At 41.4% G+C, this 115,343-nt stretch carries 112 protein-coding genes, 21 tRNA genes, 2 rRNA genes, 1 pseudogene, 3 riboswitches and 1 other annotated feature (2 of these 140 only partly in view); of the genes and pseudogenes, 33 read left to right on the top strand and 103 right to left on the bottom strand.

Annotated elements, in window-relative coordinates; translation table 11 throughout:
- From lpdA to EL241_RS06295, 16 genes are all read right to left on the bottom strand, one after another.
- Nucleotides 1-1,298, bottom strand: partial view of a dihydrolipoyl dehydrogenase gene (gene lpdA / locus EL241_RS06370; protein WP_003756010.1) — the 5' portion only. Its footprint begins 133 nt before the window's first position; 1,298 of the gene's 1,431 nt are visible here — the first part of the coding sequence; the start codon lies at nt 1,296-1,298; its stop codon lies beyond the left edge, outside the window.
- Nucleotides 1,299-1,550: 252 nt separating this feature from the next.
- Nucleotides 1,551-3,242: a DNA repair protein RecN gene (gene recN / locus EL241_RS06365; RefSeq protein ID WP_036104219.1), complete on the bottom strand. Its 1,692-nt coding sequence runs from the start codon at nt 3,240-3,242 to the stop codon at nt 1,551-1,553.
- Between the two features lie 18 nt (nt 3,243-3,260).
- Complete coding sequence (gene ahrC / locus EL241_RS06360) at nt 3,261-3,710, bottom strand: transcriptional regulator AhrC/ArgR (RefSeq protein WP_003756015.1); 450 nt, start codon at nt 3,708-3,710, stop codon at nt 3,261-3,263.
- A gap of 135 nt (nt 3,711-3,845) precedes the next feature.
- Nucleotides 3,846-4,676, bottom strand: coding sequence for a TlyA family RNA methyltransferase (locus EL241_RS06355; protein ID WP_126320432.1), 831 nt, complete (start codon nt 4,674-4,676; stop codon nt 3,846-3,848).
- On the bottom strand, nt 4,676-6,583 hold the full coding sequence (gene dxs, locus EL241_RS06350; RefSeq protein ID WP_197721062.1) for a 1-deoxy-D-xylulose-5-phosphate synthase: 1,908 nt from the start codon (nt 6,581-6,583) through the stop codon (nt 4,676-4,678). Before dxs ends, EL241_RS06355 begins: the two co-directional genes overlap by 1 nt.
- Nucleotides 6,584-6,729: 146 nt before the next feature.
- Entirely contained in the window at nt 6,730-6,930 is a 201-nt protein-coding gene (locus EL241_RS06345) for a cold-shock protein (RefSeq protein WP_003756020.1), read from the bottom strand.
- Nucleotides 6,931-7,109: 179 nt separating this feature from the next.
- Nucleotides 7,110-7,991 (bottom strand): polyprenyl synthetase family protein, encoded by an 882-nt coding sequence (locus EL241_RS06340; RefSeq protein WP_036104224.1) that lies wholly within the window; start codon nt 7,989-7,991, stop codon nt 7,110-7,112.
- Between the two features lie 2 nt (nt 7,992-7,993).
- Complete coding sequence (xseB, locus tag EL241_RS06335; RefSeq protein ID WP_003756023.1) at nt 7,994-8,221, bottom strand: exodeoxyribonuclease VII small subunit; 228 nt, start codon at nt 8,219-8,221, stop codon at nt 7,994-7,996.
- On the bottom strand, nt 8,221-9,561 hold the full coding sequence (gene xseA / locus EL241_RS06330; RefSeq protein ID WP_036104228.1) for an exodeoxyribonuclease VII large subunit: 1,341 nt from the start codon (nt 9,559-9,561) through the stop codon (nt 8,221-8,223). The genes xseB and xseA overlap by 1 nt, the downstream gene beginning before the upstream one ends.
- A 14-nt stretch (nt 9,562-9,575) precedes the next feature.
- The gene (gene folD, locus EL241_RS06325; RefSeq protein ID WP_036104231.1) at nt 9,576-10,433 is read right to left on the bottom strand and encodes a bifunctional methylenetetrahydrofolate dehydrogenase/methenyltetrahydrofolate cyclohydrolase FolD; all 858 of its coding nucleotides are present in this window, start codon (nt 10,431-10,433) and stop codon (nt 9,576-9,578) included.
- Between the two features lie 99 nt (nt 10,434-10,532).
- Entirely contained in the window at nt 10,533-10,925 is a 393-nt protein-coding gene (gene nusB, locus EL241_RS06320) for a transcription antitermination factor NusB (RefSeq protein ID WP_036104233.1), read from the bottom strand.
- 18 nt (nt 10,926-10,943) lie between these two features.
- Nucleotides 10,944-11,351: an Asp23/Gls24 family envelope stress response protein gene (locus tag EL241_RS06315; RefSeq protein ID WP_126320431.1), complete on the bottom strand. Its 408-nt coding sequence runs from the start codon at nt 11,349-11,351 to the stop codon at nt 10,944-10,946.
- A 1-nt stretch (nt 11,352) separates the two neighbouring features.
- Nucleotides 11,353-12,720, bottom strand: coding sequence for an acetyl-CoA carboxylase biotin carboxylase subunit (gene accC, locus EL241_RS06310; RefSeq protein ID WP_036104236.1), 1,368 nt, complete (start codon nt 12,718-12,720; stop codon nt 11,353-11,355).
- A gap of 12 nt (nt 12,721-12,732) precedes the next feature.
- Nucleotides 12,733-13,200: an acetyl-CoA carboxylase biotin carboxyl carrier protein gene (gene accB, locus EL241_RS06305; RefSeq protein ID WP_036104240.1), complete on the bottom strand. Its 468-nt coding sequence runs from the start codon at nt 13,198-13,200 to the stop codon at nt 12,733-12,735.
- Nucleotides 13,201-13,361: 161 nt separating this feature from the next.
- On the bottom strand, nt 13,362-13,919 hold the full coding sequence (gene efp, locus EL241_RS06300) for an elongation factor P (RefSeq protein ID WP_036104245.1): 558 nt from the start codon (nt 13,917-13,919) through the stop codon (nt 13,362-13,364).
- Between the two features lie 99 nt (nt 13,920-14,018).
- Nucleotides 14,019-15,080 carry a M24 family metallopeptidase gene (locus EL241_RS06295; RefSeq protein WP_003756040.1) on the bottom strand — a complete coding sequence of 354 codons (1,062 nt, stop codon included), beginning with the start codon at nt 15,078-15,080 and terminating at the stop codon, nt 14,019-14,021.
- Between the two features lie 220 nt (nt 15,081-15,300).
- Between EL241_RS06295 and EL241_RS06290 the strand changes: the two genes are divergently transcribed.
- The 3 genes from EL241_RS06290 to EL241_RS06280 are packed head-to-tail and all read left to right on the top strand — an operon-like array spanning nt 15,301 to nt 16,922.
- On the top strand, nt 15,301-16,212 hold the full coding sequence (locus EL241_RS06290; protein ID WP_050777008.1) for a DUF1385 domain-containing protein: 912 nt from the start codon (nt 15,301-15,303) through the stop codon (nt 16,210-16,212).
- Nucleotides 16,213-16,222: 10 nt separating this feature from the next.
- Nucleotides 16,223-16,495, top strand: a complete 273-nt coding sequence (locus EL241_RS06285; RefSeq protein WP_126320430.1) for a hypothetical protein — start codon at nt 16,223-16,225, stop codon at nt 16,493-16,495.
- Between the two features lie 46 nt (nt 16,496-16,541).
- Nucleotides 16,542-16,922, top strand: a complete 381-nt coding sequence (locus EL241_RS06280; RefSeq protein ID WP_040486478.1) for a rhodanese-like domain-containing protein — start codon at nt 16,542-16,544, stop codon at nt 16,920-16,922.
- A gap of 41 nt (nt 16,923-16,963) precedes the next feature.
- Here EL241_RS06280 and gcvPB read toward each other — a convergent pair whose 3' ends face one another.
- The 3 genes from gcvPB to gcvT are packed head-to-tail and all read right to left on the bottom strand — an operon-like array spanning nt 16,964 to nt 20,876.
- Nucleotides 16,964-18,427: an aminomethyl-transferring glycine dehydrogenase subunit GcvPB gene (gene gcvPB, locus EL241_RS06275; RefSeq protein WP_036104254.1), complete on the bottom strand. Its 1,464-nt coding sequence runs from the start codon at nt 18,425-18,427 to the stop codon at nt 16,964-16,966.
- Nucleotides 18,424-19,770: an aminomethyl-transferring glycine dehydrogenase subunit GcvPA gene (gene gcvPA / locus EL241_RS06270; protein WP_036104258.1), complete on the bottom strand. Its 1,347-nt coding sequence runs from the start codon at nt 19,768-19,770 to the stop codon at nt 18,424-18,426. Before gcvPA ends, gcvPB begins: the two co-directional genes overlap by 4 nt.
- An 11-nt stretch (nt 19,771-19,781) precedes the next feature.
- The gene (gene gcvT, locus EL241_RS06265; RefSeq protein WP_003756052.1) at nt 19,782-20,876 is read right to left on the bottom strand and encodes a glycine cleavage system aminomethyltransferase GcvT; all 1,095 of its coding nucleotides are present in this window, start codon (nt 20,874-20,876) and stop codon (nt 19,782-19,784) included.
- Between the two features lie 79 nt (nt 20,877-20,955).
- Nucleotides 20,956-21,046: riboswitch (glycine riboswitch) on the bottom strand.
- A 341-nt stretch (nt 21,047-21,387) separates the two neighbouring features.
- Here gcvT and comGA point away from each other — a divergent pair.
- From comGA to EL241_RS06230, 7 genes are read left to right on the top strand one after another with little or no spacing between them, the layout of a single operon-like run.
- Complete coding sequence (comGA, locus tag EL241_RS06260) at nt 21,388-22,404, top strand: competence type IV pilus ATPase ComGA (protein ID WP_036104262.1); 1,017 nt, start codon at nt 21,388-21,390, stop codon at nt 22,402-22,404.
- Complete coding sequence (comGB, locus tag EL241_RS06255; RefSeq protein WP_126320429.1) at nt 22,388-23,419, top strand: competence type IV pilus assembly protein ComGB; 1,032 nt, start codon at nt 22,388-22,390, stop codon at nt 23,417-23,419. The genes comGA and comGB overlap by 17 nt, the downstream gene beginning before the upstream one ends.
- A gap of 12 nt (nt 23,420-23,431) precedes the next feature.
- The gene (gene comGC, locus EL241_RS06250) at nt 23,432-23,740 is read left to right on the top strand and encodes a competence type IV pilus major pilin ComGC (protein WP_126320428.1); all 309 of its coding nucleotides are present in this window, start codon (nt 23,432-23,434) and stop codon (nt 23,738-23,740) included.
- A complete protein-coding gene (gene comGD, locus EL241_RS06245; protein WP_052009091.1) occupies nt 23,667-24,164 on the top strand; it encodes a competence type IV pilus minor pilin ComGD in 498 nt (165 codons plus the stop codon). The genes comGC and comGD overlap by 74 nt, the downstream gene beginning before the upstream one ends.
- On the top strand, nt 24,151-24,429 hold the full coding sequence (locus EL241_RS06240; RefSeq protein WP_126320427.1) for a hypothetical protein: 279 nt from the start codon (nt 24,151-24,153) through the stop codon (nt 24,427-24,429). The genes comGD and EL241_RS06240 overlap by 14 nt, the downstream gene beginning before the upstream one ends.
- Entirely contained in the window at nt 24,392-24,859 is a 468-nt protein-coding gene (comGF, locus tag EL241_RS06235) for a competence type IV pilus minor pilin ComGF (protein ID WP_036104274.1), read from the top strand. The genes EL241_RS06240 and comGF overlap by 38 nt, the downstream gene beginning before the upstream one ends.
- The gene (locus tag EL241_RS06230) at nt 24,859-25,212 is read left to right on the top strand and encodes a hypothetical protein (protein ID WP_036104277.1); all 354 of its coding nucleotides are present in this window, start codon (nt 24,859-24,861) and stop codon (nt 25,210-25,212) included. The genes comGF and EL241_RS06230 overlap by 1 nt, the downstream gene beginning before the upstream one ends.
- On the opposite strand, the gene EL241_RS06225 is transcribed toward EL241_RS06230, so the two are convergent.
- From EL241_RS06225 to rpmG, 6 genes are all read right to left on the bottom strand, one after another.
- Nucleotides 25,213-26,316, bottom strand: coding sequence for a YqgU-like beta propeller domain-containing protein (locus EL241_RS06225; protein WP_126320426.1), 1,104 nt, complete (start codon nt 26,314-26,316; stop codon nt 25,213-25,215).
- A 109-nt stretch (nt 26,317-26,425) separates the two neighbouring features.
- Entirely contained in the window at nt 26,426-27,391 is a 966-nt protein-coding gene (locus tag EL241_RS06220) for an ROK family glucokinase (protein WP_036104279.1), read from the bottom strand.
- A gap of 4 nt (nt 27,392-27,395) precedes the next feature.
- Entirely contained in the window at nt 27,396-27,626 is a 231-nt protein-coding gene (locus EL241_RS06215) for a YqgQ family protein (RefSeq protein ID WP_036104282.1), read from the bottom strand.
- Nucleotides 27,627-27,636: 10 nt separating this feature from the next.
- Nucleotides 27,637-29,175 carry a rhomboid family protein gene (locus EL241_RS06210; RefSeq protein ID WP_126320425.1) on the bottom strand — a complete coding sequence of 513 codons (1,539 nt, stop codon included), beginning with the start codon at nt 29,173-29,175 and terminating at the stop codon, nt 27,637-27,639.
- Between the two features lie 80 nt (nt 29,176-29,255).
- Nucleotides 29,256-29,801 carry a 5-formyltetrahydrofolate cyclo-ligase gene (locus EL241_RS06205; RefSeq protein WP_040486481.1) on the bottom strand — a complete coding sequence of 182 codons (546 nt, stop codon included), beginning with the start codon at nt 29,799-29,801 and terminating at the stop codon, nt 29,256-29,258.
- Nucleotides 29,802-29,847: 46 nt separating this feature from the next.
- Complete coding sequence (gene rpmG, locus EL241_RS06200) at nt 29,848-29,997, bottom strand: 50S ribosomal protein L33 (RefSeq protein WP_003719608.1); 150 nt, start codon at nt 29,995-29,997, stop codon at nt 29,848-29,850.
- Between the two features lie 188 nt (nt 29,998-30,185).
- Here rpmG and EL241_RS06195 point away from each other — a divergent pair, with 188 nt between their 5' ends.
- A complete protein-coding gene (locus EL241_RS06195) occupies nt 30,186-30,545 on the top strand; it encodes a hypothetical protein (RefSeq protein WP_003756077.1) in 360 nt (119 codons plus the stop codon).
- 36 nt (nt 30,546-30,581) lie between these two features.
- A complete protein-coding gene (locus EL241_RS06190; RefSeq protein ID WP_126320424.1) occupies nt 30,582-31,082 on the top strand; it encodes an endolytic transglycosylase MltG in 501 nt (166 codons plus the stop codon).
- Between the two features lie 127 nt (nt 31,083-31,209).
- Here the strand turns inward: EL241_RS06190 and pnp are convergent, their stop codons facing one another.
- The 11 genes from pnp to rimP form a co-directional block, all read right to left on the bottom strand.
- Nucleotides 31,210-33,378: a polyribonucleotide nucleotidyltransferase gene (gene pnp / locus EL241_RS06185; RefSeq protein WP_126320423.1), complete on the bottom strand. Its 2,169-nt coding sequence runs from the start codon at nt 33,376-33,378 to the stop codon at nt 31,210-31,212.
- Nucleotides 33,379-33,601: 223 nt separating this feature from the next.
- Nucleotides 33,602-33,871 (bottom strand): 30S ribosomal protein S15, encoded by a 270-nt coding sequence (gene rpsO, locus EL241_RS06180; protein WP_003756084.1) that lies wholly within the window; start codon nt 33,869-33,871, stop codon nt 33,602-33,604.
- Between the two features lie 137 nt (nt 33,872-34,008).
- Entirely contained in the window at nt 34,009-34,947 is a 939-nt protein-coding gene (locus tag EL241_RS06175) for a bifunctional riboflavin kinase/FAD synthetase (RefSeq protein WP_036104286.1), read from the bottom strand.
- 24 nt (nt 34,948-34,971) lie between these two features.
- The gene (gene truB / locus EL241_RS06170; RefSeq protein ID WP_126320422.1) at nt 34,972-35,895 is read right to left on the bottom strand and encodes a tRNA pseudouridine(55) synthase TruB; all 924 of its coding nucleotides are present in this window, start codon (nt 35,893-35,895) and stop codon (nt 34,972-34,974) included.
- A 75-nt stretch (nt 35,896-35,970) separates the two neighbouring features.
- Nucleotides 35,971-36,315, bottom strand: a complete 345-nt coding sequence (gene rbfA / locus EL241_RS06165) for a 30S ribosome-binding factor RbfA (protein WP_003756088.1) — start codon at nt 36,313-36,315, stop codon at nt 35,971-35,973.
- 15 nt (nt 36,316-36,330) lie between these two features.
- Nucleotides 36,331-36,609 carry a DUF503 domain-containing protein gene (locus EL241_RS06160; RefSeq protein ID WP_003756090.1) on the bottom strand — a complete coding sequence of 93 codons (279 nt, stop codon included), beginning with the start codon at nt 36,607-36,609 and terminating at the stop codon, nt 36,331-36,333.
- Nucleotides 36,606-38,879 (bottom strand): translation initiation factor IF-2, encoded by a 2,274-nt coding sequence (infB, locus tag EL241_RS06155; RefSeq protein WP_036104290.1) that lies wholly within the window; start codon nt 38,877-38,879, stop codon nt 36,606-36,608. Before infB ends, EL241_RS06160 begins: the two co-directional genes overlap by 4 nt.
- Nucleotides 38,880-38,902: 23 nt before the next feature.
- Nucleotides 38,903-39,202, bottom strand: a complete 300-nt coding sequence (locus EL241_RS06150) for a YlxQ family RNA-binding protein (RefSeq protein ID WP_003756093.1) — start codon at nt 39,200-39,202, stop codon at nt 38,903-38,905.
- Complete coding sequence (rnpM, locus tag EL241_RS06145) at nt 39,195-39,479, bottom strand: RNase P modulator RnpM (protein ID WP_003756095.1); 285 nt, start codon at nt 39,477-39,479, stop codon at nt 39,195-39,197. Before rnpM ends, EL241_RS06150 begins: the two co-directional genes overlap by 8 nt.
- 15 nt (nt 39,480-39,494) lie before the next feature.
- Nucleotides 39,495-40,598, bottom strand: coding sequence for a transcription termination factor NusA (gene nusA / locus EL241_RS06140; protein WP_003756096.1), 1,104 nt, complete (start codon nt 40,596-40,598; stop codon nt 39,495-39,497).
- A 23-nt stretch (nt 40,599-40,621) separates the two neighbouring features.
- Nucleotides 40,622-41,089 (bottom strand): ribosome maturation factor RimP, encoded by a 468-nt coding sequence (gene rimP, locus EL241_RS06135; RefSeq protein WP_003756098.1) that lies wholly within the window; start codon nt 41,087-41,089, stop codon nt 40,622-40,624.
- A 351-nt stretch (nt 41,090-41,440) separates the two neighbouring features.
- Here rimP and EL241_RS06130 point away from each other — a divergent pair, with 351 nt between their 5' ends.
- The gene (locus EL241_RS06130; RefSeq protein ID WP_126320421.1) at nt 41,441-43,555 is read left to right on the top strand and encodes a MucBP domain-containing protein; all 2,115 of its coding nucleotides are present in this window, start codon (nt 41,441-41,443) and stop codon (nt 43,553-43,555) included.
- 99 nt (nt 43,556-43,654) lie between these two features.
- On the opposite strand, the gene EL241_RS06125 is transcribed toward EL241_RS06130, so the two are convergent.
- The 8 genes from EL241_RS06125 to pyrH form a co-directional block, all read right to left on the bottom strand.
- Nucleotides 43,655-47,983 (bottom strand): PolC-type DNA polymerase III, encoded by a 4,329-nt coding sequence (locus tag EL241_RS06125; protein WP_126320420.1) that lies wholly within the window; start codon nt 47,981-47,983, stop codon nt 43,655-43,657.
- A gap of 97 nt (nt 47,984-48,080) precedes the next feature.
- Nucleotides 48,081-49,781, bottom strand: a complete 1,701-nt coding sequence (locus EL241_RS06120) for a proline--tRNA ligase (RefSeq protein WP_003756106.1) — start codon at nt 49,779-49,781, stop codon at nt 48,081-48,083.
- Nucleotides 49,782-49,813: 32 nt separating this feature from the next.
- Nucleotides 49,814-51,076, bottom strand: coding sequence for an RIP metalloprotease RseP (gene rseP, locus EL241_RS06115; RefSeq protein WP_003756107.1), 1,263 nt, complete (start codon nt 51,074-51,076; stop codon nt 49,814-49,816).
- Between the two features lie 12 nt (nt 51,077-51,088).
- Nucleotides 51,089-52,231 carry a 1-deoxy-D-xylulose-5-phosphate reductoisomerase gene (locus EL241_RS06110; RefSeq protein ID WP_003756109.1) on the bottom strand — a complete coding sequence of 381 codons (1,143 nt, stop codon included), beginning with the start codon at nt 52,229-52,231 and terminating at the stop codon, nt 51,089-51,091.
- Between the two features lie 15 nt (nt 52,232-52,246).
- Nucleotides 52,247-53,035, bottom strand: a complete 789-nt coding sequence (locus EL241_RS06105) for a phosphatidate cytidylyltransferase (RefSeq protein ID WP_003756110.1) — start codon at nt 53,033-53,035, stop codon at nt 52,247-52,249.
- Nucleotides 53,036-53,048: 13 nt separating this feature from the next.
- Nucleotides 53,049-53,804, bottom strand: coding sequence for an undecaprenyl pyrophosphate synthase (locus EL241_RS06100; RefSeq protein WP_036104299.1), 756 nt, complete (start codon nt 53,802-53,804; stop codon nt 53,049-53,051).
- 262 nt (nt 53,805-54,066) lie between these two features.
- Nucleotides 54,067-54,624, bottom strand: a complete 558-nt coding sequence (gene frr / locus EL241_RS06095; RefSeq protein WP_003756113.1) for a ribosome recycling factor — start codon at nt 54,622-54,624, stop codon at nt 54,067-54,069.
- A 2-nt stretch (nt 54,625-54,626) separates the two neighbouring features.
- Entirely contained in the window at nt 54,627-55,352 is a 726-nt protein-coding gene (pyrH, locus tag EL241_RS06090) for a UMP kinase (protein WP_040486485.1), read from the bottom strand.
- Nucleotides 55,353-55,883: 531 nt separating this feature from the next.
- Between pyrH and EL241_RS06085 the strand changes: the two genes are divergently transcribed.
- The 5 genes from EL241_RS06085 to EL241_RS06065 all read left to right on the top strand — a co-directional run bounded on the left by EL241_RS06085 (nt 55,884) and on the right by EL241_RS06065 (nt 60,874).
- Nucleotides 55,884-56,810 carry a phosphate/phosphite/phosphonate ABC transporter substrate-binding protein gene (locus EL241_RS06085; RefSeq protein WP_036104302.1) on the top strand — a complete coding sequence of 309 codons (927 nt, stop codon included), beginning with the start codon at nt 55,884-55,886 and terminating at the stop codon, nt 56,808-56,810.
- A gap of 147 nt (nt 56,811-56,957) precedes the next feature.
- Entirely contained in the window at nt 56,958-57,722 is a 765-nt protein-coding gene (gene phnC, locus EL241_RS06080) for a phosphonate ABC transporter ATP-binding protein (protein WP_197721061.1), read from the top strand.
- Nucleotides 57,722-58,510, top strand: a complete 789-nt coding sequence (phnE, locus tag EL241_RS06075) for a phosphonate ABC transporter, permease protein PhnE (RefSeq protein WP_003756121.1) — start codon at nt 57,722-57,724, stop codon at nt 58,508-58,510. Before phnC ends, phnE (EL241_RS06075) begins: the two co-directional genes overlap by 1 nt.
- The gene (gene phnE / locus EL241_RS06070; protein WP_003756123.1) at nt 58,510-59,298 is read left to right on the top strand and encodes a phosphonate ABC transporter, permease protein PhnE; all 789 of its coding nucleotides are present in this window, start codon (nt 58,510-58,512) and stop codon (nt 59,296-59,298) included. The genes phnE (EL241_RS06075) and phnE (EL241_RS06070) overlap by 1 nt, the downstream gene beginning before the upstream one ends.
- Nucleotides 59,299-59,317: 19 nt before the next feature.
- Nucleotides 59,318-60,874 carry a bifunctional metallophosphatase/5'-nucleotidase gene (locus EL241_RS06065; RefSeq protein ID WP_036104309.1) on the top strand — a complete coding sequence of 519 codons (1,557 nt, stop codon included), beginning with the start codon at nt 59,318-59,320 and terminating at the stop codon, nt 60,872-60,874.
- Nucleotides 60,875-61,158: 284 nt separating this feature from the next.
- Here EL241_RS06065 and EL241_RS06060 read toward each other — a convergent pair whose 3' ends face one another.
- A complete protein-coding gene (locus EL241_RS06060; protein WP_003756127.1) occupies nt 61,159-61,398 on the bottom strand; it encodes a hypothetical protein in 240 nt (79 codons plus the stop codon).
- A gap of 15 nt (nt 61,399-61,413) precedes the next feature.
- Nucleotides 61,414-61,983: a hypothetical protein gene (locus EL241_RS06055; protein ID WP_170166146.1), complete on the bottom strand. Its 570-nt coding sequence runs from the start codon at nt 61,981-61,983 to the stop codon at nt 61,414-61,416.
- Nucleotides 61,984-62,150: 167 nt separating this feature from the next.
- Between EL241_RS06055 and EL241_RS13925 the strand changes: the two genes are divergently transcribed.
- Nucleotides 62,151-62,450: a tyrosine-type recombinase/integrase gene (locus tag EL241_RS13925; RefSeq protein WP_126320686.1), complete on the top strand. Its 300-nt coding sequence runs from the start codon at nt 62,151-62,153 to the stop codon at nt 62,448-62,450.
- A gap of 273 nt (nt 62,451-62,723) precedes the next feature.
- On the opposite strand, the gene EL241_RS06045 is transcribed toward EL241_RS13925, so the two are convergent.
- The 4 genes from EL241_RS06045 to terS all read right to left on the bottom strand — a co-directional run bounded on the left by EL241_RS06045 (nt 62,724) and on the right by terS (nt 65,266).
- Nucleotides 62,724-63,614, bottom strand: a complete 891-nt coding sequence (locus EL241_RS06045) for a hypothetical protein (protein WP_036104315.1) — start codon at nt 63,612-63,614, stop codon at nt 62,724-62,726.
- A gap of 108 nt (nt 63,615-63,722) precedes the next feature.
- Nucleotides 63,723-63,941, bottom strand: a complete 219-nt coding sequence (locus EL241_RS06040) for a hypothetical protein (protein WP_036104319.1) — start codon at nt 63,939-63,941, stop codon at nt 63,723-63,725.
- Nucleotides 63,942-64,078: 137 nt separating this feature from the next.
- Entirely contained in the window at nt 64,079-64,420 is a 342-nt protein-coding gene (locus EL241_RS06035; RefSeq protein ID WP_036104322.1) for a LysM peptidoglycan-binding domain-containing protein, read from the bottom strand.
- 189 nt (nt 64,421-64,609) lie between these two features.
- Complete coding sequence (gene terS, locus EL241_RS06030) at nt 64,610-65,266, bottom strand: phage terminase small subunit (protein WP_077912717.1); 657 nt, start codon at nt 65,264-65,266, stop codon at nt 64,610-64,612.
- Nucleotides 65,267-65,337: 71 nt separating this feature from the next.
- On the opposite strand from terS, the gene EL241_RS06025 reads away from it, so the two are divergent.
- Nucleotides 65,338-66,078: a DUF4145 domain-containing protein gene (locus EL241_RS06025; RefSeq protein ID WP_126320419.1), complete on the top strand. Its 741-nt coding sequence runs from the start codon at nt 65,338-65,340 to the stop codon at nt 66,076-66,078.
- On the opposite strand, the gene EL241_RS06020 is transcribed toward EL241_RS06025, so the two are convergent.
- From EL241_RS06020 to EL241_RS05995, 6 genes are all read right to left on the bottom strand, one after another.
- Nucleotides 66,075-66,299 (bottom strand): hypothetical protein, encoded by a 225-nt coding sequence (locus EL241_RS06020; RefSeq protein WP_036104324.1) that lies wholly within the window; start codon nt 66,297-66,299, stop codon nt 66,075-66,077. The genes EL241_RS06025 and EL241_RS06020 overlap by 4 nt on opposite strands.
- A gap of 122 nt (nt 66,300-66,421) precedes the next feature.
- Nucleotides 66,422-67,447 (bottom strand): DNA cytosine methyltransferase, encoded by a 1,026-nt coding sequence (locus EL241_RS06015; RefSeq protein ID WP_036104328.1) that lies wholly within the window; start codon nt 67,445-67,447, stop codon nt 66,422-66,424.
- Nucleotides 67,440-67,964 (bottom strand): ParB N-terminal domain-containing protein, encoded by a 525-nt coding sequence (locus EL241_RS06010; protein ID WP_036104329.1) that lies wholly within the window; start codon nt 67,962-67,964, stop codon nt 67,440-67,442. The genes EL241_RS06015 and EL241_RS06010 overlap by 8 nt, the downstream gene beginning before the upstream one ends.
- Nucleotides 67,961-68,173, bottom strand: a complete 213-nt coding sequence (locus EL241_RS06005; protein ID WP_036104331.1) for a hypothetical protein — start codon at nt 68,171-68,173, stop codon at nt 67,961-67,963. Before EL241_RS06005 ends, EL241_RS06010 begins: the two co-directional genes overlap by 4 nt.
- A gap of 41 nt (nt 68,174-68,214) precedes the next feature.
- On the bottom strand, nt 68,215-68,763 hold the full coding sequence (locus EL241_RS06000; protein WP_036104334.1) for a hypothetical protein: 549 nt from the start codon (nt 68,761-68,763) through the stop codon (nt 68,215-68,217).
- Nucleotides 68,764-68,976: 213 nt separating this feature from the next.
- Nucleotides 68,977-69,267: a hypothetical protein gene (locus EL241_RS05995; protein ID WP_036104336.1), complete on the bottom strand. Its 291-nt coding sequence runs from the start codon at nt 69,265-69,267 to the stop codon at nt 68,977-68,979.
- 77 nt (nt 69,268-69,344) lie between these two features.
- On the opposite strand from EL241_RS05995, the pseudogene recA reads away from it, so the two are divergent.
- Together recA and EL241_RS05985 are read left to right on the top strand one after the other, a co-directional pair.
- Nucleotides 69,345-70,043, top strand: a pseudogene (gene recA / locus EL241_RS05990) (recombinase RecA); the annotation flags it as partial.
- 19 nt (nt 70,044-70,062) lie between these two features.
- Complete coding sequence (locus tag EL241_RS05985; protein ID WP_232020853.1) at nt 70,063-71,241, top strand: tyrosine-type recombinase/integrase; 1,179 nt, start codon at nt 70,063-70,065, stop codon at nt 71,239-71,241.
- A gap of 158 nt (nt 71,242-71,399) precedes the next feature.
- On the opposite strand, the gene tsf is transcribed toward EL241_RS05985, so the two are convergent.
- The gene (tsf, locus tag EL241_RS05980; RefSeq protein ID WP_003756132.1) at nt 71,400-72,284 is read right to left on the bottom strand and encodes a translation elongation factor Ts; all 885 of its coding nucleotides are present in this window, start codon (nt 72,282-72,284) and stop codon (nt 71,400-71,402) included.
- An 82-nt stretch (nt 72,285-72,366) separates the two neighbouring features.
- The gene (gene rpsB / locus EL241_RS05975) at nt 72,367-73,128 is read right to left on the bottom strand and encodes a 30S ribosomal protein S2 (RefSeq protein WP_036104342.1); all 762 of its coding nucleotides are present in this window, start codon (nt 73,126-73,128) and stop codon (nt 72,367-72,369) included.
- A gap of 700 nt (nt 73,129-73,828) precedes the next feature.
- Between rpsB and EL241_RS05970 the strand changes: the two genes are divergently transcribed.
- Nucleotides 73,829-74,317: a hypothetical protein gene (locus tag EL241_RS05970; protein ID WP_036104346.1), complete on the top strand. Its 489-nt coding sequence runs from the start codon at nt 73,829-73,831 to the stop codon at nt 74,315-74,317.
- 358 nt (nt 74,318-74,675) lie between these two features.
- On the opposite strand, the gene EL241_RS05965 is transcribed toward EL241_RS05970, so the two are convergent.
- Together EL241_RS05965 and murQ are read right to left on the bottom strand one after the other, a co-directional pair.
- The gene (locus EL241_RS05965; protein ID WP_036104349.1) at nt 74,676-76,136 is read right to left on the bottom strand and encodes a PTS transporter subunit EIIC; all 1,461 of its coding nucleotides are present in this window, start codon (nt 76,134-76,136) and stop codon (nt 74,676-74,678) included.
- Between the two features lie 15 nt (nt 76,137-76,151).
- The gene (gene murQ, locus EL241_RS05960) at nt 76,152-77,036 is read right to left on the bottom strand and encodes an N-acetylmuramic acid 6-phosphate etherase (protein ID WP_036104351.1); all 885 of its coding nucleotides are present in this window, start codon (nt 77,034-77,036) and stop codon (nt 76,152-76,154) included.
- 153 nt (nt 77,037-77,189) lie between these two features.
- On the opposite strand from murQ, the gene EL241_RS05955 reads away from it, so the two are divergent.
- The gene (locus EL241_RS05955) at nt 77,190-78,251 is read left to right on the top strand and encodes a MupG family TIM beta-alpha barrel fold protein (RefSeq protein ID WP_036104354.1); all 1,062 of its coding nucleotides are present in this window, start codon (nt 77,190-77,192) and stop codon (nt 78,249-78,251) included.
- Nucleotides 78,252-78,297: 46 nt separating this feature from the next.
- On the opposite strand, the gene EL241_RS05950 is transcribed toward EL241_RS05955, so the two are convergent.
- The 3 genes from EL241_RS05950 to EL241_RS05940 form a co-directional block, all read right to left on the bottom strand.
- Nucleotides 78,298-79,146 carry a MurR/RpiR family transcriptional regulator gene (locus EL241_RS05950; protein ID WP_036104359.1) on the bottom strand — a complete coding sequence of 283 codons (849 nt, stop codon included), beginning with the start codon at nt 79,144-79,146 and terminating at the stop codon, nt 78,298-78,300.
- Nucleotides 79,147-79,172: 26 nt separating this feature from the next.
- Nucleotides 79,173-81,584, bottom strand: coding sequence for a leucine--tRNA ligase (gene leuS / locus EL241_RS05945; protein WP_036104361.1), 2,412 nt, complete (start codon nt 81,582-81,584; stop codon nt 79,173-79,175).
- 62 nt (nt 81,585-81,646) lie between these two features.
- Nucleotides 81,647-81,842: a binding site (T-box leader), on the bottom strand.
- 468 nt (nt 81,843-82,310) lie between these two features.
- Nucleotides 82,311-82,838: a hypothetical protein gene (locus EL241_RS05940; protein ID WP_052009097.1), complete on the bottom strand. Its 528-nt coding sequence runs from the start codon at nt 82,836-82,838 to the stop codon at nt 82,311-82,313.
- A 464-nt stretch (nt 82,839-83,302) separates the two neighbouring features.
- Between EL241_RS05940 and EL241_RS05935 the strand changes: the two genes are divergently transcribed.
- The 5 genes from EL241_RS05935 to EL241_RS05915 all read left to right on the top strand — a co-directional run bounded on the left by EL241_RS05935 (nt 83,303) and on the right by EL241_RS05915 (nt 88,039).
- Complete coding sequence (locus EL241_RS05935) at nt 83,303-84,262, top strand: tRNA modification radical SAM protein MnmL/YtqA (RefSeq protein ID WP_115345550.1); 960 nt, start codon at nt 83,303-83,305, stop codon at nt 84,260-84,262.
- Nucleotide 84,263: 1 nt separating this feature from the next.
- A complete protein-coding gene (locus EL241_RS05930; protein WP_003756152.1) occupies nt 84,264-84,827 on the top strand; it encodes a tRNA 5-(aminomethyl)-2-thiouridylate-methyltransferase MnmM in 564 nt (187 codons plus the stop codon).
- Between the two features lie 223 nt (nt 84,828-85,050).
- A complete protein-coding gene (locus tag EL241_RS05925; protein WP_036104363.1) occupies nt 85,051-85,515 on the top strand; it encodes a MarR family winged helix-turn-helix transcriptional regulator in 465 nt (154 codons plus the stop codon).
- Nucleotides 85,516-85,539: 24 nt separating this feature from the next.
- On the top strand, nt 85,540-86,196 hold the full coding sequence (locus tag EL241_RS05920) for an HlyD family secretion protein (protein WP_003756156.1): 657 nt from the start codon (nt 85,540-85,542) through the stop codon (nt 86,194-86,196).
- A gap of 40 nt (nt 86,197-86,236) precedes the next feature.
- A complete protein-coding gene (locus EL241_RS05915; protein ID WP_036104366.1) occupies nt 86,237-88,039 on the top strand; it encodes a DHA2 family efflux MFS transporter permease subunit in 1,803 nt (600 codons plus the stop codon).
- 32 nt (nt 88,040-88,071) lie between these two features.
- Here EL241_RS05915 and EL241_RS05910 read toward each other — a convergent pair whose 3' ends face one another.
- The 4 genes from EL241_RS05910 to EL241_RS05895 form a co-directional block, all read right to left on the bottom strand.
- Nucleotides 88,072-88,425 (bottom strand): DUF3592 domain-containing protein, encoded by a 354-nt coding sequence (locus EL241_RS05910; protein ID WP_003756160.1) that lies wholly within the window; start codon nt 88,423-88,425, stop codon nt 88,072-88,074.
- 65 nt (nt 88,426-88,490) lie between these two features.
- Nucleotides 88,491-90,356, bottom strand: a complete 1,866-nt coding sequence (gene asnB, locus EL241_RS05905; protein WP_036104368.1) for an asparagine synthase (glutamine-hydrolyzing) — start codon at nt 90,354-90,356, stop codon at nt 88,491-88,493.
- Nucleotides 90,357-90,504: 148 nt separating this feature from the next.
- Entirely contained in the window at nt 90,505-91,704 is a 1,200-nt protein-coding gene (gene metK / locus EL241_RS05900; RefSeq protein WP_036104371.1) for a methionine adenosyltransferase, read from the bottom strand.
- A 106-nt stretch (nt 91,705-91,810) separates the two neighbouring features.
- Nucleotides 91,811-91,920, bottom strand: a riboswitch (SAM riboswitch).
- A gap of 143 nt (nt 91,921-92,063) precedes the next feature.
- Nucleotides 92,064-92,435, bottom strand: coding sequence for a thiol-disulfide oxidoreductase DCC family protein (locus tag EL241_RS05895; RefSeq protein ID WP_159099825.1), 372 nt, complete (start codon nt 92,433-92,435; stop codon nt 92,064-92,066).
- A 158-nt stretch (nt 92,436-92,593) separates the two neighbouring features.
- Between EL241_RS05895 and EL241_RS05890 the strand changes: the two genes are divergently transcribed.
- The gene (locus EL241_RS05890; RefSeq protein WP_036104372.1) at nt 92,594-92,887 is read left to right on the top strand and encodes a membrane protein; all 294 of its coding nucleotides are present in this window, start codon (nt 92,594-92,596) and stop codon (nt 92,885-92,887) included.
- Between the two features lie 223 nt (nt 92,888-93,110).
- Nucleotides 93,111-94,175 carry a serine hydrolase domain-containing protein gene (locus tag EL241_RS05885; protein ID WP_036104375.1) on the top strand — a complete coding sequence of 355 codons (1,065 nt, stop codon included), beginning with the start codon at nt 93,111-93,113 and terminating at the stop codon, nt 94,173-94,175.
- A 25-nt stretch (nt 94,176-94,200) separates the two neighbouring features.
- Here the strand turns inward: EL241_RS05885 and EL241_RS05880 are convergent, their stop codons facing one another.
- From EL241_RS05880 to ytkD, 3 genes are read right to left on the bottom strand one after another with little or no spacing between them, the layout of a single operon-like run.
- Entirely contained in the window at nt 94,201-95,109 is a 909-nt protein-coding gene (locus tag EL241_RS05880) for an L-lactate dehydrogenase (protein WP_036104378.1), read from the bottom strand.
- A 17-nt stretch (nt 95,110-95,126) separates the two neighbouring features.
- Complete coding sequence (locus EL241_RS05875; protein WP_036104382.1) at nt 95,127-95,369, bottom strand: DUF2584 domain-containing protein; 243 nt, start codon at nt 95,367-95,369, stop codon at nt 95,127-95,129.
- A gap of 60 nt (nt 95,370-95,429) precedes the next feature.
- Nucleotides 95,430-95,912, bottom strand: a complete 483-nt coding sequence (gene ytkD, locus EL241_RS05870) for an RNA deprotection pyrophosphohydrolase (RefSeq protein WP_036104384.1) — start codon at nt 95,910-95,912, stop codon at nt 95,430-95,432.
- A gap of 70 nt (nt 95,913-95,982) precedes the next feature.
- Here ytkD and yidD point away from each other — a divergent pair, with 70 nt between their 5' ends.
- Entirely contained in the window at nt 95,983-96,234 is a 252-nt protein-coding gene (yidD, locus tag EL241_RS05865) for a membrane protein insertion efficiency factor YidD (RefSeq protein ID WP_003756178.1), read from the top strand.
- A 19-nt stretch (nt 96,235-96,253) separates the two neighbouring features.
- Here the strand turns inward: yidD and EL241_RS05860 are convergent, their stop codons facing one another.
- The 5 genes from EL241_RS05860 to EL241_RS05840 are packed head-to-tail and all read right to left on the bottom strand — an operon-like array spanning nt 96,254 to nt 102,451.
- A complete protein-coding gene (locus EL241_RS05860; RefSeq protein WP_003756180.1) occupies nt 96,254-97,666 on the bottom strand; it encodes an o-succinylbenzoate--CoA ligase in 1,413 nt (470 codons plus the stop codon).
- Between the two features lie 16 nt (nt 97,667-97,682).
- The gene (menB, locus tag EL241_RS05855; protein ID WP_126320417.1) at nt 97,683-98,501 is read right to left on the bottom strand and encodes a 1,4-dihydroxy-2-naphthoyl-CoA synthase; all 819 of its coding nucleotides are present in this window, start codon (nt 98,499-98,501) and stop codon (nt 97,683-97,685) included.
- Nucleotides 98,498-99,331, bottom strand: a complete 834-nt coding sequence (gene menH / locus EL241_RS05850; RefSeq protein WP_036104389.1) for a 2-succinyl-6-hydroxy-2,4-cyclohexadiene-1-carboxylate synthase — start codon at nt 99,329-99,331, stop codon at nt 98,498-98,500. Before menH ends, menB begins: the two co-directional genes overlap by 4 nt.
- 2 nt (nt 99,332-99,333) lie before the next feature.
- Complete coding sequence (gene menD / locus EL241_RS05845) at nt 99,334-101,070, bottom strand: 2-succinyl-5-enolpyruvyl-6-hydroxy-3-cyclohexene-1-carboxylic-acid synthase (protein ID WP_036104392.1); 1,737 nt, start codon at nt 101,068-101,070, stop codon at nt 99,334-99,336.
- On the bottom strand, nt 101,063-102,451 hold the full coding sequence (locus EL241_RS05840; protein WP_036104395.1) for an isochorismate synthase: 1,389 nt from the start codon (nt 102,449-102,451) through the stop codon (nt 101,063-101,065). The genes menD and EL241_RS05840 overlap by 8 nt, the downstream gene beginning before the upstream one ends.
- A 175-nt stretch (nt 102,452-102,626) precedes the next feature.
- Here EL241_RS05840 and EL241_RS05835 point away from each other — a divergent pair, with 175 nt between their 5' ends.
- Nucleotides 102,627-103,565 carry a 1,4-dihydroxy-2-naphthoate polyprenyltransferase gene (locus EL241_RS05835; RefSeq protein ID WP_003756190.1) on the top strand — a complete coding sequence of 313 codons (939 nt, stop codon included), beginning with the start codon at nt 102,627-102,629 and terminating at the stop codon, nt 103,563-103,565.
- 14 nt (nt 103,566-103,579) lie between these two features.
- On the opposite strand, the gene EL241_RS05830 is transcribed toward EL241_RS05835, so the two are convergent.
- The 28 genes from EL241_RS05830 to EL241_RS05695 all read right to left on the bottom strand — a co-directional run.
- The gene (locus tag EL241_RS05830) at nt 103,580-105,433 is read right to left on the bottom strand and encodes a bifunctional homocysteine S-methyltransferase/methylenetetrahydrofolate reductase (RefSeq protein WP_126320415.1); all 1,854 of its coding nucleotides are present in this window, start codon (nt 105,431-105,433) and stop codon (nt 103,580-103,582) included.
- Nucleotides 105,433-106,605 carry a cystathionine beta-lyase gene (gene metC / locus EL241_RS05825; protein WP_036104397.1) on the bottom strand — a complete coding sequence of 391 codons (1,173 nt, stop codon included), beginning with the start codon at nt 106,603-106,605 and terminating at the stop codon, nt 105,433-105,435. The genes EL241_RS05830 and metC overlap by 1 nt, the downstream gene beginning before the upstream one ends.
- Nucleotides 106,598-107,719 carry an aminotransferase class I/II-fold pyridoxal phosphate-dependent enzyme gene (locus tag EL241_RS05820; protein ID WP_036104399.1) on the bottom strand — a complete coding sequence of 374 codons (1,122 nt, stop codon included), beginning with the start codon at nt 107,717-107,719 and terminating at the stop codon, nt 106,598-106,600. The genes metC and EL241_RS05820 overlap by 8 nt, the downstream gene beginning before the upstream one ends.
- A 16-nt stretch (nt 107,720-107,735) precedes the next feature.
- The gene (metE, locus tag EL241_RS05815) at nt 107,736-110,015 is read right to left on the bottom strand and encodes a 5-methyltetrahydropteroyltriglutamate--homocysteine S-methyltransferase (RefSeq protein ID WP_036104402.1); all 2,280 of its coding nucleotides are present in this window, start codon (nt 110,013-110,015) and stop codon (nt 107,736-107,738) included.
- Nucleotides 110,016-110,112: 97 nt separating this feature from the next.
- A riboswitch (SAM riboswitch) is annotated at nt 110,113-110,225 on the bottom strand.
- A gap of 74 nt (nt 110,226-110,299) precedes the next feature.
- Nucleotides 110,300-111,469 carry an MFS transporter gene (locus EL241_RS05810; protein WP_036104404.1) on the bottom strand — a complete coding sequence of 390 codons (1,170 nt, stop codon included), beginning with the start codon at nt 111,467-111,469 and terminating at the stop codon, nt 110,300-110,302.
- 67 nt (nt 111,470-111,536) lie between these two features.
- Nucleotides 111,537-111,608: transfer RNA gene (locus EL241_RS05805), tRNA-Glu, on the bottom strand.
- 6 nt (nt 111,609-111,614) lie between these two features.
- A tRNA-Ser gene (locus EL241_RS05800) sits at nt 111,615-111,705 on the bottom strand.
- Nucleotides 111,706-111,740: 35 nt separating this feature from the next.
- Nucleotides 111,741-111,813 (bottom strand) — tRNA-Asn (locus EL241_RS05795).
- 6 nt (nt 111,814-111,819) lie between these two features.
- Nucleotides 111,820-111,893 (bottom strand) — tRNA-Ile (locus tag EL241_RS05790).
- A 28-nt stretch (nt 111,894-111,921) separates the two neighbouring features.
- A tRNA-Gly gene (locus EL241_RS05785) sits at nt 111,922-111,992 on the bottom strand.
- A 23-nt stretch (nt 111,993-112,015) separates the two neighbouring features.
- Nucleotides 112,016-112,088 (bottom strand) — tRNA-His (locus EL241_RS05780).
- 21 nt (nt 112,089-112,109) lie between these two features.
- A tRNA-Phe gene (locus EL241_RS05775) sits at nt 112,110-112,182 on the bottom strand.
- Nucleotides 112,183-112,185: 3 nt separating this feature from the next.
- Nucleotides 112,186-112,261: transfer RNA gene (locus EL241_RS05770), tRNA-Asp, on the bottom strand.
- A 3-nt stretch (nt 112,262-112,264) separates the two neighbouring features.
- Nucleotides 112,265-112,338, bottom strand: a tRNA-Met gene (locus EL241_RS05765).
- A gap of 40 nt (nt 112,339-112,378) precedes the next feature.
- Nucleotides 112,379-112,468 (bottom strand) — tRNA-Ser (locus EL241_RS05760).
- A 27-nt stretch (nt 112,469-112,495) separates the two neighbouring features.
- Nucleotides 112,496-112,569 (bottom strand) — tRNA-Ile (locus EL241_RS05755).
- Between the two features lie 9 nt (nt 112,570-112,578).
- Nucleotides 112,579-112,652: transfer RNA gene (locus EL241_RS05750), tRNA-Met, on the bottom strand.
- A 52-nt stretch (nt 112,653-112,704) separates the two neighbouring features.
- Nucleotides 112,705-112,777, bottom strand: a tRNA-Ala gene (locus tag EL241_RS05745).
- A gap of 18 nt (nt 112,778-112,795) precedes the next feature.
- Nucleotides 112,796-112,869: transfer RNA gene (locus EL241_RS05740), tRNA-Pro, on the bottom strand.
- Nucleotides 112,870-112,880: 11 nt separating this feature from the next.
- Nucleotides 112,881-112,954, bottom strand: a tRNA-Arg gene (locus EL241_RS05735).
- Nucleotides 112,955-112,978: 24 nt separating this feature from the next.
- Nucleotides 112,979-113,064, bottom strand: a tRNA-Leu gene (locus EL241_RS05730).
- 16 nt (nt 113,065-113,080) lie between these two features.
- Nucleotides 113,081-113,155: transfer RNA gene (locus EL241_RS05725), tRNA-Gly, on the bottom strand.
- 18 nt (nt 113,156-113,173) lie between these two features.
- Nucleotides 113,174-113,255: transfer RNA gene (locus EL241_RS05720), tRNA-Leu, on the bottom strand.
- 7 nt (nt 113,256-113,262) lie between these two features.
- Nucleotides 113,263-113,335 (bottom strand) — tRNA-Lys (locus EL241_RS05715).
- Between the two features lie 12 nt (nt 113,336-113,347).
- A tRNA-Thr gene (locus tag EL241_RS05710) sits at nt 113,348-113,423 on the bottom strand.
- A 5-nt stretch (nt 113,424-113,428) separates the two neighbouring features.
- A tRNA-Val gene (locus EL241_RS05705) sits at nt 113,429-113,504 on the bottom strand.
- An 8-nt stretch (nt 113,505-113,512) separates the two neighbouring features.
- Nucleotides 113,513-113,628 (bottom strand): 5S ribosomal RNA (rrf, locus tag EL241_RS05700).
- 73 nt (nt 113,629-113,701) lie between these two features.
- A 23S ribosomal RNA gene (locus EL241_RS05695) occupies nt 113,702-115,343 on the bottom strand (it continues 1,291 nt past the right edge of the window).

Genomic DNA, 115,343 nt, shown 5'->3' with positions numbered 1-115,343 from the left:
CTGATCAGATCCGTCACATGTGGACCGATCATCGCAACGCCGAGGATATCCTCTGTTTCTTTATCAGCAATGATTTTTACAAAGCCGTCTGAATCACCGAATACAAGCGCTTTGCCAATACCTCGGAAAAAGAATTTACCTTTTTTCACTTGATGACCACGTTTTTTAGCTTCTTCTTCGGAAATGCCGACGCTTGCGATTTCTGGCGCAGTATAGACACATCTTGGTACCAAGTCATAATCCAAAGCTTCCGGTGACTGGCCTGCGATATGTTCTGCGGCGATTGTTCCCTCGTGCATAGCTACGTGAGCAAGCTGGAGTGTCGGGATACAATCACCAATCGCATAAATATGGCTTTCTTTAGTTTGGTAGTTGCTATTTACTTTGATAAAACCCTTTTCAACAACGATATCTGTATTTTGCAGGCCGATCGATTCGATATTCGCTGCCCTTCCTACAGAAACTAACATTTTTTCAGCGGTAAAGCTTTGCTCTTCACCACCAACGATTGCTTTGATCGTCACGTGTTCAGCCGTTTTTTCTAGGCTGTCCGCTTGCACTTCTGCACTGGTCACGATCGTCATTTTTTTCTTTTTATAAAGGCGTGTCAACTCTTTGGAAATTTCTTTGTCTTCTAAAGGAAGCAAGCGATCTGCATATTCCAAAACAGTAACCTCAACGCCGAAATCGTGCAACATGGATGCCCATTCCATTCCAATCACACCGCCACCAACAATCACGATCGACTTAGGAAGTTCTTCAAGGCGAAGTGCACCATCCGAAGAGAGCACTTGCGATTCGTCGATTGTCAGACCAGGTAAGGAGCGTGGTCTTGAACCAGTTGCGATGATCAGATTTTTGGGGATCAGCATTTGATTTTCGGAACCGTCAGCTGGCTCTACAGAAATCGTTCCCGCAGTTGGCGAGAAGATCGAAGGGCCTAAGATCGTCCCTGTTCCTTCATATAGATCGATCTTTCCTTGTTTGAATAGTTGATGGATCCCTTTTTCAAGTTGATCGACCACCTTTTGTTTACGCAGTTGTGCTTGGATAAAGTTGACTCCGACAGCTTGTGTGCCTAGTTCGATTCCAAAGTCTCCCGCATTTTTGACAGTCTGCAAAACTTCTGCAGATCGCAGCAGTGCTTTCGTGGGGATACAGCCGCGGTGCAAGCATGTTCCGCCTAATTTGTCTTTTTCTACAACAGCCACTTTTTTACCAAGTTTTGCTGCGCGGATCGCCGCGACATAACCTCCTGTGCCGCCCCCTAGAATGACAACATCATATTCCGTAGCCATTAAATAGCCTCCTTCAAATCTTTCAGTTTCAAATAAACCGCTTTCTGTATTATTGTAACATGTCTTTTTTTGATAATAGAGCGGTTTGGTCCAGTCAATAAAAAGTCTTTTAATTCAAATTTTTGTGTAAATTTCGTTTTGCAGACAAAAAAGCTTGCAAAATTATTAGTAGTTGTTTTTATGACCTGGTAATAATTCTTGATTACCAATTCATTTTAAGCAAAAACAAATAAATTTGCAAGCGAAATCTTTTTATTTAACAGCGGTTTTGACTTTTCCCGCTTGGCTGATCATTTCTCTGGCGTGATTGCGCGTCAATTCGGTTACTTCGATACCAGCGATCATTCTGCTGATCTCATCGATTTTTTCATTTTCTTCTAATATCTCTACTTTGGTAGATGTCCGATCGTTTTCCGTATGTTTTGTGATGTAATAATGATGATCTGCCATTGCTGCTACTTGCGGCAAATGGGAGATACAAAGCACTTGCGACCCAATCGATACGCCGTAGATCTTTTCTGCAATCGCTTGTGCCACGCGGCCGCTCACACCTGTATCTACTTCATCGAATATGATCGAGGTGACACTTTGATGTTTGGAAAAAATCGTTTTCAGTGCCAACATCATGCGAGAAAGTTCTCCGCCTGAAGCAACTTTGGCAAGCGATTTGAGTGGTTCCCCCGGATTCGTAGTGATATAGAAAGCAATATGATCCTGACCAAGTGGTCCAAGTGTCTTCCCTTCCAAAAATTGAACTTGGAAAACTGCTTTTTCCATGTAAAGCTCTTTTAATTCGGCTTGAATCTGCTGTTCTAATTCCAGCGCAGCTTTTTTGCGGAGCACTGTCATTTCTTCTGCTTGCTGTTCCAGAGCCACTTTTTGTTTCGCAAGTTTTTCTTCCAATTGATCGATATGCGTTTCACTATTGGTGAGTTTTTCTAACTCGGTGCTGATCGTTTCTTCATATTGAATGATTGCTTCGATCGTTTTACCGTATTTTCGTTTCAACTGATTTAGTTCATTCAGCCGTACCTCGATCTGTTCCAATGTTCCCGGTTGATACTCGAGTTGATCTAGCGATTGACGGATCTGACTGGCTGCGTCTTCTAAAATATAGAAACTGGAAGAGACAGATTCCGTAAGTGCCTGATAATCGGTATTCAGATCGGCGACACTTTGCATTTGTTGCATCGCTTCGCCGATATATTCGATCCCGCCCGGTTCACCTAGTAAGGCATTATAAGCCCCTTGCAGGCTGTCGTTGATTTTTTCAAAATTCATTAGAAGTGTCTTTTGTTCCAAAAGCTGCTCTTCCTCTTCTAGAGTGAGTTCTGCATTTTGGATCTCTTCTTGCTGAAAATGGAGCATGTCGATGCGTCGCGCGATTTCCTGCTCATTTTTTGTCCAGTTTTGCCATTCTTTTTGTAAAGCTTGATAATTTTCATAGGCTGTTTGGTAATTCTCCAGCCGCTTTGCTATTTTATTACCAATAAAACGGTCTAATAGTGGCAAATGATAATTTTCATCCATTAATTCTTGGTGTTCATGTTGGCTGTGGATGTCGAGCAGCCGTGATCCCAATTGACGTAAGAAAGTGGTAGTTACTAATTTACCATTGATTCGGCAGGTGTTTTTGCCACTTTTATGCAAACTTCTTTCTAAAATCACTTCATTGTCATTGAATTCAATACCATTTTCGTCCAATAGTTCTTTGCATGCTGTATTCGTTTCATGAAACGAGAACAATCCTTGCAGCTCCAAACGCTGCTCACCATGACGAATAAAATCGGCAGACCCACGCCCGCCGATCAAAAGTCCCAGTGCATCAAAAATAATCGATTTCCCTGCTCCTGTCTCCCCGGTTAGAACTGTCATGCCTTCTTCAAACGACAATGCAAGCGAGTCAATGATCGCAAAGTTTTTAATAGTTAATTCTTGAAGCACTTCTTTCACCTCCGCTTATTAAAGCATTTCAATAAAACGTTGTGCTACGATTTCCGCATCTTTTTCCGAACGGCAGATAATCAAACAAGTATCATCGCCGCATAGTGTGCCGACTTTTTCTTCCCATGCCAAGTTATCCATAAGTGCCCCAACGGAGTTGCCGTTGCCCGGCATTACTTTCATGATGATCATGAATTGGACGCGATCTACACTGATAAAGCAATCGATCAGTGCTCGTTTTAGTTTTTGCAGCGGGTTGAAACGATTGTCAGCCGGCAAGCTGTATTTATAAACGCCATTCTGTGTAGGGACCTTTACTAAATGCAATTCTTTGATATCACGAGAAACCGTGGCTTGTGTCACTTGGATATCTCTGTCAAGCAACAACTGGACTAATTCTTCTTGTGTTTCGATCTCATTGGATGTAACTAATTCTCGAATAATGATATGACGATGACCTTTGTTCATTTTTCTCACCTCACGTGTATTTACTACCTATAGTTTATACGAAATAATGCATAAAGTCACGAAATAATTGCATTATTCCATTTTCAGCGCGAAATGAAAAACTTGATAGGTTATTTTTCCCTATCAAGTCTTTTTTTATTTATCCAACTGCTGATGCGCATGATCGATCAATGCTTTCAATTTTTCATCTGGAAATAGATTTTCTTCAACAGCTTCTTTTTCCCCTGTCCAGACTAAATGAGCAATAAATTCGATATTTCCTTCGCCTCCTGTGATTGGCGAGTAGTCAAGGCCTTTAAGTAGATATCCTTGTTCCCGCATGAAGCTGGTCATCTGTTTCAACACATCAAAGTGGACTTTGGGATCACGAATAATGCCTTTTTTACCGACTTGTTCTTTGCCGGCTTCAAACTGAGGCTTGATAAGCGCCATCACATCTCCTCCGGGTACTAAGCAGTCCCGTAATACAGGTAGGATCAGCCGCAAGGAAATAAAGGATACATCGATCGTTGCGAATTCTGCTAATCCTTCTGTAAAATCAGCAGGCTGTGTATGCCGAAAATTCGTTCTCTCCATAACGGTTACGCGCTCATCATTTCGCAATTTCCATGCTAGCTGATTGTAGCCGACGTCCAGTGCATAGGAATGAATCGCGCCGTTTTGCAGCGCACAATCCGTAAATCCTCCAGTCGAGGCACCGATATCAAGCATTTTTTTACCTTTTACATCAAAATCAAATACTTGTAATGCTTTTTCAAGCTTCAAGCCACCGCGACTCACATATGGCAGCTGTTTGCCTTTTATTTGCAAGTTGCTATCGACGGGGATTTTTTCACCTGGTTTGTCAACACGTTCTTCGCCATTATAAACGATTCCTGCCATAATTGCCCGTTTTGCTTTTTCTCTTGTTTCTGCGAGTCCTTGTTCTACCAACAGGATATCTACGCGTTCTTTTTTTATTGTCATTATAACTTCGCCCTTTTATGTTCGCTTTGCGCGAGTATTTCTTTTATTTTTGCTTGGATCGCTGAAGCTGAGATCCCATAATTTGTTAATACTTGTTCCACTGAGCCTTGCTCAATGAATTTGTCCGGCAGACCGATCCGATTGATCTGCGAACGCGTATAGCCTGTTTGTTCTGCAAACTCCAATATAGCAGATCCGAAACCACCTTGCAATAACGCCTCTTCGACAGTTAAGATTGGGATCTTTCGGCTTAATAGGTCTGTCAGCATCTCCTCATCCACTGGTTTGATGAAGCGAGCATTGATTACTGCTACAGTAATACCTTCTACCTGTAATGCCATTGCCGCTTGAACGGCCATGGGAATCGTGGTACCGAATGTCAAGATCGCGAGCTGGATTTTTTCTGGCTGATGAATATATTCCCAGCTGCCGATCAAAACACTTTCGCGCGGTTCTACCGGCACACCTTTCCCATTCCCACGCGGATAACGCAGGGCAAATGGTCCTTCTTCGTATTCATACGCCGTTTGGATCAATTTACCCGCTTCATTCTCATCTTTCGGCATTGCGATCACTAAATGAGGAATGCTCCGTAAAAAACTGATATCAAAAATACCTTGATGTGTTTCCCCATCTGCACCAACTAAACCAGCACGATCAATTCCGATCAATACATTTAGTTTTTGTCTGGCAATATCGTGGACGACTTGATCATAGGCACGCTGCAGAAAAGTAGAATAGATTGCCAAAAATGGTTTCATCCCTTGCGCAGCTAAACCGCCCGCCAGCGTTACCGCGTGTTGTTCTGCGATTCCAACATCAAAAAAACGGTCTGGGAATTCGGTTGCAAATTTTTCTAGTTTGGAGCCGACTGGCATTGCTGGTGTGATCGCAACGATCCGTTTGTCCGTTCGAGCAAGCTCAAGGACGTTCTCACTGACGATTTCGCTCCATGTCGGCGTATTTGTCTCTTCGGAAATGAAATCTCCTGTATCGATCTTATATGGCCCCGTGCCATGCCAAGTTCCGCGTGTATCAGTTTCAGCTGGATGATAACCTTTTCCTTTTGTCGTGATAACATGCATCAGCACAGGTCCTTTCGTTTTTTTCGCGATTTCGAAGTTGGCGATCAAGTCATTCAAGTCATGACCATCGATTGGGCCTAAATACGTAAAGCCCATTTCTTCAAAGAAAGTGCCCTGCACTAATAAATAGTTCACGCTGTCTTTGATTCGCTCGGCAGTCGTTGCCAATCGATCTTCCGCTGGCATTCGCTTCATAGCGGCTTCGATATCTTTTTTTGCATGTTTATATTTACCAGAAGTGCGTAATTTTCCAAGCACATTGTGAATGGCGCCTACATTTGGTGCGATCGACATATTGTTGTCATTTAGAACGACGATCATGTTCGTGTTTAAATCACCGATATGATTCAGTGCTTCTAAAGCCATCCCACCAGTAAGCGCTCCGTCTCCGATCACAGGCAGCACATGAAATGTTTCTCCCTTGATATCACGTGCGATCGCCATACCAGCTGCAGCAGAAAGCGACGTCGAACTATGACCGGTTTCCCAAATATCATGGTCCGATTCTTTCCGCTTGGGAAATCCATCCAATCCGTTATATTGACGAAGTTGGGTAAATTCCGGCGCCCGCCCCGTTAAAATCTTATGCACATACGATTGGTGGCCGACATCCCAAATGAACGTATCTTTAGGGCTCTCAAACACATGGTGCATCGCGATCGTAAGTTCCACAACACCTAGATTTGGTCCGATATGTCCTCCCGTTTTGGAAGTAGTCTCAATCAAGAATTTCCTGATTTCTGCTGCTAATTCCTTCATTTCCGACTGATTCATCTTTTTTATAAAGGAAGGATCCTTGATTTGTAAAAGATCCACATTCATCACTCGCTTTCCTCTTATCCCAAGCAAAAATCAATGTAGTCATTATATCATCTAGTTGGGAAATAAACCAATCCTGTCTGGAAATGAAGACAATAAAAAAGCTGTAAACAAATTGTTTACAGCTTAATCTATATGGTTAAATCAAATTAGTTTTTTTGAACGTTAGCAGCTTGAGGTCCGCGTTGTCCTTCTTCTACGTCAAAAGAAACTGCTTGACCTTCGTCTAGAGATTTGAACCCGTCACCTTGGATAGCGCTGAAGTGTACGAATACATCGTCACCGTTTTCGCGTTCGATAAAACCAAAGCCTTTTTCTGCGTTAAACCATTTTACTGTACCTGTTTCCATTTAAAAATTCCTCCTCGTGTGTTTTGCACACAAAATATTAACTATTCTTGCTTAACGGCACGAGATGGAATGTATATAACAATCATATCTTTCACCTACAAAAATAATGTTAATGTAAATATACCACTAATCTTTCTACTTTGCAACCGCTTTTTAATTTTAAATGATAAAAAGGGAAATTAATGATCCCTTCCAGCAATCAAATCTGCCAGTTCAACCAAGTAATTACTTGTCAAAGAGAGTCCGCTAACTGCTTCTTTTGCACGAGAAACATGGTCGTTTAGAGCTTCCTGTGCGCCTACCAGCGTCAATAAGCCTGGATAAGTGCTTTTATGCATAATGGCGTCCATCCCAATCTTTTTACCGAGTTTCTGTTCGTCACCCACAACATCTAAGATATCATCGGCGATTTGGAAAGCAACTCCGATGTTATCTGCATAAATATTCAATTTATCGTATGTTTCTGCATCGGTATTAGCAATGATCGCGCCTGCCAAAACTGCGCTTTTCAGCAAAGCTCCTGTTTTCTTGCGGTGGATAGCAGCTAATTCTTCTAAGGTTACGGATCGATCTTCTGCTTCGATATCCGCTTGTTGACCCGCGACCATGCCTTCTGGACCGGCATGTTCCGCAAACAATTGGATCAGCTTCACACGACTTTCCGCGGGCAGCGCTTCTTCTTCTGATAAAAGTGAAAATGCAAGAGTCAACAGTCCATCTCCTGCGAGGATCGCCGTAGCGTCGCCAAACACTTTATGATTAGTTAATTTTCCTCTACGGTAGTCATCGTTATCCATAGCTGGAAGATCATCGTGGATCAGACTGTAGGTATGGATCATTTCTAAAGCCGCCGCTGTCTTTTTACCTTTTTCCAGCTCTGTTCTCAAGGAGATCAGTGTAGCGAACAGTAAAATCGGACGAATTCGTTTTCCGCCCGCTTCCAAAGAATACCGCATTGCTTTTTTCAATGTCGGCGTGATCGCACGTGCATCAACTTCCGCGAGCAGCTGTTCATCAACGAGTTGTTTGCTTGTTTTTAAAAATTGCTCCAGTGGCTGCAAAACTATTCTCCTTCCACTTCAAAAGGTTTTTCTACGTCGTCATCGCCAACTACTTTTGCCATTTTTTCTTCTGCCGTTTGCAGTTTTGCTTGGCATAATTTCGTTAGTTCAATACCTTTTTGATACATATCTAAAGACTCTTCTAATGTTGCATTGCCATTTTCAAGCGCTTCAACGATTGTTTCGAGTTCCTTCATTGCTTCTTCAAATGTTTGTTTTTTCTCTGCCATTAGTCTTCCTCCTTCGCTGTCACTTCTGCTTTTATTTGTCCGTCTTGCAATTTCAGCAAGAATGAATCGCCGACAGTCAGTTCTTTTGCAGAACGGATAACTTGGCCTTCTTTATACGGCAAAGCGTAGCCGCGTTTTATCAATGCTAGCGGACTTAGATGTTCCAGTGCTTGCACATGCCGGAAAAAGCTTTCCCGCTTGCGGTCGATCTGAGTACGAAGGGCGCGCTTCAGACTTTGTTCCCGCAGTTCTAGGCGTTCTCGCTCGGTGCGGATATCCTTTGCCAGCTCGACGTGTTCGATGCGATAAGCAAGCTGCTGCCAGTCTGTCCTCTTCTGCGTTACTTGTGTTCGCAAAGCGCGGACCAAGCGTTCCGAAAAATAATCGATCTTTTCCGCTTGCTGCTCCATTTGGCGTTTAGGGGTCAATAGCTTTAGCCTGTCTTGCAGACGTTTCATTTGGACTTCTTTCCGCTCGACCACACGATTCATTTGGTTCACTAATCGGTAATGGCGTTCCAGGAGTCTTTCTTTCAGATCACGCTGATCCGGAACGGCTAGTTCTGCCGCTGCAGTTGGAGTAGCGGCTCGGACGTCAGCTGCGAAATCCGTTAAGGCAAAGTCTGTTTCATGACCGACTGCCGAAATAATCGGGATATCAGAATGATAGACAGCTCGGACGACGGTTTCTTCATTAAAAGCCCATAATTCTTCCAATGAACCACCGCCTCGACCTGTAATAATCACATCAATGTCATTGCGTTGATTGATTCGCTCAATATTTGCGACAATCGTCTTTCCTGCGTGGTCGCCTTGAACAACGGTTGGATAAACCAAAATCTGCGTGGTCGGCATGCGTCTTTGGATCGTCGTGATAACATCCCGAATCGCTGCGCCAGTCCGGCTAGTGACAACTGCGACTTTTGCCGGAAAAAGGGGCAGCGGTTTTTTATGACTATCCGCAAACAGCCCTTCCTCAGTAAGTTTGCTTTTCAACTGTTCTAATTTCACATATAAAGCACCAACGCCATCCGGCTCCATTTCTTCTGCATAGAACTGATAGCGTCCAGCTTTTGTAAAGACGTTCACACGACCTTGTAAGCGTATATTCATACCGTCTTCAGGATCAAATCCAAGCTTTGCTACCGATTTAGCAAACATCACGCAGCGGATCATTGCTAAATCATCTTTGACGGTAAAGTAAATGTGTCCGCTTGCCGGTTTCTTTAAATTCGAGATTTCCCCTTTGACATATACATGCTTTAAATACGGATCCGCATCGAATTTGCGCTCGATATATTTCGTCAGTGCAATGACGCTTAAATATTTATCTTGTTCCATTTGCTCACTTCCAGTTAGTTTGTTTTTTCCCAGATCTGTTTGGCCGCCCGCAGTGTATTTGCTAACAACATCGTGATCGTCATTGGACCTACGCCGCCTGGAACAGGAGTGATATAGCCTGCTTTACTAACAACGTCATCGTAATCCACGTCGCCGCACAGCTTATTATTCTCATCGCGGTCCATTCCGACGTCGATCACGATCGCACCTGCTTTGACTGCTTCTTTTTTAATAAACTTCGCGATCCCGATCGCTACAACCAAAATATCAGCTTCACTGGCTACTTTTTCCAGGTCACGCGTACGACTGTGCGCGATCGTAACCGTGGCATTTTCTTGTAAAAGTAGTTGCGCAACTGGTTTTCCAACGATATTACTTCTACCGATCACGACCGCTTTTTTTCCTTCGATCGATTCGCCCGTGGATTTAATAAGTTCGATGATCCCAGCTGGCGTGCATGGGAGGAAAGTTGGTTTTCCGATAAAAAGGTTACCGACACTAAGCGGATGGAAGCCATCCACATCTTTTTCACTGCTGATCGTGTCGATGACTTTATCTTCAGAGATATGTTTAGGGAGCGGCAATTGAACTAAAATGCCATGGATCGTATCATCGTGATTCAGTGTTTCTACGGTTTCCAACAATTCTTTTTCAGATACCGTCTCTGGCAATTCGATCAAGACAGATTTCATTCCGACTGCTTCTGTTCGCTTTTGTTTATTGCGAACGTATGTACGAGACGCTTGATTATCGCCTACTAAAACTACTGCTAGGCCTGGTTGTTTTCCTCGTTCTTTTAAAACTGCTACGTCTTTTTCTATTTTCGCTTGGATCTCCGCTGCAATTTTTTTACCGTCGATTACTTTTCCCATTTACCAAAATGCCCCCCTTGAAAAGTAAAAAACTGGGAAACCCACTCCACGAATCACTCGTATTTGGCTGTTTCCCAGAATATTTTTACTTCAAATAGTTTATTTGTCATCGCTCTCTTGCACGATATTTGCCAAAACACCATTAATAAATTTACTAGACTTTTCATCACTATATACTTTTGAGATCTCGATCGCTTCGTTCAAACTAACGCGATCAGGTATATCTTCACAATACTTCATTTCAAAGACGCTTAGACGCAAGATAGAAAGATCCACCTTGTTTAAACGGTCTTTCCGCCAGTTGTCCAAATGCGCTTCGATCGCCGTGTCGATATCCGCTTTATGCGTATCTACACCCCTAACGAGTTTTTTGACATAGTCATCCTGTTCTTCTGGCATTACATTACTGACAGCCTGTTCAAATGACATTTCATTCAATTCCATTTGAAATAGCGCTTGAAGTGCTACCTCTCGGGCTTCTCTTCTTTTCATTCCTTGTTCTCCTTTATGCTACAAATTAAAATCGTCAAGTGAGAAGGTTTCCGTTTTATCGAACTCGATCCCTACGATATGCACATTTACTTCTGCTACTTGGAGGCCCGTTGTGTGGTAAAGTGTTTCTCTGACTGCATCTTGAATGTTTTGCGCCACAAGCGGAATAGAAGCGCCAAAGGCAATCGTACAATATAGTTCGATTGCAATGCCTTCTTCTGTAATAACTACTTTCACACCCTTACGATGGTTGACACTGCCAAACCGTTCGCGGACTTCTGTTGCAAATCCGCCTTGCATGGATGCTACGCTTTCTACTTCACTGGCTGCAAGTCCCGCGATCACACCGATAACTTCCGGCGCGATCTCGATTTTCCCCAGCAATACTTCTTCTGATGTATCTTTCCAATTGCTCTTTTCAGACATATTATCCCTCCTTAGATAAACTACTCAAGACGTCGTTTTCTTCTAAGAATTTTGTATTGAAGTCTCCAGATAGGAAAACATCATTGTTCAGCACGTTCATATGGAAAGGAATCGTAGACGGAATACCGTCGATCGCAAATTCCGAAAGTGCCCGTTTCATTTTTTGGATTGCTTCTTCTCGTGTTTCACCATAACAGATCAACTTAGCGATCATTGAATCATAAAATGGCGGTATCTTGTAATTCGGATAAGCGGCAGAGTCAACGCGAACTCCTGGGCCGCCTGGTGCTAGATAAAATTTGATTTCTCCTGGTGCTGGCATGAAATTCTTCGCCGGATTTTCAGCATTGATCCGACATTCCATTGCCCAACCCTTCATCACGATATCTTCTTGTTTTAGCTCCAATTTCTCGTTAGAGGCAACTAAAAATTGTTGTTTGATCAAATCCACACCAGTAACCAGTTCCGTCACCGGATGTTCTACTTGGATACGTGTGTTCATCTCCATGAAATAGAATTTATGCTCATGATGATCATAAATGAATTCAATCGTCCCCGCACCCGAATAATCAACAGCTTTGGCAGCTTTTACCGCTGCTTTCCCCATTTTTTGACGCATTTTTTCGTCGATTGCCGGAGAAGGGCTCTCTTCGATCAATTTTTGCAAACGTCGCTGTACGGAACAATCACGTTCTCCTAAGTGGATCACATTGCCATGATTGTCAGCAAGTACTTGGATCTCCACGTGGCGGAAATCTTGGATATATTTTTCGATATAAACACCTGGATCACCAAAAGCCGCTTCTGCTTCTTGCTGAGTCATTTGAATCCCGGACACCAATTTTTCTTCGTCTTCTGCAACACGAATCCCTTTACCGCCGCCGCCTGCAGTCGCTTTGATGATAACCGGATAACCGATTTTCTTCGCGATTTTTTTACCATCTTCGACCGTTGCAATGATTCCTTGTGAACCAGGAACGATCGGAACACCTGCTTTTCGCATTGTTTCGCGGGCTACATCTTTCGTTCCCATTTGCGCGATTGCTGCTGCACTTGGTCCGATAAATGTGATATTGCAGTCTTCGCATAGTTCAGCAAAATCCGGATTTTCTGATAAAAATCCGTATCCCGGATGAACAGCGTCACAATTGGTCAAAACTGCGACACTAATGATATTAGACATATTTAAATAACTTTCTTTCGACGAAGCAGGCCCTACACAATATGCTTCATCAGCAAGTTGAATATGTAACGCTTCTTTATCTGCTTCCGAATAAATCGCAACTGTCTCAATTCCCATTTCTTTCGCAGCACGAATAATACGGACAGCGATTTCGCCGCGATTCGCTACCAGCACTTTTTTAATCATGTTCACTACTCCTTATTTTTTTCTTACTTTAAATAACGGTTGGCCAAATTCCACCAATTCTCCGTTTGTTACTAATACTTCTGCAATCTCGCCATCGATATCTGCTGTGATATCATTGAACAGTTTCATTGCTTCAATAATACATACGATCGAATCATTTGCTACTTTTGAACCAGGATTGACAAAAGGTGCATCTTCCGGAGTTCTAGACGCATAAAAAGTCCCTACCATTGGTGAAGTAATGACTTCTAAATTTTCCGATTCTGCGGCAGGCGTTTCTTCAACGGCAGCCTGTGTTGGTGCTGTTGTCTGCGGCGTCGGGGCAGCTGGAACGGCAACTGGTGCGCTTCTAACGACCTCTGTCACTTCTTTGTTTTTCTTTAATTTAAGTTTTGTATCTTTTACCTCTAATTCTAATTCGTCTAGTTTTGATGCATCCACTAGCTCGATCAGTTGTTTGATTTCTTCAATAGAAAGCATTTTTATTTTACACTCCTTCAACCATTTTAAAAAAATATATAGTAATGCATGATGTAATTGTATCACACTTTCCAATCAAAAGGGAAAGAGGATACCCCTGCTTTGCACAAAAAAAACAGAAGCACTTGTTTAATAATAAACAAGCACTTCGGTGTCTTATTTTAAGCTCTGGAAACGTAAGATCCTTCGACGGTGTTAATGATCAGTTTGTCACCCTCGTTAACGAAAAATGGTACTTGTACCACTAAACCAGTTTCTAAAGTTGCAGGCTTGGAACCACCAGAAGAAGTATCTCCCTTGATTCCCGGTTCGGTTGCTGTTACTTCAAGCACGACGGTATTCGGAAGATCTACACCAATCGTTTCGCCTTGATACATCATAATCGATAATTCCATATTTTCTTTCAAATATTTCAATTCATATTCGATTTGACTAGCTGGCAACTCGATTTGCTCATAGCTTTCGTTATCCATGAACACGTGGTTATCGCCATCTGCATAAAGATATTGCATTTTACGGTTGTCGATTTGCGCTTTTGCTACTTTTTCGCCACCACGGAATGTTTTTTCTTGGATCGCACCAGTACGTAAATTACGAAGTTTTGAACGAACGAATGCCGCGCCTTTACCTGGTTTTACATGTTGAAAATCTAAAACGCGCCAAATACCATTATCTACTTCAATAGTAAGACCTGTACGAAAGTCATTTACTGAAATCATATTATTCCTCCTGTAATCCATTTTTCACGGATACTTTTTCTAGAATTCCAATATTCCTTTTATATTTAACCATAAAAACAGCCAACTTACAAAGGAATTTTATAAAATAATCAATTCTTTCGGCGCTTTTGTCAATACTTCATTGCCGGATTCGGTGATCAAAAGGTCATCCTCGATCCGAACCCCGCCGATCCCTGGTAAATAGATTCCCGGTTCGTCCGTTACGACATTCCCAGGGCGAAGTGCAGCCGGACTTTTCACAGATAGATTAGGTCCTTCATGGATTTCAAGACCAATACCGTGTCCAAGCGAGTGACCGAATGCTTCCCCATATCCGTGAGCAGCGATATGGTCCCGCGCGATTTTATCGGCTTGGATCCCTGTCATGCCAGGCTTCAATTCTTTGATCACTTTCAATTGTGCCTCTAATGTCACTTGATAGATTTCTTTCAGTTTCTCGCTAGGCTCTCCAAGTGCGACCGTACGCGTCATATCCGAGCAGTAGCCATCATAATAACAACCATAGTCCATGGTGATAAAGTCGCCTTTTTCCAATACTTTTTCAGAAGCAACGCCATGTGGTAAAGCTGAACGAAGCCCAGAAGCTACGATCGTATCAAAAGAAGAAGAAGTTGCTCCTTGTCTGCGCATAAAGAATTCTAATTCATTAGAAACCTCTAATTCCGTGATCCCCGGTTTAATGAAAGTAAGAATATGCGCAAATGCCGCATCCGCGATTTCACAAGCTTTACGAATCGCTTGAAGTTCCTCTTCCGATTTGAAATGGCGCATTTCTTCAAAGAACCCAGCGATCGGTTCTAATTTCGCTTGGATCTGCTTTTCTAATTGATGGAATTCAGCAACAGTCACATACGCTTCTTCAAAAGCTAGACGCGAGACCCCATCTTTTTCAAGCAGTTGGTTTACGGTTTCATAAATCGGACCTACATGACGCACCACTTCATACCCTTGTGCTTGCTTAGCAGCTTGCTCCGTATAACGGAAATCAGTGACAAAATATGCTTTATTCGGCAGAATCAACGCCACACCGCTTGTTCCTGTAAAACCGGAAACATACCTCCGATTATATTCACTAGTTACTAAAACAGCTTCAATATGCTTAGCCTGAAGCTCCGTTTGGATTTTTTCTAATTTTGACATTTATTCTACCTCACAGTCTATAGATAACTTTATTTAGCCCAATGGCTCATCCACTTTATTTTAACACAATTTTTTGAAAATAACTGATATGAAATGTTTTTTGTGTACGAAACCGCTCTTTTAGCGTAAAATGTAAAGTAGAAATTTAGAAGGCTGGTGTGAAAATTTGGTAAATAACAGACAGGCCACTTATGGCGGTCAAGCAGTAGTTGAAGGCGTCATGTTTGGCGGCAAAAAGCAAACAGTTACTGCGATCCGTAAAAAAGATGGCTCTTTAGAATATTATTATTTGGAAAAAACCTCCCCTACTTGGGTAACACGACTAAAACGCATTCCTTTCCTACGCGGGATCGTTGCACTCGTGGAGTCGAGCGCGATTGGTTCGAAACATCTTTCCTTTGCTACGGATCATTATGCCGAAGAAGAGGAGGAGGAAGCACCGAAAGAAGAAAAGAAGGAATCTAAACTAGCCATGTGGCTTGGAGTTGCCGTTATTGGAATCATCTCATTTATTTTTGCGAAGTTTGCAATGACGCTCATCCCGGTTTTTCTAGCTGAACTGTTTCGTCCTCTCTTGCCGGGCGATGTAGCCCAAGTATTGCTGGAAAGCGCCTTTAAATTAACGTTACTGTTAGTATATATTTATGCCATCTCGCAAACACCACTCATTAAACGTGTTTTTCAATATCATGGCTCAGAGCATAAAGTAATCAACTGTTACGAAGCAAACGAACCTTTAACAGTCGCTAATGTTCAAAAGCAATCACGCCTGCATTATCGTTGCGGCAGCAGTTTTATTTTATTCACTGTTCTTGTCGGTATGTTTATTTACCTACTTGTCCCTACTGATCCATTCTGGCTCAGAATCGTCGACCGGATCTTACTGATCCCAGTAGTACTCGGCGTTAGCTTTGAAGTTTTGCAACTAACAAATAAATGCCGCAATATTCCTGTACTGCGCTTTCTCGGTTATCCAGGATTATGGCTGCAGCTGCTGACCACAAAAGAGCCTGACGATAGCCAAGTGGAAGTTGCCATTGCATCTTTCCAAGAACTGCTTCGCGTGGAAAAAGAAGGCGTTCCTGTAAAAAGCACCGAAAAACTCCCTGAGAACCTAGAACTGTTAGATTAGGAGGCTAATTTTGAAACGTACACCATTTATTATCATCATTCTTTTAGCATTAGTTGTGATCGGGATTTTTCTAAATGGCATTTCTAGTTTTTTACTATTTCTTTTGGAGATTCTTTTTGTGGCGGTTATTTTGACCAGCATCTTCTGGTTTTTCTTTATCCGAAAAGGACCGGATCCCGCCTATCGAAAAGCTCTGAAACAACAGAAGAAAAAACAAAAACAACAAACAAAAGCGAAAAAAAAGAAATCTCCTTTCAAAGTTATTGAAGGTGGGAAAAAATAAGGTATAATAGAAACGAATGTTTATAGAAAGAAAGGGGTATACTACTTTGGCTAGTTGGATAATCGCTGTCCTTATTTTGCTTGTTCTACTTGGTTATGAAACCTATCAATTCATCATGCGTAGAAAAGCATTAAAGGTATTGAACGAAGAAAAATTTAAAGAAGGATATCGCAAGGCACAATTGATTGATGTACGTGAACCTAATGAGTTCAACGCCGGTCACATTCTTGGAGCAAGAAACATCCCGGTGACACAATTAAAACAACGCACAAGCGAGATTCGCAAAGATCAACCTGTATATTTATATTGCCAAAGCGCTCAACGGAGCACTCGAGCAGCAGTCATGCTTTACCGTCGCGGCTACCACGAGATTTATCAATTAAAAGGCGGCTACAAAAAATGGACAGGCAAGACTAAAAAGAAATAAAGCAAACACCAGCTTAATCAGCTGGTGTTTTTTATACCCTTTTAAGATTTTTGATAACGTAAAACCGGTTTTCGCGCCGCCCTCGTCTCATCTAGCCGTTTGACATAAGTATCGTATGGCGCATCTTGGACGATTTCCGGATTCTCTTCCGCTTCTCTCGCTATCTTGAGCATCGTTTCGATAAAACGATCGAGTGTTTCTTTCGACTCAGTTTCTGTTGGCTCGATCATGATCGCCTCTCCGACGATCAGCGGGAAATAAACCGTTGGCGGATGGAAATTATGATCTAATAAGCGCTTGGCAATATCAACCGTTCGCACGCCAAGCTCTTTTTGTCTGTTTCCGCTAAGCACAAACTCATGTTTACAGATCTGATTAAACGGCAAGTCATAAGCTTCTTCTAAGCGTCTCATCATGTAATTCGCATTCAGCACCGCATACTCAGTGACTTTCTTCAATCCATCCGGTCCCATGGAACGAATATACGTATAAGCACGCACATTGATCCCAAAATTACCATAGAACGGCTTAACTCTTCCAATGGATTGCGGGTAATTATAATCAAAGGTATAACCTATATCGGTTTGTTTCAATACCGGAGTCGGCAAAAACGGTAGTAAATCCTTTTTCACGCCAATCGGTCCAGAACCTGGTCCCCCACCTCCGTGTGGTCCAGTAAAGGTTTTATGCAGATTCAAATGGACAACATCAAATCCCATATCCCCAGGACGAACTTTCGCCATGATCGCATTCAGATTAGCGCCATCATAATATAGCTTTCCGCCAGCTTCATGAACGATTTTTGCGATTTCTACTATGTCCTTTTCAAACAACCCTAACGTATTTGGGTTGGTCAACATGAGTGCTGCAGTGTCTTCACCCACCACTTGTTTCAAATCTTCTACATCTACTAGTCCTTTTTCATTTGATTTCACTGTTACAACTTCAAATCCTGCCACGGTTGCGGAGGCTGGATTAGTTCCATGTGCCGAATCCGGAATGATCACCTTTGTTCGTTTGGTGTCTTCGTTAGCTTCATGAAATGCTCGGATCAGCATTAATCCCGTCCATTCTCCATGTGCTCCGGCAGCGGGCTGCAAGGTCACTTCATCCATTCCCGTTATTTCTCTCAGGCTTGTTTGTAGATCAAACATCAATTCCATGGCACCTTGGACTGTTTCTTCAGGCTGATGAGGATGAATGTGTGCAAATCCAGGAAAACGTGCCACTTTCTCATTGATTTTCGGGTTGTATTTCATGGTACAGGAGCCTAGCGGATAAAAGCCTGAGTCCACCCCAAAATTATGATTGGAAAGATTCGTATAATGTCTCATGATATCGAGCTCGCTAAGTTCTGGCAAGTCTGCAGGTTCATTGCGAATATAAGCCGCATCGACCACACTACTCAGGTCGATCTCTGGGACATCACTTTCCGGCAAACTAAACCCGATTCGTCCTGCAACAGAACGTTCAAATACTAATGGCATTACTTCTTCTTTATTCATTTGAACCCCTCCAAACTAGCCACAAATTCATCTATTTCTTCTTTTGTACGCATTTCGGTCACTGCAACTAGCATATGATGATCATATTTGGCATTGTCGCGGCCTAAATCATAGCCACCAATAATATCGTGGTGAACGAGTTCTTTATTGATCTCAGAAATCGGTTTTGCCAGTCGAACCACAAACTCATTGAAAAAGCTATCAGCAAATAAAACCTCAAAACCGCTTTCTTTGAATTTATTTTTTGCATAATGCGCTTTATCCAGATTTTGCTTCGCCATTTGCTGTAAACCACTTTTACCTAATGCTACCATTGCTACGGAGGAAGCAAGTGCGTTTAAAGCCTGATTGGAGCAGATATTGGAAGTTGCTTTATCTCTACGGATATGTTGTTCCCGAGCCTGTAACGTCAGCACATACCCCCTTTTCCCATTTTCATCTACTGTTTCACCTACTAATCTGCCAGGTACCTTGCGCATCAGTTTGGAAGTAACTGCAAAATAACCACAATGTGGTCCACCAAAGGATTCAGGGATACCGAACACCTGCGTGTCTCCTGCTACAATATCAGCACCTAATGCTCCTGGAGGCGTCAAAATCCCTAAAGCCAGCGGGTTGGAAGCTACGATAAAGAGGCTTTTGTTTGCATGGATAATTTTTTCCACTTTTGCTAACGGTTCGATCTGTCCATAAAAATTAGGATACCCCAAAACTACCCCTGCTACTTCGTCAGATATTGCTGACTCAAGGGCACTTATATCTGTAAGTCCGTCTTTTTCAGGTATTTCCTCAACACGGATGTGCTGGCCTTTCGCATAGGTCTTAATGACGTTTTTAGTTTCAGGATGTAGGGTAGCGGCAACTAATATCTTGTTCCGCTTGGTATGCCCTGCTGCCAGCATAGCCGCTTCTGCCAGTGCTGTTCCGCCATCATACATAGAAGAATTTGCTAAATCCATACCTGTCAATTCTGCAATCATCGTTTGAAACTCAAAAATCGCCTGTAATTCACCTTGCGAGATCTCTGGTTGATAAGGAGTATAAGCCGTATAAAACTCGGATCTTGAAATCACATGATCAACTATCGTTGGGATATAGTGATTATAGACACCCGCACCTAAAAACGATGTCGCCTCCATCGTGTTTACATTTTTAGCAGCTAATTTCGTCAATTCTTTTAATAACGCCGGTTCTGATTTAGCCGGCCGCAAATCAAATTCGCGATCGAAGCGGATGGAACTCGGAATATCCGCAAATAATTCCTCTATCGAATCAATACCGATCGTTGCCATCATCTCTTTTTGATCCGCTTCAGTCATTGGTAAATAACGATGTACACTCATTTTTATCCCCCTTATTTTGAACGCTTATAAAATGGCGTTGGTATGATTTTCGCCTTCAATTTTTTAGCACGTATTCCTATCACTAATTCTTCGCCTTCTTGTGCATAGTCGCTTTCAATCAATGCTAGGGCAATATTTTTATCTAAGCTAGGAGATGGTCCCCCAGAAGTAATCTCACCTATTTCTTTTTCACCAGCTGCATCATAAACTGGATAGCCATGGCGTGCGATCCCCCGATCAATCATTTCGATCCCGACTGATTTACGCTTTAAGCCGTCATTTTTTTGTTTTATTAAGGCTTCTTTACCAATAAAGTCTGCTTCTTTCTGCAATTTTACAGCAAAGGAGAGCCCTGCTTCTAGTGGTGAAATGTTTTGCGATAGTTCTTGGCCATATAGCGCCAAAACTGCTTCTAAACGAAGGGTGTCACGCGCACCAAGACCAATCGGTTTTGCTCCTTTCGCAACAAGTGCTTCCCAAACAGAAATCGCATCTTCATTATTCAAATAGATCTCAAAGCCATCCTCGCCTGTATATCCACTTTTAGAAAGCAGTACTTGACAGCCGAATAACTCTACATTTTCTTGAAAACCAAAGAATGGGATCTTAGCGATGTCAATAGATACTTCTTTTTGCAATAGTTCCGCCGCTTTTGGTCCTTGTAATGCCAGTTGAGAGATTTCCCCAGACCGGTTTTTTAACTCAGCGCCAATTCCGTTATTCCCAATCATCCATTCCCAATCTTTCGAAATGTTGGCTGCATTCACAACTGCTAAGAACTTATCTTCTGCAAGACGATAGACAACGAGATCGTCCACTGTCCCGCCATCGGGATAACACATAATCGTATACTGCGCTCTCCCTATTGCTAATTTTTCAATATTGTTTGTCAATAAATGCTGTAAAAAAGCAACACTTTTTTCTCCTGAAATCTCGATCTCTCCCATATGAGAAACATCAAAAAGTCCTACTTCATTTCTCACAGCTAAATGTTCGTCTTTGATGCTTGTAAATTGGACTGGCAGATCCCATCCGCCGAAATCAATTGTTTTCCCCCCGTATTTCGCATAAATAGGAAATAACGGTGTTTGTTTGCGCTCACTCATTCATGATCCCCCCTAAAAGTTTCCATAAGAAAAAGGCTTATGTATAGAAAATAAGCCCTGTCGAAAACCTCCAGAGTCGCGTCCAATAATCATCCTTTTGCCTGAGAGTTTCACACTATCGTGCTTTCCCCGTCGGCGCTGTTACAAACAGTCTCTCTGATTATCTTCATCCGCCAATATGTAGTATGTTTCGCCTCTAAATATAGAGTACCACGTCTCGCATCGTTCGGCAATTGTTTCCTCATACCTATTTTATCGCTTTTTTCTGGCATTTGGTTCGCTTTGTAAGGGGTTTAATTGGCATTTTATGAATATATCGTACGGTTTAAAATTAAATGCTTTTTAAAACTTTTTTATTTTTATTTTCTGTTTTTTCAACTTTACTTTTGTTTTTTAAAAGCATATCCCGATAAAACGAGTCTCTCCTAAATAAATCAACATAATATCTTGGTTTTATTCAAAAAGGAATTTCGCTATCAAAGGAGAAAATAATAAGCAAGGAGGCATGATTATGTGGGAAGAATTAATTACCTTTATTATTCAAGCAGCGCTCGCCTACCAGGCAAGTGATATCCATCTCCAATTAAATGGTCAACGCTATTCCGTACAATTACGAATACACGGTGAGCTTACTACGCTAGTGACCCTATCTAAACCAGATGCCAAGCAGTTGATTGCTCATTTTAAATTCCAATCCGGTATGGAGATTGGGGAAGCAAAACTTCCTCAAACCGGAATATATAAAATGCAGTTAGCAGAACAAGAAGTATCGTTGCGGATCTCAATCATTCCAGACTATCGTTTCTATGAGTCGGCAGTTATGCGGATTTTCACCCACAAAAAAGCCATTTCTTTCGGAAATTCTTCCATTTTTGCGCATCAGCCCAATCTCATTTCAACACTATGCACTGATAAAGTTGGCTTGTATATATTTGCCGGGAGCACAGGAAGCGGAAAGACTACATCAATGTATAGCCTTATCCGTCAGATTGTTTCTGATAAAAAATCTACAAAAGTTATTACGATTGAAGATCCTGTGGAACAATTTTGTCCGGGTTACTTGCAGATAAATACCAATGAGAAAACCGGTTTAAATTACGAAACTGCCATTAAAGCAACATTAAGACACGATCCCGACTTATTGATAATAGGAGAGATAAGAGATTTAAATACCGCAAGAATGGCTTTTCGTGCCGCTTTGACTGGGCAACTTGTTATTACCACGCTCCATGCTAATAATCGTTACGGAATTATTCTACGTCTCTTAGAGCTAGGTATCACGCAACAAGAAATCGGGCAGGTCTTATTAGGAGTAAGCTATCAAAAGATATACGCTCTTTTTTGTCCACTTTGTAATGGAAAGTGTCATCGCCTTTGTAATCACTATCCAAATAAACAAACCGTCCTCTATGAATGCTTAACGAACAAAGAAATCCAAGACTTCATTGGAAATGGATTTCAGCAATATGAGCAAGGTTCTCTAAAATTCACCTACCAGAAGGGAGTTACATATGGCTATCTTTCGTAAAATCAGCTGGAAAACAGGTGGAGATTTCTTGATTCGGATAGCCAAATTATTGGAACAAGGACTGCCATTAGAAACAGCAATCAGTTTTTTGAGTATAACTTTACCAAAAGAAAGAGCACGATTTCAATATATAATCGCGGAATTGCGAGCTGGCAAGGAATTTGCTGTTTCATTGAAAAACGCCTCGTTCCCTGACTTTATTTGTGCACAGATTTTTTATTCTAATCGGCACGGCTACTTTATCACTACATTGCGCGAAACTGGTGAGCATATGCTCAGAAAAGCGGATGAATTAAAGAAGCTTAGAAAAACATTTCAATATCCTGTGATTCTTTGCGTGACGCTCTCCACTGTCTTTATTCTTTTACGCTTATTCTTGCTGCCAAAATTCGACCTGCTTTTTAATCAACTTCAAAAGCAGGATACAGCTACAACTTCTCTCCTCTATTTTTTATTAGAAAAACTGCCACTTCTAATTGGAGTTATCATGTTTATATCCGCATTACTGATTACATTTTTATTTTTTCAACAAAAACGAAAAAGTTATTTAGACAAAATCACTCTCTTATCACACATACCTATATTGAAACGCTTTATTCAAGCACAGCATTCCCAAATATTCGCAAGAGAAATCGGCTACTTGAGCAAATGCGGATTATCACTTCATGATATCCTAGCTGTTTTTACAGAAACCCATTCCCCACTATTTCTACAGCAATTATCGCAGTCGTTAAAAAAAGCGCTTGATTCCGGTGTTCCGATTCATATTGTGTGCAGTCAATTTTTATTTTTCGAAAAAGAACTGATCTATATCATTCAGCATGGCGAAACTAATGGGAAACTTGCAGAAGAATTATTATTTTATTATAAGCACAGTCAAGAAAATAGCACTCGCCGACTAGAACGCCTTTTCACATACATCCAACCGAGCATATTTTTACTGATAGGAACATTCATTGTTCTAACTTATTTGGCAATTCTTTTTCCAATGTTCAGCTTAGTAGATCAACTTTAGAGGAGTGATACAATGAAACATAAAAAAATAAATGGTTTTACGCTAGTGGAGATGCTGATTGTTCTGTTAGTTGTAAGTGTTCTTCTTTTATTAATGCTTCCAAATATCGTTAACCAAAGTAAATCGATCAATAATAAAGGCTGCAAAGCATTAGTTACTATGTTGGAGGGGCAAGTACAGACCTATAAGCTAGAAAAAAATAGAGTTCCCTCTCTCAGCGAACTTGTACAAGGAGGATACATTAAGGATGAACAACAAACATGTCCTAACGGGAACAATATCATCATTGACAAAGACGGCCGCGTGTCGACAGCCTCTTAATAAGAATGGTTTTACTCTAATAGAAACTTTGCTTGTTTTAGCAGTAGTAAGTATCATTTTTATTTGTTCCTTTTTTCCTGCCGCAGATTTACTGGGAAGATTGGCAGAAAAAGAATTAATCAGCGAGATCCGGAGCACTATCATTTATACGCAACTTTACGCGCTTTCTTCAAAGGAAGATGCAACCATAATCTTTGATAATAAAGCAAATTGTTTTTCTGCCTCAGGCAAACAAACCACTTTAAACACTATCGCCCTGTCCCCACACTTAAAACTCACTACCAATAATGCTGTTTCTATGAAGTTCTCTGGTCAAAATGGAAATATCAACAAGTTTGGTAGCATAAAGCTTCACGGCCATAATCGGGAATATCGCTTTATCTTTCAGATCGGGAAAGGACGATTTAGAATTGAAGAAAAATAATGGTTTCTTACTTTTGGAAAGTTTATTCTCTCTTTTCTTACTAACAACCTTTTTAACACTATTCCTATCTTTCTCCATCCATACCGTTAATAAGATCAGCGATCAAAAACAAAGCACTTATCTCTATCAGCAGTTATACGAGCATAGTTTACTGCTCCCTCAAAAATCATTTAAGTCGGTAGAACTGCAAATCACTAGCGAACAAATAGAAAAGGAGCTGGTGCTTTGTGCAGCAACACCCACTAAGAAAATCTGTACAAAATAAAAAAGCAAATGGCTTCACCTTTCTCGAAGCACTACTTGCTCTTTTGATCACAGCTCTGTTACTATCTTTCTATCCGCTTATTCACCATCTATTCGAACGGGTCGTACAACAATCAGAATTAGATCTAACTGCTCAATGGGAATTATTTTTGCAACAATCTCAAAAAGACATGCAGTTTCATAAAAAGATCGAAGTGAAAGACAATCAATTATTCATTACGCAGCCTGATAATAAAATTATTCAATATAATTTACACAAAACGACATTTCGCAAGCAATCAGAAGGAAAAGGCCATGAACCTTTGTTGCTGGATGTGCAAGCCATCTATTTTCAACATATTGATAATTATTTACTCTTAAAAATCACCATGGCTAACGGAAAGGAACGATTGACACGCTATCACACTCCAATAAGAAAGGGCGGAAGCTAATGAAAGTAAATGGTTTTTCTTTGCCACTAACGCTCTTTTTACTTCTTCTATTGCTAATTGCTTTTCAGGGCACTGCTCAACTATTTCAAATTCAATATCGCACCGAGAAAATAATCCAAAAACAGTACCAAGCAAAAAGCCATTTACGACTTGGTTTAGAAAACCATCAAAAACAGCTTTCCACTGGCACCACAAATTTCACTGTAGAGTATGCCAAAAATATTATCCGATGTCAGCTAGAAGATAGTACCGAACAGTATTATACTTTCCAGGCTATCGTGAAACTCCCAAAAGAACAGTCCGTTAATCTAACCTTTTATTGGGATAAAAACAAAAAAGTTATTCACTTTTGATTAAAATTTATCGCTATCTTTTTCTAAGATTTGATATACCTTATTTGTCTTCAGATCTATTATTTTCCCATAATCATACCCATATAAAACGAGATGCTTATCCTCATTTGACAATAAAGGAGCATTATCCATTAGGTCAAGCAACTTCCGGTGCTTCCCTGTCTTAGGATCCACTTGTACCAATTGATATTCTTCCAATCCATTTTTCATTTTTCCGCTCTCATAGGGTGTAAAAGTCAAGAAAAGATCGGAGGTGAAATTGATATCAAAATAAGGAACAAAACTCCCTGCCTCGTCATAGGTACGAGGTGGTTTATATTCACTCAATGTTTCAAAACCAATATTTTTAAAATCATAAAGCAATCGCTTATCATCACTAAAATTACTAACAGTGACCAAGCTCGATTTATTACTAGCAAATTCCAACACATTTTCGGCAATCAAATTTTTGATAGATGTATCTCGGATGTCTTGTAGATATAGGTCCCCCTCATCTTCTTGTTGTTTTTTGCTATTATATAGAACAAGATTATCCGTATACCAGGTTAAAAAAGGCGACCCTGCATAAATATGTTTTGTTAGATTAGAATTATAGTCCCATAAAAAGGCCTTAAATCCCCAGTTTTGGTCGTAATTTATCAATAAGATTTTGTTCGGTGACTCCGCATTCCAAATAAAAGTATTGTTTGTTGGTTTTAATTCCTTGGAAGCCATCTCTTTTTTACTATGAATATCAATAATACGGATAGTAGACGTATCTTTATTAGCAGAATCATAAATCAATAGAGCACTTTTATCAGGGCTGATTTTAACATCTGCAACTAAGTTCTTCGTTTGATAAATTTGCTCCTGTTTTCCCGTATAGAGCTGATACGTGTATAGTTTTGTAGTATTCTTCTCACTTGTTTGTATCAGTACAGTGCTATTAGATAACCAACCAATAACTCGCTTAAAGTTCACATTATTCGTCTTAAAAGATTGTATTCTTTTTTCTTTTTTAGGTAACGAAGGCTTCGGTTTCTCTCTTTCCTTGGAACATCCGCTAAAAAAAAACAATGTACAACTGCATACAACAAGCGTAAGTAATAGCCATTTCTTCTTCATTGCTTACGCCCCCCATTTTGATGCTATTCTTTTTTACCCGTCAGAAGAGGAAATAAAACAAAAAAAGGCGGCAATAGCCTTGTACCGCTATCACCGCTTTTTGAAAATTTTATTCTTTAGGTAATACAAGCCAACCTGCCCCAATAACGCCGGCATCATTTCCTTTTGTTGCGATGGACAATTTTGTCGACTCAAGTACAGTTGGGAAAACCATGCTTTCATAATATTCTCTAACTGGTCCTAAGAGTGCATCGCCAGCAGCAGATACACCGCCGCCAATAACGATCATTTCAGGATTTAACATGTTGCCGATATGGCTAACAGCTAATCCTAGATAGAAAGAGATTTGATCAATGACTTTTTTGGCTAATTCATCGCCTTCAGAAGCATATTCAAATACTAATTTAGAAGTAATCTTTTCTTTGCTCTCAATACTTTGCTTTAGTTTAGAATCGTCAGCAAATTCTTTGGCCATATCTTTTGCGACGCGCACGATTCCTGTGGCGGATGCTACTGTTTCTAGGCAACCCGTTTTTCCGCAAGTACATTGGTAACCATTATGGGCTTCCACTGTTATATGACCTACTTCACCAGCAGCACCACGAACACCATGCAAAATCTGATTTTCAGCAAAGATTCCTCCACCTACGCCTGTACCTAATGTAACAAAAACGACATTCTCGCCGCCTTCTCCAGCGCCTTTCCAACGTTCACCCAGCGCCGCCACATTCGCATCATTATCAAGCAGTACATGTAGTCCAGTTAATTTTGATAAATCTTCTGTTACATTTTGCTCTTCGGCCCAGCCAAGATTATAGGCTCCTTTAACAGTACCCGTTTCATAATTGACAGTTCCAGGTGTTCCCATCCCGATTCCGTAAATGGAATCCTTGGGAATATCAGCTTCAGAAAGTGCCTTATTGATGCTTTCCCCAATATTTTTTACGATATTTTCGCCGCCATTATCGATATTGGTATCTACTGTCCATTTCTTTTCGATATCACCGTCTTTTGTCAAAATAGCTATTTTAGCTGTTGTTCCACCCAAGTCGACTCCAATGATTTTTTTGTCCATACCACTATTCTCCTTTTAATGAATGTTTTATATGATTGTTTTGCTTTTTCTCTTTTAACAATTCTTGTTTCAAAATACCACGTGCTGTACCATAAAGATCTCGATCGAGAATATTATGTTTAAAAAGTTCTGTCAGTTCAAACTCCATCATTTCGATATCATATTCTCTTTTTCCTAGATAAACGATGATACCATGTTTTTTTAATAATTGAGCTACATCATAAACCGTTCGCATTGGCATTGCCTCATTTTTCAGTATTTTTTAAGCTTTCATAATAGGATTTATAGATATCGTTATCAGCAAGTTGATTTGCGCGTTTTGCTTCGCGTAATGCTGCTTTTCGGTTACCTGTTTCTAAATAGTGGAGCGACAACAAGTAATGGCTATTTGGCATTTCTGGATTCAGCTCAATGGATTTTTTCGCATAAATCCCGAGTGACTCTGAATTCTTTTCATGTTGGGCAATAGCACCAGCAAACACATACGTATATTCATCTGCACTGTTGCTGCTGATCAATGTATTAATTAGTCTATCTGCTTTCTTATACTCGCCTTTATTAAGGTCGTCTTGGATAACAGCATTGCTCAGGGCTGGATCATATGGCTTTGTACCATTTTGATAGCCTGCATAAAGAAATAGCCCGATCAGTACCAAAGAACTCAGGCTATATAACGCCCGCTTCCAGTTGAAATATTGATTTGGCAAGGATATACTGCCGGCGATCAGGAATCCACCTACTAAGCCGCCAATATGGCCCATCATATCGATCTCAGCTGAAAACAACCCGATCAAAATGTTTACCACGACAAGTGTTGCAACATTGGTACCAATTGTTTTGGCATAAAGGTTGGGTTTTAAAACAACTAAATAAAGCAAGGCTCCAAAAACTGCGAATACAGATGTACTTGCGCCAACCGATAAATGGTTATTTAATACAAAACTAGCAAGGTTCCCTGCAAAACCGCCGATCAACAAGATTAGAGCAAAACGCCATTTCCCATAGATTTTTTCAGCCCAAGGTCCAACGATATAGAGCATTACTGCATTTGCGGCAATGTGCATCCAACCATTGTGAAGAAACATCGGCGTGATAAGCCGCCACCACTCTCCAGCATATATCAGAGGATTGAATTTACCGCCCCATTTGATTAAATTAAAGGAATTAGTGGAACCGCCTGTAAATGTTAAAACAAGGAACATCAGCACGAGTAAGCCGATAAAGGTATATGTCACATAAGGCTTCTCTTTCCGTGCTTGATGCTGTTCCTCTTGAACACGCATCGTAATATAATTGATAACTTGTGTTCTTGCCTCTTCTACCATTTCTTCTGTAATAGTTTCAGGAATCGCGAGCTGTTCTTTTGGTATTCCTAATTTCTCAGCGAAGTCAGTTAATTGCTGGTCGGTGTTCTCTTGGGTTATCAAAATATTTTCAGCAGTTACTTTTTTATTTTTTGATTGCACTTGTGTATGAAATAATTCTCCCGTATCACCGTGTGGTGGAAAAGGTGTAATATATACATTAAATAATGAGATCTTGGGTTTACCTAATTGTTTTCGGATATTGTCTGCAATACGGAGCGTTTGAAAAACATCTCGATTTGCAGCGTTTGCCCAGCTCAGCTCTTTCATTTGCATCCTAATAATCGGGCGCGTCTTTTTAGTAGGATTATCCAACCATAATTCTTGGCTTTCTTCATGTAAATGAATCAAACGATAATTTTCACTAGTTAAAAAATAATTTGTTAGATGCCAAAAAATATATTGATCTTGGAAGCTCAAAAAATTACCTGCTTTCTTATATTATTGCTACTTTACCTATTAATACTATACGCAAAAAAAACAGGCTTGTAAACTTTCATCTACTGATTTTCTCTTATTAAAAAGGTCACAGGGATATCATGAGCTTCCGGTTGAAAAGAATGGTATTGCTCATCTAAACACAAAGATATGCTGGTCCCTTGATAATCTGCCAGAAAACGGTCATAAAATCCCCCACCAAAACCAATGCGGTAGTTTTCGGCGTTAAAAACAACTCCTGGTACCACAACGAGATCAATATCTGTTGGGGAGACTGTTTCAGCTGTTTCAAGTGGTTCTAGCAAGCTAAGTTTCTTTTTTTCTAAAGCATCATTTTCGCTATATTTTTTAAAAATCATTTCTTTCGTGGCGTTATATGTTCTTGGCAACACGATTTGTTTTCCTTCTTGTAGCGCTTTCAAAATAATAGCTTCTGTCGCAATTTCGGGATGTCTCGCTAGGGTCGTTGCAATTGTCTGTGCTTCTTTCCATTCTTCCGTGGCGAAGAGTTGCCCGACTAAATGTAAACTGCGCGTTCTATGTAGATGCCTGTCGATTTTATGCAGTTCTTCTAGAACGGAATTTCTTATTTCTTGTTTTTCGCTCATCATTATCTCCTTCTACAAAAAAACAACAGGCTGGTTCTCCTGTTGCTTACTTTGTTTCGCGGTGTAATGTTACACGACGTAATCTTGGACAATATTTTTTAAGTTCAATACGTTCCGGATTTTCACGTTTATTTTTAGTAGTGATATAATTACGATCGCCACACTCTGTGCATTCTAATGTGATATTGACACGCATGCTTTTCCCCTCCAACTCTGACTGTATATATTATTCAACCTGTATTATAATATCATTTTTATTGCGTTCATGCAAGAACTCTATAACTTTCTTTTCAATTTTTTTATAAATTAGATTTCAGATAGCGTTTTCTACTGATTTATGCTATAACTAGTATTAGGGTTTAAGGAAGAGAGGTGTAAATAAAAATGACTTCCGTAATCATTATTTTGTTGGTAGCAGCTGTTCTCTTTTTCATTCTATCATTCTTCCAAAAGAACGAGAACAAACATATAGATGACAAGATAGATGAAATTGCTGGCCAATGGATGTTTGAGAATTTTGAACTCAGAAAAAGAGTAACTGATTTAGAAAAGGCGCTTAAATTGGAATCACAAGAAGAAATTATTCCTGATAAGACGCCAATCACTCCGAGTGTTCGTGAATTATTAAAAAAACAAGTTATTACCTTGTATACTTCTGGCGTGATTGCTTCTGAAATCGCTGAACAATCCGAGCTTTCTAAGCAAGAAGTAGATGAGATTATAGAAGAATATTTGCGGCATTGATAGTAAAAGATAAATATTAAAAAGGAGGATCCTTGCGTGAAAAAAAATCTACAAATGCTAGCATTGGGTTTTTTGATTTCTGCTTTGCTACTGTTTGTCTATGTGCAGTTCTTCTCTACAGATACGCAAGCCAATCAAAAGAAAGATACTGCTAATAGTACAGAAGTTAAAAAATGGAAACAAAAGTATTCGGATTTATTAGCAAAACAAGAGCTTGAAAAAACGAAACAAGCTGAAGATTCTGCTAAAAAAGAAGAAGAACAAAAACAAGCGGATGCTAAAAAGCAAGATGCGGCAAAAAAAGAACAAGCTGAAAAAAATAAAGTGAAAAAATATACCCTTAGAATTGCCAAAGGTGACCCTTCTTCTAAAGCTGGAGAAGTTTTGGAAAGTGAAGGAATCATCAAGAGTGCTAAGGATTTCGATAAATTCTTGCGTAAAAATGACTATGAAAAATATGTTCGCGATGGTAAATATAAACTATCCAGTGATATGAGTTATGAAAAAATCGCGAAGATCTTAGCGCATAAAAATTAATTGAAAAGCTGCCAATGAGCACGGAGTATTCCGTTTGTTGGCAGCTTTTATTATGGTTTTCATTGTCGAAACAAACATTATAAAAAGCCTGCATGAGCGTAATTGTTTCATGCAGGCTTTTTGACATTTATTTCGATTCTTTTTTATAAGGAGGCTTTTTCGTAAATGGTTTACTGTCCGATTTTGTTTCTTCGCCTTCTTTTTTCTCGATCAATGCTTTTCTGGAAAGATTGACGCGACCTTGGTGATCGACTTCAATGACTTTAACTTTGACTTCGTCGCCGAGTTTCAAGATGTCTTCCACTTTTCCGACACGTTCGTGAGCTAATTCAGAGATGTGAACGAGGCCATCTGTCCCTTTGAAGAGTTCAACGAAAGCTCCGAATTTTTCAATACGGCGGACTTTACCGGTGTAGATTTCGCCTACTTCTACTTCGCGGACGATATCTTCAATGATTTGGATGGCTTTTTTGTTCATTTCTTCATCTTGAGAAGCTACATATACTGTACCATCTTGTTCGATATCGATTTTTACGCCAGTTTCATCAATGATATTATTGATTTGTTTACCACCTGGTCCGATAACATCTTTGATTTTTTCTGGTTTAATAGATAGCGTAACGATTTTCGGTGCATATGGTGACAATGTTTCACGAGGGCCGGCGATTGTCTCATTTAAATGCTCGAGGATGTGCAAACGACCTTCTTTTGCTTGTTCCAATGCTTCGTGCAGGATCTGACGGCTTAGACCATCAATTTTGATATCCATTTGCAAGGCGGTAATACCATCTTTTGTCCCAGCAACTTTAAAGTCCATGTCGCCGAAGTGATCTTCCATCCCTTGGATGTCTGTCAAGATCGTATAGTCATCACCAAGTTTTACAAGTCCCATTGCGATACCTGCTACTGGTGCTTTGATCGGAACACCTGCGTCCATCATTGCCAGTGTAGAGCCACAAATACTTGCTTGCGAGCTTGAACCGTTTGATTCCAATACTTCGGATACTAAACGGATCGTATACGGGAATTCCTCTTCGGAAGGAATAACGTATTGAAGTGCGCGTTCTCCTAAAGCTCCGTGACCAATCTCACGACGTCCTGGTGCTCGTCTTGGTCCTGTTTCCCCTACGCTGAATTGCGGGAAGTTATAATGGTGCATAAAGCGTTTATATTCTTCTGTACCGAGTCCGTCGATGATTTGATGTTCGCGTAACGGTGCCAAGGTACAAATACTAAGCGCTTGGGTTTGTCCGCGAGTAAATAGACCGGAGCCGTGGACACGTGGAAGCAGACCGGTTTCGGAAGATAATGGTCTGATTTCATTTACTTTACGGCCGTCGGGGCGGATTTTGTCTTGAGAGATCAAACGACGCATCTCGTCTTTTTCGATCATTTCAAGGATGTGAGCTACTTCAGCAAGAACAGCAGCTTCATCCTCTAATTCTTTTGCTTTATAAGTTTCTAAAATTTCTTCTTTGACGTCTTCGATTGCTGCTTCGCGTGCTTTTTTCTCTTCTGTTTTGATAGCAGTCTTCATTTTAGCTTCGCTCGCTGTTTTGACTTCTGCTTCAAGTTCTGGATCGCTGACAAAAAGTTCGATTTCACGTTTTTCTTTACCGACTGCTTGAACGATTTCTTCTTGGAATTTGCATAGACGTTTGATTTCTTCATGTCCAAACATGATCGCTTCTAGCATTGCTTCTTCGGAAACTTCTTTTGCACCAGCTTCTACCATGTTGATTGCTTCGTATGTTCCGGCAACTGTTAAATTGATATCGCTTTTCTCAAATTGTTCTGGGGTCGGATTGATCACGTATTTCCCGTCAATCAATCCAACATCAACGCCTGCGATCGGACCATCAAATGGAATATCGGAAATGCATAAGGCGATAGATGATCCAAGCATAGCAGCCATTTCTGGTGAGCAATCTTGATCCACACTGAAAACTGTAGAAGTGATTTGTACTTCGTTACGGAAGCCTTCTGCAAATAATGGACGGATCGGGCGGTCGATCAAGCGTGCCGTCAATGTTGCTTTGTCGCTTGGACGTCCTTCACGTTTTAAAAATCCGCCTGGTACTTTACCAACGGAATACATTTTTTCTTCATAATTGACTGTAAGTGGGAAAAAATCGCCCGGTCTTGGTTTTTTAGAACCTACTGCTGCTGTTAAAACAACAGTGTCGCCGTAGCGGACAAGTGCTGCGCCGCTTGCTTGTTTTGCTAGTTGTCCTACTTCGATGGACAGTTTTTGGCCTGCCCATTCTGTACTGAAAACTTGTTTTTCGTTTGTCATTTTTACGCTCCTTTAGGAAACGCATGGCTCACGGTCTAAACTTTATCTTGCATAATATGCTTCACGCACACCTTCATTCAAAGGCACACATAAATCCAAAAACCTAAGTCAAATTGCTTTGGATCACGTTTTTGGATTCATGCGATAAAGTTTATCTGCCTGTGCCAGCTTTCCGATGATTTTAAAAAAAAGCGGGACATATCATCCCGCTTTTGGTTGGTTTTTATCGACGTAAACCTAAACGCCCAATAAGTTCGCGGTAACGTTGAACATCTTTTTTACGCAGATAAGTAAGTAAGTTACGACGGTGACCTACCATTTTCATTAATCCGCGGTAAGAATGATGATCTTTTTTGTGTACACGAACGTGGTCATTCAAACTATTGATTTCTGCAGTTAATACAGCGATTTGGACTTCTGGAGAACCAGTGTCTGTATCGTGTACGCGGTATTCAGCAATAATTTCGTTTTTACGTTCTTTTGTTAATGCCATTCTTTCCACCTCCTTCTATTCTATCCCCATATACTGAGCTAAGCGTTGGTGATTCGCAGATCAGCCAAGTATAGGTTCATTTCGTACAGATTTAAAGATACACTATTTGCCGCTTAAAAGCAAGTCTTAATCTCTGTTTACTTGTTTTTTTGGAAATATTCGCGAGTATCTTGTTCGTCTTTTTCCAATTGTTTGATCAAGCCTTCCATCCCGCTAAATTTTAGCTCTGGGCGGAAATATTGGAACCATTCGATTTCCACCTCTTCGCCATATATCTCGCGGTTGAAATCAAGGATGTAGACTTCGATCGATAAGGATTGATCATCTTTGAATGTAATATTATAGCCGATACTTGCCATGCCAAGATGCGTTTCGTTGCCGATCTTGAATTTAACTGCATAAACGCCTAGTTTGGGAATGAGATAGTCTTCTTCCACTAAAATATTTGCCGTTGGAAACCCGATCGTGCGACCGCGTTTATCGCCATGAATAACGGTTCCTTTAGTTGTATAAGGTTCGCCTAGCAGTTTGTTTGCTTCTTCCATGCTGCCTTCTTCAATTGCTTGACGGATCGCAGTCGAACTGATTTTCTGATTGTCTGCTTCTTGCTTATCAACGATCGTAACTTGCAGTTTGTTTTCTGCATAAGCTTCCATATCTGCCATTTTTCCGGCTCCAAGGCGGCCGTAGGTGTAGTCAAATCCGGCTACGATATGCACAGCGCCGAGCGGAAGTAAGTATTTTTGAACGAAATCTTTTGGTTCGAGTTCGGAAAATTTCGTAGTGAAGCGGACGACGTAAAAATAATCCACGCCCATTGCTTCCACTTTGCGAGCTTTTTCTTCGATTGGTGTAAGGTATTTCGCCTTATTCCGCTTTTTACTCAGTACAACAGAAGGATGCGGATCAAACGTCAATACGGCTGTTTTGATCCCTGATGCATCTGCAATACTTTTTGCGGAACGAATAACAGCTTGGTGGCCAAGATGCACACCGTCGAAGAAACCTAGCGCGATGACTTTTGGTTCTTGTTCTACTTGAATCGTATTAGGTTCATGCAAATAAATCGTTTCCATAGCTTGCTTTCACATTCCTTTATTTTAATTTAAATTTCCTGGCCGTAGTTCGATGACTTTCTCGGGTTTCCAACATGCGGCTTTTTCAGGATGTGGTTTATAGATCGCCACGAGCTTTCCTTCATGGAAAACGGCTACACGAGCTTCGTTATTAACCGCAGCGAATAAACGTTCTGGCATCACTTTGCCGTTTAGGATCTCACTATGAACGGCTGCATTTACTTCGATACGGGGCATTTCTGCGATTCCCTTTTCAAGTGGGAGCAGAAAATGCTGATCCTCTGCTTTCATCATTGTTTCGATCTCGGCTAGTCGAAAGCAGTGTTCGGTTTCAAAGTATCCGCTGCGGGTTCTTTTTAAGGCAGACATATGGGCCGGATAGCCAAGTATCTCGCCGATCATGACGGCAAGGGTACGGATATAAGTGCCTTTCCCACAACTGATCTCAATAGTAAAAGTAGGCGCTTCCGCTGTAATCGATCGCGGGGCGTCTAAGCGTTTGATGGCGTGGATCTGTACTTTGCGTGTGGGACGTTCCACCGTCTCCCCTTTGCGCGCATATTCATAAAGTTTTCTGCCATTCACTTTAACCGCAGAATACATTGGTGGTACTTGTGTAATCTCGCCTTCTAACTGATGGATCGCTTCTTCTATTTGCTCGGCGGATATCTCGGAGACGGCCTTTTCTGCAATGATTTCTCCCGAGGCATCTTCTGTCGTTGTTGCTGTGCCGATAGAAACATCGGCGATATAGGTTTTTCCTTCTGCTGTCACATATTCTGCCAGCTTGGTGGCCCGACCAATGCAGATCGGTAAGACGCCAGCCACGTCAGGATCCAATGTGCCTGTGTGTCCGACTTTTTTAGTGTGTAGTATCTTTCGCAGTCGAAAAACACAATCATGACTTGTCATTCCCGGCTCTTTCCACAAGGGGATAATGCCTTCCATACCCTTTTCCTCCATTCTGGATCATTCATGACGCAAAGAAAGGACAGAGCAAGTGCTGCTCTATCCTTAGTTGTTTTATTCCCCTTTATGAAGATCGCGTAGCAGTTCATCGATACGATTACCGTATTCGATCGAACCATCTAGTGCAAACTGCAATTCAGGAACTTTGCGAAGGCGGATTCGGCTGCCGATCTCGGAACGAATAAAACCATGTGCTTTTTCCAAAGCTAATAATGTGTTTTCACGTTCTTTTTCTTCTCCTAAGACGGAAATGTAGATCGTTGCTTGCTGTAAATCACCCGTGATCTCTACATCCGTGATCGTTACGAATCCAAGTCTTGGGTCTTTGAGTTTGCGGTTCAAAATATCCCCAAGTTCTTTCTTCATTTGTTCAGCTATTCGATTAGCTCTTACGTTCATTACCTTTCACCTCGTTTATATATGCTCCATATGCGTATTTGTTCGTTCCCATTCCGGGAAAGAATCGAGGAAATCAAGTACCTGGTAAGCCTCTTTTTCTGACTGAGTGGAGGTGCCAGAAATAATCACAAAACTTATTTCTGTACGTTGCCATTTATCTTGAAATCCTGTCTCCGCGATTGAAGCATTAAATTTCTGCTTCGTGCGGGACAGAATTCGCTGTAAAATTGCTCGTTTTTCTTTCAAATTTTGAGGGGTACTCAGAAAAAATTCTGCCTCAACGTGATAGATCATTTTCTTTCGATTTCTTCCATTACAAATGCTTCGATCGTATCGTCTTCTTTAATATCATTGAAGTTCTCGATAGTGATCCCACATTCGTAGCCATTTGCTACTTCTTTGGCATCATCTTTGAAACGTTTTAATGTCGATAGCTCGCCTTCAAAAACGACGATGCCGTCACGGATCAAGCGAACGCCGCTGTCACGCGTGATTTTTCCGTCTGTTACGAAACAGCCGGCGATCGTACCAACTTTAGATACGTTGAAAGTTTGACGAACAAGTGCTTGACCAATGATTTTTTCCTCAAATTCTGGATCAAGCATACCTTTCATCGCTGCTTCGATTTCTTCGATGGCTTTATAGATAACGCGGTGAGTTCGGATATCTACGCTTTCACTGTTGGCTGCTTCGCGTGCTTGTGGCGTTGGACGAACGTTGAACCCGATTACGATCGCATTCGATGCAGCTGCCAGCGTAATGTCTGATTCATTGATCGCACCAACGGCAGTATGAATGATCTTGACGTTGACACCTTCTACTTCGATTTTACGAAGGGAGGCTGCTAACGCTTCTACCGAACCTTGTACATCCGCTTTGATGATAACATTGACTTCCTTCATTTCGCCAGCTTTCATGTGTTCAAACAAGTTATCCAAGCTTACGCGGTTAGTCGCTGAACGTTGTGCGACCAATGCACGGCTCGCACGAGTTTCCCCAACACTGCGGGCTGTTTTTTCATCTTCAAAGACAACAAAACGATCGCCGGCTTGTGGAACTTCGTTAAGCCCTGTGATTTCCACTGGTGTGCTTGGACCAACACGTTTTACGCGGCGTCCCAAGTCATTTACCATCGCACGAACACGTCCGAAAGCATTTCCGACAACGATTGGATCCCCGATGTTGAGCGTACCGTCTTGAACAAGCAAGGTCGCTACAGGGCCTTTCCCTTTGTCGAGTTCTGCTTCGATGACTGTGCCGATTGCATGGCGTTCTGGGTTTGCTTTTAATTCTTCTACTTCAGATACAAGCAGGATCATATCTAACAAGTTATCCAAGCCTTCTCCGAATTTTGCAGAGATCGGAGCGAAAATCGTATCGCCGCCCCATGCTTCTGGAACTAATTCATATTCTGTTAATTCTTGCATCACGCGGTCTGGATTTGCTTGTGGTTTATCGATCTTATTGACTGCAACGATGATCGGCATCCCAGCTGCTTTCGCATGGTTGATCGCTTCGATCGTTTGTGGCATAACACCGTCGTCGGCAGCCACGACTAAGATCGTGATGTCTGTGATTTGCGCACCACGTGCACGCATTGCCGTAAATGCAGCATGTCCTGGTGTATCAAGGAAAGTGATTTTCTTGCCACTTACGTCTAATTGATAAGCACCGATATGTTGCGTGATACCGCCTGCTTCACCAAGCGTCACTTTGGTATTTCTTAGTGAATCCAGTAGTGTCGTTTTACCATGGTCAACGTGTCCCATGATCGTAACAACTGGTGGACGTTCAACTAATTTAGAAGTATCGACTTCTTCATTTTCGTTTTCAAAGAATACATCTAGATCGGTAATATCGATTTTGATTTCTTCTTCTACTTCTACACCGTAATCGGCACAGATAAGTTCGATCGCATCTTTATCCAGACTTTGATTGATTGTCGCTACGATACCAAGCATGAATAATTTTTTTACGATTTCTGAAGGCTCGCGGTATAATTTTTTCGCAAGTTCAGCAACAGTCAAGGATTCGCTGAAAACGATCTTTGCTGGTAATTCTTTTGGTTTTGGCGGTGTAGGCGCTACTGTACTGTAGTTTACTTTACCTTTTTTCTTGGTGTTTTTTCCTTTGTTACGGAAATTGTTGTTGCGATTACCACCGGATTGACCGCGTTTATTGTTGAAATTGGATTTATTGTTGTTGTTTCCGGCTGGTTTTTTATTTTCTTGTTTAGCAGCAGGACGTTGTGACGTATTTGTGCTTGTTGGCGTTGTCGTGCTTGGTTTATTTGCTGGTTTTGAAGTTCCTGTATTTTTAGAATTCGTCATATTTGGTTTGTCTTGCCCCTTACTTTTACCTGCTTCTGTAGTTGGTTGTTTCTTCTCAGATGTCGTCGGTTTATTGGATTGTTTAAACGTATTGTCCAGCTGTCTCAGCGCGTTCTCATTGATCATTGACATATGATTCGCGACCTCGATACCTAGACCTTTAAGTGTTTCGATTACTTTCTTGCTAGATACTTGATTATTTTTTGCATATTCATATACGCGTACTTTACTCATGTCTTACACCTCCGCGATAGATTTCAACCGAGTAATGCGACTAATTGTTTCGCAAATCCTTTATCAAGCACTGCAATGATAGCGCGCGACTCTTTGCCAATGGCACCTCCTAACTCTTCTCTGGTACCGACTTTCAGCAAGGTCACATTGTAGTACTTACATTTATTTTGGATTGTTTTCTCGGTCTTTTCAGATATATCTTCTGAAATGATAACAAGTTTAGCCTGCTCATTTCTGATTGCCTTTAATGTTAGCTCCTCACCAGTAGTGAGTTTTCTAGCTCGATTAGCAAGTCCTAGTAATGAAAGAAATTTCTTAGTCATTTTCGTTACCTGCGATTTTCTTTACATATTCAATGAGTTCATCATAGAAGCCAGGCTGTTCAGGAATTCTCAACTGATGAAAAACACTGTTTTTTGCTTTCGCCTTTTCACAGACTCCTACATCTTTTTTGATATAAAAACCTCGTCCTGGCGCTTTGCCGGTTGGATCGATTGTTAGCTCTCCATCTTTTGTGTATGCGATTCGAAGCAGTTCACCTTTTGGCAACCGTTCATTTGTGACGATACACTTCCGAAGTGGTATTTTTTTACTTCGCATGACAATTTTCTCCTTTTATTCTTGTTCTTCCGGTTCTTCTTCTACTTCTAATTCTTCAGCAGCTTCGCGTGGGAAGATACCCAGTTCTCTAGCAACAGTTTCGCTCTTGATATCGATTTTCCAACCAGTCAATTTTGCTGCTAAACGAGCATTTTGACCGCGTTTCCCAATTGCAAGCGATAATTGATAATCAGGAACGACAACTGTCGTCGCTTGATCTGCTTCATTCACGATAACATCTAGTACTTTAGAAGGGCTAAGTGCATTGGCCACAAATGTGAATGGATCTTCTGACCACTCCACGATGTCGATTTTTTCGCCTTTTAGTTCATCGACGATCGCTTGGACACGTGCACCTTTTGGTCCAACGCATGCCCCAACCGGGTCGATTTCTTTATTTGCTGTATAAACAGAGATTTTTGAACGATCCCCTGCTTCTCGTGCTACAGACTTGATCTCAACGGAGCCTTCATAAATTTCAGGTACTTCCATTTCAAATAAGCGTTTCAATAATCCCGGATGCGTACGTGAAACAAAGATTTGCGGGCCTTTTGTTGTTTTTTCTACTTTCGTCAAGTAAACCTTGATACGATCATGTGCGCGGTATGTTTCATTCGGCATTTGTTCATTTTGAGATAAGATCGCTTCGATTTTCCCTAAGTTTACATAGATAAAGCGGGAATCTTGACGTTCTACGATCCCTGTCATGATATCGTCTTCACGGTCGATGAATTCATCGTAGATAATGCCGCGTTCTGCTTCGCGAACACGTTGCGTTACAACTTGTTTTGCCGTTTGCGCGGCGATCCGGCCAAAATCTTTCGGCGTTACTTCTAATTCTACCACGTCCCCGACATTATAAACGGGATTGATTTTTTGCGCTTCTTCTGGTGAAATTTCTAAGCGGGAATCGAATACTTGGTCGACAACGTCTTTTCTAGCTAAAACGCGGATCGAGCCGTTTTCCATGTTTAAATCGACACGAACGTTCTCTGCTTTATCGAAGTTGCGTTTATAAGCAGATACAAGTGCTGCTTCGATCGCATCTACTAAAACCTCGCGCGAAATCCCCTTATCATTTTCTAATACGTAGAGAGCTTCCATAAGTTCTGAGCTCATTTTTTCCACTCCTTATCTCGATTTTAAAATTGAATTGCAAGTCTTGCTTTCGCCACTTTTTCTTTTGGCACTTTGCATGTCAGTGTGCGCGTCTTATCTTTTACAGTAATTGTGAGATATTCGCCGTCATAAGCTTCCAGCGTACCTTCCCACATCTTGCGTGAGTCGATTGGTTCATAGCTGGTTACGTGAACATACTTGCCGACTGCATTTTCAAAGTCTTTTTCTTTTTTCAATGGTCGTTCCGCTCCTGGTGAAGAAACTTCAAGAAAATAATTCTCCGAGATTGGATCTTGTTCGTCCATTTTTTCACTTAGCTTTTCACTAACCGCAGCACATTCATCGATATCGATCCCGCCTGGTCTATCTACAAATACACGTAGAAACCAATTTTTACCTTCTTTTTCATAAGCGATATCTACTAACTCTACACCTAGTTCCTCTGTGATCGGTAAGACGATTGCTTCGACTTGGTCGGTGACTTTACTCATACCTGGCCTCCTTACTGGGGATAACATCAAGCACTCCTATGCTCATTCGCATAACGAAAGCGTGGGCATTTGGCCCACGCTTGGCTGAGTTATCGACGTTTTTCTATATTTATAGTACCATACTATTCCCTTTTTAGCAAACAAGCCTATTTCCTGCAAACAAAAAGTATTATTTTTATATTTTCGTTGTTATGAAAGTAATATTTAGGGTATTAATGCTGTAAGGGAAATCGATTATTTCGATCGCAATCAGGCTACTCTTAACATTCGTTATGACTCACACTTTAACCATTACTCCTATCATGTGTAGGTGGTCGGCGTGCAGCCCTAAAAAAGTTTAGGAGGGTCTCTATGAAAAAATGGTTAGTTGGTTTTATTTTACTTTTTTCACTCCTTAGTATCTCTACCTCACAAACGCTCCATGCCTCGGCAGCAACAACACATCTCACCTATGAATATGTAGATTACGCAGAATTGACGGCAGCAGAAAAAGCCAAGATCATCCCCAAAAAACCGTTGATTTCTGCCACCCATGAGAACGAAACATATCAACTTGTGTATCAAAAACAAGGAAGCACTGCTGGTACAAATCAAAATGGCCACCATCTCTTACCAGCTACGGGAGACAGCACACGCTCTCTTCCATTGCTTATTTTTAGCTTGGTTTTCATCGTCTCTGCTTTATTCATTGGATTGCGGAAACGAAAATGGTTCCATTATCTGCTTGCTTTCGTTGTTTTCTCCAGTCTCTTTTTTATCAGTCCAGTTGCTGATGCAGAGAAAACTTCCTCTATAAAATCAGCTACATCCGCATCGGTTCCGCAAAATCAACCCTTCACCCAGCAACCAGAAAAAATAAACGGTTTTGATTATGTTGGCTATATCCCGATATTTAATAGTGACAAAGACCTAGCTGCACCTGTTACGATCAACTATGTGGATGAAAATAGCAAACATATTCATGACCCCCAAACACTGAAGGGCGAATACGGAGCGAAATACGATGCTTCTACTACTGCCTATAAATTGAAAATCAATGGTTATACATTGGATGTAGACAAATTGCCAAATAATGCGACAGGTACTTTTTCAAATAAATCACAAACCGTTACTTATGTATACAAAAAGAACCCAGTCACAGCTGCAGGTATCACCGTTCGTTATGTCGATGAAAACGGGGTAGAAATCCATGCCGCTCAAACATTGAAAGGAAATATCGGCGAAGGATTTGATGTCTCTACTTCCAAGTACAAATTGATCATTGATGGTTACACATTGGATCAAGATCGTTTACCAACTAATACAACTGGCACCTTGACAGATCAACCGCAAACGGTCACTTATGTGTATGAGCAAGATCCTGTTCCTGCCGGCGATGTCACCATTCGCTATGTCGACGGCGACGGTAATACGATCCATGATGCTAAAACTATCAGCGGAAATGTCGGGGATAACTATGATGCCTCCACTTCTGAGTATAAACTTGCAATCGACGGCTATACGCTAGACCAAACTCAATTGCCTACTAATGCAACTGGCACATTGACAGATCAGCCGCAAACGGTCACTTATGTGTATGAGCAAGATCCTGTTCCCGCTGGCGATGTCACCATTCGCTATGTCGACGGCGACGGCAATACAATCCATGATGCTAAAACTATCAGTGGAAATGTCGGAGATAACTACGATGCCTCCACTTCTGAGTATAAACTTGCAATCGACGGCTATACGCTAGACCAAACTCAATTGCCTAATAATGCAACTGGCACATTGACAGATCAGCCGCAAACGGTCACTTATGTGTATGAGCAAGATCCTGTTCCTGCTGGCGATGTCACCATTCGCTACATTGACGGTGACGGTAATACGATCCATGATGCTAAAACTATCAGCGGAAATGTCGGAGATAACTACGATGCCTCCACTTCCGAGTATAAACTTGCAATCGACGGCTATACGCTAGACCAAACTCAATTGCCTAATAATGCAACTGGCACATTGACAGATCAGCCCCAAACGGTCACTTATGTGTATGAGGCCGAAGATGCTACTATTACGATCAGATTTACGGATGTAAACGGCAATCCTTACCAAGCATATGATTTGACCACGTTTGGCGATGGAAGCCTCTCTGCGGAATATCCAAATCTAGAACAATACAGTTATCAATTAGATTATGATCAATCCATTCATCTACAAAATAGCACGATTCCAGATATAACTGTGCCTACAAAAATTGGTGACAGCTATACCCTTCCTGATAAAGTAAGATTTTATATCTTGGATCCAAATGGGAATCGTGTAGACGAATTACATTATTACGATGAAAATAGTGCTGGTCATGAGATCTTTAGTTTAAGTAATGGCAGTAGAGTCCCCACTAATGTTAGTGGGACAGTCACACAACCAAATACTGTTATCACTTACACACTCTCCACAGATGTTGGTTTCATACCAGAACCGTAAAACTCATTCGACCAAGAAAAGATTGCACGCAGACCAATTTAAAGCCAGAAGGCCAAGTTAGATTTAAGCTAACTTGGCCTTCTGGCTCTTTTTAAATGATCAGAATAAGGATAGTTGATTTTGATCTGGCAGACCTTCCAAACAACCTTGATCATCCAAGTATTGAATAATTGTTTTTGAAACTTTTCCGCGTTGTTGCAAGTCCTCTTTCGATAAGAACTCACCATTTTCACGAGCTGCAACGATTTGCTTAGCAACGTTGGTCCCTAAGCTTGGAACAGCATTGAATGGCGGGATAAGTGCATCACCATCGATAATGAATTCATCTGCGGATGATTTGTAAAGATCCACTTTTTTGAAATGATAACCACGTGCTAGCATTTCATTGGCGATTTCAAGAACAGTAAGCAGGTTTTTTTCTTTGGTAGAAGCTTCCATTCCCTTGCTATTGATTTCTTTCATTTGTGCTTTGACCGCTTCCCGACCATTGACCATTGCGGTCAGGTCGAAATCGTCAGCACGAACGGTGAAGTAAGTAGCATAGAAAAACAGTGGATGATGGACTTTGAAATAAGCGATCCGAACAGCCATTAGAACATAAGCTGCTGCATGGGCTTTCGGGAACATATATTTGATTTTTTTACAAGAATCGATGTACCAATCCGGCACCTTATTCTCGATCATCGCTTGTTCCATTTCTTCTGTTAAGCCTTTCCCTTTACGGACAGATTCCATGATCTTAAAGGCTAAAGAACTTTCAAGTCCTTGATAGATCAGGAACACCATGATATCATCCCGACAACCGATAACGTCCGGTAATTCACAGATCTTGTTTTTGATCAATTCTTCTGCATTTCCAAGCCATACGTCAGTACCATGCGATAATCCGGAGATCTGTACGAGTTCTGAGAAAGTCGTCGGTTTTGTTTGTTCCAACATTTGTCGGACAAAGCGCGTCCCGAATTCTGGGATCCCAAGTGTACCTGTTTTCGAGTCGATATCTTCTGGTTTTACACCAAGCGATTCAGTGGAGCCGAATAATTTCATCACTTCTTCATCATCAGTTGGGATCGTTTTTGGATCGATACCGCTTAGATCCTGTAGCATCCGGATAGCGGTCGGATCATCGTGTCCCAGAATATCGAGTTTCAATACATTGTCATGAATCGAGTGGAAATCAAAGTGGGTCGTTTTCCATTCAGAATCAGTGGCATCTGCTGGGAATTGGACTGGCGAAAAATCATAAACATCCATGTAATCCGGAATAACAATGATACCTCCCGGATGCTGTCCTGTCGTTCGTTTTACTCCTGTACAACCAGCCACTAGCCGATCAACTTCTGCGCCGCGGATCGTGAGACCATTATCGCGTTCATAACCGCGGACGAAACCAAAGGCAGTTTTTTCGGCAACTGTTCCGATCGTTCCAGCGCGATAAACATAATCTTCCCCGAAGAGTTCTTTGGTATAGGCATGGGCGACGGGTTGGTATTCCCCTGAAAAGTTCAAATCGATATCGGGAACTTTATCCCCCTTGAATCCAAGGAAAGTTTCAAACGGAATATCCTGCCCTTCCTTTTGATATTCTGCGCCGCAATGCGGACATTTTTTATCCGGTAAATCAAAACCAGAACCGATCGAGCCGTCATCAAAGAACTCGGCATGTTTACATTCTGGACATAAATAATGTGGCGCTAATGGATTTACTTCGGTGATCTCCATCATCGTGGCGACTAGAGAAGAACCAACTGATCCCCGTGAACCAACCAAATAACCATCGATCAGTGATTTTTTAACCAACTTATGCGAAATCAAGTAGATAACGGAGAAACCGTGTCCGATAATACTTTTCAGTTCTTTTTCAAGCCTTGCTTCAACGATCTCCGGCAAAGTTTCTCCATAAAGATGATGCGCCATGTCGTAGCTCATATTCCTTACTTCGTCTTCGGCTCCTTCGATCTTCGGTGTGTAAAGTTCGTCTTTGATCGGTTTGACGTCTTCGATCCAATCAGCGACCAAATTAGAATTTGTCACAACGATCTCTTCTGCTTTTTCCTCGCCAAGAAAGGCAAACTCTTCCAGCATTTCGCTTGTCGAACGGAAATGGACTTCTGGAAGTTCGGCGCGGTTCAGCGGGTTAGCCCCACCTTGCGAGAAAATCAAGATTTTGCGATAAATTTTGTCATGTGGATCTTTATAATGGACATTTCCCGTCGCAACAACTGGTTTTCCTGTTTTCTCGCCTACTTTTACGATATTTTTGATGATCTCTTCTAACGCCTTTTCATCACGTACTAATTCGCGTTCGATCAATGGTGCATAGACCGGTTTAGGTTGCACTTCGATAAAGTCGTAAAATTCGGCCACACGCTCTGCTTCCTGCATCCCTTTTTGCATCATCGCTTCGAATAGTTCCCCTTGGTTGCAGGCAGTTCCGATGATCAAGCCTTCTCGCAGTTTTTTAAGCTGCGAACGCGGGATTCGTGGTACACGGAAGAAATAATTGATATTCGACTGTGAAATCAGCTTGAATAGGTTTTTCAAGCCAACTGCATTTTGTGCATAGATCGTTGCGTGGAAAGGTCGTGCTCGTTTATAAGCCTCGCCCTCTCCCATATAGTTATTCAATTGATTGTGGTTGGTGATCTCGTGCATCTCATTCGCATCTTTGATCAGTTTCCAAGCCAAATAGGCGGTCGCTTCCGCATCGAAAACGGCACGGTGATGTTGTTCTAATACAATATTAAATTTCTTTGTCAATGTGTTCAAACGGTGATTTTTAAAGTGCGGATATAGAAAACGTGCTAATTCTAGTGTATCGATAACGGCATTTTCTGCTTTATCGATTCCTGCTTTGGAATACGCTGTGTTCAAGAACCCCATATCAAAGGATGCGTTGTGCGCAACAAGGACAGCGTCCCCACACCACTCTTTAAACCGCTTTAAAACGGTTTCGATATCGTCCGAACCTTTCAGCATATCGTCAGTGATCCCTGTTAAATTAATGATCGTTGCCGAGAGTGGACGCCCAGGATCGATAAAAGACTCAAATGTATCGACGACTTGTCCGTTCTCCATTTTTACAGCCGCAAGTTCAATGATCGTATCGTAAACAGCTGATAGACCAGTGGTTTCGACATCAAAAACAACGTAGGTCGCTTCTTTTAAATCAATAGACTGATCATTATACGCAATCGGCACGCCGTCATCGATCAAATTTGCTTCTACCCCGTAAATTACTTTTAAACCGTATTTTTTACCAGCATTATAAGCTTCCGGGAAAGACTGCACTGCAGCATGATCCGTTACGGCGATTGCCTTATGTCCCCAATCAGCCGCTTGTTTGAACAAACTATCTACCGAGCTGGTCGCATCCATTTGGCTCATTGGCGTATGCAAATGCAATTCCACACGTTTGTTTTCCGCGGTATCTGGGCGCATTTCACCTTTGATCTCATTAATATCTTGCGCCATCATGATCAAATCACGGACAAAGGTATCATTTTGGACACTGCCTCGGACTTTTACCCACATTCCCTTTTTCATTTGGGCAAACATCGCGGCATCCTCATTATCCCGGGAAAACATTTTGATAATGATCGAGCTAGTATAATCAGTGATCTTAAATTGCAGCAAACTTCTTCCGCTGCGAAGTTCACGTATTTCAGTGGCAAAAACATAGCCTTGCACGGTTATGCGCCGTTCTTCATCATAAATATCACCAAGACGTTTAATTTCTTCATCGTCTTTGATCTTATAGCCGATTTGGAATGGTCCTGTTTTGATTGCAACATCGCCATTTTGTACTTCAGACTGTCGTTTTTGCATGACTTCCACCGCTTTGGCAGCATTGGCAGCATCTTCCGCTTCCTTCGCTTCTGCAAATGCTTTGAAAGCCTCAGTCTCTGATTGATCTAGTTTCTTTACTTTCAGTGCTAACCGCGGGAAGCCCATTCTTCCATAGCTTTCCAATAAGGTAGCTTGAAAGCGTTGCTTGATCGTATCTTCTTCCATATCATTATGCACCGCGATCTGAATAAAATGCGGCTCCACAAATTCTGGCTTTTGATTTAAAAGCAGTTGGCCGATCATGGGCGACTGCTTGAAGATCGGTTCGACGATCATATTCCAGTAAGACTGGATCAATTCTTCGGATAATTGGCTGTCAGCAGTTTGCAATTTAAGTGTTGTCGCAGCGATCTCCCGAAATGTTTGTGTAATACCTAGATCCAACATTTGGAAAAAATCTGCTGGCAATATACGCGGAGCATCGATATGAAATTCCCAGCTTTTATTTGTTTTATCAGCCACTAATTTGTCGATTTTCATTTCATCCGTGAAATCTTGATAGGTCGTCAGTTCTGATAAGCCGATCTGTTGTAAGAGCAGCTTAAAACGTTCTTTTTTTTCATTTTCTGAGGCAGCCATCTCTGTCACTCCTTTTTCATCGGCATAAGACGAATTATTTCTAAAGCCAGATGATCTCCAAAAAAGCTGGAAAGCATCTGGCATCTATAATGTCCTGTTATCTAAATAAAATTGGTAATGTGTTCAACAGTTCTTCTTTTTTCACTTCGATCATTTCGCCTGTTTTACGAATTTTCACTTCTACGATTCCCTCATCAGCTTTTTTACCTACTGTGATACGAATCGGCAAGCCGATTAGATCAGCGTCGGCGAACTTAACGCCGGCACGTTCTGCACGATCATCGAATAAGACGGTAAATCCAGATTCTTGTAGGGAAACATATAGTTCTTCCGCGAAAGAAGCCTGCTCTTCGTTTTTCATATTGACTGGGATCAAATGCAGATCAAACGGGCTGATTTCACGATCCCAGACCAGACCATTTTCATCGGCATTTTGTTCGGCGATCGCAGAAAGCACACGCGAAACGCCGATTCCGTAGCAACCCATGATGATTGGATTAGCACGTCCGTTTTCATCCAAGAAGTTAGCTTTCATCGCGTCACTATATTTCGTTCCTAGTTTAAAGATGTGGCCTACTTCGATTCCTTCCGCAAATCGAATAACTCCTTCGCCATCTGGAGAAAGGTCGCCTTCTTGGATCATTCGTAGATCCAAGAAGTTGGAAACTGTAAAATCTCGATCCAGGTTAACATTTTTATAGTGATAGCCATTTTCATTAGCACCCACTACGCTATTTGTCATATCACGGACAGCATTATCTGCAAGGATCTTGGTTCCTTCCGGTAGACCGATTGGTCCCAGTGATCCGAAATCAGCACCAAACAATGCTTTGGCAGCCTCTTCGGAAGCGATTTCCACTGTTGTTGCATCCAATGCGTTTTTGATTTTCACATCGTTTACTTCATGGTCTCCCCGCACAAGCGCCACTACGACTTCTTCATCTACTTGGTAAACAAGTGTTTTGATCGTTTTTTCGATTGGCACTTCTAAATACGTTACGACTTCTGCGATCGAACGCTGATCCGGTGTAGCCACTTTTTCTAGGTCTGCCAGTAATTCGTGCGATTTCTTTTCCATATAAAGAACAGGCGCCATTTCGATATTAGCTGCGTAATCCGACGTATCACTGTATGCGATCGTATCCTCGCCAATTGCTGATAAAGCCATAAATTCTTTGGTTTCTTTTCCGCCAATTGAACCAGAATCAGCAATTACCGCACGGAAATCAAGCCCGCAACGCGTAAAGATATTGGAATAAGCGGTATACATATCTTGATAGGTTTTATCCAAGCTCTCAAGATCAGCGTGAAAGGAATAGGCATCCTTCATGATAAATTCGCGCCCACGGAGCAAACCAAAGCGTGGACGTTTTTCATCCCGGAACTTTGTTTGAATCTGATAAAGTGTCAGTGGTAAACGCTTGTATGATTTGATCTCATCGCGCAGCAATGCAGTGATCACTTCTTCGTGGGTCGGACCAAGAGCGAAATCTCGATTGTTACGGTCTTTCAGACGCATGAGTTCCGGACCATAATCCGCCCAACGCCCTGATTCTTCCCATAATTCAGCGGGTTGTAATGCCGGCATCAAAATTTCCGATGCACCGACTTTATTTAATTCCTCGCGAATAATTCGTTCGATATTTCGTAATGTTAATGTTGCAAGCGGTAAATAACTATAAACACCACTGGCAGTTTGTCTAATAAAACCCGCACGTAAAAGCAGTTGGTGATTTTTCACTTCAGCATCTGCTGGTACCTCTTTTAACGTCGGAATAAATGTCATTGACTGACGCATGTTCACACCCCATTTTTTTGTTAGCTAACTTTTTAAAAGAAGGCTCGCTGGATATCGTTCCAGGTCACCAATATCATTAGGATCATCAGTAAAGCAAATCCGACAAAATGAATAATTCCCTCTTTTTTCGGATCGACCGGTTTTCTTCTGATCAATTCATACAAGAAAAATAATAATCTTCCGCCATCTAGTGCCGGTAAAGGCAGCAAGTTGACGATCCCTAAGTTGATGCTCAGAGCGGCTGTCCAATTTAGTACGGTCAAGAAGCCGTAGTGGACGACTTGTTGCGTGCTGGTATAGATACCAACTGGTCCATTCAGCATATTCAAGGAGAACCCGCCTGTAATCATATTGCCCAGGATCGTAAAGATCTGTTTGATCCAAAAGATCGTTTGCGTAACGCCATGCGTGATTTTAGCTCCAAAAGAATGATCGATCGGAACCTCCGCACCAATCCTACCGATCTCTTTGCCATCTGCTTTTACTTTTTCCGGCGTAACAGCGATAGTTTGATCGTTCCCGCTTCGTTTGATGTCAAAAGCGACTTGCTTGTCTGGATGTTTCGCGATCTCTGTAACGACCGCCTGCCAATCTTTTGTTTTTTTACCATCGATCGCAAGGACTTTATCGCCTTGTTTCAAGCCCGCGGCTGCTGCCGGGCTTTTTGGCGTGATCTTGCCAAGTTCGTTATCTTGTTTCACGACACCGCCTTGTGCAAAGGCTAAAATCGTGAAGATCAAAACTGAAAGAACAAAGTTGAATAGCGGACCGGCAAAAATCGTGATTGCGCGTTTGCCAAGCGATTTCGCGCCAAACGTGCGTTCATAAGGAACGATCTGCTCTTCTAATTTACCGTCGATAAGCGTTGCGTCTGCTTGGATCGAATAGCGAACCAATTTCGTTTCGTCATAATCTTCATAGCCTTCAATAAAAAGGTTCTTCTGCAGATCACTCGCTGATACTTCTAAAGGTTGCGCGTTCACGTACTGATCGCGTCCACTAACGATGATCTTGGTAACTTTTTCATCTGGTGAAAGTTCTAAGCCAACTCTGGTACCTGGCTTTAATTCTAAAGATTCACCGTCTTCCCCCGCCATACGAACAAAACCGCCAATCGGCAAAAGACGAATCGTATATTGGGTTTCTTTTTTTCGGTAAGCAAATATTTTCGGTCCAAAACCGATCGAAAAATCTTTCACCATGATGCCTGATAGTTTCGCAAATAAGAAATGACCAAATTCATGAAAAAAGACAATCAGACCAAAGACAAATATAAACGCAATGATAGTTATCAAATAAATTCACCTCTAAAATAGTGTTTTCACGTAAGCTCTCGTTTCTTTGTCAACTTCCAAAATCGTTTCCAAATTTGGTGAATCGATTACTTGATGATTGTGGATCGCATTTTCAACCAATGCTTCGATATTATGAAAAGCAACTTGGCCATTCAAGAAACCTGCCACTGCGATCTCATTAGCAGCATTCAAGACTGTTGTCATCGTGCCACCAATTTTCCCAGCATCGATCGCCAATCGCAGCGCTGGAAACCGCTGATAATCTAATTTCTCAAAATGCAGTGCAGTCAAACTCGTGATATCGAATTCGGAATCGAAATGCAAGGGTGCTCTTTCTGGATACGTCAGTGCGTACTGGATCGGCACCCGCATATCCACTGCTCCAAGCTGTGCCATAATACTACCACCTGCGAATTGGACCATGGAATGCACGATACTTTCTCGGTGGATAACAACATCTATATTATCATATGGAATCCCATATAGCCAATAGGCTTCGATTACTTCGAGGCCTTTATTGAACATCGTCGCTGAGTCGATCGTCAGCTTATTTCCCATGTGCCAATTCGGATGTTGCAATGCTTCTTTTACCGTAACGCGTCTAAGCTCTTCCCGCGTTTTATCGCGAAAACTGCCACCGCTTGCCGTTAAGATCAGTTTTTCCACATACTGATTATTTTCGCCTTGCAAACACTGGAAAATGGCCGAGTGTTCACTATCTACCGGCAGTAGTGTCACGCCCTTACGTTTGCTGGCTTCCGTAATAAGATGTCCCGCTGTAACTAATGTTTCTTTATTGGCGATCGCGATTTGTTTACCGGCTTCGATCGCATCAAGCGTTGGTAATAAACCAACGCTTCCAATAACTGCTGTGAGGACAACATCGCCATTTGGATGAACCGCTACTTCGCGCAGTCCTTCCATTCCGTATACGAATTTGATTTCCGGGAATTCACTGGCTAATGTTTCTGCATCCGCTTTATTTTGAACACTTACTAATGTGGGGCGAAATTCTTGGATGATTTTTCTTCCTAATAGAATGTTGCCGCCAAATGATAGAGCGACAACTTGAAAAAGATCCGGATGTTCTCTAATGACCTCTAGTGTCTGGGTGCCAATCGAACCTGTTGCTCCAAGTAAAATAATTTTTTTCATTTTTCATCGCTCCATTTAGATAATTTGAAGTATATGTAATAGCGGCAATACAAAAAGCAAACTATCAAACCGGTCTAAGATCCCGCCATGACCTGGCAGTATTTTCCCGGAGTCTTTCACATCGTAATAGCGTTTCAGTGCTGATTCCACTAAGTCGCCCAATTGTCCGAAGACAGAAAGAATAATGAGTAGGATAAGTATCAATACCCAGCTGATACCTAGATCAGCAAAGTAATAAAAACCACCCGCGATAACAACTGCACAAACGATTCCACCGACAAAACCAGCAACTGTTTTATTCGGGCTGACATGTGGTGCCAGTTTGGCTTTCCCGATCGCGCGTCCGATGAAATACGCACCTGTATCCGTCGACCAAACGATCAATAGTGCAAAAATAACGTAGCTTAGCCCTGCCTCTCTTGTTGGTGCAAGATAATGGAAGCCAAAACCTACATAAAAAGCGGCGATAAAAACAACACCTGCTTGATCAAAATGAAATTTGTTTTTAGAAAAAACAGTATAAGCTAAAAGCAATGCAACTAGTAAAAACAAGATTTCCCATTTTGTGATATAAAGATCTTTCAGCCAATCGAGATAATGATCCGGCACAGTAACGAGCCACATCAACAGAAAGGCTAACACACCATTTACTGAAAAAACGGTTTGTTTTGCCATTTTAAGCACTTCATACATGGCGATCGTTGCCAGTAGAATGCTCATCATCTCAAATGGCAGGTCCCCGATCCACACAAATGGTAAAAAAACAATCAATGCTACAACCGCTGTGATAATTCGTGTTTTCAATTCCCTTTTCCTCCTATAGACCGCCGTAACGGCGAGACCTCTGTTGGTATTCCATGATTGCCTTCGTCAAGTCGTCTTCTGAAAAATCCGGCCAATGTGTTTCCGTAAAATAAAATTCGCTGTACGCAAGTTGCCATAACATAAAATTACTTAATCGTAGTTCTCCGCTGGTTCGAATCAATAGATCGGGATCGCCAAGACCATTGCTCATCAAATGCGCTTCAATGTCTTCTTCATTCAGACAGTCGATGCTTTTCCCTTGTTTCAGCATTTCTGTTGCTGCTGCTTTCATCGCAGAAACGATCTCTGACCGGCCGCCATAATTGAGCGCAAAATTCAATGTTAAACCATCGCAGTGAGCGGTATCCCGAATCGCATTCTCCACTGCTTGCAGCGTATGGGCTGGCAGGTTTTCACGATAGCCCATCACATTGATGCGAACATTATGGTCGATCAGATCGGGAACGAAAGTATCAAAGAACTCTACCGGCAGTTTCATTAAGAAATCCACCTCTTCTTCCGGTCGTTTCCAATTTTCCGTAGAAAAAGCATAGAGCGTCAATACGTCGATTTTCAATCTGCTTGCAAATTTCGTGATCCGTTTGACTACTTCCATGCCTTCTTTGTGTCCGGCTATCCGCGGCAAAAATCGCTTTTTTGCCCATCTGCCATTGCCGTCCATAATGATCGCAATGTGTTTCGGCATCGGCAATTCATTGGAAAGCTCTATATTTATCAAATCGTCTTGTCGAAATAACTTTTTAAACATTTCATATCCTCCAATTAGAGAATGCTTCATCACTATCTTTTTGAGCGTTTCGTGCTACGCCACTTTTTCTCAAAGCATGTCTAACCCTATCATACCAAAAATCCAGTGATTAATGTACTAAAAATTTGCTGTGATCCATTAGAGTTCTATGAGAAATCTAAAAAAGAAAAAGCATTCCCTTCCCATTATTTAATGGAAAGAAACCGGAATGCTTTACGGTGATCAATTGTTTGCTTCTCAGGACCACGTCTATCTGTTTAGATTAAACTTCCATGATTTCTGCTTCTTTATTTTTCGCGATTTCGTCAATGCGCTTGATGCTTTCATCTGTGATCGCTTGAACGTCTTCTCCGTAAGAACGAAGATCGTCTTCTGTTATCTCGCCACTCTTCTCTAGTTTTTTCAACTCTTCATTGGCATCACGGCGAATGTTACGAATCGCTACTTTTGCTTCTTCTGCTTCTTTTTTCACTTCTTTTACAAGTTCGCGACGGCGTTCTTCTGTTGGTTGTGGGATCGATAAGCGTAGAACTGTACCATCATTATTTGGGGATAGCCCAAGATCTGATTTTAAGATCGCTTTTTCCACATCTTCCAAACTATTTTTATCAAATGGTGTGATCACAAGGAGGCGTGCTTCTGGGATGCTGATCGATGCGATTTGATTGATCGGTGTTGGGGCACCGTAATAATCTACTGTGATGCGGTCAAGCAAAGAAGCGTTTGCCCGTCCGGCACGGATAGTTCCCAATTGTTTACTTAATGAATGTTCCGCTTTTTCCATTCTTGCTTTTGATTGTGTGATAACTTCGTTTGACATTTTTATTTCCCCCTGACAGTTGTACCGATTTTTTCACCTAAAATAACACGTTTGACATTATTGTCCTTCTCTTCAAACGAAAAGACAATAAGTGGGATATCATTATCCATGCTAAGCGACGAAGCGGTAGAGTCCATCACTTGCAGTCCTTCTTTGATAACATCTAAATAGGAAAGCTCTTCATATTTAACAGCGTTAGCATCTAATTTCGGATCTGCATTATAAACGCCATCCACATTGTTCTTCGCCATTAAAATCACGTCTGCTTCAATTTCTGCTGCCCGAAGCGCTGCAGTTGTATCTGTCGAGAAATATGGATTTCCCGTACCACCAGCGAAGATTACGACACGTCCTTTTTCCAAGTGTCTGATTGCTTTCCGGCGAATATAAGGTTCAGCGATTTGGCGCATATCGATAGAAGTTTGTACACGTGTTGCTACCCCAATATTTTCCAAGGAATCTTGAAGGGATAAGGAATTCATGACCGTTGCAAGCATTCCCATATAATCCGCTGCCGCACGATCCATTCCCATCTCGCTGCCTAATTTGCCGCGCCAGATATTTCCGCCGCCAACGACGATAGCAACTTCTACACCTAGTTCCACTACTTCTTTCACCTGTGCTGAAATCGAATTGACAACACCTGGGTTGATTCCAAAACCATCTGTTCCAGCAAGGGCTTCACCACTTAATTTTAATACTACACGTTTGTATTTCGGGGTATCCATAATAACCTCCATTTTTATAATCTACTACATAGATAAGGCTACGCTCTATCCATCGTATCTATTTTACTAAAAAAAAAGCATTAGCAAAAGCATTTTACTTAAAAAAGTTGAATTAACTTTACATGTCCTTTTTTATTTTAACAGAATAAACGTATTTTTGCGCACATAATATAGAAGAAAATGATATTCGCAGATGTCATTGTGATGACAGCGTATTTGTTGTGTAGATGTCATGCTTCTCCAACTCCGTTTCTAAAAAGCGAACATTCAATGTTATATTATTCATTAAAATACGTTGTTTTTATCACATATCGCACGCCGAAGAAAATGAAAAGGGTTACTTTGCTCAATATTTACCATAATTAATATAATTTACACAAAAACACGAACTATTCATCGAAAATTTACAATAAAAAACTGGCTATCTCTTTTAAATTTTGGTAAGATTTGAGTAGTGATTTTATTACATAAAATTACATAGTTGTGATGGGAAAGAAATCTTTCCTACATTCCAAAGGGGGAAATTTATTCATGAATAGTTTCAAAAAGGCAACCATTATGGCGCTTGGATTAATCCTTGCCATCGTGCTGACAGCATGTGGAGGCGACAAACAAGCAAGCAGCAAAGACGGCTATGAGCCGAAAGAGTTAAAGGTGCAGTTTGTTCCATCGCAATCCGCAGAAACGCTTGAAGCAAAAGCAAAACCTTTAGAAAAACTATTGTCTGATCAACTGGATATTCCAGTAAAAGTAAGCGTCTCAACAGATTATAATACAATCATCGAAGCTATGGACTCGAAACAAGTCGATGTAGGTTTCCTACCTCCAAATGCTTATGTTTTGGCACATGAACAAAGCGATGCGAAAGTGCTTCTTCAAGCAGAACGTTTCGGTATCAAACAACCAGGCGGAAAATCGACAGATAAATTAACAGACTCTTATCGCTCGATGGTAATTGTCAAAAAAGGCAGCAAAATCAAAGACTTGAAAGATCTGAAAGGTAAAAAAATCGCGACGCAAGACGTAACTTCTTCTGCTGGCTATGTATGGCCAGTTGCAGAAATGAAAAAAGCTGGTGTCGATATTGAAAAAGACGGCATCAAGACAGTACAAGTCAAAGGCCATGACCAAGCCGTTCTTTCCGTATTGAATGGTGACGTGGACGCCGCTTTTGTTTTTGAAGATGCTCGTAATACAGTAGCAAAAGATGTTCCAGATATCTTTGACAAAGTAGTTCCCGTTTATTTCACAAAACCGATTCCTAACGATACAATCACTGTCCGTTCGGATATGAGCAAAAAATGGGATAAAAAAATCCAAGATGCTTTTATCAAAATCGGTAAATCGAAAAAAGGTCACGATATCATTTCTTCTGTTTATTCTCATGAAGGCTATAAAAAATCAAAAGACAGCAACTTTGATATCGTTCGTGAATACGCTAAAGAAGTCGGTCAATGATAACCGATACGCAGTTTAAGTAAGAAAACCGATAGAATGAGGTTGTCTTCTGCTTCGGCGGGAGATAACCTTTTCTGCTATCAAAAAGAGAAACGCAATCTACTGGAGGAATATAATTGTATGGAAGCACTAAATGCAAAACAATCGATTATTTCATTTAAAAATGTCAGCAAAATCTATCCAAATGGGGTTAAAGGATTAAAAAATATCAATATTGAAATCGAAAAAGGTGAATTCGTCATTGTTGTCGGATTATCTGGAGCTGGAAAAAGTACCATGCTTCGTGCGATCAACCGGCTGCATGAGATTTCTGAAGGCGATATCAAAATCGATGGCAATTCGATCACAAAAGCAAAAGGCAAAACACTGCGCTTGATCCGCCGTGATATTGGGATGATCTTCCAAAGTTTCAATCTAGTTAAGCGCTCTTCTGTTTTGCGAAATGTGCTGACTGGGCGTGTCGCGTATCATCCAACTTGGAAAACAATGTTCAACCTCTTCCCCACTAAAGATAAAGAACTCGCTTATCAAGCATTACAGCGCGTAAACCTTGCAGAAAAGATCTATACACGCGCCGACGAACTTTCCGGTGGTCAACAGCAACGTGTTTCCATTGCCCGCGCCTTGACACAAGAGCCGAAAATCATTTTGGCTGACGAGCCGGTCGCTTCACTTGATCCGCTTACGACTCAAAAAGTAATGAATGACTTGAAGCGTATCAATCAAGATCTACATATCACTGTCGTTGTCAACCTCCATTCCGTGGAATTAGCTAGAGAATACGGGACACGGATCATTGGTCTGCGCGATGGCGAACTGGTTTTTGATGGACCTGTTGCTGCGGCGACAGATGAGACCCTTCGAAAAATCTATGGAGAAAAAATCCTCGAAGAAAATGAGGGAGTGGAATAATGAAAGAAAACGCTACACTTTTACCGAAGCCAAAAAGCAAATGGAAAAATTGGCTGTGGTTGGCGATTTTTATCGTTGCTTTGCTCTACAGTTCCGATCTTTCCGGCGTAGATATCGCCTCTTTGTTGACAAATGGCAATCAGATCACATCTATCCTTTCCAAAATGGCACACCCAGACTGGGCATACATTACAATCATTATCGAACCTTTATTAGAAACGATTCGCATGGCGGTCCTAGGTACTACGATCGGTGCAATTGTCGCGCTGCCTTTCTCGATCCTAGCCGCGCGTAATATCATTAAAAATCGAATAATCAACGCAGTACTGCGTTTTGTTTTAAATATCATTCGTACGATCCCTGATTTGATGTTAGCCGCTATGTTTGTGGCGATCGTCGGGATTGGCCCTGTGGCTGGTATTATCACCCTTGCGATCTTTTCATTCGGAATGATCTCGAAACTATTTTACGAAGCTATCGAAACTATCGACGAAGGACCGATCGAAGCAATGACAGCTGCCGGCGCTAACAAATGGCAGATTATTCGCTTTGCAGTTGTTCCTCAAGTAAGTAGCCATTTCTTCAGCTATTTTCTATATGCGTTTGAAATCAACGTTCGTGCTTCCACGGTACTTGGCTACATCGGCGCTGGCGGGATTGGGATCTTCTTACAACGGTCACTCAGCCAGTTCCGTTATGACCGTACCTCTATTATTGTTATCGTAATTTTTGTCGTCGTACTTATTATCGATACAATCAGTAATAAATTAAGGGAGCGATTATTATAATGTTACCACTTGAACCGCGAAAAAATAGATATAAAATGATTGCCACCATTATAATCATCGCCTTGATCTATGTTTGGGCAATCGCAGGCACACCATTTGTTGGTATCAAAGATTCCGCTGGTGAGATAACAAAATCGATTTTATCCGGAATCATTCATCCGGATTGGCACTATATTTATACAGGTGACGGCGAAGATTTGATCAGTATGCTGATCCAAACGCTGGCAATTGCCTTCCTAGGAACATTCATCTCCGCAATTTTAAGTTTGCCACTTGCTTTTTGGGCTGCTCGAAATCGGAAAAGCAACCGAGCAATCTCTGGTTCTGGAAAGATCATTCTGACCGCGATCCGGACATTCCCAGAAATCGTACTGGCGATCATCTTTATCAAAATGGTTGGACCAGGTTCTTACGCCGGCGTTTTAGCCGTGAGTATCCATTCGATCGGCATGCTGGCAAAACTTTACAGCGAAGCAATCGAAAATATGGATCATGGCCCGAGTGAATCGGTCATGAGTTCTGGTGGTAGTAAAGTAAACATTCTGTTCTTTGCTACTTTGCCGCAATTGATTCCTGAATTTATTTCCTACACCCTTTATCGATTCGAACTCGCTGTTCGTTCCGCTTCGATTTTAGGTATTGTTGGCGCCGGCGGGATCGGGACGCCGATGATCTTTGCGATCGACGGCCGTTCTTGGGACCGTGTCGGCATTATTTTGATCGGAATAATTGTTATGGTTACCTGTATTGATCTGATTTCAGGCGCCCTCCGCAAAAAATTAGTTTAAGAAGTGAGGTTATAAGAAGATGAAACTAACTATTTTAGCAACAAGTGACCTACATGGCTATATCGAACCAACCAATTTCGGCAGCCGCGGACAGAACCAGCCATTTGGTGCCGCAAAAGCTGCAGCAGTCATCGAAGCGGCTAGAAATCATGCGGACGGACCTACAGTTGTCATTGAAAACGGCGATTTTATCCAAGGCTCACCATTGAGTTATTATATTGCTAAGCAGCAAGCTGGATCTCCTGAACTGTTGACGAATGTCGCAAATGCAATTGGCTATGATGCCGGCATTTTAGGAAATCATGAGTTTAACTATGGTCGCGATTATCTAGAGCAAGCGACAGCAGCTTACAACTATCCCATCCTTTGCGCAAATATCATTGATGCAAATGGTTCACCAGCATTCGGCAAAGCCTACACGATCTTAGAAAAAGCAGGTCTCAAGATCGCTATTCTAGGCCTGACGACTTCCTATATTCCAAACTGGGAACATCCTAGCCATATTGAGGGCCTGCAGTTTTTAGATGTAGCCACAACTGCAAAAAAATATATTCCCAAGCTTCGCGAACTGGCAGATATCGTGATCGTTAGCTACCATGGCGGTTTTGAGCGTGATTTAATAAGTGGCGAACCAACCGAAGCGCTGACCAAAGAAAATCAAGGCTACCAACTTTTGGAAGAAGTCCCAGGCATTGATGCCCTCATTACCGGCCATCAGCATCGCGTGATCGCAGATACTATCAACGGCGTCCCCATTATCCAGCCAGGCTTTCGCGGAGAATATGTCGGGCAGATAGTTTTAGGATTGGCAGCTGATAACGGCAATTACAGCATTACAAGTGCCACGCCTTCCCTATTAGCGACAAAAGATGCTATACCGGATAAGACCGTCAGCGAACAAATCGCGCCAATTGCTGCCGAAGTAGAGAATTGGCTAGATGCCCCCCTGGGGACAGTAAGCGGCGATATGCGTATCACAGATCCCGATAAAGCCCGCCTCTTTGAACATCCGTACGTGGAATTTATCCAAAAAGTACAAATGGAGGCAAGCGGTGCAGCCATTTCCGGGACAGCTTTATTTAATAACGAAGGAACTGGATTTGGTCATACCATTACCATGCGTGACGTTGTGACCAATTATATTTATCCAAATACATTGGCCGTTTTAAAAGTTACTGGCGCGGATCTACGCGCTGCTCTAGAGCGTTCCGCTTCCTTCTTTCAAATGGAAGCTGACGGTTCGATTGGTATCAATCCAACATTCATCAGTCCTAAACCCCAATATTATAATTACGATATGTACGAAGGCATCAACTATACGATCCACGTTCAGCAAGCAATCGGCGAACGCGTTTCTCCGCTTCTTTACAAGGGAAAACAAGTTCAACCTGACGATGTGCTGGAAATCGTTATCAACCAATATCGAGCGGTCGGCGGCGGTGATTATCCTATGTTTGATGCCAGTAAGATCATCCGCGAGATCCAAATAGATATGACAGAACTGATTGCTGACTACCTTAAACGGCACCCGATTGTTAAAGCAACGGTCAATAATAATTTTCAAGTTAGAATTTAAAAAGCACATGGAAACAAAGAAGCCTGGAAAGAAAATCATGAATCTAGATTTTCTTTCCAGGCTTTTATAAAAAGTAAATACTATATTAACTACTTAAGGAATTTTTTAAGGTCATTGCCCTAATAGCGTAAGACTAAATTTATTCTTACCAATAAGATCAGCAAAGAAACCTTTAAACGTCCGAAAGTCGCCTTCATAATTGATTTTAAATTGTTTATAGATTCGGCTCATAAAATGGTCTATGATCTAAAAAATAATAATTCCGGGCCGAAGCGAGGTTTATTTTAGTTCCACTCTAAGTTTGGAACTTGCTCAATGAATGTTTTCCCATCAATTATACCTTGCATAAATAAAGCTTCTGCGGTTTCAAAGTATTGTGTATCTGAATTAGGAGCGGACAGAAGGAAACTTTTTTCTTCTGGCACTCGGCTAATCCACCACTCCTCGTTCTTATAGTCAAAAGAAAGTTCTTGATCGTGCTCTTCAATTTCTTTTCTAAATTGCTTCCACTCTTCTTTTGTCAACTGTTTTCCTCCTCATTAGTACCATTTCTTTTTCAATTTCAGTTCACCTTTTTTATCCTTATACCAATCGTGCCGATGCGGTACTTTTGGATGTTGCTTAGGATTATTATGGTCCGTGTAATGGATGTCTGTTTGAGCTTCTCCATTTTTCCCATAGTAACGCCTCTTCATAAGTTTGCCATTTTTATAGTAATCAATTGAAGAATATTTTTTATACCTTCTCGGAAAGTTTTTCTCGCTCGTGACTTTCTTATTATTCCCCTTAACCTTTTTACCTTTTTTCTTAGCTGACTTGTATTTTTGAGCTTTAGTCTTTTTCTTTTTCTTCTTCTTTTTCTTTTTACTCTTCTTTTTTCCTTTGTTCGATTTTGGTTTTGGCTTTGGTTTCGGAGCTGGCTTTGCATTCCCTCCGCCCGATGCAGGTGCACGTCCTACTCCACCACCCGGTGAAGGTGCACTCCCATCTGTCTGATTTGCCGCAGGGCTAGCAGTTTGTTCTTTTGCTATTGCTACAGTCGCTGATACACTTACAGAAAATAACATTAAACTAGCTGCTAATATGTACAGTAGATGCTTTAATTTCATTTTCTCACACTCCATTATATAATATCCCCTTTAGGATAACAAAATGAGTGTTTAATTTGTATAGGAACGTCGTGAAAGGTCTATATTTTGTCCTAAACGATCAAAAATGGATGTAAATTTCCAATTTCTGCATACAGAGATATGTAATTTAAAGGCACTAAGACCTAATTGATTATAATAAAAAACCCCACCGTGTTGTAAGTTTGAATCCCGTTTCTGGAAAGCCTTGGACCATTACTAGATTAAATGAATTACTAAAAAAAGTAGAGCAAAAAACTGGCTTTCACGTCCATCCACATATGTTAAGACATACGTTTGCAACACAAACTGCATTATCCGGAATAGATCGATCAGAAGTGCAAAATTTTATTGGCCATAAAAACATGAGCATGACAGATTACTATACGCACTCGACAAAAGAAGGAAAACAAAAGCTCGTTGATATTATGGATAAAAAATTTAATTAATATGGGAACTTTTGTTAACTAGAAAAAGTTCCCATTTAGTTCCCATTTTTAAATACTCTTTCATACCTTTTAACACATCGATAATCAAAGAAAACCCGCTAATCGCAAGGATTAACGGGTTTTTAAAAATCATATAAAGGTATAGAAATCGACTTCTACTTTTTAACTTGAAAAATAATAAACTTTGCAACTCATTGCCTTACAACGGTTATCAAAATAATAATACTTAAATCCCGGAAAAATCCCAAATAAAAAATTAATATTTTCTATATTTTAATTACTTAAATACTTATCAATATTCGGAGCATCTCCATTAGTATCAAGAAGTGCTTTGTAATAATCAGGAATGCTATATTCTTTGTTATTATTATCTAAATACTCAACCTTAAAACGTAAACTTAGAGTTTCCCCAGCTTTATACTTATCAGTCAGGTTATTAGCAAACACAATACCATAATCATCACCGGTATTACTTTCAAATTTAAACGTGCTTATATTTTGTTCTGCATCGTATTCCACACTATGAATAGTATCTTTAAAGTCAATTGAATCCCCAGCTTTAAAGTTTCTCATACTGTATACATAATTGTCAGAGTCGTCTTTCATTTCATTTATAAGATCATATATATTTAGTGTTTTCTTAGCATCTGATTTATCTGCAAAGTTCGCTTTAAGAACCTCTCCATAGCCGTCCAGATTTTCCACACCATCTTCTGTATCTATCTCTTTAGGTAAAACAGATCGGAAAACGCCGTTTGCTCCATCATATCTATATGCAATGAACGGCGTAGCTTTCATTTTATCAACCACAACAAATCTTGCAACATATCTTTCTTTTTTTGGAAATTTATAACCCTTGATTTGTCCTGGATTAACCGATTTATTTATTACATCTTTTCCTTTTGAATTTGTTAATATTAGAGCTACTTTTTTCAACCAGTAAAAAGGAGAACTATCCATATAGAGTGCCACTGAATGTCCTTTTTTTTGTGCATATATAGGGAATTTTACACTGGTACCGGTTTTACCTGAGTTAAAATTATAAGTTCCTGGTGTTATTGTCTCTCCGTAGCTTCCTTTACTAGATTTTGCATTGACTTTATAATATTTATTACTGACTTTAGCTAGTACATAAAAAACGCCTTTCCCTACCCATTTCCCCAACCCGCTTCAGCCTTATGTGGGGCGCTAAAAATAAAAGCAATGGATAAAGTGAGTGCTATCAAAGTAACAATAGTGTTTCTTAGTAGTTTTTTCATTTTGTTTCTCCTTTTAGCTTTTAGTATTTTTAATAAATTTAAACAACAATTCTACCAATATGTAACCAAATAAGAAATCTAACGCAATTATCACCATTCCTGAAATAAATCCAGCAGCTGTGGGATAATCAAAAGGCAAACTATTACCTAGTGGAGCCAATATAAATTCGTTTATTAAATAAGCAAATCCCACAGTTAAGACTATCTTGATTATTATTTCTACTATTCTCATATTTCTAACCTCCTTCCAAAATAGATTTTATCATACTGTAATCATTTTGTAATCTATTTACATGAAATAAGATTATGTATTTATCAATCCATAAAAAAAGACCGCCGATCTAAATTAACTAGATCGGCGGTAATAATTTATTTAATTACTAATTCTTGATTTGTTGTCAACTCTGGTGAAGTAAGATCGTTAGCAGCTAACAATTTTCCCACGCTTATATTAAACCGCGTAGCAATCTCATGGATTTTATCTCCCTCTTTGACTGTGTACTTAATATTTCTATCGACAGAAGGGGTTTCAAAATTATAGTTGCTGATCCAGGGTTCTGTATCAGCCGGAGAAAAACCGCTCGCCTTCATTTGGCTTCTAAATTGACTTTTATTAGTATTGTCGATTGCTGCTAAGTGTTTTGAAACGACTTCTTTTTTGTTTTTGGAACTAAAAATGCCAAGGGTTAAAGCCCTGACACGGTTTAACATATTTTGAACAGCACTTGAAATGCTATCTGTTTTAAAAGCCTCAGAAGCGTTTTTAAGACCGTTTAATTCATCTGATACATTTACACATCAAACTCTTTCAAAACAACCTCAGACAACTGCTGAACTAGCGAGAGCAAACTTTTTTCGTAACTCTTTTCTAAATTAAGAGGGTATCTTGTTTTTGGAATCCTAGTCATTAGAATCAGCTACCTTTTGATTATAGGCATCTAAAACATGACTAGCCATGAGGTCGATATCCTCTTGTGTGACCCCATCATTTTTAGTTGAGTTGTCTTGACCGTCGAATCTTCCGAAACGCTTATCAAAAACAGTATCTGGGCCTAGTACGCCATTAACAATGTATTTTTCATCGGTTTCGGCATTCAGCTTGCGAATCTCAAGCTCGCGGATCGTGCGGGAAATAGAAGTTAATAAATTGCCGTCCAGCCCTGCATAAAGTGCTTGCTCTTCGTCAGTTAAAAACTCCCAGCTGATTGATTCATATTCGCCCGTGGTCACAGCGTTACTATTACCAACCGGAGCGCCACCGCCTACGTTACCTATTGCGTTCTTATTGCCTCGCGGGGCACCTCCAGTGTTTCCAATAGCGTTACTGTTTCCTTTTAACGATTGGTAACGTTCCTTTTCATTAGTAACGCTACTATTCGATTTAGGAACGCTCTCAATAGGATCATCAAGCGACCACTTATCGGTAGATTTCCACTTTCTGATCTGACCAGCAGAACATACAAGTTTTTCTGCAATATCAACCAATTTCATTTCTCCCCGGCTTTCTAGCCAGAATCTTTTTGCTTCGTCCCTGCGCGGATCTCGTTTTCTTGACATAGCACATTAGCCACCTCACTTGTGTTGTGTTTGTTTTAGATATATACTTTTTATAAAAAGGGGTTTTTTGAATGTTAAATGAAGAAGAATATCTTAATAAATTTATAGCTAAGCCCGGTTATGCTGGTTTCACAAATGGTCGTTTTGGATTTGAAACGCGAAATCAAGCAAGTATTTGTCCGCACTGTAACGCTAAAGCTCAACAAGCATGGTATAATGTTGAAGGTTACCAATATAAATTGGGTGTTAATCAGCTTTGCCATTTTCCAACCACCGTATTAGAAATAGAAAACTTGATAAGACCACTCAAATATTTCATGACAGTTTGTGCTTCTTGCGAAAGCATCTCTTTTTATAAAGATGAAGTACTAATATACCCCTCAGAAATAAACCATGTCCATCCTATTGAAGAAATGCCTGATGATATAAAAAAAATATTTAATGAAGCGAACAGTGTTCTGTCTATTTCACCTAAAAGTTCTGCTGCTTTAAGCCGGTTAGGACTGGAAATGTTGTTACATCATTTAAACTATCATGGAAAATCTATTGATTCTTCAATAAAGAAAGCTGTAGAGCAAGGCCTCTCTCCAAAAATCCAAAAAGCAATGGATACACTTAGAGTAATAGGCAATAACTCTGTTCACCCTGGTCAAATAGATGTTCATGATGACAAAGAAACTGCTAAGACATTGCTCTTACTTCTCAATGTTATAGTTGAACATCAAATAACAACACCAAATATGATTGATAGCTTATTTGATGAACTTCCTGAAGGTGCAAAAAAACATATTGAAAAACGTGATAAAAATTAATTTCTTAATAATCGATCTGCTTCTATAAGAATCTTTAAATCCTGAACAGATTCGAGTTTAATAACACCATTTTGAAGGTTCTGCAGCCACTTACCTAATGCAGCTCGAATGATCTTGCGGTACTCTTCATTTGTCTTTGAGGTTTCCTCAGCCTTTTTCAATTCATATTCAAGTAGTTCTTCTGGACTAATTTCGTGACTATTTTCATACTTATTACTCATTGCCGTCACCGATCCTTTTCAAATAGAATAGAGAAAGAGATAGCAAAAGACCACGCGTGGTCTTTTGCTATCTCTACGTCGATGACGGCGTTATGTGGAGGGGTGTTTTCGCACCTCTCTTTTTATTTAAGCCATTGCAAATAAATTTGTTCTGCTATTTTTTTCATCATTAGGGGTGGAACGCTCATGCCACATACATACTGAACATTTGCATCCGAAAAATCATAATCGCTTGGAAACGTCTGCATGCGAATAATATCCGTATTGGTAGCATATTCTGGGGAATCGTATTTCAAAAGACCGGAGCCACTTGCAATCGTGTTTGCTACTCTATGGTTATGGAGAAGGATTGTATTAAAACTTGTTGCTTTTCCGCCTTTTCTCGATGTAATATCTCCTAGATTACGATCTTGCGGCCGACGCTTTAGCCATCTTTTATAAGTTTCAGTTTCTGTATTGATAGGCCTACCGTGGCCACTTCTTATTTCCCTATAGGTAACCGGAGATTCTTCAAACTGTAATTCTAGTTTACTTAAATCCAGATCGTTGCGCCTAGCAATAAAAAATACCCGTTCGCGTTTCTGCGGAACTCCCATCGTTGCCGAATTTAATAGAAAAATTTGGACATCGTATCCTGCTGCTTCAAACCTCTTGAGTATCAAATTTACAAACCCTCTTGCTTTTCCAGTTATAAGGCCTTTAACATTTTCTGCAACAACAATTTTAGGCTTTAGCTTATCAACTATATCAATAAAGTCAAAAAACAAATCATCAAGATTTTGCGTCGCTTGCCCTTCCCTAAATCGGTGTGCGCTTCCCCATTTCTTATCTCTTTTTCCAGAAATAGAAAATACTGAACATGGAGGAGATCCATCTAATATTTCTAAGTCAAACAATTCTTTCGGTAAATCTTCGTTCGGAATGTCTTTAAAGGTTTGCACTGGCATTTCAAAAGGAAACTTTGGAGAATGATTTTTCTTGTAGATACTCATCATCTGCGGGTCTATTTCCACATTACCAACTACTTCATATCCTGCTAGTTTGTAACCCATTGAGGAGCCGCCCCCACAAGAAAAACAGCTGAACACCTTATTTTGGTGCTTAGTCATTTGTTTCAAGTCACTTAATTTCCAATCCCATTCAGGCATCAAAATCACCCCTATTAAAAAGATAACCACATTTGGGGCACTTACAGTCAAACTTCGATTCATCATAATCGGACAAAGATAACTCAGCGTTATCAAATCTGGTGTCACTAGGTAAGTCTACGAAGCTTTTAAGTAAATCATCTATTTCTTTATCATCGAATCCTGTTAAAGCTAAAGTATTTCCTTTAAGCTCCTCGAGCAATCCAGCTAATTGATTTTCTTCCCAATCACCCTCAATTTTATTCAATGCAATATTCAATGCTTTTTCTTTGTGATCATCGAGATCCTCGATAGAAACTGTCAATTTTTCCGGTGCGGTTTCCATAAGGACTTTAAAACGCTGATGTCCACCTACTAAGTTACCTGTACGCTTATTCCATATGAGAGGATCGATATAACCAAATTCTTGAATGGATCGTTTGAATTTTTCGTATTCTGGATCTTCTGGTTGTAAGTCGACTCGTGGATTATACGCTGCCGGATTGATTCGGCTTGTCTCGATTTCTTGAATCATCATAAATAGATCACTCCCTTTCCTTTACATCTATGGCATTGCTTAGCTACTAAAACAAGTGTATTTAAATTGACGTCCTGCTTAAGCTGCTCTTGTTTTATGTATCCTCTCCCGCTGCAAGAAGAGCATTTTTCCTTATTAAGTACTGGATCCGTATTTCCTGCTCGCAACCCTTTTTCTAAATTTTTCCCTAAGAAATGTTCAAGATTCACTGAATATACCCCCAAAATAAAAAACCCAGCATCTGCTAGGTTTATAGTTTCCAATATGTATTTCGATTTTCTTTACAAAATAAGTCTGGGCGAAAAGTCTTAAATTGTTTATATTGTGTATTGTTCATTAATATATGTCTATCCTCAAACAAAATTGATTTTTCTCTAACAATAATTTCCTCGCTACCGTTTCTTTCGGACTTCAAATAAATTATACTTCCAGATATTATTATCACACGATAAAGCTCATTATTGATAATGAAATAACAAAGAGGTGCGCGAGCTCTCATTATATTATAGTGAATCCATATTGCTGCTCCTTCTATAAATGCTAATATCATTAATACAAAATATAAATTTATAGTTGTTTCATCCTTGCTAGTACTTGCCCATACCTGTGCTAACCCTGCTACAAGAAACATCCCAAAAGTAACAAATACATTTCCTGCAAAAACCTTACTTTTTTCATCAACACTTGCAAAAGCATACATATTTTTGTTCCAATGAAACGCTATTACTATCATAGGGATAATTAAAATCCCAAAGGATATTACCCCTACGATACTCGTTATACCTTCTATGACTTTCATAAAATCATCCCTTTCATAAAAAGAATACAGTTATATGTTATTCTTTTCAATGAAAAAAATGAAAATAATCTTTGATTTAGAAATATGATATGCTTAAACTATTTAATGACTTTGAATTCATTGCTCGTAATCGTGCTTAGGTGTTCACCTTTATAAAAGATCGCGTATCGAATCTTGTATGTGCTAGGCTTCTTATTAAAGAAGAACTTATAATCAAGTGTTATATTTTGCGGGGAAATAATCACCTGTGAACTTATATTTATCCAGTTCATGAAATACTCCCTTGCTGTCCTTCTTGAAAACTCTGAAACGTGAATCGCAGTCGCGATTATCGTGATTATAGATACGAACTCGCGCGCCAAGTTTTTGATCGCCAGACATACTGTTCACTTGCCTTGCATGAATGTCTAAATTTGGTTTGCTTGCTGTGCTTACAGTAGCAAACATTGTACTCAAAATAACCGAAAACATTAGCGTCAACACTAAAACTTTTACAATTTTCATTTGCCAATCTCCTTTTTAGTTGTTTAATACACTCTGCAGAGGCATTTTAAATGTGTGTCGGTCTACTCCCACCTTCGCCGACACCAGCGCACCAATTAGGTTGCGATATTAATGAAATGCTCCTTTCTCAACCAGATACCGGCGAACAAGCTTTAGAGATTGCCGAGGCACTTGTAAGAAGTAATGCCATAGATATATTAGTTATTGACTCTGTTGCTGCATTAGTTCCACGCGCCGAAATCGAAGGCGAAATGGGAGATTCTCATGTTGGTTTACAAGCGCGTTTAATGTCTCAAGCATTGCGTAAGCTTTCTGGTGCTATTAATACCAGCAAGACAATTGCAATTTTCATTAATCAAATTCGCGAAAAGATTGGTGTCCCTTTTGGTAATCCAGAAACTACTCCTGGCGGTCGCGCTCTTAAATTTTATTCAACGATTCGATTGGAAGTTAAGCGGAAAGAAATGATAAAAGATAAGACTAGCACCATTGGTAATAAGACTGGATTGAAAGTCATTAAAAATAAGGTTGCCCCTCCCTTCCGCGTGGCAGAAGTGGATATCATGTATGGAGAAGGTATTTCTCGAGAAGGTGAATTATTAGATATAGCTGTCGAACTTGGACATATAGAAAAAAGTGGATCTTGGTTCTCCTATAACGCAGAACGTATAGGCCAAGGGCGCGAGAATTCAAAGCAATTTTTGAAAGAAAATAGTTCAGTTTACAATGAAATAAGTTCTAAAATTAGAGATTACTACTTTTCAAGTGACAAATAAAATATATTGGGAGTGATTTATGATGGCGACAAAAAATTGGAAACCTACAAATTATCCAGGTATTTATGAGTATTCGATTAAAAGTGGTAAGAGATATTCGATTCGCTTAAGATACAAGAAAAATGGTAAATATGCCGAAAAATCTGAGGCTGGTTTTAAAACAATAGCTGCTGCTAAAACGAAAAAGAGTGAGTATGAAAACCTTATTCAGATTAAAAAAGGGTATGTTTTTGAAAATGGGAATTTAACACTTAATGAATGGCATTCAGAATATATGGAAATTTTCAGAGCTAAAGATTATAGTAAAGACACAATAAAAAACAAGGAAACTATGTATAAAAATCATATCAAAGAACAGTTTGGGAATATCCCCCTTCAAAAAATAGCTTTAGATTATTATGAAAAGTATTTACTGTCAAAATTAAAAGAAGGCTATTCGCGAAATACCGTATTAGGTATTCATAGAACCATGAAAGCAATTATGAATGCAGCAGTGAAATATGAAAAAATAGATAAAAATAGATTGAAAAATATCGAGCTAAAAGAAAGCTCTGATAACTATGTAGTAAAAACTCAAATATTAGAGGACGAAGAATTTCGACTCTTTACTAAAGCTTGCAAAGAGTCTCTTTCCAAATACGATTACACAATGATCCATCTTGCTATTTGGGGATTAAAGCGTGGAGAAGTAATGGGCATAAGAGTTGAGAATTTAAAATTTGATACAAAAAATAGAATAGTTGAAGTTCATATCAATTCAAGTAGAACATTAAATACTCCAGAAGGGAAAGGAACTAAAACTATTTCGGGAGTTCGCACGTTAACCTTTAGTGGCGAAGGATATGACCTACTCCTTTACTCTCTAAATAAAGCTAAATCAATAGCTAAAGACTTCGGAATGATATTAAATAGTAAAGACTTTGTTTTTAGAAGTCCTTTTACTAATAAGCCTTGGGCAGTAACTAGAATGAACGATATTTTAAATAAGATAAATAAAGCATATGGTTTAAAGGTCCATCCTCATATGTTGAGGCACAATTTTACAACACAAGCAGCTCTTTCGGGAGTAAATAAAGCAGACCTTCAAAAATTTATTGGCCATAAAAATAGTGCTATGACAGAATATTACACACATAGTACTTCGACAGGTACAGAAAAATTATTCAATATAATGCAAGAAAAACTATCTCAAAAATAAAAATTGTGGGAGCATTTCTATTTATAAATTTCTCCCACAATTCTCCCACCCCCACTTGACTTTATTTGATTATATTTGATTGAGTAAAAATTCAAAAACCCACAAAGCATAAGCTTTGTGGGTCATTTGTAATCATATAAAATCATATAAAAAATGATTTATTTCTTAACTTGATTCATAACTTCTTCAACAAAGTTATCTTCTTTTTTCTCGATACCTTCTCCAACTTCAAAGCGGGCGAAGGAAGCAACTGTTGCGCCTTTTTCTTTTACTAGTTGGCCAACAGTGATGTCAGGGTTTTTAACAAATGGTTGATCTAATAAGGAAATTTCGCTCAACCATTTAGTTAGGCGGCCTTCCACCATTTTTTCAACGATTTTTTCTGGTTTGCCTTCGTTAAGCGCTTGTTGTGTTAGCACTTCTTTTTCGTGTGCGATTTCTTCTGCATCGACATCGTCACGCGAAATGTATTTAGGGTTGATTGCTGCAATGTGCATTGCAACATCTTTTGCAAGTTCGTTATCGGTAGTTCCTTCTAGAAGTGTCAATACGCCGATACGTCCGCCCATGTGGATGTATTCACCGAAAGCAGAGCCTTCTGATTTTTCTTTGATTTCAAAACGACGCAAGGAAATGTTTTCACCGATTTTAGTGATTGCTTCTGTGATCGTATCTTGAACAGTTTTGCCGTTCGACATTTCTGTTTTAAGTGCTTCATCCAAGTTGTCTGGACGCACTGCAAGCAAGTGATCACCTAAGTCGCTAACTAAGTTTAAGAAGTTATCGTTTTTAGAAACAAAGTCTGTTTCTGCATTAACTTCTAATACGATCGCATGTTTGTCATTGCTTACTACACGTGTAATACCTTCAGAAGCCACGCGGTCTGCTTTTTTAGCAGCTTTTGCGATTCCCTTTTCACGAAGTAAGTCAACAGCTTTTTCCATATCGCCGTCTGTTTCAACTAATGCTTTTTTACAATCCATCATACCTGCACCAGTTTTTTCGCGTAATTCTTTAACCATTTGAGCTGTTACATTTGCCATCTAATATTCCCTCCAAGATTAAATTCTTTAAAAAAGGTGATAAGATTTTTGCCTTATCACCTTGTCTGTTTAAAATGAAAAATTAAGCTTCTGCATTCGTTTCTTCTGCAGCTTCAGGTTTTACTTCTTCAGCTGGAGCAACGTCTGCTTCTGTTAATTCTTCGCCTTGGTTTACTTCGATGATTGCGTCTGCCATTTTAGCAGTCAATAGTTTAACCGCACGAATTGCATCGTCATTTGCAGGGATAACATAATCGATTTCATCTGGATCACAGTTTGTATCTACAATACCGATGATCGGGATGTTAAGTTTACGAGCTTCTGCAACTGCAATACGTTCTTTACGTGGATCAACGATGAACATAGCATCAGGAATGCCTTTCATTTCTTTGATTCCGCCTAAGAAACGTTCTAGTTTTTCTTGTTCTTTTTTAAGCAAGACAACTTCTTTTTTAGGAAGTACTTCAAAAGTGCCGTCTTCAGCCATTTTTTCGATTTTTTTAAGGTGTTGGATACGTTTTTTGATAGTATCGAAGTTAGTCAACGTACCACCCAACCAGCGATGGTTTACGTAGTATTGACCAGAACGTTCTGCTTCTTCTTTTACGGAGTCTTGTGCTTGTTTTTTAGTACCTACGAAAAGGATAGTACCATTGTCAGCAGCAACTTCGCGCATGAAATTGAACGCTTCGTCTACTTTTTTAACTGTTTTTTGTAAATCGATGATGTAGATTCCGTTTCTTTCTGTGAAGATATATTTCTTCATTTTTGGGTTCCAGCGGCGTGTTTGGTGACCGAAGTGAACACCAGCTTCTAGCAATTGTTTCATTGAAATAACAGGCATGTTATTCCCTCCTATTGGTTTTATTTTTTTGCGACTAATCGCCCTCCGCATAGGTCATCCAAAATGAAAGACTTGAAATTCATCAAGCACCCTTTCGCTTGTCACCATGCGTGTGTGATAACGTACTACATACCTTTACAGATATGTCTTACCTCTATCCTCGAAACAGTATACCACAAACAAAAATTCATTTCAATAACATTATTCGGACACCGGACTGGTTCACTTACTTTTGTTTCATTTCTATTTGGTGTTTCTACTATTGTCTGTGTAGGTGTCTTGGCTGGATAAATTGAAAATAGTTTCCTTATTATCCCTCTCCTATCGTCTTATTATAGTAACCACATCTTTGTACTCTTAAAGTAATTAGAGTAGCATGTATGTATTATAAAAAGTGAGATACTACAGATAGTAATTTTATTCCGGTACTTGGAGAGCCGCAACAGGCGCAATTATCTTCGGAGGAATTACAATTAAAGCAGGATCTTGAATAGGTAAAAGGATTAAGGAATATTTTTCTAATCCCCCGCAAAGTGATGTCGCAAAATATGATATACTGCAACGCTTACTTGATCCTAATGGGAAATTAAAGTTAAAAGGTTTAACTACAGAGTAAAAGGTAAAACTGCTTATAAAGAACCAAAAAGTTGGACTATCGAAAAAGATAAAGACGGACATAAAGAAAGTAAGGTGTGTATGTATGGCTAAATTAAGAGGTTTAAAGAACAAATGGAAGCAAGTAAAAAAAGATATTGAAATGCAAGTAGCAGATTCTGAAGTAGATGAGATTTCTGTGCTTTATGATTTTAGCTATTGGAATAGAAAAATAAATCGCTCTAATAAAGAAGAACTTTTATCTTGGCTAATTGCTGCTTCAGAGAAAAAACAATCTTTTGCTAAATCAAATGAAAAAATCGTTGGTAAAATAGATTTACAAAACGTTTCTAATTCCAAAATCTTTATATTTGATACGAACGAAAATCAAGATAAATCATATGGATATGCGAAATTTTTCAATCGTAACTCAGAAGTTCAAACTTGGGAAGTCATAGAGAACATTCCGAATGATTTATACTTAAACGTGCTAGAAACGATAAAAAATCCTATTTATGTAAAAGAAACCTACGAAGAAGAACTCACATTTCATGTATTCTTTGGTGATCTAAACAAAGATATGTTTGCTAAATAATTTATAAGACAGCCCGACTTTTACAGGGCTGTCTTTGTTATTTTACTTATATCAAATTGCTAGACAACCAGCCAAGAAATGTGAGCTTTTTAATTATTTAATTTTAAAAGAACTTGTGTGAACATTCCCCAAAACGTGTTTTGCCTTTATCCACTTAGAAGCCGATAACAATTCGGAACGTTCTAGCTTGATTTTTAAAGTAATTTTTAAATCGGTATACATCCGCTAAATTTTGTTTCTGTGTTAAGCCACTTTCATACCATTATGCATCTTGAACTTTTATTTAGGATCCATTTTTTCAATCCCCATTTAACTCTCCCCACAAAAAAAGCACTACCACATGCAGTGCTCTTCCCTCTTATTTCTCCACAGCTTCCATCGCGTCTTTCGGTGTTCCAAATAGATAAGTCAAAATAAAGCCACCGATATATGCAGCAATCAAACCAATCACATATGCTAACCACATATTATTCGCAATGAGCGGGATCAGTGCAACGCCGCTTGGACCGATCGCGATCGCGCCGACGTTTCCGAAGAAGCCGACGACTGCCCCGCCAATACCGCCACCGATACAAGCGGTGATGAATGGGCGACCGAGTGGGATCGTTACCCCATAAATAAGTGGTTCCCCGATGCCGAGGATGCCGACTGGTAGACCACCTTTGATCATAGTAACAAGCGGTTTGTTTTTACGGCAACGGATCCAAAGCGCGATTGCTGCTCCTACTTGTCCGCCGCCTGCCATGGCAAGGATCGGCAGTAAAACTGTATAGCCGGTTTGATTGATCATTTCTACGTGGATCGGGGTCAAAACTTGATGAAGCCCTAGCATAACCATTGGTAGGAATAGTGTCCCCAGTACGAACCCGGCAAATACGCCGCCAACACTGATGACCCAATTGATTGCGGTAACCAACCATGTCGAAACTAGTCCAGCTACTGGCATGATCAAGAAGATCGTTATTAGGCCGATAACAAGCAATATGATCGTCGGTGTGACAATGATATCGATTGCGTTCGGGATCACTTTGCGCAAGTTACGTTCGAGCACACACATTAGCCATACTGCGAACAAAACGCCGATGATTCCGCCTTGACCTGCCGTTATGGGCGCACCTGTAAAGATGTTTTTGATGATATGCCCGTCTAAAAGGCCAGGAAGCAATGTCACACCGGCAACGCCTCCGCCTAAAATTGGCGTTCCACCGAATTCATTGGCGGTATTGATACCTACATAAATGGCAAGAAAAGCAAAGATCCCTTTATTCAAAACACCTAAAATGTCGACAAATTGATTCCATGTTGCGGCATCTAGATTTTTAGCAAGGATATTATTTGTTATGATAGCGGCAATCCCAGCAATCAGTCCGGCTCCGACAAAACCAGGGATCAATGGGACAAAAATATTAGAAACAGATTTTAATAATTTTTTGAAGCTGGAAGTATTGTTTTGTTTGGCTTTCATTTCTGCTTTAGTAGCAGCTGCACGTTCCTCTACTAATTCTTTTCCAGATTTATTGGTGTCGGTCAGTTCATGGTCCAAATTTTCTGGAATCGTATCGCCGATCTTAACACCTGCCATGTCAGCCATTTCTTTAGCTACTTTATTTACTACTCCCGGTCCGACGATGATTTGCAAGGTTTCATCTTCTACAACTCCCAAAACGCCGGGAATCGCTTTCAATTCTTCCAAAGAAACTTTTGCAGGATCTTTGATGCCCAGACGAACACGCGTCATACAATGAGCGATCCGTGAAATGTTTCCAAGTCCGCCGACTTTACTGGTGATCTGTTTTGCGATTTCTTGTTCTTTTGTCATGCTGAACACTCCCTTTTATAAAGTTTTTCTTACAAAACCATTTGCTTGTTCAAGCTTTTTAATTGCTTCTAACTTCGTTGAATCCGTTAAAAGCATGACAATCGCTACTTTGACATGGGTATCTGCTAATTGATAAAATTTAGCGGCTGTTTCATAATCGCAATCGGTTGCTTCCATAATAATGCGTTTGGCGCGCTCGACTAGCTTCTCATTGGTCGGTTTGACATCGACCATCAAATTTTTATAAATTTTGCCTACCCCGATCATCGAAGCAGTGGAGATCATATTGAGGACCAACTTTTGTGCTGTTCCAGCCTTCAAGCGTGTTGAGCCGGTCAAAACTTCTGGACCTGTCACCACTTCGACTGCTAGCTCTGCATGTTTGGAAATAGCAGCATCCGCATTGCAAGAAACAGCGGCCGTTCTAGCTCCGATATGCTTTGCATAGTCTAGCGCTCCAATGACATAGGGCGTTCGGCCGCTTGCTGCAATACCGATCACATAATCATTTTCCGTAAGCGCTAATTCTTTTAAATCTGTTTCTCCGAGAATCATGGAATCTTCGGCGCCTTCTACTGCTTGGACAAAAGCTTTTTCGCCACCTGCGATCAAACCAACTACTTGTGAAGGCTCAACGCCGAATGTCGGCACACATTCCACCGCATCGAGTACGCCAAGTCTACCACTTGTTCCGGCACCGAGGTAAATCAACCTACCTCCGACTTGGAAAGTAGAAATGACACCGTTTACTATTTTTTCGATCGTTGGTAGCACTTGTTTGATTGCCTGCGGGACAGTTTTATCTTCCTCATTCATGATCGCAAGGATTTCCACAGTGGTTAGTTCATCTAAACGCAATGTTTTGCTGTTTCGTTTTTCTGTTGCTAAATTTTCCAACATGATGATCACTCCTTATGCCACTATTATAAAACTACTGAAACATAATTTCAATACTTTTATTTAATTTTAAAATATTTTTTTGTTTCAGTGGCTTGTCGCTGTTTATTCCTTTATAATAAAAGTAGAAACTATCGTTAGAAAGGAAGATCCTTTATGCTTGGAATCAGTGTTTATTTGCAAGATCTCTCGGCAGCTCCTCAAAAAATCAAGCAGGCAGCTGAAAATGGTTTTCAGCTTATTTTCAGCTCGCTGCACATTCCGGAAGGTGATCCTGAAACTTATTTTCAAACACTCTCTTCCTTAGGTGCTCTTGCTAACTCACATAACATGCAGCTGATTATGGATATTTCGGAAAAATCATTGCATTATTTAAAGGCGGATTATCGGCATGCAACGCCGTTAACGACACTTGGCGTAACCGGCTTGCGCATTGATGACGGGGTCACGGCGGCTGATATTGCTTCACTTTCGCAGCAGCTAAATGTTTATTTGAACGCCAGTACCATCACGGCTTCGTTTCTTCAGGAATTGGCCCACTATCATCCGCGAATGGAAGCAATCGAGGCATTTCATAATTATTACCCAAAACCAGGAACAGGCCTTAGCAAATCCTTTTTCACTGCCAAAAATGCTTTTTTAAAAGAGCATGACCTGCGAATATCTGCTTTTATTCCCGGTGATGCTGCAAAACGATTTCCGCTTCATGAGGGGCTACCGACATTAGAAGCTCACCGTTATGCCTCGCCCTATGCGGCTTTCTTAGAACTAAAGTCGCTGGGGATCGATGATGTTTATATCGGCGATGCGGAAATGAAGACGGAGCGATTTTATTTTTGGAAAAATATTCGTCAGCACGAACTTGTTTTGCCGCTGAAACTTGCTCATCCGATTTCCCCGCAGTTGGCAACCTATTTAACTAACGGCGATTGTGACCGACCAGATACAGCGGCCGACTTTGTCCGACTTAGAAATAGCAGAAGTTATTTTCAAGATCAGTTGATCCCGCCGCAAGACTCAAGTCCAGTTCGGGAAACAGGTGCCGTTACAATGGATAATTCGCTTTTCGGGCGATATCAAGGTGAAGTAATGATCAGCAAAAAAACGCTTCCTCCCGAACCTAAGACCAATATCATTGGTTATATCGATCCGGCATTTAACGATTGTCTGCCATATGCAGCACAAATGAAAAAGATTCGCTTTTTATTGCAAGAATGAAAAAAACGGTTTGAAATCCACTAGCCTTGATTTCAAACCGTTTTTATTATTGTCGGAACCGATCCGTTGCCTGACGCGATTCGCGAATCTGTTCGATCATTTGGTCATAATGTCTGGAAACATAATGATAATACAAGACATCAATGATAAAGAATTGCGCTTGCTTGGAACTGGTCGCGGTGCTACGGAATTTTGCTTCTGGTGCCCTGGAAGTCTCTAAGAGGAAGTCGGCTTTCGCTTTCAGCTTGCTTGGTCCAAAACGTGTAAGCCCAATAACTGTCAAATTATTTTGCTTCGCCTGTTCGGCCAACTCGATGACCGAAGTGGTCTCGCCGCTGTTGGATACGGCAAAGAACACACCAGACTTTCGGGCAGCGAATGCCATCGCAAGTACATGTTCATCTTGACTAATAACGACTTGTTTACCAGCCCGCAGCCATTTTTGCGCGATGTCTTGTGCGACTAGCCAAGAAGCTCCCACCCCGTAGGTATAGATCGTGTCGGCTTTTTCCAGCTGTTCAGAAACCGTTCGGATTTTCGCTTCGCTGATTTGCCCCGCAGTATCGTTTAGAGTCTGGAAATAATTTGCCAGCAATTTTTGCGAAATACCATCAAAAGATTCATCTTCTTCAAAGTCATAATAACCAGAGGCGACCGGCGAAGACAGCTCGGAGTATAGTTGTCTTTTAAAGTCGGGAAAACTTTTTAATCCCAGCGATTTACAAAAACGGATGATCGCCGCAGCGCTTGTGTCCGCTCGCTTGGCTAATGAGTGGATCGAAGAAGCTGAGGCAAAGGCCGGGTCCTGCAATACCATTTCCGCGACCTTCTTCTCTGATTTAGGCAAATCCTTAAAAAGCGTTTCGATACGATTAAGAATACTTGCTTGGCTCATGTCGATTCTCCATTCTACCTAGGACTTTAATTGGCAACGATATTAACAAGTTTGCTTGGAACGACGATTACTTTACGAATGGTCTTTCCGCTAATAGCCGCCTGCATTTTATCATTTGCTTTCGCGATTCTCTCCAATTCTTCTTTACTGCTGTCTTTTGCTACGTGGACTTTATCTTTGACTTTGCCATTTACTTGCAAGACGATCTCCACTTCGGTTTCTACCAGTTTGCTTTCATCAAAAGTCGGCCATTCGGCATACGCCAAACTTTCCGTATGGCCAAGCAGTTGCCAAAGTTCCTCGGAAACATGTGGTGCGATCGGTGCTAGCAGACGAACGAATCCTTCTACATAGTCTTTTGGCAAATGTGCTTGCTTATAAGCATCATTGATGAAAATCATCAATTGTGAGATCCCTGTATTGAAACGAAGGTTTTCAAAATGTTCGGTCACTACTTTGACGGTTTGATGATAACTCTTTTCTAAATCGTGATTTGGTTCCGCTGTGATCTTGTCACTGATCTCGCCCGCGTCAGTAACAAATAAACGCCATACACGATCCAAGAATTTGCGTGCTCCTTCTAGACCGTTGTCGTTCCAACCGATTGATGCTTCTAGTGGTCCCATGAACATTTCATACAGACGAAGTGTATCTGCACCGTATTTTGCAACAACATCATCAGGATTGACTACATTACCACGCGATTTAGACATTTTTTCATTATTTTCACCGAGGATCATTCCTTGGTTGAATAGTTTTTGGAATGGTTCTTTCGTTGGTACGACACCAATATCGTAAAGGAATTTATGCCAGAAGCGCGCGTAAAGCAAATGTAGCACCGCGTGTTCTGCCCCGCCGATATAGACATCTACTGGCAACCAATGTTCCAATTTCGATTTATCGGCTATGGCTTCTTGATTAGTAGGGTCGATATAGCGAAGGAAATACCAGCTCGAACCAGCCCATTGCGGCATCGTATTCGTTTCACGACGTCCCTTTCTACCATTCTCATCCACCACATTTACCCAGTCTGACAAATTCGCAAGTGGTGATTCTCCAGTTCCGGACGGTTTGATCTCGGTTGTTTTTGGAAGCAATAGCGGTAGCTCTTCTTCCGGAACAAGCGTTGTTTCACCGTCTTCCCAGTGGATAACTGGAATCGGCTCACCCCAGTAGCGTTGACGGCTGAACAGCCAGTCGCGCAAACGATAGGTCGTTTTGCGGGTGCCATGATGATTTTCTTCCAACCAGTCGATCATTTTCGCGATACCAGAAGCTTTATCAAGACCATTTAGAAACTCGGAATTGATAATTTCACCGTCACCGGTAAAAGCAGCTTCTTCGACATTTCCTCCCGCCAAAACAGGACGAATATCCAAAGCAAATTGTTTCGCAAATTTATGGTCACGTTCGTCATGAGCAGGAACAGCCATGATTGCACCAGTTCCGTAATTCATAAGTACATAGTCCGCGATCCAGACTGGAATCGGTTCGCCATTAGCAGGATTGACGGCATATGCGCCTGTGAAAGCACCTGTTTTTTCTTTAGAAAGATCGGTGCGCTCTAGTTCGCTTTTCAGCTCTACTTCTTTTTGATAGGCCGAAACAGCTGCTTGCTGTTCAGGAGTAGTGATTTTCGCGATCAGCGGATGCTCTGGTGAAAGCACTGTGTAAGTTGCTCCAAACAAAGTATCTGGACGAGTAGTAAAGACCGTGAAACTTTCGTCAGTATCTTGAATGTGGAATTCTAATTCGGCACCTTCTGATTTACCGATCCAATTGCGCTGCATGTCTTTGATGTTTTCCGGCCAGTCGACTAATTCCAGATCATCCAATAGACGATCTGCATACGCGGTGATTTTAAGCATCCATTGGCGCATTGGCTTACGATAGACTGGGAAGCCGCCGCGTTCGCTTTTGCCGTCGATAACTTCTTCATTCGCAAGTACGGTTCCCAGAGCCGGACACCAGTTTACTGCCACTTCCGCTTCATAGGCAAGGCCTTTTTCATACAGTTTTTCAAAAATCCATTGCGTCCATTTATAGTATTCCGGATCGGTAGTATTGATCTCACGTTCCCAATCATAGGAGAAACCCAGTGATTTGATCTGGCGTTTAAAAGTAGCAATGTTTTTTTCAGTAAAGATTGCTGGATCATTCCCAGTATCGATCGCATATTGTTCAGCAGGAAGCCCAAATGCATCCCAGCCGATCGGATGAAGAACGTCAAAACCTTGCATCCGCTTCATTCTGGATAGGATATCAGTTGCTGTATACCCCTCTGGATGTCCAACATGAAGTCCTGCTCCTGATGGATAAGGAAACATGTCCAGTGCATAGAACTTCTTGTTCCCATTTTTTTCAGTTGTGCGGAAAGTATGATTTGCTTCCCAATAGTGCTGCCATTTCGGTTCTACTTTTTGATGATTGAATGTCATTTCTAGTCCTCTCTTTCATTTTCTGCATAAAAAAAGCCCTCCATCTCATAGCCTTCCTTCGGCCATGGGACGAGAGACATCTCCCGCGGTACCACCCACATTAGTGTTTTACCACTCAACTTATTTTTCCTTAACGCGGAAAACGGGGCAATGCCCAGCTCCAAGGCAAGTTCATCTTAGTCGATGTTCAGCTTGCACCACCCGCTGACTCTCTTCTCATCCACTTATAAGATTACTACTCCTCTTCAACGCCAATTTATATTACCCCAATTGTAGCTGATTTCACGGAAATTAGCAAGTTTGTGTAAAAATCTATATAAATCTAAAGAAGACTATTACTAGGGGCATGAAGGAAAGTTAATGAGACTGAGAAATAAGCCGAAATAACGAAAGAATCGCTTAAAATCCATTTGCTGTTTTAAGCGATTCTTTTTTGCCGTTATTCTTTATTCCAAGCAAGGAACTGATTTATGCCCCCAAGCTCTTTTAAAAAATAAACACTCTGCAGAAGCGGGGTTTAAGTTTTAACTTCATTTATTTTTTTTCGTCCTTCTCTCCTCGAATAAATCATAAATAATCCCAATGATTATTAAGATAAAGAAAATAGTATTAACAATTAATACTATCAAGCTATCCTGGAAAAGTAATGGTAGAACAATAAATGAAATTATAAATAAAATAATAACTATCCAAGTAGTTTTATTGAATTTCATTCTAACCTCCTACTCAAAATGCTATAGCCGTTAATATTTTTGTGATCCACCATGCTGTAGTTTTTCCAAATCCCATTTTTCTAAGTCCTTTTTGCATATTGCTCTCTACACTACCAGTAAAATGATCGATATATCCTAATAAGGTTTCAAATCCAGCAACTCCTCCAAGCGTCTTTTTAACTTTTTTAGGAATTTTTTTCCATACTGCTCTTAAAGCCTTTACTGCCCATGACATCCTTCCTCTCTGCATAGAATTGCCGTCTTTTAAAACTTTTCCATCTTTATAAGCAACACCATTTTCGAGGGTAATTCCAGTATCTTTAATATTTTTAAGTTCATTGATCTCTTCATCAGTCAGGCCAAGCTCTTTTAATTCGTCATAACTAGGCTGATACCCTACTTCCTCTTTTTCAGAAGTTTGCATTTGTTCTTTTTCAACCGCATATACCCCAATAGAAGGTGTAACAACAGACATACCCATTGCTAAAGCAAGGGATGCGCATACGGACTTAATCCACCTTTTTTTATTCTCTTTTTTCATTTGATAGTCAGCTCCATTTTTGTATAATCTAAGTTGCGCAACTAACAAAATTTTAAAATAATAGAAATAGGATTTCAACATTCTTATCGTGAAAGGTCTATATTTTGTCCTAAACAATAAAAAAACAGTTGTAAAATTATAATTTCTGTATACGGAGTTATATAACTTGTAGGTCATTGTTCCTAGATGCTTGCAATACTGTAGATCTTACAATTCACTCTCGGAACGAATACATTCGGTTATTGGCAATCTATATTTATCTCAAGAATCAACGCAGATTCAAGAAGAATATCACCTCTTTTGTTTTTGGGAAAAGTGAAATCAACTTGCTTTTCTAAACAATGCTTCCTAGAAATGTTCCTTTTCTTTGTCTATTCTATCGACATCTGCCAATAGCGATTTCACAAGAATAATTACGCACTTTATGTTAAAATAAAAACAGTTTGCAAAAGGAGACGAAAAAATTGATGACTACCAATCCCTTCCCATACAGCAAAGACAATAAACGCTACCATACTTGGAATTATTGTCTGCGCGAACATTTCGGTGAAAAGATCTTTAAAGTTTCATTAGACGGCGGTTTTGATTGTCCGAATCGTGACGGTACAGTTGCGAAAGGCGGTTGTACTTTCTGCAGCGTTGCCGGTTCAGGCGATTTTGCGGGCGATCGCGCGCTTGATTTAAAGACACAATTCGCAGTGGTACGCGATCAAATGCATCAAAAATGGAAAAAGGCGAGTTATATCGCTTACTTTCAAGCGTTTACTAATACGCATGCGCCAGTGAGCGAACTGCGAGAAAAATATGAACAAGTCATGAATGAGCCCGGCGTTGTCGGTTTGTCCATCGCCACTCGCCCCGATTGTCTGCCTGATGATGTGGTAGACTATTTGGCAGAATTAAATGAGCGTACTTATCTTTGGATCGAACTCGGCCTTCAGTCCGCTCATGATGAAACCGGGATCTTGATCAATCGGGCTCACGATTATGCGTGTTATTTAGAAGGTGTGCAAAAACTAAAAGCCCGCGGGATCCGTGTTTGCACGCATATCATCAATGGCCTACCAAAAGAAACGCCGGAAATGATGATGGAAACAGCACGTAAGGTCGTGGACAGTGGCGTAGATGGTATCAAGATCCATTTACTTCATCTATTAAAAGGAACACCGATGGTAAAAGATTATCAAAATGGTGATCTGACTTTTCTTTCAAAAGAAGCCTATGTCAGCTTGGTTGCAGATCAGTTGGAGATCCTCCCTCCCGAAATGGTCATTCATCGAATCACTGGAGACGGTGCGGTCGAAGATTTAATCGGACCAATCTGGAGTTTGAGTAAATTTGAAGTATTGAATGCGATCGATGCGGAACTCGTGCAGCGCGGCAGCTATCAAGGCGCTAAATATAAGCAAAAGGTGGAAAGCTGAGATGACATTATTACCCATTCTCCCTTTTGCACATGATCTTTTAAAAAAAGCAATTCGTCCGGGTGGTCAGGTCATTGATGGCACGTGTGGAAATGGCAATGATACCGTTCTGTTAGCCGAATTAGTTGGGGAAAATGGTCAAGTTTTTGCATTCGATATCCAATCGCAGGCGATCGAAGCGACCAGACAGAAATTGACTGAGCAAAATCTGCTGGCTCCCGTTACCTTGATCCAGGATTCGCACGACCAGATATCCGAGCACGTCAAAACACCCATCCAAGCTGCTATCTTCAACCTCGGTTATCTACCAGGCGGCGATAAACAAATCACGACGCGAGCTAGCTCTACAATTAAGAGTGTGGAACAGATTCTAGCGTTGCTCGAACCGAACGGCATTTTGATCATCGTGGTGTATCACGGTCATCCTGAAGGAAAAATCGAAAAAGAACAACTTGAAGCGTTCACTACCGAGCTACCTCAGCAGGAATTTCATGTGTTGCAGTATCGCTATGTAAATCAGAAAAATAACCCGCCCTATGTTTTAGTGATTGAAAAAAGAAAATAACCACCTCTTCCTTTTTCTGAAAACTGATCTTCTGTTTAGAAGGTCAGTTTTTTTTTCAAAAATATCGCTAACGGCTCTCCCTTCTTTGATAACGCTTACTAAAATTAAACTTAAAAAATCCAAACAATTATGTTGACTTTTACATAGAAAAAGTTAAAATAATAGTTACCCTAGAAATAATTACTACAGAAACTATTTATAAAATTAAAGAAAGGAGCACGCCATGAATAGCCCTGGGGAATTAATTCCAATCATCCGAAATGTTAGTCGCTTGGCAAAAATCGAATTTGCAAAAGTGTTAGCAGAGAAAAATTTGACATTGCCGCAATTTATTATCCTCAAAGAAATCAAAGCGAATCAAACAACCTATCCTGATGGAATTTCGCCTGCTGTTTTATCTGAAAAGACAAATGTATTGCGTTCGACGATCACCGGGATTTTAGATCGTTTGGAAAAAAGCGATCTGATCATTCGGAAAGATAACCCGCATGACCGCAGAGCGCAGTTGATCCGTACAACTAGCAAGTACGAAGAATTGTTTCAAGAAGTAACCAAACAAATGGATGAATTGACGGAACAATTGGTCTCGCCTCTTGATGAGACCCAATTGGAAAACTTGATCCATTCCGTAAAATTAATTGAGCAGTCGCTTATCGAAAAGCACTGTGCGCAAACTGAGGAAAAATAATCAACGAATAAAGGAGTAGAAATAATGAGTCGTTTAGTAAAAGGAATTATTTTAAATATCATCATCATCGTGGTGTTAGTTGGAGGCGGAGCACTTGGCTACTTCTACTATTACCAATCCACCAATTTTGTAAAAACAGATAACGCTATGATCGATGCCAAAGTCATCCCACTTAGTGCCTCTGCATCCGGTACGCTCAGCACTTATGACCTAACAGTCGGCAAACATATTTCCAAAGATGATACCATCGCAGAAATCACTACACAAGATGCTTCTGGAAAAGCCAAAAAAGTCCCTGTTAAAGCACCACAAGAAGGTACAGTCGTACAAGCCAATGATGTAGAAGATCAATTAGTACAACAAGGCGCTTCTATCGGCCAAGCATACAATAAAGATGACATGTACATCACAGCAAATATCGACGAAGCAAAAATCGAAAAAATTGAAAAAGGGCAAAAAGTAGACATCAAGATCGATGCTTTCGCAGATAAAGACTTTACTGGTCATATCGAAACGATCACCAATGCCACAGCTAGCTCTTTCTCCTTGCTTCCTTCTTCTAATTCTGATGCGAACTATACAAAAGTCGGTCAAGTCGTTCCGGTCAAAATCTCGATCGATAACGCGCAAGGCTTTGATCTTCGCCCAGGTATGAATGTTTCTGTCAAGGTACACATCTAATGAAGCAAATCGAATCTATACAGAAAGGTAGCTGAAAAAAATGACATTTATTTTGGTTTACTCTCTTGCTGCCTTAGCTTTTCTGATTGTTTTCAACTTACTTCTAAAGAAACGTTCGTCCAGAAACAATACCTTAAAAAACAGACCTAAGAAAACGAGGAAACCAGCTGCTGCTGAGAAAGATACTGCGCTGGCAAAAGAGGAAACGCTACAGCAAAATCAAACAGAAGAGCTGCTTCCTGCCGCTCCTTCTGAAGAACCAAAAGCACAAGCACCTAGCAAAAACAACAATTACCCCGATCATCTCGTCACCTTATTGATGGTTTTGATCTTGGGTGCCTTTGTTACTATTTTGAATCAAACCTTACTAAATAATGCCCTACCAAAAATCATGAACAGCTTCAATGTCACCACGAATACAGCGCAATGGCTTTCTACAGCCTATATGCTTGTAAATGGTGTCGTTATCCCTTTTAGTGCTTTCTTGATTGAAACGATCAGTTCACGTAAACTATTCATCTTTGCCATGAGTATGTTTGGGATCGGTACTTTGATCGCTGGGGTCGCACCTACATTCTCGATCCTATTGATCGGACGGATGGTTCAAGCAGTCGGTGCTGGTATCATCATGCCACTTATGACTACTTTATTCATGGTGCTTTTCCCACCAGAAAAACGTGGTTCCGTCATGGGGATCATGGGAGTCGCGATGATCTTCGCACCTGCGATCGGACCAACACTTTCCGGGTATATCGTTGAATATTCTACGTGGCGATTACTCTTCTGGGTCGTGCTTCCAATCGCGCTTTTAGATATTATTCTAGCGCTGATCTACTTTAAAGATGTTGGTGAAAGATCTTATCCGAAATTGGACGTATGGGGACTCATTTTCTCCACGATCGGTCTTAGTTCCCTACTTTACGGATTCAGTGAAGCTGGTAATGACGGCTGGACAAGCACTACCGTGGAAGTGACGATTGCCATTGGGGTTATCTTCCTAATCGCCTTCGTCGTCAGAGAATTCTTGACGGATCATCCGCTGCTCAATTTACGGGTCTTCAAGTTCCCGATTTTCACCCTTGCATCTGTGATCAATTTGATCGTGACGATGTCTTTATTCGCAAGTATGATCTTACTACCTGTTTACTTGCAAAACATCCGTGGTTTTACGCCAGTAGAATCCGGACTCTTGCTACTTCCAGGTGCGATCATCATGGGGATCATGTCCCCGATAGCCGGTGCCCTTTTTGATAAAGTCGGTGCCCGCCCGCTTGCGATCGTTGGCCTTTTGGTCATGATCTTTACGACATGGGAATTCGGGAATCTAACACTAGATGATTCCTTACTTTATATTGGAACATTATATACGATCCGCTCATTTGGTATCTCACTTGTTATGATGCCGATCATGACCGAAGCTCTTAACAGCGTACCACGTGAACTTTCGGCTCATGCTACAGCGACATTCAACACACTACGGCAAATCGCTGGTTCACTAGGAACAGCCATTCTTGTTACGGTAATGAGTACACGTACTAATGTTCACCGTGAGATTGCAAATAGTGTTTACACCACGAACAATATGCATTTTATGCAAAGTCTCCAAGAAAAAATCATGCACCTCATGCAAAGCATGGGTATCAGTGCACAAGAAGCGCAGCAAACCATCATCGGTCAAATCGTGACCTATGTTTCCCGTCATTCCGCTGTACAAGGCATCAACGACGCTTTCATCGTTGCTACCCTTGTTACGATTTTAGGATTGATCGTTTCTATCTTCTTATCACGTGCGAAGATCCCAGGTATTCATAAAACGTATGATGCTTCTAACGAAAGTAAATAAACAAAATCCCTCAATCATGATTGAGGGATTTTTTATAACTGATAATGCAGCCGGAATATTTTCGGATCCTCCTCCGCATAATCGATGCTGACCCATTTGCCCTGCTCAAACATGCTACGGTTTTTCGTTGCGGTCCAAACTTTTCTGGTCGCTTGATAAGTTTCTCCGTTTTTAAGTTTGAAAGTCACTGTCAGTTTTACTTTACGACTTGATTCACCGCGAGCACGGCTGATATCATTTCCTGATGTATGGCTTGAAAATTCACTGGCAGTTATTTCTGCATTAGTCTCGACCCAAGTAAGTTTGGACCGTTTAGCGCTACTGATCTGGATCAAGATAATTGCCGTGATCACAAAAACAATAAGTACAATCAAAAATCCTAGCAAATCTATTCACCTCATTTTAAAAAAACGCCCTCCGCAGGGAAATGCAGAGAGCGTTTATTTTTTTATTATTTACCAAAGTCATACTTATCTTCTACATAGATCGAATACCAGATCATGAAGATAACGACTGTCCAGATCTTACGGCTGTAATCAAATTTGCCAGCACAATGATCATCTAGCAATTGCAAGACATATTCCTTGTTGATCAAGTGGTCCGTGGCAGATTCGCGGATGATCGTTTTCACCCAGCTGTTCATTTCATCTTTCAGCCAATGACGGATCGGAACTGGGAAACCTAGCTTGCGGCGGTTCAGTACATGTTCCGGTACAAATGTTTCTGCAGCTTTTCTCAAGATATATTTCGTTGTTCCTTGGGTTGTTTTTAAGGATGCTGGAATTTTTGCTGCCACATCGAATACTTCTTTATCCAAGAATGGTACACGTACTTCTAGCGAATTGGCCATCGTCATACGGTCTGCTTTCAGCAAGATGTCGCCGCGCAACCATGTGTGAATATCGATGTACTGCATGCGTTCCACTGGATTGTAGCCCTCTGTTGCGGCATAAAATGGATCGGTGATGTTGGTATAATCATGGCCTTCTTGATATTTCGGCAACAAGATCCGTTTTTCTTTTTCGGTAAACATTTTAGCGTTTCCGATGTAGCGTTCTTCCATCGGCGTTGTTCCGCGTTCTAAGAAACTCTTTCCTCTCATTCCTTCTGGCATGATGCGGGAAACGCGGTTAAGCATTGTTTTCAGTGCTTTTGGCATTTTGTTAAAGCCGGCTAATGAATTGGGTTCATTATAAATATTATAACCGCCGAACAATTCGTCAGCACCTTCTCCCGACAATGCAACTTTAACTTGCTTGCGTGCTTCACGAGATAGGAAATAAAGCGGAATCGCAGCAGGGTCAGCCAATGGATCGTCCATGTGCCAAACGATTTTCGGCAATTCATCCATATATTCCTGTGGTGAGATCACGTAGCTGATATTTTCCACGCCTAATTTATCAGCCGTTTCTTTCGCAACATCGATCTCGCTGAAGCCGTCGCGTTCAAAACCGACAGAAAATGTCTTGATGGCTGGGTGGTATTCTTTGGCGATCGAGGCAATGATCGAAGAATCGATCCCGCCGGATAAAAATGAACCAACTGGTACATCAGAACGCATATGTACGTTGACAGAGTCATACAGCACATCGCGGATTTCTTTGATCAACGTTTGCTCAGCCGTATTCACGGGTGCAAAACTTGTTTGCCAGTATTTTGTGATCTGCATCGGTTCTCCGATTTTCTTCGTGAAATAATGACCTGGCAATAATTTTTTCACAGAAGTCGTCAATGTATCTGGTTCGGGAACAAATTGGAATGTCATATAATTTTGCAAAGAAACTTCGTCTAATGTTTGATTTTTCAGCGCATGCAAAATCGATTTCTTTTCAGAACCAACATACAGTTTGCCGTCTTCTTCTGCATAGAAAAATGGTTTGATCCCAAAATGATCGCGCGCACCATAAACTTGGTTTGTTTCTTTGTCCCAAATGACAAATCCAAACATACCGCGCAGGTGTTTTGCCGTTTCTTCTTTATGTTTAGCATACATTGCGATAATGACTTCTGTATCACTTTCTGTTTCAAAGTGCATACCCTCTTTTACCAATCCTTCACGTAGCTCTACATAATTATAGATCTCGCCATTGAAAATGATCCAATAACGTTCGTTTTCATAAGTAAGCGGCTGATGCCCGTTTTCTACATCTATAATACTCAATCGTCTAAATCCAAATTGGATATGTTCATCTGTATAATAGCCTTCGTCATCTGGACCACGATGAGTGATCATTTTATTCATTTCTCTAAATACGTCTTTTTCTTCGCCTGTAATCTCGGCGATGCGGTCATGCACGCATCCGATAAATCCACACATGCTCATTCTCCTCATCTTCATAATTCTTAAATCTAGTTATATCACAACGTCTATCATATCATAAAAAAGCGGTATTTGAATAGTGAAACAATGAATAGTTTTACAAGCAAAAATGTCCCTTGCCGGTCACTTGGCAAGAGACATTGAATCAAGCATTTTCTACTAAGGTACGCAAAGCATCTTTTTTATCGGTTTTTTCCCATGGTAAGTCGATATCCGCGCGGCCAAAGTGACCGAATGCAGCTGTTTGCTTGTAGATCGGTCGTCTTAGATCAAGCATTTGGATGATTCCTGCCGGACGTAAGTCGAATAATTGGTTCACCGCATCGATCAAAGCCTGTTCCGAATAGTTGCTTGTTCCATAAGTATCGATGGAGATACTCACTGGCTTAGCAACACCGATCGCATAAGCAAGCTGCACTTCTGCTTTGTCCGCCAAACCGCTGGCTACAATGTTTTTCGCTACATATCTAGCAGCGTATGCACCGGAACGGTCTACTTTGGTCGGATCCTTACCGGAAAACGCACCGCCGCCATGTCTTGCATAACCACCGTATGTATCTACGATAATTTTCCGGCCAGTCAACCCGGCATCCCCTTGTGGTCCGCCAATGACGAAACGGCCGGTTGGATTGATGAAGTATTTTGTATCTTCGTCTAATAAAGTTGGATCAATAACAGCACTGATCACATGTTCATGCAGATCTTTTGCGATTTGCGCTTGCTCGATGTCCGGATGGTGCTGCGTCGAGATAACGATGGTATCGACACGGCTAGGCTGATCATTTTCATCATATTCCACTGTAACTTGTGTTTTTGCATCTGGACGTAAATAATCGATTGTCCCATCTTTGCGCAATTCGGCGATTTTCCGTGATAAGCCATGTGCCAAGTAAATCGGCAGTGGCATTAACGTTTCTGTTTCATTCGTTGCAAAACCGAACATCAGCCCTTGGTCTCCAGCGCCGATCGATTCGATTGCTTCATCCTTTGTCAACCCTCGCGTTTCTAGTGCTTCATCCACACCTTGCGCGATATCTGGTGATTGTTCATCAATAGCTGTCAATACCGCACAGGTTTCTGCATCGAACCCGTATTTAGCACGTGTGTATCCGATCCCTTTGATCGTATCCCGTACGATTCTTGGGATGTCTACATAAACAGAAGTGGAGATTTCCCCTGCTACAAGCACAAGGCCAGTAGTAACTGTCGTTTCGCATGCAACTCGTGCATCTGGATCTTTCGCAATGATTGCATCTAAAATCGCGTCAGAGATCTGATCTGCGATTTTGTCTGGATGCCCATCAGAAACGGATTCTGATGTAAATAAGTGACGATTCTTTGCCAATTGTATTTCCTCCTTTAAATCTTACAAGGCGTCCGGGCTAAATAAAAACCTTTTCTCTAATATGGCCATAGGCGCACAGAGAAAAGGCAGAATTTGTATACCTTCGCTCTCATCGTTCAGGAAATCACTTTCCTGCAACAGGTTAGCACCTTACATCAATTTCATGTAGGTTGCTGGGCTTCAAAGGGCCAGTCCCTCTACCGCTCTGGATAAGATTAAATTTAATATTTGATTGTACTTCCACATCTTTAGAAGAATTCATGCGCTTCTTCAATCAGTGATAAAACTAATTATAAATTAAACTGTGGATAAAAGCAATATGAAAATCAAACAATGTTGGGTTCTTACAAGATTTTGATTTAAACAGCCGGAGTCGCCACTCCGATCGCATTTAAAAGCTCCATGATCTTGCCACGATACTTCGCCACAAAAGCATAGACGCGGTCGCCAAACCATTTTGCAAAAGGCAAATATAGTAGTAAAGACAGAATCGTTGTCAGTGGCAACTGCCAAAGGATCCTTCTGATCGCGCTGAAGCCACGCAGGACTTTTCCACTCGATGTCACTAGATGGATCTCTGATTCCAGTTCTTCTTGTGAAAACAGAACACCTTGATAGCGCTCTAGTTCGATCCATTCCAAATTTCGCAGCCAATCTAATTTTTTCGCCATATTTTTGGAAAGCCGGCAGAACCCGCAGTTTCCATCATACAAGACAATATCTTTCATCATAACCCCTCCTACTTTTCTTTTTCCGCTTATCATTAATTTAAACATATGGTATGATAGGAAAATAGAAATATAGTTCCGTTATCGAGCGTGGTAGTAGCAAGTCATTGCTTGAACGGAAACTGATTTTAATTTGGCAAGATGTATAAAGGAGTTTTTTTATGGATATTTTTCCTCTAGCAGGCATTATTTTTATTGGCTTTTTTGCAGTGATTTGTTTATTTGAATTTATTTTAAAATGGCGCTGGTTCAAATACTTGATCGTGACGCTCGCATTGATCGCAAGTGGCGTGATCTTTTTCTTCAGCTTTTACGGGGCTGGTTTAAGTCAAACCAAAATCGCGATCTCATTATTTTTAGCAACACTTGCAGCTTATATCTTTTCCCTGCTGCTCAGCCTGATCCACCTCTTTGTTCGGAGCGGCTCTAAGCCGAAAAAAGCAACCAAAGCATAAAATCTGAGCCCATTCTATGTAGAGTGGGCTTAGACTGAAGAAAAACACCATTTCAATCATTATCTTACTGTTTTCAGCTTGGTAAAAAATGATTAGATTCTAGGCAAAGCTGAGTACCGAAGCGGAGCGTACTTCTGTACGTGAGCACCGGAACGCAGGCTTTAACGACGAAGATGAGCCCATTCTGTGTAGAGTGGGCTCTTTATTGAAAGGAGATACAAGCATGCGAAGATACCAAAAACAGCTTTGGTTTTGCATCGTCTTTCTGGGAATTTTGCTGGTATTCTTTTTTTATTACAAAACTGCCCAGCCAAAACGAGCGCAAACTGATAAAACAGATAAAAAAATCTCCAATCTTATAAAACAAAAACATGTGAGTGGAACGCTTCTGCTTGCCGCTGATCACAAAGTCACCTCGATACATACTTATGGAGATGCGAATCATTCGACAAATAAGGCGAACCAAAAAGCGCAGCTCTATCCAATTGCCTCCTTGCAGAAATTATATACGGCGGTAATTGTCGGACAATTGATTGAAGAACACCGGCTTCGTTATGATAGCAAATTATCCGATTTTGTAAAAACTGCCCCTCAAGCTGATAAGGTCACTGTCGAGCAGTTACTGAGCCATACCTCAGGCTATTCCATGCCGGAAACCGCGCCAAGCACTCTATTGACTACCGAATCTACTGAATTGAGGAATGCAATCCAGCATACGACTTTTTCGGATAAACAGACGTATGCCTATTCTAATGTCAACTATACCTATTTAGCAGCGATCATTGCTGATTTAGAACAAAAAAGTTATCAAGCGGTCGTTCACAAGCGACTGCTCGATAAATGGCAACTCGCCCATACCCTTTTCTGGGATGAACTTCCTGCTACTGCCTTTCTCCCGAATGAGTACCGATATGATGAAGCAACCAAGCAAGAATATACACAGAAAGAACTGCAATATTCTCAGAAATTAATGAGTAGCCTGCTCGGTGCTGGTAATTTATACAGCAATGTCGAGGATCTCTGGCGTTTTCAAAGTTTGTTGACAACGAATAAACTGCTGACTGCGCAAACAACGAAAAAGATCTTGCTAGTTTCCGGATTTATGGATCCGGATACAGATAAGATCCGATTTAGCGGAAATATTTCGGCAGATGGACAACGAGGCGGCTTTGGTTCAGTCATCTACGGCGATCCGGACACAGGAAAATTTGTGATTTTCCTAGGTAATCAAACAGCTCATGCTAACTTGAATGATATCGCCGAAACGATTTATTCGTATACAAAATAAAAAAGACCGGAACTGTCCGGTCTTTTTATTTTACAGTTTGATAAGCAGCGGAAATCACTTGCGCTGATGCTTCTAGCGCTGCTGTTTCGCTCTCTTTTAAATGCATCGCTACGGAGTGAATAATTCCTTCTTTCCCAAGTAATGCCGGTTTGCCGATGTAGACGTCTAGTGCTTCATCGTAAACAGACAACGGGAAAACTTGTCTGGCGTCATTGAAAACTGCTGCTGTGAGCTTCGCTGCAATCGTAGCGATTCCAAAGTTGGTCCAACCTTTACCAAGCAGAATTTTCCAGCCACCACCCCGCACACTGTCTTTTAATGCTGGCAGGTCAAAGTCTTTCGCTTCTGGAAGCGATTGGATTGCTGTACCCGCCACGTTGACAGTTGACCAAGCGATAAATTGCGATTCGCCGTGTTCACCCAAAACATAGCCATCTACACTCTTGGGATTGATCGCAAGTGCTTCTCCGACAACACGTTTCATTCTCGCCGTATCCAAGGAAGTTCCTGTTCCAAAGACGCGGTCCTTTGGAAAATCGCTTTCCGCTTGAATCATCATCGTGATCACATCACATGGGTTTGTGATATTGATGATGATCCCTTTAAATCCGCTCGCAACGATTTTAGGAACGATTTCTTTAATGATTTTACTCGTTGCTTTTAATTCTTCCATTCGATCTTCATGAAGCAGATCTGATTGCCCAACAGCAATGACAATAACGTCTGCCGTGCGAAGTTCATGATAATCCTGTGTATGTATAGTGGTATGAAAAGCTGTCAGCGAAGCCATATCGCGTAGTTCGATCGCCTCGCTTTCTGCTTTTTCCTGATTCTTGTCTATTAAAACGATTTCATCACAAATGCCTTGCGTCACTACGGAAAAAGCAACTTCTGCTCCGACATGACCTACTCCGATAATTCCAAGTTTCCGCATGCCCTCGCCTCCTCTTTCTAATTACTTGAATTAAGTGTCATCAATTCATATTTAATAATCGTTTGGTTATTTTCCCAAATCAGTTTGCGTGCGATCCCTTGCCCATTTGTTTCCCCGTCTTTTGTTTTACGTACATCAACCGGGATGTCGATTGGATAGATCCGATATCCTGCTTTCGTCAATTCAAAAAAGTTATCATCTAATCGTTTTTCTTTTCCTTTTGTGACAATGATGGTATTGACTTCAAGTGGCATTCCCATCGCTCTCACCTCCATTACCTTTATCATAGCAAAAAATAACGCTGCTGCCTACCAATCTTTTTATTCCAGAATACCTTTTTCCAGCAAAAGTCTGACAGCAGCTTCAGCAATAAACTGCATTCCCGCATCCCGCATGAAAAAACTGTATTCCGGCTGTCTGATCAATTTCTGCAGTTCCCCGCCAAGCAGCAGCGGACCATTTGTTTCCAGGTAATTGGTTCGTTCTTCTAGGGTCGCTATCTCTGCACAGAACACACGCTTTGTAAACGTTCGCTCTTTTCCTTCTACTAAATAATCTGCCACAAAATAAAGCTCCTCTGCTCGGGCGCCTGTTTCTTCTAATAGCTCCCGATGAGCAGCCATGAGCGTTGTTTCACCGTGCTCGCCTTTCCCCCCCGGAAATTCGATTCCTCTGGTCTTGTGCATCGTAAAGAGAAATTTCCCTTGATAAACAGGGATCACTAAACAGTCGTCTGCTTCCTTTGTTTGTGCTTTTAGTGAGATCGTTACCTGATTGCGGAATTCATCTTGATATCTATACATGGATTCTTCTTCCTTTTCTTTTTCAAAATTTATGATAAGCTAGAACTAACATATCAAAGAGGTGACGATTTTGAAACATATCTTGATCGGAGCGATCCGGCTTTATCAAAAATATATCTCTCGTTTCACACCGCGGACTTGCCGCTTTTATCCAACTTGTTCTGCTTACAGTGTAGAAGCGATTCAAGAACATGGTGCCCTCAAGGGTTTGCTGCTTTCCATTATCCGAATTTCTAAATGCCATCCCTTTCATAAAGGCGGCATTGATTTTGTTCCTCAAAAAGGACAAGCCTGCTCGCATCATCATCATAAAAAAAGCTAGAAACGAAAAAAATTCGTCGCTAGCTTTTTTTGTGCATAGATTCTATCAGCCGATGACGCTGGACCTTATTGGATGCGGTGCGCGGCATCGTTTTGATAAAATAGAAAGCTTTCGGCACTTTATAGGAAGCAAGCTCCGTCTCGGCAAACTGCTTGATAGCTGCCTCTGCCGTTTCATCCCCTACAATAAAAGCAACTGGCACATGGCCCCACTGTTCGTCAGGTTTACCTACCACTGCAATTTCATGGATACTGGGATGGGCGCTCAGAATATGTTCGATCTCGGTCGGGTAGATATTTTCTCCGCCGGAAATAATCAAATCGCTACGCCGTTCTTGAATGTATAAAAAACCTTCTTCGTCAAGAAAGCCGATGTCGCCTGTCTTAAACCAACCATCTGTAAAAGCAGCTTCCGTAGCCGCTCGATTATTCAGATAGCCTGCCATGATGCTCGGCCCTTTCAGCAAGATCTCGCCGTCTGCTGCGATTTTCACCTCAGAAGGAAATAAAGCTTTCCCTGATGAACCGCGTTTCCGAGCTGCATCCTCTTTTGACAATGTCACGATCTGCGAAGCTGTCTCTGTCATCCCATAAGATTGGATCAAGGGAATATCATACTTCGCACATGCTTCCAGCAAAGTATCACTAACAGCACCACCGCCAAGTAAAACAGTTCGCAATCGAGACGAATATGCTTCCGAGCGAATAGCTAAAAGCCGCTGCAACATTGTTGTAACGACGGAAATCGTTGTAATTTCCCCATGTACGAGCAACTCATTGATCCGTCGCTCATCAAATTTTTCTTCCAAATAAACAGGGATCCCATAAATGACTGAACGCATAAGAATCGACAGACCGCTGATATGAAAAATCGGGACGGTACACAGCCAACTATCGGAATCAGAAATCCCTAAATTAAGGGCAGAAGCCATCGCACTCCAAAAATGATTCTGATAAGTCTGGATCACGCCTTTTGGATTTCCAGTTGTTCCGGAAGTGTACATAATCGAAGCAGGTCGCTCCATCTCAAAAACAGCCACCAATTCTGCAGCTTGTTCTGCCTGTAATTCAGAAAAGCGATAAAGAAATGGCACGGTTATTTTCTCGGCAAATTCATCAGCCGCTAGGACATATTTGGAATCACTTTGTTTGATCTGATAGGCAAGTTCCCGTGCAGTAAGCCGATTATTTAAGAAAACAGTTACTGCTCCCAACTGCTGTAGTGCGTGGATCAACATAAACGTAGCACGATCATTTTTCCCGATCAGCGCTACATAATCCTCTTTGCGGATACCGATCGCATATAAGCGGTCGGCATATTGACGTACAACCTGATAAACTTCATTAAATGTTTCACTTTTATTTTGAAAAACAAGCGCGGTCTTCTCTCCAGAAAGCCGCACTCGTTTTTCAAGCCAATTTGTTAGTTCCATTTAAGCCACCCCTAAATCAAGGGAATTTTGGAAATTGATCAAAATCAGGATCGCGTTTTTCTTTGAAAGCATCGCGTCCTTCTTTTGCTTCGTCCGTTGTGTAATAAAGCAAAGTTGCATCGCCGGCCAATTGTTGGATACCAGCCAAGCCGTCTGTATCTGCGTTGAAAGCAGCTTTGATAAAGCGCAGAGCAGTCGGACTTTTCTTCAACATTTCTTTTGCCCAGCTCACTGTTTCGTTTTCGAGTTCGGCAAGTGGAACAACGGTATTGATCCAGCCCATGTCAAGCGCTTCTTGAGCATTGTATTGACGACACATGAACCAAACTTCTTTTGCTTTTTTGTGTCCGATGACACGTGCTAGATAGCCAGAGCCGTAACCAGCATCAAAACTACCAACGTTTGGTCCAGTTTGTCCGAATTTCGCATTGTCTGCTGCGATCGTGATGTCACAAACCAATTGCAAGACGTTTCCGCCGCCGATCGACCAGCCAGCTACCATCGCGATCACTGGTTTCGGGATCACGCGGATCAAGCGTTGCAAGTCAAGGACGTTCAAGCGAGGGATTTGATCATCGCCAACATAGCCGCCGTGACCGCGAACTTTTTGGTCACCACCAGAACAGAATGCTTTTTCACCTTCTCCTGTTAAGATGATCACGCCAACATTCGTATTATCACGTGCTAAGTTGAAAGCATCGATCATTTCCATAACTGTTTTCGGGGTAAAAGCATTATGTACATGCGGTCGGTTGATAGTTACTTTCGCGATTCCTTCGTAGCTTTCATATTTGATTTCTTCATATTCTTTTTCTGTTTTCCATTGGATTGTCATGATAACTTTCCTCCTATTTGGTTCATTAACCAATTATTTATTGTCCATTGTACCACTTCTGGCTGTTCTAAGTAAGCAGCATGCCCAGCCCGCTCGATAATTGCGATCTCAGATATCGGCAACAATGTATGCATGTTTGCCGCGATCTGTTGGAATTTTTGATCGTATTCTCCGGTGATCAATAAAACAGGGAAAGTAAAGCGATGCAGTTTCTCCCAATAGCTTTCCTGTGCTCCCGTTCCCATCCCGATCAAGCTGTTTGCCAAACCAAGCGATTGCTGTTTAAGGCGTTCGCTCCGGACGGCTTTCTGCTTTTCTACTTCCAGCTGCTTTTGCGAGTCAAATAATGGCAGCTCTTGCCAGTAATCAACAAATTCTTCGATACCAGCTGTTTTGATCCAGGCAGCTAGCTTTTCATCACTTGCCCGGCGCTGTTCACGTTCTTCAGCAGTCGGCAAGCCAGGCGAGCTCCCCATAAGGACTAAGCCATTTACCATTTCTGGAAATCGGCTGGCAAAACTGATGGCTACCCGACCACCCATTGAATAGCCGATCAGTACCACTTGACGAATCGCTTTTTCCTGGAGAATCTGCCAGATATCAGCAATAACATTCTCCATGTGATAACGGCTGCTAGTCGCGGGCGAATCTGTTTTGCCATGTCCGATCATATCGAAACTTAGGCAATGATATGCTTCCGACCATGCTGACATCCATGCTGCATATGTTTTCGAACTTCCTGTGAAACCATGTAAAAACACTAATGTCGGTTTATTCGGAGATGACTCGCCTGTTTCCACTACATGATAGGCGACACCATTTATTTGCAAACTTACTCACCTGCCATTTTAGCAGCGATCTGTTCCCATAGTTCCAAATGGTTTGTTTTGTTCGCTTGACGACTAGTTTTGATCTCGATGATATCAAGCCCTTTATGATAAGCTGCTTGGTCTAATGCATCTTTAAGTGCATCGATTTCTGTAACTTGCTGATAATCAGCACCATATAGCTTAGCTGCGTGCGTGAAATCAAGGTCCGTACTTGTACCGAATAGCGTCTCAAAATACTTAGGATAATCATTTTGCGGTAAGAAAGAGAATATACCTCCGCCATCGTTATTGATCAGTACAATCGTTAAATTCAACTGATATTTTTTAGCCATCAAAAGGCCATTCATCCCATGATAAAAGGATAGATCGCCAATCAGCAGATACATCGGTTGCGTCACGGTACTTGCGCCTAATGCTGCAGAAACGATACCATCGATCCCATTTGCTCCGCGATTAGCAAGCATTTTGATTTTCTTTTTCGTTTGCGCAAAGTACGTATCGACATCACGGATCGCCATGCTGTTTCCGATAAACAAGCCGGCATGATCTGGCAAAGCTGTCCGAAGAACGTCTACTACCTTTCCCTCATCAAGGCTTGTAGCATTCTCCATAACTTCCCGAACGACTTCGCTGGCGATGGCATTCGTTTGTTGCCAATCCGCTAACCACGCTTCCGGAGCACTTTCCGCAATTTCTTTTAGCAGTGCTTCGATCAAAAAACGTTCGTCGCAATGGATCATATCTGTTACGGCTTTAATAGGATCACGCCATGCTGCTCCTGGATCTACAACAAATAAGCGTGTATTGGTCAAAGCTTCCATCCAGTTTTTCAGTGGTTTGGAAACGGGCATGCTCCCGAAGCGGACGATCACTTCTGGCTCTAATTGGCCTAGTTGTTCCGTATTTTTCAAGAAAGCATCATATTGATCTAATACAAAATCATCGGTATCGCCATAACTGCGAAGTCCCGATAATGGATCAGCCAGAATTGGCCATTGCAGTCTTTCTGCTAGGCTTATCAGCGCAGGTTCCAGTTCCTTTTTATCCAAACTGCCGACCACGATGACCCCTTTCTTATTGTTTAATTGTTCTGCCATTCTTTTGACAGCACGTTCTTCCAAAACTTCATGCGTATAATAGATATGTACATGACGTCTTGGCGTATCGCTGATTGTATAAGGAGAAGGATCTAAAAGCGGCATCAATGGTTCCCGTAGTGGGAAATTGATATGGACCGGTCCACGCGGTGTCTTCATCGCGATGTCCACAGCACGGCTGCCATGCCATTTTGCATAACGCAACATTTCTGGATTGTTTTCCGGCAGTGCCATGTCCGTAAAGTCTTTTACATGCGAACCGTATAAATGCAGTTGGTCGATCGCTTGCGGAGCGCCAACTTGACGTAATTCATGCGGGCGATCAGCTGTCAACACGATCAACGGCACTTGCGCAAGATTTGCTTCCGCGATCGCCGGTAAAAAGTTGGCTGCTGCTGTTCCCGATGTGCAAAGCAAAACGACCGGACGCTTGGAGTTTTTTGAGATTCCCAGTGCAAAAAAGCCGGCAGAACGCTCATCCACATCGATAAATGTTTTTAACGTTGGATGTTCTTCCATTAATAGCGCAAGCGGCGTTGACCTTGAACCAGGACTGATAACGGCTTCTTTAACGCCTGCTTGTACAATTTCTTCTACAAAAGCTGCTAAATAATCTGTCATTTGTTTCTGATGTTCAGTCATTTTTCAATCCTCCCATAATGCGCAACATTGGCTGAAACTTCACTGCAGTTTCTTGCAGTTCTTCTTCTGGCACAGAATCTGCTACGATTCCGCAGCCAGCATATAAATAACCGTTTGCATCCGTGATCAAACCTGAACGGATCGCAACCGCAAAGTCACCATTCCCGTCAAAATCGATCCAACCGATCGGAGCGCCGTAAAAGCCGCGGTCCAATTCTTCTTTTAAGCGGATGATCTGCATCGCCATTTTTTGCGGAGTGCCTCCAAGTGCGGGTGTCGGATGGATCGTTTGCAAGATATCAAGCAACTCTGCTTCTGCTTTCTTCTCTGCCTCGATCCGAATGTAAAGATGCTGGATATCACGATTTTTAAGCAAGATCGGATCAGTTGCCAACGTAAGATCATTTGTAAATGGTGCTAATTTCTCCTGCATGTAATCTACGACATAATGATGTTCTTTGACATTTTTACCATCCTGCAATAAAACGCTTCCTAATTTTTCATCTTCTTCTGGGGTTTTCCCGCGCGGCGTTGAACCAGCTACACAAGAAGACATCAATGTGTCGTCGTTGATAGCGATCAATCGCTCCGGCGAAGCACCGAAGAAACTGGTATTGCCATTTTCCATAATGAAGAAATAACTGTTTTCTTGTGTTTCCAACATTTTTTCTAAGACATAATTATTATCGACTTGTTTTCCGAATTTAAGGGACATTCTTCTCGACATGACTACTTTATTGACCTTTTCGGATTGGTTGATCAAATCGATCACTTCTTGTGTTGATTGCAAGAAGTAATCCTTATCTATTTCTTTCGTCAAAGTGAGCTCCGGTGCTTGTAATTTCGGCACATCACTGGAAATGATTCTTTCCCACTGTTCCTTCATTGCTGCCCATTTTTTAGTGCTGTCATCTGGAAAAACAAAGGTATTGACGGTCAGATATACTTTCCCACCTACTTCGCTCAACAAATAAAGCGGCAAGTAAAAAGTCGCCTTACGGAAACTGTGCCATTCCTTTGCCACAGCTTTTTCTTTATCAAAACGGAAACCGCCCATAAATAATGGCCCTGTGCCCACTTCGACCTTATTAGTCACAAGATGTTTTTTTAGCTCTGCCATTCGCTCTTTTAATCCTTGGAAAGAATCTTCTTCCTCGGCTGTATAACGGTTCGTTACGCCGAGACCCACATACGTAAACCCTTGCTCAGGGTCTTGCCAAAAAAACCGTTCTCCCCGAAAAGAAGAAGCTGCTTTTTCAAAAACATTTATTACATTTGTATCAGCAGGCAATTCTGTCACCCAGCTGAGTAAGGTATTTTGTTTCGTCGCAGCGACTTGTTTTGCTTGCTCAAATAATTCAAGGGCATCCTTTACGCTCATATTTTTCAACTCTCCTTTAACGTTCACATCTTCCATTATATCAAAAATCGGCAGATGCTGCTTGATTTGTGTTTATTTTCCTTTAGAGCGATATTCATTGACTACGAACCCGTTATTCTCTAAAATGTAAAGAAGAGCGTCTGTTCAAAAACAGACATAGAAAGGGAGAGAATTAATGGCGACAGCTTCAAAACCAGTCATTGCCAAACAAACTGGATTCCAAAAATGGTGGCAGCTCCTCAGACCACACACACTTGTTGCTTCTTTTGTACCAGTCTTTTTAGGAACAGCAGTAGCAATGAATTACTCTAATTTTCACTTCACACGTTTTCTCGTGATGTTGATCTCATGCTTTTTCATTCAAACATCAGCAAATTTATTCAATGAATATTATGATTACCGCAAAGGCCATGATGATGAACATTCAGTCGGAAATGGCGGTGCGATCGTCCGGAACGGCATGCGTCCTGGCTTTGTTCTTTTCTTAGCTATTTTCCTATATGCATTATCGATTCTAGGCGGTGTCTATCTTTCCTTGGAAACGACCTGGTATGTAGGTCTACTTGGGGCAATTTGTATGATCGTCGGCTTTCTTTACACAGGGGGACCTTATCCGATCGCTTATACACCATTCGGAGAGATCATGGCCGGTTTTTTCATGGGAGGCATCATTACCTTCATTTCCTTTTTCCTGCAAACCGGTTTTGTCGGTCCGTTTATCGTCTATGTATCGATCCCGATTATGGTACTCGTCGGCAACTTGCTGCTAGCCAATAGTCTGCGAGACCTTGTTCCTGACAAACAAAATGGTCGATTGACACTGGCTATTCTTTTAGGACGCAAAGCTGCAACCTTTTTATTCGCTGCCGCTTTCCTATTTGCCTATATTTTCGAGATCTCATTGATCTTTACGCATCAGGCAACATGGTGGATCCTCTTGATCTTACTCAGTCTGCCTCATGCCATCAAAGCGGTTGTTGCTTACATCGGCAAATCGGAACCAGTTTCCATGATGCCGGGAATGAAAGCTACCTCGAAAGCGATCACGATTTTCGGCGTGATGCTTGCCGTTGGATTTTTATTAGGATTATTGTCACGCAATTTATTGAATTAAAAAAAGAGACCCTGCTATTTTCCAAGCACATGGGTCTCTTTTTTGTTTTGGATATATGTCGCAAGTTCCACCGACAAATCATAGCGAAGAAAAGGTGTGATGATATAAATACCATTGAATTCGGTATAGATACTGTCGATAATTTCCTTCGCGATCTTCATACCTTCTTCTTTGGAACGATCCGCCGCCTCAGCTTCCCGCATCCGCTCTCTTACTTCATTTGGGAGTCTGATCCCCGGAACTTCATTGTGTAAGAATTCGGCATTTCTACCTGACAAAAGCGGCATGACGCCAATGAAAAGTGGCACCTTGATATCTGCTTTTTGCAGTGCATCCTTTAAGATCGCAATTTTTTCTTTATCGTAGACTGGCTGCGTAATAATATAATCCGCGCCGTACTCCACTTTCCGCTGAATCAACTTGACTGCTTTTTCCACATTCAATACATTCGGGTTAAAAGCTGCTGCTACATGGAAACGGCCCTTTTCTTTTAACGATTTTCCAGTATAGGAAATACCGGCATTATATTTTTTGATCAGCTGGACAAGTTCGACTGAGCGTAGGTCGAAAACGGAAGAAGCTCCAGGGAAATCGCCTACCTTCGTCGGATCACCAGTGATCGCTAAAACATCATGGAGGCCTAGCTTGTGGAAGCCCATGATATGAGAATGCATACCGACTAGATTATGATCACGCGTCGTTAAATGTACCAAGGGTTTGATGCCGTATTGGTGTTTTAAGATCGAAGCCAGCGCCATATTGCTGATTCGCGGAGAAGCGAGTGAATTATCGGAGATCGTAATGGCATCGACACCATTTTCATGCAGCGCTTCTGCTCCCTCAAAGAATTTATCGGTATCAAACGTCCGAGGCGGATCCAGTTCTACCAAGATCGTATGCTCGCGCTTCACTTTATCCAACAAACGCTCTTCGCCATCGTCTTCTAATTTTTCAGCAGGAACCAGTTCAATGATCGGTCGGACTTTTTTACTTGTTACTGGTTCAAAGGATTTCAGACCTTCGCGCAATGCTCGTATGTGTTCTGGGGTTGTCCCGCAACAACCGCCAATGATCCTTGCACCTTCTTGGCGAAAAATCTCTCCATAGTTTTGGAAATATTCTGTTTCCGTATGATAGACGACTTTTCCCCCGCGAACTTCTGGCAGACTGGCATTCGGATAAACGGCTAAATGACTTTTTTGCAAAATCGGTACTGTTTCAAGGGCTCTCGCCATGTGATAAGGACCTAATCGGCAATTCATACCCACACAATCCGCGCCAAGTGCTTCAAGTTCCTTTAAGACCTCCGGCAGCTGCTGGCCATTTTGGAGAAGTCCTGGTTCATGCATCGAAACATTGGCGATAACTGGCAGATCGGTCGTTTCTCGTACGATTTTGAGTACCGTTTTGAGCTCATCGACATCGTAAAAAGTTTCGAGCAGCAAACCATCAACACCTTCTAATAAAAAACAGTAAAGCTGTTCTCTAAAACTGCGTTTGACTTCTTCTTCGGAAGCAAGCGGCAACTTCGTATCGCTTGAGCCGTTGATACCGCCCATCGTTCCTAGGATATATGTCCCAGTCCCTCTAGCAGCTTCTTTCGCAAGTCTGATCGCTGCTTGGTTGATTTTTTTCACTTCATCTTCCAGACCATATCGAGAAAGCTTGATGTAATTCGCGCCATACGTATTGGTCTGAATAATATCTGCACCAGCTTCGATGTAGGCACGATGGATACCGCTGACATCATCCGGATGAGAAAGGTTCAATTCTTCAAACGAACGGTCGATCCCATAGGAATATAGCAACGTCCCCATTGCTCCGTCAGCGATCAATACTTTTTCATTCAAATCTCTACGAAGATTCATTATTTCACTTCACACCCTTCTGAAAGTACTTGAAGAGCATTCTCAAAATCAGCAAGCAAATCGGAAATAGCTTCCAATCCAACAGAGAAACGCAGTAGTCCATCCGTTATCCCCTGATTAAGTCGTTCCTCCCTCGGCATCGCTGCGTGACTCATCTTCGCTGGGTAGGAAAGAATGCTTTCTACTGCTCCAAGGCTCACAGAAAAGACCGGAATCTTGATTTGTTCAACAAATTTACGAGCATTTTCTTCGCTACCAAGATCGAAGGACAATACCGCTCCGCCGTTTTTAGCTTGCGCCTCCTGGATAGTATAGCCTAAATGAGAGATCAGCCCTGGATAATAAACACTTTCCACTGCTGGATGGCTTTCTAAAAAAGTAGCCAGCTGTAATGCCGATTCGGCGCTTTTTTCCATTCGCACATGAAGCGTCTTGATACCGCGCAGTAATAACCAGGCATCTTGCGCACCGAGCACACCGCCCGTTGAATTTTGCAAAAAGTAGATCTGCTCCGCTAATTCCGGGCGATTGGTAGCAATAGCTCCTGCTAAAATATCACTGTGCCCCGACAAAAATTTCGTCGCACTATGGATAACCAGGTCTGCGCCAAGTTCAAGCGGTTTTTGAATGATTGGCGTTAAAAAGGTATTATCCACAAATAAATAGCTGTCATGTGCCTTTGCTAGCTTGGCGACCGTCGCGATGTCTGTCACTTGAAGCAGTGGGTTGGAAGGAGTTTCCACATAGACCAGTTTTGTTTCGACTTCAAACGCTGCTGCTACCTCATCCAGATTCGTCGTGTCAACAAATGTATAACGAATCCCAAAGCGTGGCAATACTTGCTCGACCAAGCGATACGTCCCACCGTACACATCTTTTGAAATAATAAAGTGGTCGCCGGCTGATAATGTGAATAAAGCGGCAGAGATCGCTGCCATTCCACTGGCGAAAGCAAAACCATGTTCGGCACCTTCCAGAGCTGCAACCGCTTTTTCAGCAGCCGCTCGAGTCGGATTCCCGCTTCTGGCATAATCATATTCATGATAATCATCAAAGTCATGCTGGTGGAATGTCGAGGACAAATAAATCGGTGTATTGAGGGCACCGGTATGTTCATCGATTCCAAGAGCTGCTTCGATCACTTCTGTTGCTGGCTGTTTTTTATCAGACATTTTGCGTCACCTCTTTCGTGAGGGTATCAAATGCCTGTTTGAGATCGTGAATCAGATCATCGCTGGATTCGATACCTACCGAAATACGCAAAAGTTCATTCGTAAGTCCATATGATTTTCGCAAGTCTTCGGGGATATCAGCATGCGTCTGCGTTGCCGGATAAGTGATCAGGCTCTCCACGCCGCCTAAACTTTCTGCAAACGAAAATAATTCCAAGGCCTTTAGAAGTGGAGAAACTTGTTTTTCGTTTTTGATGTAAAAACTGATCATCCCACCTTTCCCGGGATAAAGTACTTTTTCCACAAGCGGATGTGATTCTAGGAAAGAAGCAACTTTTCTCGCATTCTCCTGATGTCGTTCTACTCGCAAGACCAGTGTTTTTAAACCACGGATCAATAACCAACTGTCAAACGGAGAGAGCACAGCCCCCGTCGCATTCAGCTGATCAAAATAAAACGCGCCTAAATCATCATCATTTACTACAACGACCCCAGCGAGCAGATCATTATGCCCGCCAAGATATTTCGTTGCACTGTGGATGACGATGTCCGCACCATCATTTAGCGGCTGCTGTAACACAGGTGTGTAGAATGTATTATCAACGATTACTAGCAAATCATGCGTATGTGCGAATGCGGCTACTGCTTTGATATCCGTTTCCTGCATCAATGGGTTAGTAGGCGTTTCAATATAAATGGCTTTTGTTTGATCCGTGACAATTTCTTTTAACTCCTCTACACCGCCATTCCAATAAGAAAAATCAATGGCATATTGAGTTTCCAATTGTTTAAAATAGCGAAAAGTCCCGCCATATAGATCTTGATTCGTAATGATGTGGTCGTGGCTTTTAAAATATTGGAATACAAGCTGGATGGCGCTCATTCCAGAGCTCGTTGCAAAAGCGTGTTTCCCATTTTCCAGCTTGGCAAGTGCCTCTTGCAGCACATCTCGAGTCGGGTTACCAGTGCGGGTATAATCATATCCAGTAGAAACGCCGAGATCTGTATGACGGTAAGCTGTAGAAAAATAAATCGGCATATTAACTGCACCAGTCGTTTCACATTTTCGATTTCCAATTTGCGCCACTATTGTTTCTTTATTTAGCTTAGTCATCCTATCTCCTCCTTTTCTACTTTTCCGTTACTTGGTATTCCGCACGAATTTCTTTAGTCGCTTTGACCATGTCTTTTAAAGCTGCAATCGTTTCTGGCTCTTTTCTCGTTTTCAGTCCACAATCTGGGTTGATCCAAAATTGTTTGACATCGATTGCACGAAGCGCACGTTTGATGTTGTCTTGGATCTCTTCAACGGTTGGAACACGTGGACTGTGGATATCATAAACACCCAGACCGATCTCTTTATCATAAGTTACTTCTTCAAACGTAGAGATGATCTCACCATGACTTCGCGAGGTCTCGATCGAAATCACGTCGGCATCTAGTGCGCTGATCGTATCGATAATATCATCAAAATCCGAGTAACACATATGCGTATGGATCTGCGTATCATTTTTGACAGAAGTCGTTGTTAGCTTGAATGAGTAAACGGCATCATCTAAATATTCTTTCCAACGTGATTCTTTAAGCGGCAGTCCTTCGCGAAGTGCCGGCTCATCAACTTGGATGACCCGAATGCCATTTGCCTCAAGCGCCTCTACTTCTGTACGGAGTGCCAAACCAACTTGATTCGCGACCTCGCTTTTTGGAATATCGTCACGCACAAAGCTCCAGTTGATGATCGTTACCGGTGCAGTGAGCATTCCTTTTACAGGACGATCTGTCAGCGATTGGGCATATACACTTTCTTTTACAGTGATTTCTTCTGTAAAAGCGACATCTCCGTAAATAAGTGGTGGACGTACCGCGCGGGAACCATAGGATTGTACCCAGCCGAATTTTGTCGCCTTAAAGCCAGCTAATTTCTGACCGAAATATTCGACCATATCCGTACGTTCGAACTCACCATGTACTAATACATCAATATCTAGATCTTCTTGGATCTCGATCCAGCGTTTGATTTCTGCTTTGATATACGTATCATAATCACTGTCGGATAAATTACCTTTCAGCCATTCTGCTCGTTTTTTCCGTACTTCAGGTGATTGTGGGAAGCTACCGATCGTCGTCGTCGGAAGTAATGGTAGTTTTAACCATTCGTGCTGCTGTTTGATACGTTCTGCAAATGGTAAGTCCCGTTCTACCGTGACATTTTCTAAATTCTTGATCGCTGTTTGGACTTCATTATTATTACGGTGCGAGGAAGCATTCAGTGCTGCAACTGCATTGGTAGAAGCCGCGAAATCAGCAGTTTCTTCACCATTCAGTGCTTTTGTCAAAAGAACGATCTCATCTAGTTTTTCATCAGCAAATGATAAACCATTCCACAATACTTCTTCTAGATCAGGTTCCGTCTTTTTAGTTACAGGTACATGCAGTAAAGAGTTTGACGGCTGGACAAAAATGGTTTCGGCCTTTGCAAGTGTAACGATTTTTTCAAGCAATGCTTTTTGTTTTGCCAAATCACTCCGCCATACATTACGCCCATTGATGATACCGACACCCAAAATTTTATCAGCTGGAAAGCCAAATTTCTCAAGTGCTTCCAAGGATTCCCCATGATCATGTACAAAATCGATACCAATCGCATCGACAGGCAATTTAACAATATCTTCATAATAGTCCAAACTTTCAAAATAAGTTTGGAGCTCGATTTTTATTTCTGGTGCCGCAGCACGGATCGCTTCATATGTTTTTTTATAAAGTCCCAGCTCTTCTTTCGGAAAACTTGTTGCTAGATAAGGTTCGTCGATCTGTACCCACTTCACGCCGCCTTCTTCCAGTTCTTTGATCAATTGAGTATATAGCGGGATAAATTGATCTAATAACCCTTCAAAATCGCCTTCGCTTCCTTTCCCTAATTTTAAATAAGTGATCGGCCCCACCACAACTGGTTTACCATCGATCCCAAGCTCTTCCTTTGCTTCCAAATAATATTTTAACGGGCGGTTGAAAGCTAAATGCGGTGCTGCATCTTTTAATTCCGGCACGATATAATGATAATTCGTATTAAACCATTTCGTCATTTCTGAAGCAACTGCGTTTTCCCGTCCTCGGGCAATTTCGAAATATGTATCTAAGGAAGGTTGATCCGTTTCGAAACGCTTCGGAATAACGCCGAATGTCAAACTTGTATCCAAAATATGATCATAATAACTAAAATCGCCGACAGGAATTAGTTCTACACCCTTCTCCTGTTGTTTCTTCAATGACTGCAATCGAATTTGTTTCGTTTCCTTTTCCAATTCTTCTTGCGAGATCGCACCATTCCAATAGCGCTCTAATGCTCGCTTCCATTCTCTTTTCTCCCCTAAACGCGGATACCCCAAATTTGAACTAATTGCTTTTACCATATATCTTTTCTCCTTTCTCCGAGCTTCCAACACACGAAAAAACCTCCCTAGAGAATTAGAGAGGTTGATTTATCACTGAAAAAATAATATCGCATCTCTCTTATCTCTCAAAGCTTACTGAAGCTTTGCAGGAATTAGCACCTTTTCAATAAAAAATTGAAAGGTTGCTGGGTTTCATCGGGCCAGTCCCTCTACCACTCATAATAAGAGCTAATATTTAGTTGGTGTTAACTTGTATTGTTTTCATAATTATACATAGCCATATCATGAAAAGCAACCCTTTTTTAGAAATTAACTGAATTTTGTTTATTATTTCCTCCATTAAAAAGCAACACTGTACCGGCCAACAATAGGGCGGCCACCGTATAATAAAAACTAGCCGGACCAAAGTGACTAATCAAATTTCCTGTAAAGATCGGCCCCACGATACTCCCAGCACTAAAACACATCCCCACGAGGATATTTCCAGCCGGCAATAGCTCCAATGCCGTTAAATCTGTCATATAGGATAAGCCGAGGGAATACAGCGAACCAAGAAAAATCCCTAGAATAAAGAACAGGAGAATAAAAAGTAGCGTGTGATGAACAAAAGCAAGTATTAAAAACAAAAATGCTCCCCCAATCGTCAGAAACGGCAATAAGTTTCCTCTTCCTACCCGGTCGCTAAAGATCCCGATCGGCAGTTGAAATAGAATCGTCCCTACTGAAAATGAGGATATAATAATGGTAATAACAGCCGTCCCCATCCCTTCACGCAGGCCAACAACTGGAAAAGTAGCATTCAATCCTGTTTCCAATACGCCATATAGAAATGGCGGAATCATTGCGACCCAGCTTGTTTTCAGCACGCTGGAAAACCGTTTAAAACTATCAAAGAAAGAAATCGCTCGGATTTTTTTGCCCGAGGAAATAAAACCATTATCTAATTTCCACAGAATGATCCAAGTGACTAAAATTAATAGTCCAGACAAATAAAATGGCAAATTTTGTGAGAAACTTGCTAGATTAACTAACTGTGGTCCCACGGCAAACCCTACGGAGAAAAACAGTCCATAGATGGACATATTCCTTCCTCTTTTAGAAGGGTCGCTTATCGCCCCGATCCAGGTTTGTGAAGAAAAGTGAAGCATATGATCACCGACTCCAATTAGTAAGCGCAGTAAAAACCAAAAATAAAGATTAAAGTAGATCGGAAATAAAAGAATGGCGACCCCTACTATCGCTGCTCCGACTAAAACAACTGGTTTAAAGCCATATTTATGAAGAGGTGCCTCAATAAAAGGTGATACTAGCAACACGCCAATATAAATTCCCGTGGCATGCAATCCGTTGATACTCGAAGAAATACCTTTTTCTTCAAAAATAATTGCAATCAAAGGCAACAATAACCCCTGAGATAATCCTGATATTGCAACTACTGTAGTTAAGACCCAAAATCGGAATCTATCCGTCATGAAGACACCTTCTTTCTACATACATAAAAAAAGTAATACCAAAGTTGGCATTACCTTTTTAAAATTATGACCCGTACGGGAATCGAACCCGTGTTACCGCCGTGAAAGGGCGGTGTCTTAACCGCTTGACCAACGGGCCTACATCTGGCGGAGAAGGAGGGATTTGAACCCTCGCGCCGCTTTCGCGACCTACACCCTTAGCAGGGGCGCCTCTTCAGCCACTTGAGTACTTCCCCAAATGTTTTAAAAAATCTATTCTTCTAAAGAATAACTCCACAGGTAGGACTCGAACCTACGACCGATCGGTTAACAGCCGATTGCTCTACCAACTGAGCTACTGTGGAATAAAATGGGCCTAAATGGACTCGAACCATCGACCTCACGCTTATCAGGCGTGCGCTCTAACCAGCTGAGCTATAGGCCCTTCACAGATAAATAGAATATTAACAAAGAGCGGGTGATGGGAATCGAACCCACGACAACAGCTTGGAAGGCTGTAGTTTTACCACTAAACTACACCCGCATATATAAAACGGATTAACAAAGGGCGGATGATGGGAATCGAACCCACGAATGCCTGAACCACAATCAGGTGCGTTAACCACTTCGCCACATCCGCCATGGCAAAAGCATGTAAAAGTGGCTTGGGACAGAATCGAACTGCCGACACCTTGAGCTTCAATCAAGTGCTCTACCAACTGAGCTACCAAGCCAAATGGCGGTTCCGACGGGATTTGAACCCGCGATCTCCTGCGTGACAGGCAGGCATGTTAACCCCTACACCACGGAACCGAATTGCGGGGACAGGATTTGAACCTGCGACCTTCGGGTTATGAGCCCGACGAGCTACCAGACTGCTCCACCCCGCGATAATAATATAAAATTTTTGTCCACCAATCACAACAAAAAAGGAGGAAAGGGGATTCGAACCCCTGCGCGGTCTTACCCGCCTGTCGGTTTTCAAGACCGATCCCTTCAGCCAGACTTGGGTATTCCTCCATTACAATATAGCAATAACGTGATAAGTGGACCTTGCAGGACTCGAACCTGCGACCGGACGGTTATGAGCCGTCTGCTCTAACCAACTGAGCTAAAGGTCCATAAAGAGATAGCGGCGGAGGGAGTTGAACCCACGACCTTTCGGGTATGAACCGAATGCTCTAGCCAGCTGAGCTACACCGCCATAATAATAATGGTGCTATCTACTCTAAATATGAGTATATTTACCTGTAAAGTGGAGCCTAGCGGGATCGAACCGCTGACCTCCTGCGTGCAAAGCAGGCGCTCTCCCAGCTGAGCTAAGGCCCCAAAAAGAAAGAATAAAAATCGGGAAGACAGGATTCGAACCTGCGACCCCTTGGTCCCAAACCAAGTGCTCTACCAAGCTGAGCTACTTCCCGTACTAAAGAAGTGCGCCCGAGAGGAGTCGAACCTCTAACCGCTTGATTCGTAGTCAAGTACTCTATCCAATTGAGCTACGGGCGCAAAAACAATATAGATTTATAAAAGTGCCGAGGACCGGAATCGAACCGGTACGGTGATCACTCACCGCAGGATTTTAAGTCCTGTGCGTCTGCCAGTTCCGCCACCCCGGCAATATTTGGAATAAATTGGAGCGGAAGACGGGGTTCGAACCCGCGACCCCCACCTTGGCAAGGTGATGTTCTACCACTGAACTACTTCCGCAACTTATAACAAATATAATGCGGGTGAAGGGACTTGAACCCCCACGCCTTGCGGCGCCAGATCCTAAATCTGGTGCGTCTGCCAATTCCGCCACACCCGCATAAAAGTGAGCCGTGATGGGCTCGAACCATCGACCCTCTGATTAAAAGTCAGATGCTCTACCAACTGAGCTAACGGCTCAAACAAGAAAAATGGTGCCGGCTGCAAGAGTCGAACTCGCGACCTACTGATTACAAATCAGTTGCTCTACCAACTGAGCTAAGCCGGCAAAAATGGTGGAGGTTAACGGGATCGAACCGCTGACCCTCTGCTTGTAAGGCAGATGCTCTCCCAGCTGAGCTAAACCTCCAAATTACTGCCCGGCAGCGACCTACTCTCACAGGGGGAAACCCCCTACTACCATTGGCGCAGAGAAACTTAACTACCGTGTTCGGGATGGGAACGGGTGTGACCTTCTCGCCATAACTACCAGACAATATAAGAGAAAAACATTCTCTCAAAACTAGAGAAGAAAGGTTGTAAAGTTTTCACCGATAATCATTTTTATTGGTTAAGTCCTCGATCGATTAGTATTTGTCCGCTCCATATGTTGCCATACTTCCACTCCAAACCTATCTACCTGATCATCTTTCAGGGATCTTACTTTCCGAAGAAATGGGAAATCTCATCTTGAGGGGGGCTTCACGCTTAGATGCTTTCAGCGTTTATCCCTGCCGCACATAGCTACCCAGCGATGCTCCTGGCGGAACAACTGGTACACCAGCGGTGCGTCCATCCCGGTCCTCTCGTACTAAGGACAGCTCCTCTCAAATTTCCTGCGCCCGCGACGGATAGGGACCGAACTGTCTCACGACGTTCTGAACCCAGCTCGCGTGCCGCTTTAATGGGCGAACAGCCCAACCCTTGGGACCGACTACAGCCCCAGGATGCGACGAGCCGACATCGAGGTGCCAAACCTCCCCGTCGATGTGGACTCTTGGGGGAGATAAGCCTGTTATCCCCGGGGTAGCTTTTATCCGTTGAGCGATGGCCCTTCCATGCGGAACCACCGGATCACTAAGCCCGACTTTCGTCCCTGCTCGACTTGTCAGTCTCGCAGTCAAGCTCCCTTGTGCCTTTACACTCTGCGAATGATTTCCATCCATTCTGAGGGAACCTTTGGGCGCCTCCGTTACTCTTTAGGAGGCGACCGCCCCAGTCAAACTGCCCACCTGACACTGTCTCCCCACGCGCTAAGCGTGGCGGGTTAGAATGGTCATACAGCCAGGGTAGTATCCCACCATTGCCTCCTTGCACGCTGGCGCGCGCAGCTCTTAGGCTCCTACCTATCCTGTACAAGCGGTACAAACATTCCATATCAGGTTGCAGTAAAGCTCCACGGGGTCTTTCCGTCCTGTCGCGGGTAACCTGCATCTTCACAGGTACTATAATTTCACCGAGTCTCTCGTTGAGACAGTGCCCAGATCGTTGCGCCTTTCGTGCGGGTCGGAACTTACCCGACAAGGAATTTCGCTACCTTAGGACCGTTATAGTTACGGCCGCCGTTTACTGGGGCTTCAATTCGCACCTTCGCTTGCGCTAAGCGCTCCTCTTAACCTTCCAGCACCGGGCAGGCGTCAGCCCCTATACGTCACCTTACGGTTTTGCAGAGACCTGTGTTTTTGCTAAACAGTCGCCTGGGCCTATTCACTGCGGCTCTCTCGGGCTTTCACCCTAATAGAGCACCCCTTCTCCCGAAGTTACGGGGTCATTTTGCCGAGTTCCTTAACGAGAGTTCTCTCGCTCACCTTAGGATTCTCTCCTCATCTACCTGTGTCGGTTTGCGGTACGGGCAGTACAGTTCTAACTAGAGGCTTTTCTTGACAGCGTGAAATCAGGAACTTCCGTACTTAATTTCCTTCCCCATCACAGCTCATGCTTCGCGAGAAGCGGATTTGCCTACTTCTCACACTCACTGCTTGGACGCACCTTTCCATTCGTGCGATTCCTTATCCTTCTGTGTCACCCCATTGCTCAAACAAACGGCACTGGTACAGGAATATCAACCTGTTGTCCATCGCCTACGCCTATCGGCCTCGGCTTAGGTCCCGACTAACCCTGAGCGGACGAGCCTTCCTCAGGAAACCTTAGATATTCGGTGGAAGGGATTCTCACCCTTCTTTCGCTACTCATACCGGCATTCTCACTT

The sequence above is a fragment of the Listeria grayi genome (assembly GCF_900638015.1).
Classification (GTDB): Bacteria; Bacillota; Bacilli; order Lactobacillales; family Listeriaceae; genus Listeria; species Listeria grayi.
The sequence above is the reverse complement of the archived record's forward strand: the minus strand, read 5'-3'. Positions and strand labels throughout refer to the sequence as shown.

Bases quoted from the DNA above. Each gene is read 5' to 3' on its own strand.
- ahrC (WP_003756015.1), bottom strand. From the start codon at position 3,710: ATGAACAAAGGTCATCGTCATATCATTATTCGAGAATTAGTTACATCC.
- EL241_RS06355 (WP_126320432.1), bottom strand. From the start codon at position 4,676: ATGACAATAAAAAAAGAACGCGTAGATATCCTGTTGGTAGAACAAGGA.
- dxs (WP_197721062.1), bottom strand. From the start codon at position 6,583: ATGAATGTGGATCTTTTACAAATCAAGGATCCTTCCTTTATAAAAAAG.
- EL241_RS06345 (WP_003756020.1), bottom strand. From the start codon at position 6,930: ATGGAAACAGGTACAGTAAAATGGTTTAACGCAGAAAAAGGCTTTGGT.
- xseB (WP_003756023.1), bottom strand. From the start codon at position 8,221: ATGGCAGAGAAAAAACAAACATTTGAAGAAGCAATGAAGGAACTCGAA.
- xseA (WP_036104228.1), bottom strand. From the start codon at position 9,561: ATGGAACAAGATAAATATTTAAGCGTCATTGCACTGACGAAATATATC.
- folD (WP_036104231.1), bottom strand. From the start codon at position 10,433: ATGGGAAAAGTAATCGACGGTAAAAAAATTGCAGCGGAGATCCAAGCG.
- nusB (WP_036104233.1), bottom strand. From the start codon at position 10,925: ATGAAAAGAAGAGAAGCCCGAGAGGTAGCACTTCAAGCGCTATTTCAA.
- EL241_RS06315 (WP_126320431.1), bottom strand. From the start codon at position 11,351: ATGTCTGAAAAGAGCAATTGGAAAGATACATCAGAAGAAGTATTGCTG.
- accC (WP_036104236.1), bottom strand. From the start codon at position 12,720: ATGATTAAAAAAGTGCTGGTAGCGAATCGCGGCGAAATCGCTGTCCGT.
- accB (WP_036104240.1), bottom strand. From the start codon at position 13,200: ATGCTTTCTATTGAAGAAATCAAACAACTGATCGAGCTAGTGGATGCA.
- efp (WP_036104245.1), bottom strand. From the start codon at position 13,919: ATGATTTCAGTAAATGACTTTCGTACAGGTCTTACTATTGAAGTAGAT.
- EL241_RS06295 (WP_003756040.1), bottom strand. From the start codon at position 15,080: ATGTCAAAATTAGAAAAAATCCAAACGGAGCTTCAGGCTAAGCATATT.
- EL241_RS06290 (WP_050777008.1), top strand. From the start codon at position 15,301: ATGTTTGGCGGCAAAAAGCAAACAGTTACTGCGATCCGTAAAAAAGAT.
- gcvPB (WP_036104254.1), bottom strand. From the start codon at position 18,427: ATGAATAAAGAAGAAGTAATGCCATTAGTATTTGAACGTTCTGTTGCA.
- gcvPA (WP_036104258.1), bottom strand. From the start codon at position 19,770: ATGAGTGTACATCGTTATTTACCAATGACTGAAGCGGATCAAAAAGAG.
- gcvT (WP_003756052.1), bottom strand. From the start codon at position 20,876: ATGAGTGAGCGCAAACAAACACCGTTATTTCCTATTTATGCGAAATAC.
- comGA (WP_036104262.1), top strand. From the start codon at position 21,388: ATGTGGGAAGAATTAATTACCTTTATTATTCAAGCAGCGCTCGCCTAC.
- comGB (WP_126320429.1), top strand. From the start codon at position 22,388: ATGGCTATCTTTCGTAAAATCAGCTGGAAAACAGGTGGAGATTTCTTG.
- comGC (WP_126320428.1), top strand. From the start codon at position 23,432: ATGAAACATAAAAAAATAAATGGTTTTACGCTAGTGGAGATGCTGATT.
- comGD (WP_052009091.1), top strand. From the start codon at position 23,667: ATGAACAACAAACATGTCCTAACGGGAACAATATCATCATTGACAAAG.
- EL241_RS06230 (WP_036104277.1), top strand. From the start codon at position 24,859: ATGAAAGTAAATGGTTTTTCTTTGCCACTAACGCTCTTTTTACTTCTT.
- EL241_RS06225 (WP_126320426.1), bottom strand. From the start codon at position 26,316: ATGAAGAAGAAATGGCTATTACTTACGCTTGTTGTATGCAGTTGTACA.
- EL241_RS06220 (WP_036104279.1), bottom strand. From the start codon at position 27,391: ATGGACAAAAAAATCATTGGAGTCGACTTGGGTGGAACAACAGCTAAA.
- EL241_RS06215 (WP_036104282.1), bottom strand. From the start codon at position 27,626: ATGCGAACGGTTTATGATGTAGCTCAATTATTAAAAAAACATGGTATC.
- EL241_RS06205 (WP_040486481.1), bottom strand. From the start codon at position 29,801: ATGAGCGAAAAACAAGAAATAAGAAATTCCGTTCTAGAAGAACTGCAT.
- rpmG (WP_003719608.1), bottom strand. From the start codon at position 29,997: ATGCGTGTCAATATCACATTAGAATGCACAGAGTGTGGCGATCGTAAT.
- EL241_RS06195 (WP_003756077.1), top strand. From the start codon at position 30,186: ATGACTTCCGTAATCATTATTTTGTTGGTAGCAGCTGTTCTCTTTTTC.
- pnp (WP_126320423.1), bottom strand. From the start codon at position 33,378: ATGACAAACGAAAAACAAGTTTTCAGTACAGAATGGGCAGGCCAAAAA.
- rpsO (WP_003756084.1), bottom strand. From the start codon at position 33,871: ATGGCATTAACAAAAGAACGTAAAAACGAAATTATTGCTGAATACCGC.
- EL241_RS06175 (WP_036104286.1), bottom strand. From the start codon at position 34,947: ATGGAAACGATTTATTTGCATGAACCTAATACGATTCAAGTAGAACAA.
- truB (WP_126320422.1), bottom strand. From the start codon at position 35,895: ATGGAAGGCATTATCCCCTTGTGGAAAGAGCCGGGAATGACAAGTCAT.
- rbfA (WP_003756088.1), bottom strand. From the start codon at position 36,315: ATGAACGTAAGAGCTAATCGAATAGCTGAACAAATGAAGAAAGAACTT.
- EL241_RS06160 (WP_003756090.1), bottom strand. From the start codon at position 36,609: ATGATCTATCACGTTGAGGCAGAATTTTTTCTGAGTACCCCTCAAAAT.
- infB (WP_036104290.1), bottom strand. From the start codon at position 38,879: ATGAGTAAAGTACGCGTATATGAATATGCAAAAAATAATCAAGTATCT.
- EL241_RS06150 (WP_003756093.1), bottom strand. From the start codon at position 39,202: ATGACTAAGAAATTTCTTTCATTACTAGGACTTGCTAATCGAGCTAGA.
- rnpM (WP_003756095.1), bottom strand. From the start codon at position 39,479: ATGCGAAGTAAAAAAATACCACTTCGGAAGTGTATCGTCACAAATGAA.
- nusA (WP_003756096.1), bottom strand. From the start codon at position 40,598: ATGAGCTCAGAACTTATGGAAGCTCTCTACGTATTAGAAAATGATAAG.
- rimP (WP_003756098.1), bottom strand. From the start codon at position 41,089: ATGAGTAAAGTCACCGACCAAGTCGAAGCAATCGTCTTACCGATCACA.
- EL241_RS06130 (WP_126320421.1), top strand. From the start codon at position 41,441: ATGAAAAAATGGTTAGTTGGTTTTATTTTACTTTTTTCACTCCTTAGT.
- EL241_RS06125 (WP_126320420.1), bottom strand. From the start codon at position 47,983: ATGGCTGCCTCAGAAAATGAAAAAAAAGAACGTTTTAAGCTGCTCTTA.
- EL241_RS06120 (WP_003756106.1), bottom strand. From the start codon at position 49,781: ATGCGTCAGTCAATGACATTTATTCCGACGTTAAAAGAGGTACCAGCA.
- EL241_RS06110 (WP_003756109.1), bottom strand. From the start codon at position 52,231: ATGAAAAAAATTATTTTACTTGGAGCAACAGGTTCGATTGGCACCCAG.
- EL241_RS06100 (WP_036104299.1), bottom strand. From the start codon at position 53,804: ATGTTTAAAAAGTTATTTCGACAAGACGATTTGATAAATATAGAGCTT.
- frr (WP_003756113.1), bottom strand. From the start codon at position 54,624: ATGTCAAACGAAGTTATCACACAATCAAAAGCAAGAATGGAAAAAGCG.
- pyrH (WP_040486485.1), bottom strand. From the start codon at position 55,352: ATGGATACCCCGAAATACAAACGTGTAGTATTAAAATTAAGTGGTGAA.
- EL241_RS06085 (WP_036104302.1), top strand. From the start codon at position 55,884: ATGAATAGTTTCAAAAAGGCAACCATTATGGCGCTTGGATTAATCCTT.
- phnE (WP_003756121.1), top strand. From the start codon at position 57,722: ATGAAAGAAAACGCTACACTTTTACCGAAGCCAAAAAGCAAATGGAAA.
- phnE (WP_003756123.1), top strand. From the start codon at position 58,510: ATGTTACCACTTGAACCGCGAAAAAATAGATATAAAATGATTGCCACC.
- EL241_RS06065 (WP_036104309.1), top strand. From the start codon at position 59,318: ATGAAACTAACTATTTTAGCAACAAGTGACCTACATGGCTATATCGAA.
- EL241_RS06055 (WP_170166146.1), bottom strand. From the start codon at position 61,983: ATGAAATTAAAGCATCTACTGTACATATTAGCAGCTAGTTTAATGTTA.
- EL241_RS06040 (WP_036104319.1), bottom strand. From the start codon at position 63,941: ATGAGAATAGTAGAAATAATAATCAAGATAGTCTTAACTGTGGGATTT.
- EL241_RS06035 (WP_036104322.1), bottom strand. From the start codon at position 64,420: ATGTTAAACCGTGTCAGGGCTTTAACCCTTGGCATTTTTAGTTCCAAA.
- terS (WP_077912717.1), bottom strand. From the start codon at position 65,266: ATGTCAAGAAAACGAGATCCGCGCAGGGACGAAGCAAAAAGATTCTGG.
- EL241_RS06025 (WP_126320419.1), top strand. From the start codon at position 65,338: ATGTTAAATGAAGAAGAATATCTTAATAAATTTATAGCTAAGCCCGGT.
- EL241_RS06020 (WP_036104324.1), bottom strand. From the start codon at position 66,299: ATGAGTAATAAGTATGAAAATAGTCACGAAATTAGTCCAGAAGAACTA.
- EL241_RS06015 (WP_036104328.1), bottom strand. From the start codon at position 67,447: ATGCCTGAATGGGATTGGAAATTAAGTGACTTGAAACAAATGACTAAG.
- EL241_RS06010 (WP_036104329.1), bottom strand. From the start codon at position 67,964: ATGATGATTCAAGAAATCGAGACAAGCCGAATCAATCCGGCAGCGTAT.
- EL241_RS06000 (WP_036104334.1), bottom strand. From the start codon at position 68,763: ATGAAAGTCATAGAAGGTATAACGAGTATCGTAGGGGTAATATCCTTT.
- EL241_RS05995 (WP_036104336.1), bottom strand. From the start codon at position 69,267: ATGAAAATTGTAAAAGTTTTAGTGTTGACGCTAATGTTTTCGGTTATT.
- EL241_RS05985 (WP_232020853.1), top strand. From the start codon at position 70,063: ATGATGGCGACAAAAAATTGGAAACCTACAAATTATCCAGGTATTTAT.
- tsf (WP_003756132.1), bottom strand. From the start codon at position 72,284: ATGGCAAATGTAACAGCTCAAATGGTTAAAGAATTACGCGAAAAAACT.
- rpsB (WP_036104342.1), bottom strand. From the start codon at position 73,128: ATGCCTGTTATTTCAATGAAACAATTGCTAGAAGCTGGTGTTCACTTC.
- EL241_RS05970 (WP_036104346.1), top strand. From the start codon at position 73,829: ATGGCTAAATTAAGAGGTTTAAAGAACAAATGGAAGCAAGTAAAAAAA.
- EL241_RS05965 (WP_036104349.1), bottom strand. From the start codon at position 76,136: ATGACAAAAGAACAAGAAATCGCAAAACAGATCACCAGTAAAGTCGGC.
- murQ (WP_036104351.1), bottom strand. From the start codon at position 77,036: ATGTTGGAAAATTTAGCAACAGAAAAACGAAACAGCAAAACATTGCGT.
- EL241_RS05955 (WP_036104354.1), top strand. From the start codon at position 77,190: ATGCTTGGAATCAGTGTTTATTTGCAAGATCTCTCGGCAGCTCCTCAA.
- EL241_RS05950 (WP_036104359.1), bottom strand. From the start codon at position 79,146: ATGAGCCAAGCAAGTATTCTTAATCGTATCGAAACGCTTTTTAAGGAT.
- leuS (WP_036104361.1), bottom strand. From the start codon at position 81,584: ATGACATTCAATCATCAAAAAGTAGAACCGAAATGGCAGCACTATTGG.
- EL241_RS05940 (WP_052009097.1), bottom strand. From the start codon at position 82,838: ATGAAAAAAGAGAATAAAAAAAGGTGGATTAAGTCCGTATGCGCATCC.
- EL241_RS05930 (WP_003756152.1), top strand. From the start codon at position 84,264: ATGACATTATTACCCATTCTCCCTTTTGCACATGATCTTTTAAAAAAA.
- EL241_RS05925 (WP_036104363.1), top strand. From the start codon at position 85,051: ATGAATAGCCCTGGGGAATTAATTCCAATCATCCGAAATGTTAGTCGC.
- EL241_RS05920 (WP_003756156.1), top strand. From the start codon at position 85,540: ATGAGTCGTTTAGTAAAAGGAATTATTTTAAATATCATCATCATCGTG.
- EL241_RS05915 (WP_036104366.1), top strand. From the start codon at position 86,237: ATGACATTTATTTTGGTTTACTCTCTTGCTGCCTTAGCTTTTCTGATT.
- asnB (WP_036104368.1), bottom strand. From the start codon at position 90,356: ATGTGTGGATTTATCGGATGCGTGCATGACCGCATCGCCGAGATTACA.
- EL241_RS05895 (WP_159099825.1), bottom strand. From the start codon at position 92,435: ATGATGAAAGATATTGTCTTGTATGATGGAAACTGCGGGTTCTGCCGG.
- EL241_RS05890 (WP_036104372.1), top strand. From the start codon at position 92,594: ATGGATATTTTTCCTCTAGCAGGCATTATTTTTATTGGCTTTTTTGCA.
- EL241_RS05885 (WP_036104375.1), top strand. From the start codon at position 93,111: ATGCGAAGATACCAAAAACAGCTTTGGTTTTGCATCGTCTTTCTGGGA.
- EL241_RS05880 (WP_036104378.1), bottom strand. From the start codon at position 95,109: ATGCGGAAACTTGGAATTATCGGAGTAGGTCATGTCGGAGCAGAAGTT.
- EL241_RS05875 (WP_036104382.1), bottom strand. From the start codon at position 95,369: ATGGGAATGCCACTTGAAGTCAATACCATCATTGTCACAAAAGGAAAA.
- ytkD (WP_036104384.1), bottom strand. From the start codon at position 95,912: ATGTATAGATATCAAGATGAATTCCGCAATCAGGTAACGATCTCACTA.
- EL241_RS05860 (WP_003756180.1), bottom strand. From the start codon at position 97,666: ATGGAACTAACAAATTGGCTTGAAAAACGAGTGCGGCTTTCTGGAGAG.
- menB (WP_126320417.1), bottom strand. From the start codon at position 98,501: ATGACAATCCAATGGAAAACAGAAAAAGAATATGAAGAAATCAAATAT.
- menD (WP_036104392.1), bottom strand. From the start codon at position 101,070: ATGACTGAACATCAGAAACAAATGACAGATTATTTAGCAGCTTTTGTA.
- EL241_RS05840 (WP_036104395.1), bottom strand. From the start codon at position 102,451: ATGAGCGTAAAGGATGCCCTTGAATTATTTGAGCAAGCAAAACAAGTC.
- EL241_RS05835 (WP_003756190.1), top strand. From the start codon at position 102,627: ATGGCGACAGCTTCAAAACCAGTCATTGCCAAACAAACTGGATTCCAA.
- EL241_RS05830 (WP_126320415.1), bottom strand. From the start codon at position 105,433: ATGAATCTTCGTAGAGATTTGAATGAAAAAGTATTGATCGCTGACGGA.
- metC (WP_036104397.1), bottom strand. From the start codon at position 106,605: ATGTCTGATAAAAAACAGCCAGCAACAGAAGTGATCGAAGCAGCTCTT.
- EL241_RS05820 (WP_036104399.1), bottom strand. From the start codon at position 107,719: ATGACTAAGCTAAATAAAGAAACAATAGTGGCGCAAATTGGAAATCGA.
- metE (WP_036104402.1), bottom strand. From the start codon at position 110,015: ATGGTAAAAGCAATTAGTTCAAATTTGGGGTATCCGCGTTTAGGGGAG.
- EL241_RS05810 (WP_036104404.1), bottom strand. From the start codon at position 111,469: ATGACGGATAGATTCCGATTTTGGGTCTTAACTACAGTAGTTGCAATA.